We start from the raw sequence: 111854 nt of genomic DNA, 5'->3' as shown, positions 1-111854 counted from the left end.
TGCCGCCGCCAACCAGAAGACGGCGCGCGAGCCGGTGATGGCGCTGGAACAGACCGAGGTGCACCGGGCCCTGAAGCTGCTTGAGCAGAAGGGGCTGGTACGGCAGATGTTCGGTTCGCGCGTGGAGCGCTATGAGCATCAGATGGCGCAGCGATTCTCGCTGACCACGCCGCAGACCGCCTTGGTCGGGCTGCTCCTGTTGCGCGGGCCGCAGACTGCATATGAGCTGTTGGCGCGAAGCGAGCGCATGGCGCGGTTTTCGTCGATCGAGGATTTGCGCGGTGAACTCGACATGCTGATCGGCCGGCGGCCGCCGCTCGTTCAGGAGATACCGCGCGGGCCAGGCCAGCGCGAGGACCGCTATGTGCATCTGCTCGCAGGGCCGGTGGACGTGGCGGCGGTCGCGGCGGCGCCGTGGCAGCCGGCTGCGTCAGCGTCGGATGCCGATCTAGAGGCCAGGGTGCGGGCGCTAGAAGAAGAGGTCGCGGCTTTGCGGGCGAAGATCGAGGCGCTGGGCGGGTAGCCAATCAGATACCTTGTCGCGAGGCCCCCCTCTCTGTCCTGCCGGACATCTCCCCCTCAAGGGGGGAGATTGGCAGCTCCAGCGACGACACTCCCCTTACAACGTCGGCGATTGGCGAAACCCTGCGCGACATCTGATCTCCCCCCTTGAGGGGGGAGATGCCCGGCCGGGCAGAGAGGGGGGCGAAGGATCGCTGCCCCTCAAACGAAAACCCCAATCACCCCAGCTTCGCGTCGAGCGAAACCTTGATGGCGCCGAGCGCTTTCGAGACCGGGCATTCGGCCTTGGCCTTCTCGGCCAGCTCCTTGAACTTTGCCGCGTCGATGCCCGGCACCTTGCCGACGACGGTGAGAGCGCTGCCGGTGATGCCGGTGCCGGGCACCAGCGTCACCACCGCCTTGGCGTCGAGTTCGGTGGCGGGCGTGCCGTTCTCGGCGAGGAAGTGCGAGAACTGCATGGCGTAGCAGCCGGCATGCGCGGCGGCGATGAGCTCCTCCGGGTTGGTGCCGGATTTGCCGCTCTCGTCCTCGAAGCGCGCCTTGAACGAATAGGGCGTACCTTTAAGCGCCCCGCTCTGGCTGTCGAGCGTGCCCTTGCCTTCCTTCAGATTGCCTTTCCAGACGGCGTTCGCGGTGCGGTCCATGAAATCCTCCTTGATCGTCGGGGTTGCGCCGGCGGAGCGCCGGGGTTCTCCCGAACTATAGCGCGGGCACGCGCGAAGGCCACCGCGCTCTTGGAGCGCCGGCGTCCAAAAAATCCTCTTTTAAAAAAAGCGCGCGCAAAAATGTCGACTTCCATCGGGCTCGACCGTCCTGCGGGCGGCCACGGATTTCGCGGCCGGATGGAGGCTCACATGGACAATCTGTTTTTCGCGCTGTGGAAATGCCCTGGGCGCAAGGCCGGGCGACAGGAAGACTATTGGCTCGATCCGCCGCCCTCCGGCTTCGGCCGGCTGCTGGCGGCGGTCGCCATCATCGGCATCGCGGCATGCCTTCTCGATCATGCGGCGGCGTTCGGAGGCGCGGCTGACACCATCATCACCGCATCCTATGGTCCATCACAACACGGGAGATCGGAATGAGATATGTCTGCCTGGTCTATGGCGAGGAACAGAGCCTGTATGCGCTGACCCCAGAAGGATCGGCCAAGCTAGACGCCGATTCGCTGGCCTATGACAGATCGTTGGATCAACAAGGCAAGCTGATCATCGCGCAGGCGCTGCAATCGGTGAAGACGTCGAAGAGCGTGCGGCGGCGCCACGGGAAAAGACTGGTCACCGACGGCCCGTTCGCCGAGACCAAGGAGCAGTTGCTCGGCTTCGTCATGATCGAGGCCGAGACCCTCGACGAGGCGCTGGAGATCGCCGGCGACATTCCGCTGGCCGAACTCGGCACCATCGAGGTCAGGGCGATCTACGACATACCGGGCTCATAGCCGGTCGCCGCTGGTTCATGCAGGTCGGCGGATCATGTCCGCCGCCTTCTCGGCGATCATCACCACGGGCGAGGCGGTGTTGCCGGAGACGATGCGCGGCATGATCGAGGCGTCGATGACGCGCAGACCCTCGACACCGGTCACGCACAGGTCGGGACTGACGACGGCGCGGTCGTCGACGCCCATTCGGCAGGTGCCGACCGGATGAAAGATCGTCGTCGCGATCGAGCCGATCTCGTGCAGCAGGTCGTCGTCGGACTGGTGGGCGAGACCGGGCAGGATTTCCTCCGGATGGAAGTCGGCAAGCGCCTTTGCGGTCATGATCTTGCGCGCCTGGCGCACCGAGCGCAGCGCGATCTCGCGGTCGCGCACCGTGGAGAGGTAGTTCAGCCGGATTTCCGGCTGCACGGCCAATTCAGGTGTCGTGGCATGTACGGAGCCGATGCTGTCGGGCCGCAAATTGCAGACCGACATGGTGATCGCCGGGAACGGGTGCAGCGGGTCGCCCAGCCGGTCCGTCGACAAGGGCTGGACGTGGTATTCCAGGTCCGGCGTCGCCATCGACGGATCGGATTTGCTGAACATGCCGAACTGGCTTGGCGCCATCGACATCGGCCCCGACCGGGCAAAGGCATATTGCAGCGCGATCCGCGCCTTGCCGGTCAGGCTGTTGGCAAGGGTGTTGAGCGTCAGCGCCGACGACACTTTGTAGACGGTGCGGATCTGCAGGTGGTCCTGCAGGTTCTCACCGACATCGGGGCTGGCGTGAACCAGATCGATGTCGAGCGAGGCGAGGCGATCCGGCTGGCCGACACCGGAAAGCTCCAGCAGTTTCGGCGTGTTGATCGCGCCGGCCGTCAGCAACACCTCTCGTCCGGCGCTGGCCTGGCGTGCCTCGCCGCCTGCGAGGTAGCTGACCCCGGTAGCCCGCTTGCCCTCGAACAGCACCTTCTCGACATGCGCCTTGGCGACCAGCCGCAGGTTGGGCCGCCGCAGCGCCGGGCGCAGGAATGCCTTGGCGGTGTTCCAGCGCACGCCCCTGCTCTGGTTCACCTCGAAGAAGCCGGAACCCTCATTGTCGCCGTCGTTGAAATCCTCGCGCGGCATGATGCCGAATTCCTTCGCCGCTTCCTGCACCGTGTTCAGGATCGGCCAAGACAGGCGTTGCCGCGCCACTTTCCATTCGCCGCCGGAACCATGCAGCCTGGTCTTGCCGCCATGATGGTCTTCGGATTTGAGGAAATAGGGCAGTACGTCGTCCCAGCCCCAGCCGACATTGCCCATCTGCCGCCAGCCATCATAGTCCGCAGCCTGGCCACGCATGTAGATCATGCCATTGACCGATGTGCAGCCGCCCAGCACCTTGCCCCTGGGATAGACCAGCGAGCGGCCGTTCAGGCCTGCCTCCGGCGCCGTCTTCATCATCCAGTCGGTGCGCGGATTGCCGATGCAATAGAGATAACCGACAGGAATGTGCACCCAGTGGTAATTGTCGCTGCCGCCGGCCTCGAGCAGCAGCACGCGCGTCGCCGGATCTTCGCTCAGGCGGTTGGCCAGCACGCAGCCGGCGGTACCCGCGCCGACGATGATGTAGTCGTAGTCGCCGTCCAGCCTTGGGGTCATTCTGCTGCTCTGCCTGGTCCTGCGGCCTGTTCGGTCCAGAACGATCGCAGCGTATCGGCGAGGCCGCAATAGGCGCGATAACGCCTGGCATAGTGACGCTGCATGGCCGGATCCGGACGGTAGGCGGCGCGCGGACGGGTCATGGCGTCGACGCCGGACTCATAGTCGGCGAACAGTCCGATCGCCACGCCGGCGCCAATCGCCGCGCCAAGCGCGCCGGTCTCGCGGGCTTCAGGAACGGTGATCGGCACGCCGAGCCCGTCGGCGAAGATTTGCGGCCAGTGCTCGCTGCGTGAGCCGCCGCCGGACAGCACCGCCTTGTCGAAGCCGACGCCGGCGTCTTTCAACACATCGATGTGGCGCCGGTGCTCGAACATCACGCCTTCGAACAGCGCGCGCAGCAGATGGCCTTCGCTGTGCCAGCCGGCCAGCCCGTAGAAGCCGGCGCGGAACTCGGCGCTCTGGCCCGAGCCGTAGAGGAACGGGTGGAAAATCGGGTCGTCCCAGGCCGGCGTTACTTCGCCGACAGCCGCGTTGCAATGGCCGAACGGATCGCCGAGGTGGCTGCCGCGCTCGACGAATTCACGCACGTACCATTCAAGATTGGCGGCCGATGTCGCGCTGGATTCGATGTTGACGAAGCGTCCGGGGCCGAACCGCGCCACCATGAAAACATCGGGATCGACAACCGGCGCGGTGGAGAAAACCTGGTTGACCGACCAGGTGCCGGCGATGATCGAGGCTTCGCCGGGGCGCACGACGCCGGCCCCCATGGCGCTGGCGACGACATCGAAATAGCCGGCGATGACCGGCGTGCCTTCTGCCAGCCCGGTCTCTTCGGCCGCGCTGGCGGTGACCGTGCCGGCAATGTCGGCGCTGTCGAGCAGCCGCGGCAGTTTTGCCTGCGCGTCCTCGATGCCGTAGAGCGCCAGAAGCTCGGCATCATAGACGCCTTCGGGCATGCGGACGAGGCCGCAGCCGGACATGTCGGAGACATCGCTCACCTGCTCTCCGGTGAGGCAAAAGGCGATGAAATCCTTGCACAGCAGCGCCGTGCCGGTCGCGGCATAAAGGTCGGGCTCATGCTGCTTGACCCAGGCCAGCAAGGTTGGCGTCTGCGCCGGCCAGGGCTTTTGCAGGCAGATCGCGTGCAGGGCCCCGGCGTTGCGCGAAGCCAGCTCCGCCGCCATGCCGGCGGCGCGGGTGTCGAGCGACTGGATGCCGATCAGCGGGGCGCCGGCGCGGTCGATCAGATAGAGGCCGTTGCCATGGCCGGCGCAGCCGACAGCGGCGATCTGGCGCGCGTCGATACCAGCCTGCGCAATGCAGCGGCGGATGGCGTCGCGCGCAGCGGCCCACATATCGCCGAGGTCGCGTTCGACATAGCCGGGCTGCGGCGTGTGCGAGCGCCCGGCGACGGTGTGCATGGCGACCTGCCGCCCGGCGAGGTCGAACAGCACTGCCTTGATGATGGTGTTGCCGGCGTCGAGACCGAGCAGATATGCGGCCTGATCAGCCATTGTTGTAGATATCCCAGGCCTCTTCGCCGCCGGCGTCCGTGTGGATCATCGCCATCAGCGCGTTGACCACCGCCTTCGGGTTGGCATGCTGATAGATGTTGCGGCCATAGACCAGCCCCTTGGCGCCTTGTCTGAGCAGGGCCGACGATTTTGCCAGCACCGTCCTGAGGTCGTCCTTGCCGCCGCCGCGCACCAGCACCGGCACGCGCGCCGCCTCGACGACGCGGTGGAAATCCTCAGGCCGGTCGGTCGGATCGGCCTTGATGATGTCGGCGCCCATTTCGGCGGCGAGCCGCACCAGGGTGACGATCTTCTCGGCGTCGCCGTCGACCTGATAGCCGCCGCGCACATCGTTGGGCAGCATCACCAGCGGCTCGATCATCAAGGGCATGCCGTATCTGTGGCAGGCGGCGCGGACCTTGCTGATGTTTTCGACGCATTGGCGAAACAGCTCCGGCTCGTCAGGCAGCATGAACAGGTTGACGACGACGCAGGCCGCATCCATCTCCAGCGCGCCGATGATCGGCTCGTCATGGTTCTGCAGCATCGACCACATCACGCGGTGGCGCTGGACATTGTAGGGATTGCCCATGTCGATGCGCATGACCAGCGCCGGCTTGTTCTTATCCGGTCGCGATTGCAGCAAATCGGCCTGCCCGTAGGCGAGCTGCAGCGCGTCCGGTCCTGCCGCGACCAGCGTGTCGATGACGCGCGGCATGTCCTCCAGGCCGACGAGAAAACCCGGTTCATTGCAGACGCCGTGATCGAGCGCCACGTCGAGGCAATTGCCGTTGGTGAACATCCGGTTCATGCGGGCCTTGGCGCTGACCTTCATCTTCTGCTCCTGAAATCGTGCGTTGGTCGAGCATCTCCTGCGAGACGCCGTGATAGGTGTCGAGTTCGACAACCAGGCTTTGCACCTCGCCGACGCGCTGCCGATCGCTCCAGCCGCGTTCGGCGGCGAGTGCGTCGGCGATGCGTTCGATGGTCGCCATCGAGATGTCGCCGCAAATGGCAAGCGATGTGCGGCGCAGGACAAGGTCGGACAGGCAGGTCACGAACTCATGCCGGATCAGGTAGACGATTTCGGCTGCCGTCGTTTCGGTCCTGCCGTCCAGCCTGATATCGTCGGGACGCCCGACGCAAAACAGGGCGATGTCGCGCGCGCCGCTGCCGTAGCGGTCGACAAGATAGGCGGCGCGGTCGCCGCTGAGCGCGAACTCGCCAGCCAGATCGGCCGCCAGCGACGCCGGATCCCCGGGAAAGCCGAGGCCGCCGCCGATCGGCATGGTCAGCGTGCCGCAAAGGCGTTCGCGCCCAAGCTCGGCCAGCACTGCGTCGGCCGCCTGTTCGGCGAAGGCGCGGAAGGTCGTCCATTTGCCGCCGATCATGCAGAACTGCGGGATGTCGCCGGCAATGCGATGCACGGAATGGCCGCGCGAGATCCTGCCGGTGAAGGCATGGTCGCTCTTCGGCAGCGGCCGGATGCCGCTATAGGTGAACACGACGTCGGAGGCGTGAACCGGAATAGCCGGAAAGACCAGCCGCGCCGCCGCCAGAATGTAATCGGCTTCCGCCGGTTCGCAGCGCACGCGGCTGGCCTCGCTGACGCGAATATCGGTCGATCCGACCAGCACCTTGCCGAGATAGGGAAACATGATGCAGATTCGGCCGTCGGCGTTCTCGAAGAAAATCATGTGGCCGCCAAGGGCCTGGTAAAGCGGCTCGTTGTCGAGGATGAGGTGCGAGCCCTTGGTGCCCTCGACCAGCGGTGCCAAAGGCTTTTCGGATGCGTCGAGCCGGGCGATCGCCGAATCGATCCATGCGCCCGTCGCGTTGACGATTGCCTTGGCGCTGACAGGGAAGCGCTCGTCGGTCGTCATGTCGGTAAGTTCGAAGGCCGAACCGGCGCGCGTGATCTGGGCGCGGTTGAGCGCGAGGCTGTCGGGCGCCAGGCGTCCGGCATCGAGCAGCAGTTCGATGCCAAGCCGTTCCGGATAGCTGATCCAGGCGTCGTAATAGGTGGCGGAAAAGCGCAGTTTCGGGTCGAGCGCAGGCCATTGCGCGAATGTCGTCCTGGCGCCGCGGAACTTGTGGCGCGGCAGCACCCGGCGCTTGCGCGTCGTCCAGTCGTAGAGCGCGAGCCCCGCCTTGATCGCCAGCGCGCCGCGACTGGAAGGCGCCTCGGAAAGCCCGAGAAAACCGGCCGCGCCGTTCATCAGACCGGAGAAGACGGTGCGGATCGGAATCGTCGTCGGCAATGGCCGCACCATGTGCGGCGCGTTGGCCAGCAGCGCATCGCGCTCGCGCAACGATTCCTGCACCAGGCCGAACTCGCCATTCTCGAGATAGCGCAGACCGCCGTGGATCATGCGCGAAGGGGCCGCGCTGCAGCCCGAGCAGAAATCGCTGCGCTCGACCAGCAGCACCTTGAGGCCCTGCAGCGCCAGCTCGCGGAAAACGCCGATGCCGTTGATGCCGCCGCCCACGACGACGACATCGAACGCGCCATTGTGGCGGATCTTGTCGAGGATGAGGCTTCTCTGGTCAGGCATGGCTTCGCCGTTCGGCCGTCCGGCGGACGGCAGCTCGATTTGTTTCGGATTCACAGGTGGCGGTCAGGCGTCGAGACTTGTCAGATGGCGGCTGGCGGCCTCGCTGATCTGGCTGATCTCCTGTCCGGACAATCTGATGCGGCCGGCCTGCGCGTTCTCCCTGGCCTGCTGCGGGCTGCGGGCGCCGCAAAGCGAGAAGGTGATGCCCGGCTGCTGCAGCGTCCAGGCGATGACGATCTGCGCCTCGCTCGCGCCGTGTGCCTCGGCAATCGGCCGTATCTCTTCCATCAGCGTCGCGACCTTGCGGCGGTTGGCCTGCGAGAACCACGGATTGTCCTTGCGCTGGTCATCGCCGGTAAAGACGCGGTCCGGACCGATCCTGCCCGACAACAAGCCAAGCGCCAGCGAGGAGTAGCTGAGCACGGACACATTGTTGTCCGCGCAGAAAGGCAGCAGGTCGCGCTCCATGTCGCGCACCACCATGCTGTATTGCTGCTGGACCGCGTCGAGCTGGCCGGCGGCGAGATAGGCTTCGACATCCGCAACCCCGACATTGCTGGCGCCGATGGAGCGGATCTTGCCTTGGGTCTTGAGGCGATCGAGCGCTTCCATGGTCTCGGCGACCGGCGTCGTCGAATCCTGCCAGTGGGTAATATAGTGGTCGATGTGGTCGGTGCCGAGACGACGCAGGCTCTGCTCCACTTCGTAGACCACGGAGTCGGCGCCGAGATAGCGATGCACCGGCGCGCCGTCATAGTCGAAGAAGTGATTGCCCTTTTTTGCGTGCCAGATCAGTCCGAGCTTGGTGGCCAGCACGACCTCGCCGCGGCGTCCCTTGATCGCCTTGCCGACGATTTCCTCCGACAGGCCCTGGCCGTAGGCCGGCGCGGTGTCGATCAGCGAAACGCCTTCGTCGATCGAGGCGCGTATGGTATCGATGGACTGCGCCTCGTCGGTGCCGCCCCACATCCAGCCGCCGATGGCCCAGGTGCCGAGGCCGATCGCGGAGGCGGAGATTCCCGACGCGCCAATGGTGCGCGTCAACATTTCAGGCGACATTGCGTAGGCTCCCCGCATTGTTCAGGACTGCGTTGGCCGTTTCTTCGTCGACGACCAGAGACTTGAGATAATTGCCGCGTAGCGCGGCGCGGATCGGCCCGACCTTTTCGGCGCCGCTGGCGACGCCCATCACCGTCCGGCAGCGAGCGAGTTCCGAAGGCGCCAGCGCCACCAGGCGGTCGTTGGGCGGGTAATCCGCCAGCGTGCCGTCATCGCGGATCAGATGCGCAAGGAACTCGCCGACCGCGCCGCTGGCGGCCAGCTTTTCGCGGTCGGGGTCGAGGCCTGGGCGAAGGTCGTAGTAGCTCGACCCAGGCGTCTGGATCGAGCCGATGCCGACCAGCGCGATCGCCGCCTTGCGCGCCAGGTCGAAGATCTCGCGCACCGACGCCATCTCCAGAAGCAGGTCGCGCTGCTCCCGGCTCTCGGCGAACAACGGCGCATGCAGGAGCATGCTGGAACCGCCGAGCCGCTCGGCGAGGCGCGTCGCCAGATGGTTGACGTCGGTATAGTGCTTGCCCTGGACGCCGCCGGTCAGCGGCACGACGGTGACGTCGAAGGCGCGCTCCGGCTGCAGGTTCTCGGCGAGGGCGCTGATCGCCTTGCCGCCGGTAATGGCGATGACGTCGCCGTCGCGCAAGGTCTCGAGCAACTGGTTGGCCGCCGCGCGCCCCACCTGCTGCAGCGTGCTTTCGGGACTGCCGGCCACGGTCGGCGTCACGATCGCTCCTGCCAGGCGGGCAATTTCGATCAGCTGCTTTTCGATATCGACCAGGGCCTGGAACGGGCTCTCGACGGCGATCCTCAGCATGCCGAGCTTGCGCCCCTGGGCGATCAGCCGATTGACCTTGGACGCCGACAGGTTGAGCGCCGCGGCGATGTCGTTCTGCTTCATGCCGTCGACGAAATGCAGCACCAGCACAGTGTGGATCTGCCGGATCGTCTCGAAATCTTCCCTGCTGTCCGCCATCTCAGCCCCGCCGCTTGTTGAAGTAATAATCGGCGGTGACCGCCGTCAGCAGAATGGACCCGCGGATGATGTCCTGCCAATAGACGGACACGTCGAGCAGGGCGAGCGAGCTTGAAACGACGGACAAAAGGACGGTGCCGAGGATGGCGCCGAGAATGGTGCCGATGCCGCCGGTCAGGCTGGCGCCGCCGATCACCGCGGCGGCGATGACGTTCAGCTCCATGCCGGCGCCGAATGTCGGCTGGGCCGAGCCGAAGCGGGCCATGTAGATGACGCCGGCAAAGCCGCACAATGTCGAGCACAGCGTCGTGGTCAGGAACACGACTTTCCTGGTGCGGATGCCGGAGTAGGCCGCCGCCTTCTCGTTGCTGCCGGTGTAGAAGACTTTGCGGAACATCGTCGTGCGGCGCAGCATGAAGTCGGACAGGATGACAAAGACGATGAAGATGATGATGACGACCGGAATGCCGCCGACCGCGCCCTGGCCGATGAACTTGAACTCAGGCGGCAGAGTGTAGAGCCCCAGCGGGCGGCCGCCGGTGCCGAGCAGGCAGAGCCCGCGTGCAATCACCATCACCGCCAGCGAGACGATGAAATGGTGCAGCCCCACTCTGGTGACGAAGAATCCCATGAAGGCGCCGATGGCAGCGCACGCCGCTATCGCGACCAGCGACGCCAGCCAAGGGTCCATCCCGTTGAGGAAAAGCAGGCCGGCGACCACCATGGCGAGCGCGGTGACCGAACCGACCGACAGGTCGATGCCGCCGGAAATCAGCAGGATCGTCATGCCGACCACGACGATGCCTTCCACGGCGAAGGCCATCGCCATCGCCCGCATATTGTCCCAGGTCAGGAAATAGGGCGATGCGAACGACATGACGCCAAACAGCACGGCGATGATGAGGATCAGGCCGGTCTCACGCATCCTGATCAGGCCGCCGAACCTTGCGCCGAGCCCCATCCGGGCAGCTTGCGTCGTGCTATCCATACTGTCCCCCACGATGCTCATGCCGCGCTCCGTTGCCGGCCTTCATCGGCAAGCGATGCCAGGACCATGATGTTTTCTTCCGTCATCTCAGCCCCCGCGACTTCGCCGGTGATGCGTCCCTCGCGCACGATCAGCACCCGGTCGCAGATACCGATCAGTTCCGGCAGCTCGGAGGAGATGACCACGATGCCGACGCCATCGCGCGCCAGCCTGCGCAGGATGCGATGAATTTCGGCCTTGGCGCCGACGTCGACGCCGCGCGTCGGTTCGTCGAGGAAGATCACCTTCGGGTCGACCGACAGCATCTTGGCGATCGCCACCTTCTGCTGGTTGCCGCCCGACAGCGTCGAAACCGGCTGACCGACATGGCCGCATTTCAGCGACAGCTGCTTGCCGATCGCTTCCGCTCGCTGCTTCTCGCGCCGCTCGTTGATGAGGCCGGAGCGCGTGGCGATCCTGTCGACCGCGAGCGCGGAGATGTTGGCGGCGATCGACATGTCGAGGAACAGCCCGTCACCCTTGCGGTCCTCTGACAGGTAGACGATGCCCGCGGCGATGCTGTCGCCGTAATGGGTCAGCGACAGGCGCTTGCCGCGCAGGATGACATCGCCGGTCACCTCGCCTTCGAGCCGGCAGATGCCCTTGACGATCTCGCTGCGGCCGGCGCCGATCAGGCCGCCAATGCCCAGGATCTCGCCCTTGCGCAATTGAAAGCTGATATCGCGGAAGGCAGTCGCCTCGCAGAGACCGGCAATCTCGAGCAGTATGTCTTCGGACCTTTCGTCGTCGCGCAGCTTCTCGGGGTAGAGGCTGTCGATGACGCGGCCGACCATGGAGGCGACTACTTGTTCGGGAGTCGTCTCTGCAATCTCGAGCGTGGTGATGTAGCGGCCGTCGCGCAGCACCGTGACGCGGTCGCAATTGTCGAAGATCTCGGCCATGCGGTGCGAGATGTAGATGATGCCGATGCCTTCGCCGGCAAGCTGGTGAATGATCTCGAACAGCTTTTGCGCCTCGCGCTCGGTCAGCGCCGCCGTCGGTTCGTCGAAGATGAGGATGCGGCAATCGAGCGTCAGCGCCTTGGCGATCTCGACCAGTTGCTGCTGGGAAATGGACAGGTTGCGTACCGTCGCGGCCGGATCGATGTTGCCAAGCCGCGCCAGGATCGCCGTCGCGCGCTTCTCGAGGTCGCGGTAGTTCATCAGCAGCGCCTTGCTGGCGTTGGTGAGCGACATGAAGATGTTCTCGGCCACCGAGATATCGGGGCACAGCGCGATCTCCTGGTGCACAAAGCCGATGCCAAGCTTCTGCGCCGCCAGCGGCGAAGGGATGGAGACAGAGCGGCCATCGACCTGGATGTCGCCGCTGTCCGGCGCCAAGATGCCGTCGATCACCTTCATCAGCGTCGACTTGCCGGCGCCGTTCTCGCCGGCAATGGCGTGGATTTCACCGGCGCGCAGCTCGAATCCGACATCGCGCAAGGCACGGACAGGGCCGAACGATTTGCTGAGGCCGGATATTTTGAGGAGGACCGGGGTTTCCACTGAGATTCTCGCCTGCTCAGGAATGGTTGAGGCAACCGCGCCGGTCGGCGCGGCTGCCCGCGGGACGGATCAGCTTGGATCGCGGCCTTGCATGTATTTGTTCAGGTCGAACGAGTCGGCGTTCTCCTTGGTAATGACGGCGAAGCCGTTATCGGCGAAGGGGATGCTCATCGGGTTGTAGCCCGACGTCTTGTAGTCGTTGAACGGGTCGATCAGTTCCGGATGCGCCGCCATGAAGGTGGCGACGAAGCCGAGATAGCCCTGCATGCCCTGGTTGGGGCTCAGCGCCATGTGGATGTTGCCGGCCTTGATCTGCTCCAGCGTCGCCGGGGTGATGTCGGCATGCATGATCAGCACCTTGGCCTTGGCCTCGAGGACGGCGGCGACCGCGCCCTCGGCCGAGCCGGCTTCGGGAATCCACAGCGCCTTCAGGTTCGGATTGGCCTGCAGCATCGAGGCCACCGCCTTGTTGGCGACATTGGCGTCCTGGTTGGAGGCCTGGCGGCCGACCAGCTTCATCTTCGGATAGTTCTTAGCGAGATAGTCGATGAAGGCGGTGACGCGCAGGTCGTGGTTGCTCTGCCCCGGATTCTCCAGCACGCCATATTCGGCGTCGTCGCCGACCTGCTTGACGATCTCCTCGGCGGCGAATTTGGCTTCCGCCAGATTGTCCGAGGTGATGTAGGACACGCGCTTGGATTTCGGCGAGTCGGCGGCGAAGGTGACGACGGTGGTGCCGTTCTCGACGGCGCGGTTGATCGGCTCGATGAACGGATCGGCCTGCATCGGGTGCAGCAGCACGCCGGCCGGCTTCTTGATCAGATCCTGTTCGAATGAGGCGATCTGCTTGGCGATGTCGTAGTCAGGCGTGCCCGAAAACACGGTCTTGCAGCCCATCGCCTGGGCCGCCTGCTTGAAGCCCTGATAGACCGGCACCCAATAGGGATGCGCGGAGACCATGACGTTCATCACATAGGTCTCGTCCGGCTTGCACTGAAACTTGCTCTCTGCCGACGCGGCGCCTGGCATCGCCAAGGTCAGCGTCATCACGGCGGCGCTCAATGCGCCCGCCAGCCCAATCCTGTTCATTCTCTCCTCCGGGTTCCCCGACGATGAAAGCCTCGTCGTGTCAGCTCTGCAAGAAATTTCAGCACATGAAATCTCTGGCAACATTGAATATTGCGGGATTTGTTGCGTGTCAATGGCATTGCACGAAATATCATTATGTGAAATTTCTTGCAGCGCGCGTCAACCAAACTGCGGCGTCGTCCGCAAGAGGCTGCATCGTTTGCCTTGCGGGTGAGCGACCGAAAGCCAGGACATTCGATCGGTGTGCGGATGCTTGCAGGGAATACCTCTCCCTCTGCACCGGTCGCAATTCTAGCGTGTTGAAGCAACGGCGCAGTTCTCTTATTGTCGCCGGAGTTTTCCGGGGGGATTTCGACATGCCTTTCCTGCTTGCTATCCTTGGCGTGTTGGGAGCGGCCGCGTTCTGGTGGTACCGGATGAAGGCCATGAACGAGGCCGCGCGCGAGGTCGCCGACGTCGTCGGCCGCGTTCAGGGCAACATCCGCCGCAAGAAGCTGCGCAAGCAGGCTGCGCTGTCGCCGCTGACGGCGATCGACAATCCGGTGGTGGCGGCGGCGACGCTGATCACCGCCATCGTGTCGGAACAGGGCCCCATCCTGCCGCAGCGCGAAGCCGTCATCCGCGAAGTGATTTCGGGGATTTCGGATGGCCAGAAGAAGACCGACGAGGCCGTCGTCTACGCCAAGTGGGCAGCGGCGCAGATTGATGACACCACGATCGTCATCGACAAGCTGGCGCCGTTCCTGCGCGAGCGCCTCGACCCGCACGAGCGGGAAGATCTGCTGCAGATGCTCAATCGTGTCGCAAAGGGCGGCGAGCAGAGCCTGAAGATACCGGACCAGCGAATTTTGCGGCTGCGGCAGAAGCTCGGCTTCGAGGTCAATTGACGCCAGCTGGCCGGCCGTTCCTTGTCGTCACCGCGGCAAATGCTCCTCGAACCAGAACGATGAGTGGCGTCGCGAGATGGTTCCCACCGACGGCAAGGGAAAATGCGATGTCATGACGATGCGTCCGCTTTCCGAGCAAGCCTCCAGGAATGCCCAGCGCGTCCGGCGCGCCTGGTCGGGGTCTGCGTCGTACCGAAAGTTCCAGTCGGGGTATATGCACTGCATCGGCCAGTGCATGAGATCGCCGGAGAACACCGCCCCTATGCCGAGAGATCTCAGTCCGATGGCAACGTGTCCCAGGGTGTGGCCGGGCGTCGGCTCCAGCCGCACTTCCTTGTCGAGTTCATGGTCCATGTCGACAAACACCGCCCGACCAGCCTCGACGATTGGCAGCACATTGTCCTCATAGGTCCGTGTGGCATCGCCAGAGGCCGCCTGTGCGGCCTCGAACTCACGCCGCGCCATGATGTAGCGGGCGTTGGGGAATGTCGGTATCCAGCGACCGTCCACCAATCGAGTGTTCCAGCCGCAATGATCGACATGAAGATGGGTGCACAGCACAAAGTCGATCTGCTCGGGAGCGACACCTGCATTCGCCAACCGCTGCAAGAACGTGCCGTCATTGCGGCGGTGCCAATGCGGGAAATCCGCGATTGTCTTGTCGTTGCCAACGCAACCGTCGACCAGGATGGTGTGGCGCCCGGTACGAACCAGAAAACTCTGGATGGGAAGAATAATCCGCCCGGTTGCCGGCGATATCGATCGAGGCGTGAGCCAATGAAGATGCGGTTCGAGTGCTTCGTCGGTGCAGTCGGGGAACCATTCCGACGGCGTCCGCAGTGGGTCGCACATCTCCAGAATTCTGGTTACCCGGATATTTCCGATTCTCCAGTCGTCCAATGAAGCGCCCCTGCTTCGGTCGAGGATGGATCGACCAAGGATATCATATGTAGCCGGCCGGTGTCAGACGCGCGCTGGAAAGGAGCGCCGGCGATCGACGCCATTTGGCACCAGCAATGCATTCCGCCATGGTGTGCAGCCGCTTGGGCAAGGGCATGGGCCAAGACAAAGACACAGCGCGGTTCGCTTCAGATCGCCTCGCCCTTCAACAGCCTCGGCGTGTCGCCGGACAGGCCCGAGGCCTGGCGGATGAAGAAGTCCTTCAGCTTCGGCATGCGCTCGACGAGGCCGAGGCCGATGTCGCGTGCCGCACGCAGCGGGCCGACGTCGTTGGAGAACAGCCGGTTCAGCACGTCGGTGGTGACGCCCATCTGGACGGTGTCGAAGCGGCGCCATTGCTGGTAGCGCTCGAGCACGTCGAGCGCGCCGATATCCTGGCCGAGCCGGTCGGCCTCGACCACCACCTCGGCCAGTGCCGCCACATCCTTGAAGCCGAGGTTGAGGCCCTGGCCGGCAATCGGATGGATGCCGTGGGCGGCGTCGCCGGCAAGCGCGATGCGGGATGCGACGAAGGCGCGGGCAAGGGTCAGCCCGAGCGGCCAGGCGCGCGGCTTGTCGGCGACGTGGATCTCGCCGAGCTTGAGGCTGAAACGCAGCTCCAGCTCGTGCTCGAAAACGAGGTCGTCGCCCTCGACCAGCTTTTGCGCATCCTCCGAGCGTTCGACCCAGACGATCGAGGAGCGGTTGCGGCCGTCCTTGTCGGGCTTCAGCGGCAGCGTGGCGAAGGGGCCGGCGGGCAGGAAATGCTCTTCGGCGCGGCCATTGTGCGGCCGCTCATGCGCCACCGTGCAGACGATGCCGGATTGGCCATATTCCCACTTCACCGTCTTGATGCCGGCCATCTCGCGCAGCTTCGAGTTGACGCCGTCGGCGGCGATCAGCAGCCGCGCCTTCAGCGTCGCCCCGTCGGCCAGATGCACGGTGATGCCGGCGCCGTCGGTCTCGAAGGCGCTGACGGCGAGGCCCTCGATGATGTCGATGCCGAGTTTTTCGGCGCGCCGGCGCAACGCGCCGTTCAGGTCCCGGTTGGCGACCATATGGGCAAAGGGCTCGCCAGGCGCCACTTCGCCGTCGAAGGTCAGGAATACCGGCCGCACCGGATCGGCGGCGCGCGAATCGGTGATGATCATCTCGGTGATCGCCTGCGCCTGCGGCGCGATCTCGCTCCAGACGCCGAGCTGCTCCAGCATGCGGCAGGCAGCGGCGGCAATCGCCGAGGCGCGGCCATCCTTTTGCCAGACGCCGGCGGGCGCGGCATCGACGACGGCGACGGCGAGGCTTGGACGCGCCTGTTTCAGCGAAACCGCGCTGGCCAGGCCGACATAGCCGGCGCCGGCGACGAGCACGTCGAGCGAGGCCCTCGATCCCGCATCTGCCTTACGGTCAACCATTGGCAAGTTCCTTTCGCGGCTCTGGAGCGCCTGGCCTTGACTGCCCGCCCTTCCTGTCCGAAACCGCCATAACATCTTTTGCGGCTGGAGCGCGAAACATGACGGCGGCCATGGACGAGCTTCTCGACATTCTCGACCTCGAGCAGCTCGAACACAATCTGTACCGTGGTCGCAGCCCCAAGCTCGACTGGCAGCGCGTCTTCGGCGGCCAGACCATCGCGCAGGCGCTGGTCGCCGCCCAGCGCACGGTCGAGCCCGAGCGCCACGTGCACTCGCTGCATGGCTATTTCATGCGGCCGGGCGACACCAAGGTGCCGATCATCTACGAGGTCGACCGCATCCGCGACGGCGGCTCCTTCACCACCCGCCGCGTCGTGGCGATCCAGCACGGCCAGGCGATCTTCTCGCTGGAGGCCTCCTTCCAGCAGGACGAGATCGGCCTCGAGCACCAGGTGCCGATGCCGCAGGACGTGCCGGCGCCTGACAATCTGCTGAGCCAGCGCGAACTGCTCGGCAAGTTCGGCGAGGCGGTCCCCGACGGCATCAAGCGCTACTGGGAGCGCGACCGGCCGATCGAGATGAAGCCGGTGATGCTGAAGCACTATACCAGCCGGGAAAAGCTGGAGCCGAAGCAGAACATCTGGATCCGCACCACCGGCCCGGTGCCGGCCGATCGCGCAAGCCAGGCCGCGGTGCTCGCCTATCTTTCCGACATGACGCTGCTCGACACCTCGACTTTCGCGCATGGCCGCGCCATTTTCGACCGCGACATCCAGGCGGCGAGCCTCGACCACGCCATGTGGTTCCATCGCAGCCACGCGCTCGACGACTGGATCCTCTACACGCAGGACAGCCCCTCCACGCAAGGCTCGCGCGGCTTCACGCGCGGCTCGCTGTTTGCCCGCGACGGCACGCTGATCGCCTCGGTCGCCCAGGAAGGGCTGATCCGGCTGAAACGTTGAGCAATAGCCGGCTTCCGGTTCAAGCCTGCCGAATGGGCATTTTTGAAAATTTGCCTATTTTTTAATCATCTGTCTTGCCGCGCCGCTCGACAGCTGACGTCGCCGGCCTCTCCAATCTCTTTGTTTGCAACAGGTTAACGGGCTGCTTCGGCAATTGGCACGGAGCTTGAATCCTTGTGGGCACTTACCGGCTCTCATTGGGATCGGTGAAGGTGTGCAAACGCGGGGGACCGCAACAGCAAAGGGTGAAACCTTATGAAAATCGTGATGGCAATCATCAAGCCGTTCAAGCTCGATGAGGTGCGCGAAGCGCTCACCGCAGTCGGCATCCAGGGCCTGACCGTCACCGAAGTCAAAGGCTACGGGCGTCAGAAGGGACATACGGAAATCTATCGCGGCGCGGAATACGCGGTCAGCTTCCTGCCCAAGATCAAGATCGAGGTCGCGGTCGGTGCCGACACGGTCGACAAGGCCGTCGAAGCCATCACGTCGGCAGCCAAGACCGGTCAGATCGGCGATGGCAAGATCTTCGTCTTCGGCATCGACCAGGCGGTGCGCATCCGCACCGGCGAAACAGACACCGACGCGCTCTGAGCGGCGATCACCCATTCCAACGGAGAGTTCAATGAATATTCCTTCCACCTTGAAGACGACGGGGCGCGCGGCCGCGCTCGGCGCGCTCGCCCTGACAGCCCTGGGCACGGTTGCCGCCTTCGCGCAGGAAGCGGCTCCGGCAGCCGCCGCCGCAGCGCCGGCAGCTGCGCCGACGCCGGTGCTCGATACCGGCAACACCGCCTGGATGCTGACCTCGACGGCGCTGGTGCTGATGATGACCATTCCGGGCCTGGCGCTGTTCTACGGCGGCATGGTGCGCAAGAAGAACGTGCTCGCCACCATCATGCAGAGCTTCGCCATCACCTGCCTGGTGACGGTGCTGTGGTTCATGTTCGGCTACTCGCTGGCCTTCTCCGACGGCGGCAGCACGAACGCCTATGTCGGCGGCTTCTCCAAGTTCTTCCACCACGGCATCACCACCTCGACACTGTGGCTGCCCGGCGTGGCGAACATCCCTGAATTCGTCTTCTCGATGTTCCAGCTGACCTTCGCCATCATCACCCCGGCGCTGATCGCCGGCGCCTTCGCCGAACGCATGAAATTCTCGGCGCTGCTCATTTTCATGGGCCTGTGGCTGGTGTTCGTCTATGCGCCGATCGCGCACTGGGTGTGGGGCGGCGGCTTCCTTGGCACGGCAGGCGTTCTCGACTTCGCTGGCGGCACGGTCGTCCACATCAACGCCGGTGTCGCGGGTCTCGTCTGCGCGTTGGTGCTCGGCAAGCGCGAGGGCTACGGCACCGCCAACATGGCGCCGCACAACCTCGTCTACTCGGTCATCGGCGCTTCGCTGCTGTGGGTCGGCTGGTTCGGCTTCAACGCCGGTTCGGAACTGGCTGCCGACGGCCTCGCCGGCGCGGCGATGCTGAACACCCAGGTCGCCACCGCGGCTGCGGCGCTCGCCTGGATGTTCGCCGAATGGATCATCGCCAAGAAGCCCAGCGTGCTCGGCATCATCTCGGGCGCCGTCGCCGGCCTCGTCGCGGTGACGCCGGCTTCCGGTTTCGTCAATCCGACCGGCGCCTTCATCATCGGCATCGTCGCCGGCGTCGTCTGCTACATCTCGGCGGTCAAGGTGAAGCACATGCTCGGCTATGACGACTCGCTCGATGCCTTCGGCGTGCACGGCGTCGGCGGCATCGTCGGCGCGCTGCTCACCGGCGCGCTGGCCGATCCGGAGATCAACGCGCTCGGCAAGGGCGCCTCGGTCGGCACCCAGATCTACGGTATCGTCTTCACCATCCTGTGGACGGCGATCGCGACCTTCGTGATCCTCTACATCGTCAAGGCGCTGGTCGGCCTGCGTCCGAGCACCCAGGAAGAGATCGAAGGCCTCGACATCAGCCAGCACGGCGAAGTGGTGCCGTAAGGCTATCGACATCCGGCGCCGGCATCCTCCCGCCGGCGCTTCAGAAGAATCCCGTCGTGACGCTCCGAAAGGTGCTCACGCATTGAGGCCCGGAAACATCTTCCGGGCCTCCTTTTTTGGAGAATCGTGCGCCTCGGAGAGGCAAGAGAGGAATCGTTTTTGACGCGATCACGGTCGCGTGATGTGCCAGCGGGAAGAAACATAGGGCCTTCCGGCTCCGTACTGGGGGTAGCGACCGCCATTCTGGCGCTCGTTAAACATCAGGGAAGGAACCAACCGATGAACATCAAGACCATCTTCCTCGGGGCACTTGCTCTCTCCATGGTCAGCGGCGCCGCATTGGCCGGTGCTCTCGACGAACCGGACAACATGGCGCCGTTCTTCACCGATGCCGGCATGAAGACCATGAAGCCGGAGGCCGATTTCAAGGCGGCCTGGGCTGCGATGGCCAAGGACAAGCAGGACATGATGATGAAGGAGTGCCAGGACGCGGCGATGAGCAAGCCTCACGCCGAATTCTGCGCCAACCTGATGATGTATGCCGGTCACAAGTGATTGCGAAAGAGATAGGCCCGGACGGGCCCGTCGACTCGCCATCCCAATGAGCAATGGCGGGCCGAACGGCCCGCCATTGTCGCCCGACCGATAAAGCCGGCTTCAATCCCCGCGCGCTGCATCCATAGCGAACGACCCGTCGAGTCTTGCGGGAGCATCAAGCGAATGTGATTCAGAGTGATTGAGTTCGGCTCCGTTCATCGGCTAGTCTTTGCCCGATCCAAACCCCCGGGGATCATGGAAGGTGAAATCCCACTTTCGCTCTCCTCAACGAAAGGCCTCGCTGGCTCCGCTCGCGAGGCTTTTTTGAATCCGCGGGCCAGACTGCCGAAGGGCCGCGAGACCGGGAGTCGCAATTCAACCGCCGGTAAAGCGCCGGAGTCGTCTCAACTTCTTATAGTTAATGCGCCCTTAACCTTCCCACCGATAGTCTGTCATCCGAATCTGCCGGCCTGCGTCATGCGTCCGGCCAGGCACCTACAGACGGGGAAGAGGCATGCGTTCAGGGGCTTCAGCACCGCTCGCGCTGACCGATACGGGGCACGGCATCCAGGCATTCGCGCGGCGCCAGCTCGGCCGGCTGGTCGGCGCCGGCCTGTTCGTGCTCGTCGCCTTCGGCGTCGCCAGTCTCGCCACCTGGAACGTCGCCGATCCGAGCTTCTCGCATGCCACCGACAACATCGTCACCAACGCGATGGGCTATGCCGGTGCGGTGTTCTCAGACCTCGCCATGCAGTTCTTCGGGCTTGCCGCCGTCGCGGCCCTGGTGCCGGCAGTGATCTGGGGTTTCCTGCTGTTTTCGGCGCGCGGCGTCGACCGGCTGCCGAAACGCGGGCTCGCCTGGTTCGGCTTCGCGCTGCTGGCGGCCGCGATCGCCGGCTGCGTGACGCCGCCCAAGACCTGGCCACTGCCGACCGGCCTCGGTGGCATGTTCGGCGACATGGTGCTGAAGATTCCCGGGATCGCTGTCGGCGGATATCCCAAAGGTCTCTTTGCCAGCATTATCGCGGTTATCCTTGCTGCGCCGGCGCTCTGGCTGTTCGCCTATGGCTCGGCGCTGCTCGCCCGCAAGAACGGCTTTGCCGTCATGGAGCGCGCCGCCGAGCCCGACCCGCGCGAGCAGGACAACTTGCTCTTCGACGAGGATGAGGACGAGGGCGACGAAGGCATACTGGCGCTCGGCGCGATCACCCATTGGTGGTTGTCGTTCAGGGCCTGGATGCATCGCCGCGCCGCGCGCCGCCAGCAGGAGCGCGACGAGTACGAGCCGGAGATGGAGCCGCGCGCCAGCGCCTGGCGTCGTGCCGCCGAGCGTGTCGAATCGGCCGAATTCGCCGAGTCGCGGATGAGTCCGGGCGGCCGCGCCCGCGTCGAGCCTGAATTCTTCGCCGCCATGGTCAACGACCGCAGCGTCTCGGTCGATCCCGACGATGACGACGTCTTCGACAATGACGAGGACGAGGACATGGATTTCGCCGACGAGGCGCGGGCCCCGCGCCGCGCCGCGCCGAAGGTGCAGAATTTCCGCTCCGATGCCGCCACCCGCGTCGAGGCGCCGGCGGCGCGCCCGGTGCCGGGCGCGCGTGTCCAGCGCGAGGCGCAGACCTCGCTGATCGGCTCGGACATGTTCGAGATGCCGTCGCTGCATTTCCTGTCGGAGCCGAAGAACGTCGTGCGCGACGCCAGCCTCTCCAAGGACGCGCTGGAGCAGAATGCGCGGCTGCTCGAGGGCGTGCTCGAGGATTTCGGCGTCAAGGGCGAGATCATCCATGTGCGGCCGGGGCCGGTCGTCACGCTGTATGAACTCGAGCCGGCGCCCGGCATCAAGTCGTCGCGCGTCATAGGCCTGTCCGACGACATCGCGCGCTCGATGAGCGCGATCGCCTGCCGCGTCGCGGTGGTGCCCGGGCGCAACGCCATCGGCATCGAGCTGCCCAACGCCAAGCGCGAGACGGTCTATCTCAGGGAGATCATGGCGAGCCGCGATTTCGAGACCACCAAGGCGAAGCTGGCGCTGGCGCTTGGCAAGACCATCAATGGCGAGGCGGTCATCGTCGACATCGCCAAAATGCCGCACGTGCTGGTCGCCGGCACCACCGGCTCGGGCAAGTCGGTCGCCATCAACACCATGATCCTGTCGCTGCTCTACCGGCTGACGCCGCAGGAGTGCCGGCTGATCATGATCGACCCGAAGATGCTCGAACTCTCCGTCTATGACGGCATCCCGCACCTTCTGACGCCGGTCGTCACCGATCCGAAGAAGGCGGTGGTGGCGCTGAAATGGACCGTGCGCGAGATGGAGGACCGCTACCGCAAGATGTCGAAGGTCGGCGTGCGCAACATCGACGGCTTCAACGCGCGCGTCCAGCAAGCCGAGAAGAAGGGCGAGAAGATCTCGCGCACCGTGCAGACCGGCTTCGACCGCCAGACCGGCGAGGCGATCTACGAGACCGAGGATCTCGATCTCGAGCCGATGCCCTACATCGTCGTCATCATCGACGAGATGGCCGACCTGATGATGGTTGCTGGCAAGGACATCGAAGGCGCGGTGCAGCGCCTGGCGCAGATGGCGCGCGCCGCCGGCATCCACGTCATCATGGCCACGCAGCGCCCCTCGGTCGACGTCATCACCGGCACGATCAAGGCCAATTTCCCGACTCGCATCTCCTTCCAGGTGACGTCGAAGATCGACAGCCGCACCATCCTTGGCGAACAGGGCGCCGAACAGCTGCTCGGCATGGGCGACATGCTCTACATGGCCGGCGGCGGCCGCATCCAGCGCGTGCACGGACCGTTTGTCTCCGACGACGAGGTCGAGCGCGTCGTTGCGCATCTTAAGCTGCAGGGCGTGCCGGAATATCTCGACGCCATCACCGAGGATGACGACGAGGACGAGGAGGAGGCGTCCGGCAAGGGCGGTTCGGGCGGCGGTGGCGGCGGCAATTTCGACGATTCCGACGACCCCTACGACCAGGCGGTGGCAGTGGTGCTGCGCGACGGCAAGGCCTCGACCAGCTACATCCAGCGGCGGCTCGGCATCGGCTATAACCGCGCCGCCTCGATCATCGAGAAGATGGAGAAGGAAGGCATTGTCGGTCCGGCCAATCACGCGGGAAAACGCGAGATACTGGTGCCGACCGAGGACGACAAGTTCTAGGGTTCCGGCGCCCATCGACCCGGTACCGGCAACCTTGAACCTTTCGGCGCGTTGAAGCGACGGAGCGTCACTGGAAGCGCCAAACTTAAGCCTAACTGGGGGCCCAGAGACTGCGACACCATCGAATCAGAGAGTGACCGGCATGAAAAACGCACCTTTCGCCCCGAATCGCCGCCAAGTGCTTGGCCTCGGCCTCGTGCTCGCCGGCGCGGCAAGCGTCAATGTCATACCTGGGTTCCAGCTTCTGGCGTCGGCGCAGGCGGCGATTCCGCCGGCGGCGCAGAAGATCGCCGACCACTTCTCGTCGGTCAAATCGATGAGCGGCGAGTTTGTGCAGTTCGGGCCGAAGGGCGAACAGACCGGCGGCAAGTTCTTCCTCGAACGGCCGGGCAAGATCCGTTTCAACTATGACGGATCGTCGAATTTCCGGGTCATCTCCGACGGCAAGTCGGTGGTCATCCTCAACAAGAAGCTCAACACCTCCGACCTCTACCCGCTGTCGAAGACGCCGCTGAAGCTTCTGCTCGACGACCGGATCGATCTCTCGGGCGGACGGGTGAAAAGCGTCAAGGAAGAGGACGACCTGACCACGATCCAGCTCTCCGACAAATCGGTGTTCGGCAATGCCAGGATCACCATGATGTTCGATCCGAAATCCTATGAACTGCGCCAGTGGACCATCACCGACGCGCAGGGCAAGGACACGACGGTGATGATCTTCAACGTCAAGGAAGGCGTCAGCTTCGCGCCCGATACGTTCGCCATCGACTATACGGCGAACCGCGAGTTGAATACCAAGACAAGATAACTTCCTTCGTCTTAGTGCTCTTGCGAGCGGCGGCGCCAGCCTCGGTGGTTGTCGCCGGCTTGTTTTTATGGCTGGCGGCTGGCAGTAGTTCGGCGACCTCTTGCCGGACCCGCCGCATGCCCTTTTCCATCGCCACCTGGAACATCAACTCGGTACGCCTGCGCATGCCGATCGTCGAGCGCCTGCTCGTGGAGCATGCGCCGGACGTGCTCTGCCTGCAGGAGACGAAGGTCCCGGACGAGCTGTTTCCCGAAAAGGCCTTCCGCAAGCTCGGCTACGAGCACATCGCCTTCCACGGCCAGAAGGGCTATCACGGGGTGGCCACGGTGGCGCGGCGGCCGATCGAGCTGGTCGAGAAGCGCCGCTTCTGCGAGATCGACGACAGCCGGCACCTGTCGGTCAGGGTAAGCGCCGGCGGCAAGTCGATCCTGCTGCACAATTTCTATGTGCCGGCCGGCGGCGACGAGCCCGACCCGGAGATCAACCGCAAGTTCAGGCACAAGCTCGACTTCGTCGCCGAGATGAACGGCGTGCGGGCCGAGCATGACGCGCTGTCCGGCTCGGTCCTGGTCGGTGATCTCAACATCGCGCCGCTGGAGCACGATGTCTGGTCGCACAAGCAGCTGCTCAAGGTGGTCAGCCACACGCCGGTGGAGACCGAGAGCTTCGAAGCGATGCGGCGCGCCGGCGACTGGGTCGACCTGATGCGGCTCAACGTGCCTGCCGAGCAGAAACTTTACACCTGGTGGAGCTACCGCGCGCAGGACTGGGAAGCGTCGGACCGCGGCCGGCGGCTCGACCATGTGTGGTCGTCGCCGAACCTGGTGGACCACTTCACCGGTTATGAGATCCTGCGCCCGGCGCGCGGCTGGGAGCGGCCGTCGGACCATGTGCCGGTGATTGCCAGGTTCGACCTGGACTAAAGGCCGCCGGCGGACGGGTAAACGCGAGGCGCGTCGAGCCGTTGGGCGGACAGATATTCCGTCGTGTCGACATGAGCCAGCAGACTGGGATGATCGCGACGGCGCGTCGCCAACATCCGGCGGGCAGCCTCGATGATCTTCGGCGGCGGGACATTGGCGACCAGGCCGGTTGGACTTGCCTGGCGTGCCTCGACCATGTCCACACTGTTCGAAAGCGGCCTCCAGCGCGCCATGTTGGCACCGCTGTTGACCATGACCATCGGCGTCATCACCGTGGCCATCAGATGCGCAGTACCGCCCTCGGCGCCAATGTAAAGATCGGCAAGCTCCCCGAGCGCGAGCAGGATGTCGCTGACGGCGATATCCGGCGCGGTGCCGGAATCGACAAGCTGCAATTTCGGCACTCGTCGAACCAGTTCGGCACTATCGGGGCCGACACCTGGCGTTTTCACATAGATAAGGTTGGCGCCATCGCTGATCATGGCGTCGGATATCGCGACGACCTGATCCGCTGTCATTCGCTTGTTGCCATCGCCATGGGCCGCGACAATGATCAATGGCGCCTGGCTGCCGCCCGCCAGGCTCCTGGCCGCCGCACGCGCGGCCGGCGTCGGCTCCAGGCGATGATCGAAAGGCAGCCGCTTCCCGGCAAGACGTTCGACAAGGCGGTGGTAGCGCCATGCATTGTGCTCGGGTCGTGCCTCGGGTCTATGGCGGGGGGGCAAGGAAAGGGCGAAAGCCGGAAAGTTTGCTTCATAGACGATGCCGCGGCCGATCAGCGACGCCCAGGTTTGAACCAGCCAAGGCGCCACGATACGGAAATCGACAACGGCCACTCGCTGCTGGGCCTTGCGGTGGCCGGCGACCAGATGCGCCAGCGGCGTCTCTACACTAATCGCGTCGACCAGGTGGCGGACATGGCCGTTGAGAGCATCCGCGAGAGTGGATGTCTCGGTGCTTCCGTATACGAGCAAACTGTCGGGAAATGCCGTTCTCGCGGCCCGCAAGGCCGGGATTCTAAGCAAGCCGTCGCCGAACGCATCCTTGCGTGAATACAAGATAATCGTCTCGTACCGCGCTGGCAGCATGCCTCGCTCCCCCCAGGAGCTTGGTGGTGGCGGTGCCGACGCGGCCCGCCCTACAGGTCCTGTAGGATTTCGCCTTTTGCCTGTCAACGGAACCTCGCCTCTCGGGTCCAGGCGATCAACGCCGGCGCTGTTGGCTTACTCGGTGAACCGCGGGCCGAGCTTTTCGATGCGGCTGATCATCTGCTGGAATTCCTCGAGGATGCGCTCGTGCAACAGCACCGCAATCTCCGGATATTCTTCCAGGATGCGGCGGAACATCTTGCGACTGAGCCGGATCACCTCCGAATCGACCGCGGCCGATGCGCTGGTCAGCCGGTTGGTATCGGCAATCAGCGCCAGCTCGCTCAGCATGGTGCCCGGACCAGCCGTGCCGATCGGGATGCGCTCGCCGCTCTGCTCGCGATAGAGGACGATGCGGCCGCTGACCACGATATAGGCGGAGTCAGCCACGTCATCCTCGCGGTAGAGCTTGTGGTCCGCCTGCAGCAGGGTGGTTTCGGCGCCGAAGGCGAGCAGGCGCAACTGCTCCTGCGTGAAGCCCTCGAAGAGCGTCACGGCGGACAGGATGCGGATGTCGTCATCCAGCGCCATCTAGCTATGTCCCCGAGCGGTCAGTCCAGTCCCTCCCTTGGAGCGCCGCGTCCTCCAGAACGCGCAAGGACGCTCCAACATCCTTGAGTCTACGCATCGTGCTCGCCAAAAATCGATTCCGATTTTTGGCCGATGCGCTTCGGAGCCGATCCAACCACCCTCCAGCACCAGGATCGCTTCCGAAGCGGTCCCGCCCTGACCGCTCATCGGATCATGAAAAGTTTAAGGAACCAGCTTGTAGCCGCCGCTTTCTGTCACAAGAATTTCGGCATTGGAAGGATCGCGCTCGATCTTCTGGCGCAGCCGGTAGACATGGGTTTCCAGCGTGTGCGTGGTGACGCCTGAATTGTAGCCCCAGACTTCTTCCAGAAGCACGTCGCGCGTCACCACCTTCTGTTCGGCGCGATAGAGGTACTTGATGATCGAAGCCTCCTTTTCGGTCAGCCGCACCTTGGCGCCGCGCTGGTCGATCAGCAGCTTCTGGCTTGGCTTGAAGGTATAGGGGCCGACCGAGAAGGTGGCGTCCTCGCTCTGCTCATGCTGGCGCAGTTGCGCGCGGATGCGGGCAAGCAGCACGGCGAAGCGGAACGGCTTGGTCACATAGTCGTTGGCGCCGGCCTCGAGACCGAGAATGGTGTCGGAATCGGTGTCGTGTCCGGTCAGCATGATGATCGGCGCCTTGTAGCCGCCCTTGCGCAGGATCTTCACCGCCTCGCGCCCATCCATGTCGGGCAGGCCGACATCCATGATCAGGAGGTCGACGAGGCCGCCGCGCGCCGCGGCGACGCCTTTTGCCGCCGTCGCTTCCTGCTGGACGTCGAACTCTTCGTAGAGGGCCAGTTGCTCGACGAGCGTGCCGCGCAGGTCGTCATCGTCGTCGACGATCAGTATGGTGCGTGAGGTCATGGATCAATCCGTTGTTTTAAAAAGAATATTCAGTTGACCGTCCCCCATTTATGCTGAAGCTGACCGGCACAACAGCCGATCACAGTGATTTGTTCCGTGACACGATCATACAAGAAAAAACGCCCATGCAATGCAGACGGCGCAATTTTGCCAAAAGGCCTCACCGTGCTCAGCGTGCGCGCCAGACCCGGCCATCCCAGCCAGGGCCTGCTGCAGGCCGGCAGCCTGGTGTTTGCCTGCGCCCTGGGACGCGGCGGCATTTCGGCGAACAAGCGTGAAGGCGACGGCGCGACGCCGCTAGGCGCCATGCGCCTGTTGTCGGGCTATTTCCGCGACGATCATTTTTCCGGCGGCCGCCGGACGCGGCTGGCGATGGTCCCGATCGGACCCGACCTCGGCTGGTGCGAGGTGCCGGACGACCGCAACTACAATCGCCCGGTGAAGATCCCCTATGGCGCCAGCCATGAGCACATGCGGCGCGCCGACAGGCTCTACGATGCCTGCCTTGTGATGGACTGGAACATCGCGCCGCGCCGGCGCGGCCGCGGCAGCGCCATCTTCTTCCATCTGGCGCGGCCCGGCTTCACGCCGACCCAAGGCTGCGTGGCGGTGACGGCGCGCACCATGGCGCGGCTGCTGCCGCTGCTGTCGGATCGGACGGTGGTGAGGGTGGTGAGGTGAGGGAGTAGGCAGTAGGCAGTAGGCAGTAGGCAGTAGGCAGTAGGCAGTAGAAAGAAATGCTCTCTTCCCCTATCTGCCTAATCCCTACCGCCCACTGCCTCACTTCTGCCAGCCGGTGCCGAGCAGCCCGATTTCGCGGATCTGCCGGTCCACAGCCTTTGCCACGTCCCGGCGCTCGGCGCCGATGTCACGCAACAGCTCGTCGGAGAGATCCTCGATGGATTCGTGGGGAAGCTGGGCAGCGACCCGCGCCTGGCGCAGCCAATCGAGGGTGGCGCGCAGCCAGACTGCGATGCCGGAGCGGGAATTGAGGGCGGTGTGGGACTTCAGAACGATCTCGGTCATGGCTCTATCCGGTTTCTCCGGATGTCAAATCCGGTTTGATAGTGTTTCGATGCTGCAATCATGCCGGATTGAAAAATAAACAGGAAACGAGTAGTTCTTGTCTGATCATCAAGTTTTATTTGGAGATCGAATGGCCCGCCTGCTGCCCGGAACGCGTGCGCTGAGGACGTTCGAAGCGGCGGCCAGGCACCTCAATTTCACCCGCGCCGCCGACGAGCTCGGCCTGACGCCGGCGGCGGTCAGCCACCAGATCAAGGAGATCGAGGACCAGCTCGACCTTGCGCTGTTCACCCGCACCAGCCGCACCATCCGGCTGACGGAGGCCGGAAACGTCCTGTTCGAGGCGTCGATCGACGCGCTCGACCTGCTCAACCGGGCGGTGTCGCGGGCCCGCAAGATGACGCGCGGCACGGCGCTGCTGAAGGTGACGCTCGACGCCCAGTTCGCGACAAAGTGGCTGATGCGTCGCGTGGACGATTTCCGCCAGCAGAAGCCGGGCATCGAGCTGCGTTTCGACATCACCTACGATGTCAGGGACTTCGAGCGCGACGATGTCGATATCGGCATTCGCTTCGGCACCGGCAAGTATCCCGGGCTTGCCGCGCATCGCCTGTTCGACAACATCATCATCCCGGTGTGCAGCCCGGCGCTGCTGGCGTCCGGCCCGCCGCTCAACGAGCCGCGCGACCTCTTTCGCCACACGCTCGCGCATATCGACTGGTCGCGCCAGGGCGTGACGTGGCCGAACTGGAGCATGTGGATGCACGCGGCCGGCGTCGACGATTTCGACGATAGCCGCACGCTTGTCTTCGGATCCTCGACCGATGCCACGCAGGCGGCGCTCGACGGCAATGCGGTGGCGCTGGCCGACTTCGCCATGGTCGCCAACGACCTTTCGCAAGGGCGTCTGGTGCGACCCTTCGAGCTCGGCATCAGGGTGGCGCCGGAGTTCGCCTATTTCCTGGTTTATCCGGAAGCCGTGAAGGACGACGCGCGCGTCGCCGCCTTTCGCGAATGGCTTATCGAGGAAGCGGCGAAGACGCCGACATGATGGCGCCCTAGCCGGCCGGCGCGCCGAACCACCCGATCACCGCGCCGATGAGGAGCAGCACGCCCAGCCAGTGGCCGGCGTCGATCAGCGTCAGGTCCCAGCCGAAGCCTTCGTAGCGGTGGTTGACCGACAGCGTGGTGGCGACGAAGCCCAGCCAGAGCACGAAGGCGAAGATCAGCCCGGCGATGAGGCTCGGCTCGCCGCCGGTCATCGCGCCGACGACGAGGCTCAGCACTAATGCCATGACCAGCTCGGCGATGAAGGAGATGATGAAAGGCAGCGGCGATCGTTTCATCGTCGCCGGATCGAGCTTGGCCGCCTTGAGCCACGGCTTGCTGAGCGTCGTGTACCAGGCAGCGCCGAACAGCCACGCCACCACGGCGGCAACGACCACCGCCAGCCAGTTCACCGCTGAGAAATCCATGCGTCCCCCCTCCCGATGCATGTCGTTCCAAACATGCACCCTCTTTGAATCGCGGCGATGGAACGCCTGTTCGGCGCTGCCGTCAAGCAAGGCGCCAGACGGTCGTGCGCTTGACCTCGGCATCCTCCAGCACGCGCGTCACGGGCACCTGGTAGACGGCCAGTGACCACAGGCCGTCCTTGGGCAGATAGGCGCGGCCGGGATCGCCGACGAGGATGTCGGCGCCGCGCGCCGTCAGCGCCTGGAACCAGGGCAGCAGCCTGTCGGCGAAGGACCTGTCGTAGAAGACGTCGCCGGCCAGCACGACATCCCAGCCCATGTCGGCGCCGACGCAGTCCTGGCCGAGGAATTCCGCCTCGGCCAAGTTGGCCTCGAGGTTGAGGGCGATCGCCGTCTCGCAGAACGGATCGATGTCGGCGGCGGTCACCGCCGCGGCGCCCGCCTTCGCGGCAGCGATGGCGACCAGGCCTGAGCCGGAGGCGAAGTCGAGCACCCGCTTGCCGCGAACGGTTTCGGGATGGTCGAGCACGTAGCGGGCAAGGCCCTGGCCGCCAGCCCAGGCGAACGCCCAGAACGGTGGCGGCAGACCGATCGCCGCCAGTTCCTCTTCCGTGCGCAGCCAAAGGTCATGCGCCTCGTCGGCGAGATGCAGGAGCACTTCCGGCACATGCGGCGGCGCCATCAGCGCCGTGTTGTCGAGAATGAACTTCTTCGCGCTTTTCGGCGTCAGCCGGGTCACGGCGCCGGCGAGAGATCGGCCATGCGGCAGACCTCTTTCCATTCGGCCGGCGTCACCGGCTGCACGGAAAGCCGGCCGAGCCGCACCAGCGCCATCTCGGCGAGCTTGGGATTGGCCTTGACCTGCTCCAGCGTCACCGGGGTAGGCACCTCCTTGAAGGCGCGGATGTCGACGCATTCCCAGCGCGGATCGTCGCTCGTGGTGTCGGGATGGGCGAGCGCGCAGACCTCGGCGATGCCGACGATGTTGAGCCCTTCATTGGAATGGTAGAAGAAGCCGAGATCGCCGATCTGCATCGCCTTCATGTTGTTGCGCGCCGCATAGTTGCGCACGCCGTCCCATTGCGTGCCGGCCTTGCCCTTGGCCTTGAGCGCCTCGAAGGAGAAGACCGAGGGTTCGGACTTGAACAGCCAGTAGTTCATCTCAGTTGTCCCCTTGCCATTGTCGGTTGGCTACAATGAAGCGTTCGCGCTCCCACTACCCTTACCCTTTCCCCGTTCTCGCGAGGAGAGGGGCGCGCCAAGCGATCGATCAAGCGCCGGCGGGCTTCTGGAAGACCCAGTTCCACGGGCGGATTTCGACGCTTTCGAACAGGCCGGCCTTGGCATAGGGATCGCTGGCCGCCAGGACTTGCGCCGCCGTCATATCCACTGCCTCGATCATGACCAGACTGCCGTCGGGCTTGCCGTCAGCGTCGAGGAAGGGCCCGGCAAAGGCAAGTTTTCCTTCGCTGATCAGGCCTTGCAGGAACGCCGCATGCGCCGGCCGCGTGTCGACCCGTAACTGCAGCTTGCCGGGCTTGTCCTTGCAAATCAACGCAAACAGCATGGTCTAAAACTCCGATGGTTCAGATGTCGGTTTCGGTCTTGAGCGGCCGCGTCATCAGCGCCGTCACGGCCTGGCCGATGGTCACGGTGCCGTCGAGAATGGCGGCGACAGCGGTGATGATCGGCGCGTCGATGCCGCGCTCGGCGGCGAGGCGGGCGGCGATCGCTGCCGTCGGCACGCCCTCGGCGAGCGGCAGTCCGGCAAGCGGCTTGCCCTGGCCGAGCGCCAGCCCATAGGCGAAATTGCGCGACTGCGCCGAGGAGCAGGTGAGCAGGAGGTCGCCGAGCCCGGAAAGCCCCATCAGCGTCTCCGGCCTGGCGCCAAAGGCGGCGCCGATGCGGCGCAGTTCGACGAAGCCGCGCGTCACCATGGCGGCCTGGGCGCTGGCGCCGAGCCTCGCGCCGGTGACGGCGCCGGCGGCGATGGCGAAGACGTTCTTCAGCGCGCCGCCGATCTCGACGCCGACGAGGTCGTCGCTGGAATAGCAGCGCAGGTTTTCGGCCGAGAAGCGGGCGGCAAGGTCTGCGGCAAGGTCGGCGTCGCGGGCGGCCACCACCACCGCCGTCGGCAGGCCGCGGGCGACATCGGTGGCGAAGCTCGGGCCGGACAGGGCGGCAACCGGATTGTTCGGCAAGGCCTCCTCGACGATCGCCGACAGCAGCGCGCCGGTGTCGCGCTCGATGCCCTTGGCGCAAAGAACCAGCGGAACGCCCGACGGCACATGCTCCCTGGCGCCAGCCAGCATGGCGCGCAGCGCCTGCGCCGGCGCCACCGCGAGCACGCAGTCGGCGCCGTCGAGCGCGGCCGCGATGTCGGTTGTCGCGACGATGCCGGGCTGCAGCGCGATGCCCGGCAGGTAGCGCGGGTTCTCGCCGCGATCGATCGCGGCGACGGTTTCGGGGTCGCGCGCATAGAGGCGCACGAAATGGCCGGCGCGCAGCATGGCCAGCGCCAGCGCCGTGCCCCAGGCGCCGCCGCCAAGCACTGCGACGCGCCAGCCGCTCGGCGCCTCGTGCCCGCTGGTGACCAGCTCGGTCATGCCTTGGCACCGCGCCGGCCGGAGCCGACCATCGGGGCAGAGACGCTGTCCAGCGGCCAGCGCGAGCGCGGCACGAAATCGGCGTCGTTCGTGTGCGCCATCCCGGCGCGCAGGCGCTCGATGCCGGCCCAGGCGATCATCGCCGCATTGTCGGTGCAGAGCTTTTGCGGCGGCGCTATGAAGTCGAAGCCGGCCTCGGCGCAGAGCGCCTCCAGGGTCGCCTTGATTGTCCGGTTGGCGGCGACCCCGCCGGCGACGACGAGCGCCGGCTTGGCCCTGTCAGGGAATTCCTGGCGGAAACGGTTGAGCGCGCGCGAAACACGGTCGCCCAACGCATCCGCCACCGCCGCCTGGAACGAGGCGCAGATGTCGGCGACATCCCGGTCGCTCAAGGGCGCAATGGCGGTCGCGGCCTGGCGCACGGCCGTCTTCAGGCCGGAGAAGGAGAAATCCGGCTGCGCCGAGCCCTTCATCGGGCGCGGCAAGGCAAAGCGGCCCGGATCGCCCGTGGCTGCCGCCTTCTCGACATTCGGACCGCCGGGATAGGGCAGGCCGAGCATCTTGGCCGTCTTGTCGAAGGCTTCGCCGAGCGCGTCGTCGATGGTGGTCGCCCAGCGCTGATAGTCGCCGACGCCGCGCACGGCGACGATCTGGGTGTGGCCGCCGGACACCAGAAGCAGCAAATAGGGGAAGTCGAGCCCGTCGGTCAGCCTTGCGGTCAGCGCATGGCCTTCGAGATGGTTGATGGCGAGCAACGGCTTGTCGGCGGCCGCGGCAATCGCCTTCGCCGTCATCAGCCCGACGATCAGCCCGCCGACAAGGCCGGGACCGGCGGTCGCGGCGATCGCGTCGACCTCGTCCAGCGCAACGCCCGAATCGGCAAGGGCCGCCTCGACGATGCCGTCGAGCGCCTCGACATGCGCGCGCGCGGCGATCTCCGGCACGACGCCGCCGAACGCGGCATGCTCCTCGATCTGGCTGAGCACGATGTTGGAGAGGATTTTGGGCGCGGCGCGGCCATCCAGCGCCACCACGCTGGCCGCGGTCTCGTCGCAACTCGTCTCAATGCCCAGAACGCGGATCAATTGGTCGCTGTCCTCGAAGATTGTATCACCAGCCTTTCCTAGATAGGACATGTGCCGGCAAGACCTCGTGTGCCGGGGGTTATCACGGACAGCGCGCCATGCAAACAAGCTTGAAAATCGGAACACGCGGCAGCCCGCTGGCACTTGCCCAGGCGCATGAGACGCGGACGCGGCTGATGGCGGCGCACGGTCTGCCGGAACAAGCATTCGAGATCGTCGTCATCTCGACCAGCGGCGACCGCATCCAGGACCGGCCACTGTCGGAAGCCGGCGGCAAGGGCCTGTTCACCAAGGAGATCGAGGAAGCGATGCTGGCGGGCAGGATCGACATCGCCGTGCATTCCTCGAAGGACATGCCGACGCTGTTGCCGGAGGGGCTCGAACTCTCTGCTTTCCTGCCGCGCGAGGACGCGCGCGACGCCTTCATAGGCAAGGCGGCGAGGACGATCGCCGAATTGCCTCGGGGCGCCAGGGTCGGGTCGTCGTCGCTCAGGCGCCAGGCGCTGATCCGGCGGATGCGGCCGGATCTCGAGGTGGTGATGTTCCGCGGCAATGTGCAAACCAGGCTGCGCAAGCTGGATGAGGGTGTCGCCGACGGCACCATCCTCGCCTATGCCGGGCTGAAGCGGCTCGGGCTCGGCGATGTCGTCACCGACCTGATGACGCTGGAACAGTTTCCGCCAGCGCCGGGGCAAGGCGCGATCTGCATCGAAAGCCGCATCGGCGACGCCGATGTCGAGCGCATGCTGGCCGCGATCCACGACGCGCCGACCGGCCAGGCGCTGGCCTGCGAGCGAGCCTTCCTGGCGGCGCTCGACGGTTCCTGCCGCACGCCGATCGCCGGTCACGCGACGATAGCGGGCGACAAGCTCTCCTTTGCCGGGCTGATCATCTCGCCCGACGGCGGACAGTCGCATGAGGTCAGGCTGGACGGACCGGCGCCGGATGCCGCCCGGATCGGCGCGGAAGCCGCCAGGGCGGTGCGGGCCAAGGCCGGCGAATCCTTCTTCGACGGCTGGGCCTGACATGCTGCGCGTTCTGGTGACGCGGCCGGAACCGGGCGCCTCGCGAACCGCGCATCGGCTCGAGCAGATGGGCTTTCAGCCGATTCTGCTGCCGCTGACCGAAACGGTGGCGCTGCCGGCCAAGGCAAGCGAAGCGCCGAAGGATGCCATGGCGGTCGCGGTTACCAGCGCCAACGCGGTGCGCTACGCGTCGCGCGAGCTCATCGCCGCGCTTGCCGCTCTGCCCTGTCATGCCATTGGCAAAAGGACAGCGGAAGCGGCGCGCAAGGCAGGATTTACCACGGTCAACGAAGGCCCGGGCGATGCCCTGGCGCTGGCCGATGCCATCGCCGGCGGCTCTGCGGCAGGGACGATCGTCTATCTTTGCGGCCGCGTGCGCTTTCCTGCCTTCGAGCAGCGCCTCTCGGCGGCCGGCATTCCAGTCCGCGCCGTTGAAACCTACGACACGATCGCGCTCGACCATTCCGACGCGGACGTGGCTGCGACCCTGTCCGGCGGGCCAGTCGACGTGGTCCTGCTCTATTCGGCCAAGGCTGCCGTGGCGATGCAGGCCCTGATTCGGCGGCCGGCGCTCGGCGGTTATTTTGAAAAGACGGGATTTTTCGCGCTGTCGGGACGTATCGCCGCAGCGCTCGACGGCGTCGCTCCCGAACGGGTCCGCGTCGCCGCCGAACCGCAGGAAGACGCGCTGATCAGGCTAGTGCTGGCCGGGCGCTAGGCAGAATCTGCGACATGACAGGATGCCTGCTCAGGTCTGTGTCATCACGCCGCCCCTTTTCACCGCTTGGTGATGTGCTAGAGCATCCTTCAGCTCTAGACCCGTTGAACCATCCCAAGCCAATTTGCGGAGCCCAAGCATGGTCAAGACGCCGAAGATGCGACATTCGAAGAGCCGCCGCGAGCCGGTGACGATCGAACTCGAGCCCGGCGCCGTCTCGCGTATTGTCGAGGAGGATGGGGCGAAGACCGTGGAGGCCGAGGCGGAGGAAGCCGCGAGCGCTTCGCAACCCGAGGCTCCGGCGGAGCCGGTGCATGCCGACCAGGTCGATCATGAGCCCTGGGAGCACAGCGACGCTGCCGCGCAGGCCGGAACGGAAGACACCGCCAAGGGCTCGGATGAGGCGGAGCGCCCCTATCCGGCAGGTTCCGAGGCGTCGCCTGATCAGACGCATGGCTCCGACTACAATTTCGAGGATGCCTCGACCAAGGCGGCCGCCGCCGGAGACGCGCCGAAAACAAACCTCGGGAGGGAGGACTATATGGCACCGCAGCCGAAACGCGGCGGCCTCAATGGCATTGCCGCCGGCGTGATCGGCGGCGTCATTGCGCTGGCCGCAGCCGGCGGCCTGCAGTTCGCCGGCCTCATCGGCGCGCCGGGGTCGGGCGGCGCTTCCCTCGACGGCGTCAATGGCGAGATCGCCGCGCTGAAGAGTGAGGTCGCGGGCCTGAAGCAGGCCGGCGGCAATGGCGATGCCTCGGCCAAGGTCGATGGGCTGTCGTCGGCGCTGGACCAGGTCAAGTCGGACGTCGCGGCGCTGAAATCGGCGGTCGAGCAAGGCGGCGCCGGCGACGCCGCCGGTGTTGCCGCGCTTGGCGACAAGCTCAAGCAGGTCGAGACGGCGATCGCCGACCTGCAGAAGGCCGGAACTGCCGCGCCTGTCGATCTCGGGCCGCTCAATGAAAAGCTGGCCGGGCTCGACGCGCTGGTGAAATCCGCCGGCGAGGCGGCGAAGGCTGAGGACGGCCGGCTGGCGGCGCTGGAGCAGTCGGTGTCGCAGCTCTCCGGCAAGGTCGAGGCGCAGGCCTCGCAGCCGAAGATCGCGATGGCCATCGCGGCATCGGCGCTGAAGTCGGCGCTCGACCGAGGCGCGCCGTTCGCTGCCGAGCTCGAAACCTTCGCGGCGATTTCGCCTGACGCGCCGGAGATCGCGACGCTGCGCGCCTATGCCGAGAAGGGCGTTTCGACCCGGACGGACATCGCCGCCGAGGTCGATGCCGCCGCCAACGCGATGGTCGCGGCCGCCACGCCCGTCGATGAGAATGCAGGCTTCCTCCAGAACCTGATGTCGAGCGCCGAATCGCTGGTGAAGGTCCGGCCGATCGGCGCCGTCGAGGGCAAGGGCGCGCCGGAAACCGTGGCGCGCATGGAGGTGGCGGTCAACCAGGGCGACTACGCCAAGGCGCTCAGCGAGTACGACACGCTGCCGGAAGCGGTGAAGGCCGCCGGCGCGGATTTTGCCGGCAAGCTGAAGGCGCGACTGGAGGTCGAAAAGCTGATCGATTCGTTGATTGCCGGCGCGATGAAGGCGTGAGGGAGACCAGATGATCCGCATCCTCATCTTCCTCGCCGTCGTCTTCGCGCTCGGGCTCGGCTTCGCCTGGCTGGCCGATCGTCCCGGCGACATGGTCGTCACCTTCAACGGCTATCAGTATCAGGTCAGCCTGATGGTGGCGGCGGTGGCGGTGGTCGCGGTCGTCGCCGCGGTGATGATCCTGTGGTGGCTGGTGAAGTCGCTGTGGAACAGCCCCTATACCATCTCGCGCTATTTCCGGGTGCGCCGCCGCGACCGCGGCTACCAGGCGCTGTCGACCGGCATGATCGCGGCCGGCGCTGGCGACGGGGCGCTGGCGCGCAAGAAGACCAAGGAAGCGGCCAAGCTGATCCGCTCCGACCAGGAGCCACTGATCCATCTCCTGGAGGCGCAGGCCTCGCTGCTCGAAGGCGATCATGAAGGCGCACGCGAGAAGTTCGAGGCGATGCTCGACGATCCCGAGATGCGGCTGCTCGGCCTGCGCGGCCTCTATCTGGAGGCCGAGCGCCTCGGCGACCGCAACGCCGCCAGGCACTATGCCGGCCGCGCCGCGGCGGTGGCGCCGCAACTTGCCTGGGCCGCCGAATCGACGCTGGAGGAACTGACCGGACGCGGCGACTGGGACGGCGCGCTGAAGCTGGTCGAGGCGCAGAAGTCGACGCGGCAGATCGAGCGCGACGCCGCCAACCGCCGCCGCGCCGTGCTGCTCACCGCCAAGGCGCAGGCGCTGATCGACAGTGACGCCAACGCGGCAAGGGCCGCGGCGCTCGAAGCCAACAAGCTCGTGCCCGAATTCGCGCCGGCGGCGGTCGCCGCCGCCAGGCTGCTGTTTCGGCAAAACGATGTGCGCAAGGGCTCCAAGATCCTCGAAGCGGCGTGGCGGGCCGAGCCGCATCCGGAAATCGCCGAGCTCTATACCCATGCCCGCCCCGGCGATGCCGTCGGCGACCGGCTGAACCGGGCGAAGAAGCTGCAGGATCTGAAGAAGAACCATGCCGAGTCGTCGATGGCGGTTGCCCGCGCGGCGCTCGACGCGCAGGATTTCGCCACCGCCCGGCGCGAGGCGGACGCTGCGATCCGCATGGACCGGCGCGAAGGCGCCTATCTGCTCCTGGCCGACATCGAGGAGGCCGAGACAGGTGACCAGGGCAAGGTGAGGCAATTGCTGTCCAAGGCGGTCCGGGCGCCGCGCGATCCGGCCTGGGTCGCCGACGGCGTCGTCTCCGAGCATTGGGCGCCGGTGTCGCCAGTCACCGGCAAACTCGACGCCTTCGAATGGCGGGCGCCGATGGAGCGGCTCGGGCACCTGATCGACAGCCATGAGGACGGCCCGGAGACAGTCGTGCCGGCGATCACCGTGGCGCCGGCGGCGGAGAAGGAAAAGACGATAGAGGCCGTTGCGCCGGACGGCTCGGTCGCGACCCCGGCCTCAGACGAGGACCAGGTGAAGCCGGTCACCGCGGCCGCCTTTGCCGCCGTGCCCGACGATGCCGAAGGGGTGGAGCCGGCGGAGGAACTGGCGAGGCTGCCCGACGATCCCGGTGTCGATCCGGACGATGAGGCGGAAAAATCGCCGCGCCGGTTTCGTTTGTTTTGAGGCCGGGATCGATCCGGGCCGTATGGGAATGAAATGATGTTCGAACGTGTCCTGTCTTTCCTGAGGGATCTGCCGGCGGGTGCTGCCCGCGCCAACGCGGACGATCCGCGCGTCGCCGCGTCGGCGCTGCTCTACCACGTTATGAGCGCCGACGGCGTGCGCCAGGATGTCGAGTGGGAGCGGTTCAAGGCTGTGTTGGCGCAGACCTATTCGATCAGCGGCGAGGAGCTCGACGCGCTGGCCGCCGCCGGCGAGCGGGCCGACAATGAGGCGATCGACCTCTATGCCTTCACCAGCGTGCTGAAGCGCCATCTCGACGCCGAGGCGCGCAAGGCGTTCGTCGGCCTGATGTGGGAGATCGTCTATGCCGACGGCGAACTGCACGAGCTGGAGGACAACACGGTGTGGCGCGTCGCCGAGCTGATCGGGGTCGAACGGCGCGACCGCGTCGAGGCGCGCCAGAAGGCCGCCGCGCAGGCGCCCGGCGCTCGCGGAACCCCAAGTGACGAATAGACTGGGCGACGAATAGACAGGGGTTCCGCCTTCCGATGCCGCCGAGACCGCGTTCGAAACCAAAGATCCTGATCGTGCTGCATCAGGAGAGTTCGAGCCCCGGTCGCGTCGGCCACATGCTTCTGGAAGAAGGCTTCGATCTCGACATCCGCCGGCCGCCGCTCGGCGATGAATTGCCGGGCACGCTGGACGGCCATGCCGGCGCGGTGGTGTTCGGCGGGCCGATGAGCGCCAATGACGAGGACGATTTCGTCCGCCGCGAGACCAACTGGCTCAACATTCCGCTGAAGGAGAACCGGCCATTGCTCGGCATCTGCCTCGGCGCGCAGATGCTGGTCAACCATCTCGGCGGCAAGGTCGAGGGCCACGGCGAGGGGCTGGTCGAGATCGGCTGGTATCCGCTGAAGGCGACCGAGGCCGGCAAGAAGCTGATGCACTGGCCGGAGATGGTCTACCAGTTCCATCGCGAGGGTTTTTCGCTGCCGAAGGATGCGACGCTGCTGGCGACGGCCGAGACCTATCCCAACCAGGCCTTCCGCTATGGCGACAATGCCTGGGGCATCCAGTTCCATGGCGAACTGACCCGGGTGATGATGCAGCGCTGGGTGGTGCGCGGCGCGCACCGCTTCGAACTGCCCGGCGCGCAGCCCGGCCGCGACCATCTCGGCGGCCGGCTGATCTGGGACATGCACCTCAAGCGCTGGCTGGGCGAATTCCTGGGGCTGATCTTCGGCAAGCCGGCGGTGGGGTAAAGACCAATTGCTTTGAGCAGCGGAGCTTGACCTTAGCTTCCGATTTGTGACGCTGCCGACATCAGCTCCCGAGTGTTCGGGGCGCCGAACAGGCCGCCATCGAGGACCTCGTTGGAGGCCCAGCGAACGACGCCATCGCGGTCCAGCAGGAACTGGCCGACGAGCTGCCCTATGCCGGTTGCCATCATCTGGTGATCCGCTTCAGTGATGTCGTAGCCGTCTTTCTTGTTCAGATATTCGAGCGCCGCAAAAGGGTCCATCGGTTCCGGCATCTCGTCCGGCAATTCGACCCGTATCGACCTCACATCGCTCATCGAAACCTTTTGCGGCCATGCGCTCTCGTCTTCGGTGATCTGCATATTCGGCAACCCAAAGGCGCGGTGTGAAGTCCGCTCCGGATCGGATGCCGCGAGGCCTAGCATCGGATGGTAGCGGAGATAAAGGCGCGCCCGCTCGACAGGTGTGTTTACCACCGTCAGGCTTTCGATGCCCTTCGCCTTGAGGGCTGGGGTGAGTTGCGAAAGTATGGCGATATGGCGCCTGCAAAAGGGGCAATGCAAGCCTCTATACAGTCCGACCAGCACTGGTTTCTCGCCTCGGAAATCGTCGATGGCGATCTTGCCCTCGCGGGTAATCGCGTCGAGCACGAAATTGGGCGCCGTTTCGCCAAGTTGCAGCGGGCCTATGTTGAGACGTTCTGGCATGCTGATCCCTCCTCCCGGGTCAATTCACGACGGATGTGCGGGCGGGCGGCTTGAGCTCATGTGCGGCACATACGTCCTTGGGCATGCTGAAATCGCGGTCGGCCTTAGTCAGGTCGGCGTCGATAGTCCAATTATAGCACGGAGTGGGCGGACGCTAAGGCGTTCTTAAGGAGGGCCACGCTTACCAGATGGCGCTGGTGTCGCTCTCGGCGGCGCCGCGAATCTGTGCTAAGCGCCGCTCAAATCAATCAAAGGACGACAGCTTTGAACGAACTCACCGTGGCCGAGGCGACCGAGAACATCTACGCCTCACTCCGAGCGGACAATGCCGACATCGATGCACATATCGCGACACTCAAGGCGGCGCTGGCACGAGAGGGGAAAAAACAGGCGGTGTTCGATCCGGCCAAATTGGCGCAGAGCAACCGCTCCGGTCGCAAGTTGATGCAGGCCTATTTTCGGCAGCGCGGCGTGAGCGTGAGCTTTTCGGAGTAAGTCTGCCCGCGCCCTATCCCGTTCATCCACGGCGCAGCCTGATTGGCCGAAGTGAACGACAGTTCTGCACCTCATATCGTCATTCCGGAGGTGGGTCCGCTCTCTGACGCCGGACATTGGCGCGGTTGAGACCGGCACGCCTTTCGCGCAAGCAGGCACTGTTCCCCACCCGATCCACCGCGAACTGCTTGCCATGAAAAGAAATGGTTAAGTTCGGGCCCTGCTTGCTTCGCCCCTACATTGTTTTCAAATCAGTCCGTCTTTAGGTTTGCTGCTTAAGATGGCTGCGTTCACGGAAAGGGCGTCGAAGTGCGTTTCATCCTTCTGTTGTCGTTTCTCGCTTCTCTCGCGTCGTCGACCGTTTTGGCGAAGGAGGTCTATCACAACGTGGCCAGCCGAGATTCGTTGTATCGCGCCAACATACTCGGCCGCATGATGAACGCTCTGACGCTACACAAAGAATTTGACGATAAATGCGATTTGGTTCCACTGATAGATATTAAGGCATTGGAAAATTACTACAAAAAGCTGACTTGGAGTCTTAGCCCTTCAGATATCACACTGGTACAAAAAATCTACTTCGACGCCCAAAGCACTTGGAGTGGCAAAGACGGCGGGATACCCGGAGAAGAGTGTGATGACCTGGGCGCTGAAATTCTTGATTTCGATATTGGAACCTCGAACCCCCGCGAAGAGATGCTAAGTCTACTCGATGCGACGCCGCGTGGCAGTTCACAGTATAAAATCCACGCAGCAGCGGTGGCATGGGGTGGATATCTCGGGGCTTCCATTACCTGTCCAGACTACTCTGTCAGTTCGGTCGCCGTGAATAAGATCCAAGAAAGCAACAGGGACGAGTTCCGAATTCCGTACCTATTGGCACTGATGGCCGCCGTTAAAGCTCCTCCTGATTGTCGAGATGTAGAGCCTTTCGCACGTGATGGCGGTGTGTATCGCGCTAGAAAGAAGTGAGAAGACCTGAGCCTACGCGTTCGTCCCATGGCAGCCCGGCCGCAGTCTATGAGCTGTTGGAGCTGGCGAGAGGTGGAGTCAAGCTGGGTGCAGTGAGGCGCAGGCGCGGCCTTCAGGACCGCGCGGCTTCCTCCGAAACCCATTTGCGGAACGCAGCGATAGGAACAGTTCCCCGGTGGTGATCTCCTCGTGGAGCACGGCGAGGTCTCCGATCGCGACGCCCTGGCTCATGGCCGCGGCGCGATAGGCCATATCGGCGCTGGGAAAGGCCTCACCCGAGTTCAAATCGAGAAGATTAGGCGCGAATTGCCCAGCCCAAACATTCCAATCGTGCCGATCAGGCGTTTCATGCAGCAGGTTATGGTGAACCATGTCGGCAGGACAGGTTAGTGGCACGCGATGACCCACCTGGCCGGTCCGGCGGTTCGCCGTGCTGACGTCGCGTGCAGGCAATCTTAGGTACTATGTGGCAAGATTGGCTTCCCACTACCGGCAAGCCGATCCCGAGACCCAATGCACCCATCTGAACGGCTCAGATTCTGGAGCGAGCGACTTGCGGACGATGTTTCGCCTCGCGCCATGCTGGCCAGCATCTCCGACGATGCGAGCAAGCGCCTGGTCGCATTGCGAGCGGCCATGCGCGCCTTCCCTGGAATTGCACGCATTGGCGATGGGCCCTGGGGATTGGGGCGCGAAATAGAGCTTCCCATTCGCTTGCATTCAATCCGGGCAATCTTCGTCACCTGGAGCGAATTCGTATTCGATGGTGTTCGCAACGATGCGCGGCGTGAGGCCTTCGACGCCCTTGCGACGCCGCTGGCCAAACTCGACGAGGCGCTTCCCGACTTCTACCAGCGCAATATAATAAGCAGCGACTATGCCGTTGCTGCCTGGCAGGACGCGACCGAAGCTGCTCGAAGGGGAGTTTCGCTTGTCGAAGCGATTGCGGCGCTGGAATTTCGCGACCTCGCATTCGATCGGGACCGCTCCTATCGGGATTTGCTCGACACGCTCAGCATATACGGTCCGACCGGACGCGATGACATGGCCAGGTGGCGGGCGGCGCAACGCGTCGCCATAGCGGCGGATTGCGCTGTCCTGCGAGAAGGCGAGATGACAAGATCGGAACTTGCGCTTGCTCCGCTTTGGCCTGATGCGACCACAGCCGCCCTGGAAACCAATCTCACGATGAGCCTGAGTTTCAAAAACGCGCAAGATCTGGGACATGGCATTGAGAAGTGGCTACGCGAGCGCAAGGACGGTTCCCTGATCCTCGGCATCGGCGTTGAGCAAGCGCGAGAGCGCGTCGTGCGGACGGCGAATCTCGCCTGTTCATTCTGGGAAACCCGGCCCGCTACCGACGCGTGCCATGCTTTCGACTATTGCCTGCACGGAGATTTGCAGAACCCGACCTGGGGCAGCGAGACAAGCCGCCGACCCTGACTGCCGAAAGTTCGATGAGTGATAGAACAAGCGGACGGTGTCCGTGCGACCGCGACGCTTCTGCCGTGCGGTCCCACTGGCAAATCGACAACGCATTCCCGCACACGTCTCGCAGCAAATTTGCTATGCATATGCGAGGGAGAAGGGGGAAACAGATGAAACACGATTCTGGCTTGCCGTCAGACGCGACGCCCCTAACGCAAAAGCAAAGTAAGATCTCGTGTCGTCTTCAGATGTAACGGGTTCATCCAGCCACGCGGGCTGGGGATTGGCTGCAAAGCTGTTTACAACCCTCGTCCTTCTTGGCGCCATCGCGGTCATGGTCAGCGGGGCGCTCGGTTACTTCCGCGCCCGCGACGCTCTCGAAAAAGCAGTCTTTGACCAACTCACGGCCGCTCGCCAGACCAAGACGCGCCAGGTTGAAAACTACTTCCGCACGATCCAGGCGGAACTGCGACTGCTTGCGACTTCCAAGATGGTGGTCGATGCGACACGCGAGTTCCGGACCGCGGTCGAGCAACTCGACCGGGCAGGCGCGCCGCCTGAGTTGCGGCAGAGGGTCGGCGATTGGTACACTGAGAACTTCATCCCCGGAATGACGCGCACCCTGGGCAGGGAACCAGCCCTGTCGGACTACCTGCCGGTCGATGGTGCCCCCTACGATCTGCAGTATCACTACATTGTGGAAAATCCGAACCCCGCGGAGCGGCGCAAGCTTCTCGACGACGCCGGCGACGGAAGCGAATACTCCAGGCTGCATGCCATATATCATCCATTGATGCGCGCGGCGGCTACCACGGTGGGCTTTTTCGATCTCATGATTGCCGACCCCAAATCAGGTCGCCTGATCTATACGGTCGAGAAGGAGGTGGATTTCACCACGTCTCTTCAGTTGGGTCCGTATCGCAGCGCCAACGTCGCGGCTGCCGTCGCCCGCTGCTCGCAGATCGCAGACCCATCAGCCATCTGCCTCGTGGATTTCGCCTCTTATGCGCCGTCAGGCGGCGCGCCGATCGCCTTCATGGCAGCACCGGTGATTGCCCAGGGCGCCGTCATCGGCGTGCTGGTCGCGAAACTGTCGAATGATGAGATCGACAGTGTTGTCACCGGCAACCGCCGCTGGCGGCAGGAAGGGTTCGGCGGCACGGGTGGGGCCTATCTCGTCGGACCCGATTATCTGGCGCGCTCTGGCCCGCGGGCATTCTACGAGAACCGGGATAGCTTCTTCGCCGACCTCAAGTCCGTCGGCGCCTCGGAAGAGGAGATCGCCGCCATTCAGCGTTACGGGACACCAGTGCTGCATCAGCGCATTGACACCGAGGCCTCCCGTGCCGCGCTCGCCGGTGTCGAGGGCACGGGCGAGATCATCGGATACCGTGGCGTCCCAACGCTCGCTTCATGGGGACCGCTCGCGATTTCCGACCTCAAGTGGGCTCTCGTCGCCAAGGTCGACAGCGCCGAGGCCTTCGCACCGATCGCCGAACTCCGCCGGGATCTGTTGCTCGTCGGAGGACTGGCGATGCTTGTGGTCGCGGCCACCGCCGCCTGGCTTTCGCGCGCGCTGCTCGGACCGCTCCGCGATCTCACTGCCGGGGTGAAACGCTTCTCTGCCGGCGACTATGCGACCAGCGTGCCGGTCCGCACGCGCGACGAGATTGGCGAACTCTGCTCGGCCTTCAATGGCATGGTTGAGGATCTGCGCCAGAAGAATGTCGTGATCGAGAACAAGAACCGCGAGAATGAGCAGCTGCTGCTCAACGTCCTGCCGGCACCGATCGCCAATCGGCTGCGCGCTGGCGAGGAGAGGATCGCCGACGGCTTCGCCGAGGTCACGGTCGCCTTCGCAGACCTGGTCGGGTTCACGGCACTGACATCGGAAATGCCGCCGCACGATGTCGTGGTGTTTCTCAACGGACTCTTCACGCGCTTCGACGTTGCCGCCAACGATCTTGGCATCGAGAAGATCAAGACGGTGGGCGACTCCTATATGGCGGTGTGCGGCCTGCCCGTGCCGATGGCCAACCACGCCGAGCGCATGGTCCGCATGGCCATCCGCATGGTCCACATTACCCGTGAGCACGCGATGGAACACAACGTCTCGATGAAGCTCAGGGTTGGCGTCAACAGCGGGCCAGTGGTCGCCGGAGTCATTGGGAAGAGTAAGTACATCTATGATTTATGGGGTGACACGGTGAACCTGGCGAGCCGCATGGAGTCTGGCGGAGTTCCCGATTCTGTTCAGGTAACGCGCCCCGTCTACGAACAGCTCAAGCACCAATTCGTCTTCGAGCCGCGGGGCGCCATCGAAGTCAAAGGCAAGGGAAAAGTGGAAGCCTGGGTGTTGAGGTTCTAGTCGCGGGGGGCAGCTCCGATGGTGTCCATGCGTTCAATGAGCCGATCCAAGATCAAGGCCACAAATGGCAAAGTGGCTGCTTTGGGGACGCGACGAAAATGTTGCCGACGACCGGGATGAGGTCCGAAGTCGAAATGGCTTGTCGCGCTCACCCCCCAAAAGCGGATGGACGGCTTCCAGCTAACTGCGGCATTTTCCACTTTGAGGCGAAATAGTTCTCAACTATGGTTTGCCAGCCTAAAGGCATGGGGGATTGCCGATGGTTTTATCACGCAGGGGTGTCGTGACCGGCGGCCTGGCATTGGTCGCGGTCGGTGCAACCGGCAATACTGTTCGAGCCGCGGCGGCAAAATCCTATTTCGCCGGTACCGCCACCGACAACAATTTTGTCTATCGAAAGACCAACTTCGCCAAGATCGACAAGAGATGGCATCGCCAGATCGTCAAGTATTTCAGCAGCGAGTCGGTCGGCACCGTCGTGGTCGATACCCGCCACCACTTTCTCTACCTCATCATGGAAAACAAGACCGCCATCCGCTACGGCGTCGGCGTCGGCAAGGAGGGCTTCAAATGGTACGGCCGCGCGACGATCGACCGCCGCGCGCTGTGGCCGCAATGGGTCCCGCCCCCCGAAATGCTTAAGCGCAGACCGGAGCTACCGCCCATGATCGCAGGCGGCGCGCCCAACAATCCGCTCGGGCCGCGCGCGCTCTATCTGTATCGCGACGGCGCCGACATCGGCTACCGCCTGCATGGCACGCTGGAACCGTGGAGCATCGGCACCGACGCTTCCAGCGGCTGCATCCGCATGTTCCCGGAAGACATCATCGACCTCTACCAGCGGTGCCCGATCGGCACTGCGGTGGAGGTCCTGCCGCACATCGCCGACCAGGCGCCCGCCTCCACCACTGTCGAATGATGGCGCACCATGAACCGCATGATTGAAAACACGCGTCGGCTGCTCGCCGCCGGCCTGCTGGTGGTGGCCGCATCGTGCTCGACCAGCAACACGCTGGCCCCGCCCACGCCCGACGTCACCAACGCCGAGATTGCCGGCTTCCAAAACGTGCAGCCGGGTAGCGAGGAGGATTTTATCCTCAATGTCGGCCGCCGCACCTTTTTCACGAAAGGTTCGGCGGAGCTCGATTCTGTCGCCAAGACCACCCTCGACACCCAGATCGCCTGGTTGGCAAAGTATCCGCGCTGGCTGCTCAAGCTGCAGGGTTTCGCCGACGATCCCGGCGCAAGCGAAACGGCGCTGTCGCAGCAGCGCGCCGATGCCGTGATGAACTACCTCGCCGCCGGCGGTATAGACCGCAACCGCATGTGGGCGAAGGGCTACGGCAAGGACAGGCTGGTCCGCGACTGTCCCGACACCGCCTGCAGGTCGCAGAACCGCCGCGTTGTGTCCAATCTGCGCGACGAGAGGGACGACTCGTAGGGGGCAGTTTTGCCTGTCACCAAATCAGAGCCTCACAGCGCGACGGAATTTACCCGTCTTGGCACTCCGGCCTGTATCATCCGCCAGCGCCCGCATTGGCTTCGGGCATAACCTGCAGCAACGGTTGCGGTGATACTGCGATCTCTCCCGTGAAGGGCCGGTCGTGGGCGAGAATTAACAAAACGGATGCCGCCACGCCGGTCGCAAAACTTCCAAGAGCGATCGCCGATGCCATTCGGTTGTCACTATGGACGACCGCGATCGCGAGAAGAGCACAGAAGGCTTGCAGGATCAGGCAGGCCCACTTCGTGGGGTTGACTTGTGCCGAGCTGACGAGAACCCGTTGGCGACGCGCCTCGAAGGCATCTTCAAGCGCCCTCGTCATCTCGCGCTGCGCGATCTCCTGGCCGGGATTGGCTGGCGCCAAAGCCAGCGTCGTCCGCAGCGCCTCGTTAAGCGCCGGCGGGATTATGGTGAGGGTCGCCGCGCTCTCGGCCATCAGCGGCCACTCCCGGCTCGTCGTTTCCTCGATATAGCTGCGCACCAGCGCCAGTAGGCGCGCCTCGGGCTCCCCTGGAAAACTGCTCGCCAGAACCACGGCCGACCGCAACGCACTGGCCTCACGATTGACTGACGCATTGGCGCGATCGTTGTCGCTCCAGACCTGAGCCGCGGTGAACGCCACAAATAGGCCAAAGATGATCCCGAGCGGCGGCAACATGCCAGGCGAAAGCGCCTTGAACGACCGCGCCGCGGAGCCCGCAGACAGAGCGGCGATGACTTGGTGCAAGATCAAGGCGACGATATAGGTGGCCCCGAACACTACGACAGCCATCCAAGCGAGTGGAAGAGTATGCAACCAGCCACTCATAGTAGCCCCTGCCCTATCCTGAGAATTCGTCGTCAGGCGTTTGTAAGGCCGTCATTCCGCTCGTGGCAATGCCACTGTGTTCCTTCGTGTCGACAATCTCTACGCATGGCAGCGAGTGTCAGCTTTGCGCCTAATCTCGGTCGTCGCACGGATCCTGCCCGCACCCCAATAGCAGACATCTGAGTGAACAGGCGAAGGTGAGGGGCGTTTGCGCCCTCAACGGACATTGATCGATGAAACCCACGGGCATTGCCCTCATAGTCAAAAGACGAGCCTATATCTGACGAGAGCAAGCCGGCGATCCAAAGGATGCGCCCTTTAGTCGGGAAGGCCAGCCTTGCGGTAGCCTTCGACGAAGCGCTGGAGCACTTCCTCGTCGTCGAATGGCTGTGATGTTGCCCAGTGCCCGATGCTGAAATGGGGATCGCTCATCAGGAAGAATTCCGCCTCTTGACGAGCTTCATCAAGGCGCCCGAGCTGCGCAAGGGCTGCCGCTAAGATGCGCCGCGACGTGGTGCGGTAGGTTTCCGGCCTGCGTAAGGCCTCGACCGCAGATTGATAGTCGCCGAGCGCATAATAGGCTTGACCGGCCATCCAGTAGTACCATCCCGGAGGGTGCGGATTGAGCCGCAACGCCCGCTTCACAAATTCGACGCCCTTGACGGCGTCGCCCCTTAAGGTGATGAGATCCGAGCGCATCGCCCAGGCATCGGCATGATTGGGATCGAGCTTGAAGGTCGCTTCGAACTCAGCATCCGATTCCGGGAAGCGCCGTTCGTGACTAAGTATGATACCCAGCAACCAGCGGTTCCCGGCATCGTTAGGGTCGAGCGCCACTGCCCGCTGAGCTTCCGCGAGGGCGCGAGGCTGGTTGGTTTCCCTCGGCTCGTTCCAGAACAGCCAGCCGAGCCAAAGATTGAGGGCCAGCAAGCTATGTGCTTCGGCATAGTCGGGATCGAGTCCGATCGCCTTTTCCAGGAGGGTGCGCGCTTCCCGCGCGCCTAACCCGGTCTGAAAACTGACACCGCGGGCTCGCACACAGAGGTCATACGCTTCGAGACTCGTCGGCCGTTTGCGCGCCGGCTGTCCGGCCAATCGACCGACGAGGGCTTCGACGATCTTGGCCGTGACCTCATCCTGCACTGCAAAGATATCCTCGAGGCTGCTGTCGTAACGCTCGGCCCAGATATGATCGCCGCCGACCGCGTCGATCAGCTGCGCATTGATGCGCACGCGCCCCGCGGCGCGCCGGGCGCTGCCTTCAATCACATAGCGCACCCCAAGATCACGCGCGGCCAAACGCACATCGACCGACCGCCCCTTGTAAGCAAAGGTCGAGTTGCGCGCGATGACGAAGAGGCCGGCTGAGCGAGACAGGTCGGTGATCAAGTCTTCGGTCAAGCCGTCGACAAAGGTTTCCTGCTCCGGATCGTTGCTCATGTTGGTAAAAGGCAAGACCGCGATCGAGGGCCTGTCGGGCAGTTCCAGCGATGCCAGTCGCCCTACCGGAGCCGCTCTCGGAAGCTGCAGGTTCACGCGATAGCAGTATACCGGCTCGGCTATGTTCTTCACCCGCTGCTCGCCCATGGGCTCGAACGCAAACGCTAGCTTCTGCCTAACCTCCTTGGACACCTTCTCCGAAACGCAGATGCCACCGGGCTCGGCGAGTTGTTGGAGGCGCGACGCCACATTCACACCCTCGCCATAGCGATCGTCCCCTTCGACGATCACTTCCCCAAGGTTGATTCCGATCCGGACTTCGAAGCGCTGGTCTTCGGCGACGCTCGCGTTACGTTCCGCCATGCCGCGCTGAAGCGTGACCGCGCATTCGACTGCATCTACCACGCTGCCGAACTCCGCCAGCAGGCCGTCTCCCATCAGCTTGAAGATTCGCCCGTGTCGCGTCTCGATTTCCGGCTCGAACAGCTCTTTGCGGCCACGTTTCAGCCGATCGAAGGTGCCCGCTTCATCCGCCTCCATGAGCGCCGAGTACCCTACGACATCGATGGCAAGGATGGCAGCGAGCTTCCGCTCCATGTTGAGCCCCAGTCAAGATTCGCGACACGCAAGCCGCGGGCCCGAGGGACCGGCGCCTCCAGCGTGCCCTCACCGGTCTATCATACCACAGATCACGCTTCTTGAGGCTATGACTCGCGCGACGCCTTGGCGATCCCTGCCGCAGCGCCACTGACGAGCGGGTCCCACCTTACCTGCTGCTTGTTCGCGGCAGTTGCCCCGCAATCGGACAGTGACGGCTTCGGGTCCAATTCAGGACCTTAGCTCCATCGGTTAAAATGTCCGCTATTCGCTTCGCATACAAACGCCAGAACGGCCTTTCCGCGTCTCGATAATCGCACGTTTAGGGTCGCCTTTGACGCGGATCCGTTCAGTTTCGCATGCCGAAGGAACCGCGGCTTTGCGCTGCATGTCGGCCGTATAGTTCACCTTTGCATTTCCTGAAAGCTGACGTGCAGCGACTGCACTCGCGACCTGGTGATGCCAAGTGAAGGTCTAACCGACGAACGGAAATGCAGAGCCGTCTTACCCGATTGGATCCACCATCGCCTGTGACAGGCGGGTGAACCGGTGGAATGGCCACAGAAGAAAAGGGCAAATGAGGAGGGCGGCAGCGCCCAGGTCGAGCGCGGCCGTCGCGGTGCCAGCCCAAACGGCAAGCCTGCCGCCGATCGCTGGCGCGGCCAGCATGCCGGCATAGTAGACGGTGTAGAACACTCCCATCCCGATCGATCGCGTCCTTTGATCGAGCACGCGCGTGGGCAAGCTCATGATCGCGCCGGCCGGCAGGCCGCATACGATCCCCGTGGCGATGATGAGGGGCAGCAATGGTCCGTTCCGCGACAGAAGGAGCATCAGCATTGCGAAACCCGCACAGCCTAGAGTGAGAATCGCACCGCCCCGTCTGGTGCGATCGACCAGCAAGCCACCCAGCGGGACTGAAAGCATAGCCAGCCAAAGCACGACACTGATCGCCGAGCCTGCCGCCGCGTTGGACCATCCGCGATCGACAAGCATCTCGGGACCGAAGCTGAAGACCATTGCGAAGCCGACATTGTAGAGGCACCAGATCAGGCCGGCGGTGACCAGCGCATAGCTTGTACCGGCTGAAATGGCCAAGCGCGCTATTCTCCCGGCATGTGACGCCTCCGGGGCGCGATAGACGAAGGCCATGAGGCCGATGCCAACCATAATCAGAACCGAAACGGCAAGGCCGACTGCGGCCATCCCGAACGTCGTCCCGATTGCCGGCAGCAGCATGAGAGCGATGGCGATACCCGCTGGCCACGAGTTGATGTAGATAGCCATCGCGGTTGCGATCTCCCGGCCGGCAAACCAGTCGGCGACCATCTTGGTCATCAGGACATTCAGGAGGACACCGCCTGTGCCGCCGATCAGTCGGCCACCGATCTGCAGGCTCCAGGATGTCGAAGCCGTCGTCAGCATTTCACCCGCCAGCATCATCAGCAGGCCGGCGAGAACGGTCGACTTGTCGCCATGGCGCTGGCCGATCGTCGCGCCGGGCAGGGCCAGTGCGACCCCCGGCGCCAGATAAAGGCCGATCAGAATCCCGATGTCGGCCAGGCTCGCCCCGAGGCTGTCGCCGACAAGGGGCGCGACAGCGGCAATGCTCTGAAATTGAAAGGCCATTGCGGTGCGGGCGACGAACAGGACCGCAAGGATTGTCCAGCGACTGCGCACGGTTCCCCCCACGGAGCCCGAACTAGCCAGGCCGTATGTTTTGGTTCAACCGGAAGAAATTGGTCGGGTCGTATTGCTTCTTGATGGCGACGAGGCGCGCATAATTTCCGCCGTAAGCATCCCGCACGCGCTCGTCGCCCTCATCGCCGAGATTGTTGGCATAGACACCGCCGGTGGAGAATGGTCTGACCGCGTTCCACAACTCGCGCGCCCAGCGGATGTTCGCCTCGTCATCGGCCGGATTGTCCCAGATGGCGATCGGGAAGCAGTCAAGGGCCGCGTCGCGGTTGGCATAGGGCGAGTGTGACGCGGGCACGCGAGCGATCGCGCCGCCGACCTGCTGGAAAACCAGCAGGGACGAATGATTGGGAGCCCTCGCGTAACTGCCGAGCAGCGCCTCGATCGCACCATCGCTGATCTCGCGCAGGAACTGCGCCTTCCAGTAATAGCGCCGCCCGCGCGGAAAGAGGCTGTCGCCCGCCGATTGAATCTGGAGATAAGGAACGGCCTGAAGGCGGCTGTCGATGGGCGATCCGAATTGCATCAGCGGCGCGATGACGGATTCGCCCGCTTCGGGCGACCCGACATAGCAAGCCGAGATATTGAAGGCGCGGTCACCCGAGGGCAGCGTGACGAGCGCGGCGTCGACGCTCACCTCGTCCGGGGCGCCGCGGGAGAATCTGTCGTAGAACCGCATGGCCTCGCGCGCATGATCGTAAGCATGAAGCACCGAGCCCACGAGAAGCGACGGGCCGATCGGGTGCAGCCGGTATTCGAACCTCGTCACGATGCCGAAATTACCGCCGCCGCCGCGTAAGGCCCAGAACAGGTCGGGATGCTCAGTGGCGCTTGTTCGCAACAGCTGTCCATCGGCCGTGACAATTTCGGCCGCGATCAGATTATCGCAGCTCAGGCCGTGCTTTCGTCCGAGCTTGCCGAAGCCTCCACCGAGCGTGAGGCCGGCAATACCGGTGTCGCCATTGACGCCCATGGTCGTCGCAAGACCATACGCTTGTGTGGCAGCGTCGAGCTCGCCGAGGGTCAGACCAGCCTCGGCCCTGGCGATGCGACGCTCAGCATCGACCGCGATCGTCTTCATGCGGGACAGATCGATCACCATCCCATCGTCGCAGACGGACAGACCGGCGACGTTGTGGCCGCCGCTGCGAACCGCCACGAGGCAGCCTTGCGACCTGGCATAGGTCACGGCATGGACGACGTCATCGGGATCGGCGCAAAAGACGATTGCGGCGGGACGTTTGTCGATCGCCCCGTTCCAGACCCTGCGCGCTTTGTCGTAGGCAGCGTCCTTCGGCAATACCAGTTCGCCCCGTAAGCCTTGGCGGAACTGTTCGATCGCCGTGATCGAGGAATCGGATCGGCCCGATGGCACGTCGGTCTGTCGCGGAAGCTCCATCCTTGCTGTCCTCGGTTCCAACAGGACCACGGTCTCATAGCGTCCGGCCTTCTGCAAAAGCGAAATTCTTAGCTACTAGGTGAGAGGAATTCATCTACACTGGCAGCATGAGGAACACTCCGCCGCTCCGCGCCTTGCATGCCTTTGAGGCCGCTGCCCGGCACGGCAGCTTCAAGGCCGCGGCGGTGGAGCTCGGCGTGACCCCGACGGCGATCAGTCACCAGGTCCGCCTGCTGGAAGAGATATGCGGCCTGAAGCTGTTCCAGCGCCGACCGCGCCCGCTCGCGCTGACGAGCGCGGGAGCGCGCCTGTTCCCGATCCTGCGCAACGGCTTTGATATTCTCGCTGGTTCCCTTGCCGCGGTCGCCGACTCGGATGTTCAAACGCCGTTGCGGGTGACAAGCCCGAACGCTTTCGCGAGCCGCTGGCTCGTGCCCCGGTTGCCGAAATGGCGAGAGGTCAACCCGGCCGTGCCCCTGGAGATCATCGGCACGGACGCGCTGCTCGATCTGCGCGCCGGCGCCGCCGATGTGGCGGTCCGCTACACACGGCGCCCGCCTTTGGGATTTGCCGCGCAAGAGCTGTGCCGCGATTCCTTCTTTCCGATTTGCAGTCCGCGATTGCTGGCAGGCGATGGGCGGCCGGTCGAGCGTGCCGCCGACCTACTGCGCTATCCGTTGATCCATTTTGACTGGATGAACCGGGATCCGGACGCTCCCACCTGGCGCCGATGGCTGGCAACGGCGCGTTCAATCGATCCGGACCTGATCCCGGACAAAGCCTGGGATTTGAGCTTTCGCGAAGAGCTGCATGCGATCGATGCAGTTGTCGCCGGGCAAGGCATTGCAATCTTAAGTGACGTCGTGGTTGGCCGTGAACTGGAAACTGGCACGCTCGTCAAAGCCCATCCATTGTCCTTGCCGGGCTACAGCTTCTATGTCGTATGGATAAACCACAGTCAGCGATCCGCGGTGATGGAGTCTTTCCTGGCGTGGATGAGAACCGTGATCTAACGGCTGGCGCATGCGGTTGCATGGATGGGTGAGCTTCAGATCTACTTAGGCGATCCGCAAGCGGCACTGATAGCTTGTGGCGCGGCCCTCCGTATAAATCCTCGTCCACCCGGTTGGTATTTCTGGATCATGGGAATAGCGCAGATTTCCTCCGGTCACTATGAAGAAGCTGTTGCTTCGTTGAGCCGGGAAGAAACGTACGGGACGGGTTCGAGGGAGCACTTGGTTCCCGCGCTTGCCCTTGCCGGTCGCGTTCCTGAGGCAGAGGAGGAAGCCCGCCTATTTCTTGCGGGCAATCCAAATTGGAGGGTCGGTGATTTGGTGGCGAACTCACCTTTTAAGAGGCCGAGTGATGCGCAGCCGTTCGTTGATGGCTGGCGTCTGGCGGGCTTGCGGGACTAGATGGCGCTTGAAGCGGATTGAAATCGGTAAGAAGTTTTCCGTCTGGACAATTCGAAGGTTTTTGAGGAGATCGCCACCATCATGAGCGCTCAAGGCTTGCCCAGCGTTCTCGCATTTGAACGCTACGACCCGACTGACGCCTCGCTGGACTGGCTGCGCGAGCGTGGAGTCAACGTCATTTTCGGAAATGGGCTCTGGGAAATGCCGTTCGAGCGCTTCACCGAGGATGAGCTGATTGCCAAGGCACACGGCTGTGTCGCCTTGATGGGGGCAGGCGGCACCCGCATCACCCGGCGTGTCATGCAGGCGCTTCCGGATCTGCGCTACATCTCCAAATATGGCATTGGTGTCGACAGCATCGACATCGACGCCGCCACCGAGCACGGCATTCTGGTTTCCAGCACGCCGAACGATTTTCAGATCTTCACGGTCAGCGAGCACGCGGTCGCTCTGATGCTGGCAGTCCGCTGGTGCGGCGCTCGACGTGTTCGACCAGGAGCCGCCGAAGACCGACGATCCGCTGTTTTCGCCACCCAACGTCTTGTGCACGCCGCATGTCGCGGCCTGGACGACTGAAGGAACTCAGGCCATCGGCTGGCATGCGGCCAAGAACCTCTGGGCGATGATGAGCGGCGAAGGACATGCCGATATCGTCAACCCGCAAGCCAAGCAGCGCAGGAGTGCGCCCTTGCTCAGCGACGTGTGATTCCAGGAGGCTGCGTGAATGCCCAACCCCCCTCCTCTCTCGATTGTGGCCACCTGCTTCCATGTTTCGGCATCGGGTCATGTCTCGACGATACCCACCTAACCTGAATGTCAGCTCTCGAGGATTCGCAGTCCGAACCCGCCGGTCTTCTCTCGGCTCCATCTCAGCATTATCGGCGCAAGCTTGATTGGCCCGAGCGTCGGATCCAGCGGCTTAGATACGGCGCTAATCAATTCCGGCCGTTGAGGTGCCGTACCCGCCGCAGTGCCGGGAACAGCCAGGCCCACAGGCCTGCGACCGCGACGGCGCCAATGCCGCCGATCACCACCGCCGGCACGGTGCCGATCAGCGCCGCCATAGTGCCGGCGCGGAATTCGCCGACCTCGTTGGAGGCGCCGACGAAGACCTGGTTCACCGCATTGACGCGGCCGCGCACCTCGTCAGGCGTCCACAGCTGGATCAGCGTCTCGCGGATATAGACGCTGAACATGTCGGTGGCGCCGAGCAGGGCAAGGGCCAGGATTGACAGCCAGGTGATGGTTGAAACGCCGAACAGAACCGTGACAGCGCCGAACAGACCGACGAAGCCCAGCATGATCTTGCCGGCATGGTCGCGGATCGGGTGGCCGGCCAGCCAGACTGCGACGCAGATGGCGCCGATGCCCGGTGCCGAGCGCAGCAGGCCGAGGCCCCAGGGTCCAAGCTCGAGGATGTCGCGCGCATAGACCGGCAGCAGCGCCGAGGCGCCCGACAGGAGCACGGCAAACAGATCGAGCGAGATGGCGCCGAGCACGATCTTCTCGCTCCAGATGTAGCGGAAGCCGGCAAACAGCGTTTCCATCGTCGGCTTGTCGGTGGCGGTCTGCTGGGCGGGCTTCGGAATGGTGAAAACGAGCAGCGCCGCAACCAGCATCAGGACGGCGGCGGTGATGTAGGCCGTCTCCGCCGAAAGCCCGTAGAGCAGGCCGCCGGCGACGGGCCCGACAATGGTTGCCGTCTGCCAGGCCGACGAATTCCAGGCGATCGCATTGGCGAAGTCCTCCGGCGGCACCAGATTGGCGAACAGCGAGGATGAGGCCGGTCCATAGAAGGCGCGCGCTATGCCGAACATCGCAAGCACCACAAAGATCGGCAGCGGGCCGGCGAGGCCGCGCAACGTAAGCAGCAAGAGCGCAACCGCACAGCCCGCTTCGATCAGCGACGACAAGGTCATGATCAGGCGGCGGCCGAAGCGGTCGGCGACGACGCCGGTGACCAACACCAGGAGCAGCGACGGCAGGAACTGGACGATGCCGACGATGCCGAGGTCGAAGGGATCGCGGGTCAGATCGTAGACCTGCCAGCCGACGGCGACGGAGACGATCATGGTGGCGAAGGTGGTGAGGAAGCGCGCCGCCCAGTAGCTGAGGAAGGGCCTGTGCCGGAAGGCGGCATAGCGCTGGTCCGGCGATGTCTGTTCGGCAGTCATGGAAAGAAAGGCCCCATTGCGAAAAAAGGCCGGCGGGGCAACTTCCACGATGGGCGCTGGTCCGGCCAGATGACCTTCTAGCAAAGATCGCGGCGGGATGTGTGGCAGAATCGGCGCTGGATCAAGAAAATTCCGGCTGGCGGCAACGCGGGACGGAAAGTCAGTCCCTTAGCGCGGCGGAGATGGCCTCCAGCCCGCCGCGCAATTCGGCCTCCTTCGGCCAGCCGAAGCCGATACGGAAGAAGCGCTTAGGCATCTCGAACCAATGGCCGGGGCCAACATAGGTGCCATGGTCTTCCAGCAGCCTTGCGTAGAAGCGGTCGAGGTCGAAATCGGCGCCGACATTCAGGCGAGGGAAGCCGACGACGCCGCCTTCCGGCCGCACCCAGCCGACCAGCGGCTCGCGGTCTATCCAGGCCTGGACGATGTCGCGGCGCTTGGCCATGTCGGGCAGCAGTGTCGCCAAAAAGGCGTCGCGCCGCTGGAGCATGCCGCGCGCGATGGCTTCGTCGATGACGCTGCCGCAGATGCCGATCTGCTCCTTGGCGGCGAGGAACCTTTCCTGGAGCGCGGTGTCGCGCGTGACCAGCCAGCCGATGCGGACGCCGGGAATGCCGAAAGCCTTTGACAGCGACGAGACGCTGATCGCCGAGCGGCTCAGCGATGCCGCCGCCGGCAGGCGCCGCCCGTAGGAAAGGTCGCGATAGGTCTCGTCGACCAGCAAATGGCATTGCCGGCTTTCGGCCAGCGCCACCAGCGCGTCGAGATCGGCCCGGCCCATCGTCGTGCCTGTCGGATTGTGCGGGCAGGTGACGCTGATCAGGCGGGTGTTAGGCCGCATCGCCGCGGCGAGACGATCGACATCGACGGCGAAGTCGTCGTCGAAGTCGAGGTCGACATAGGAGATGGCGCAGCCGATCGCCCGGGGCGTCTCGATGTTGGTGGCGTAGTTGGGCCTGACGACGACGAGGTGGTCGCGCTCGGACAGCAGCGCGGTCGAGATGATGAACAGCGCGCCGGCGGCACCCGCGGTGACCAGCACGTCATCCGGCGAAAGCCCGTCGTCCTGTGCCGCGACCAGGGCGCGCAATTCCCGGTCGCCGCGATGTTCGCCGTAGAACAGCGTCAGATCTGGCAGCGACAGACCAATGTCGGAGAGCTTCTGGTCGGCGATCGAGCTTTCGGAGAGATTGAAGCGGATGCGGTCGTAGCCGTATTCCTCCGGCGCCTCCTTCTCGATCACCATCCGTGCGTAGTTCATGGCTGCCCCCGACACTGTCGGGGTTATCCAAGCCCAAAAGCATGAAGCCTGCCAAGGCGGATTCGCCGGCAGGCTTCTGTTCCAGTCGTTGAAACTATTGGCTCAGCGCCGTGGGTAGCTCAGGCCGAAACCTTTTTCCTGCCCCTGGTCTTGACCGGCTCGGCGGCCTTGCGGCCAAGGCCGATCGACTTCGCCAGCTCGGAACGCGAGGCGGCATAGTTGGGGGCGACCATCGGGTAGTCGGCCGGCAGGCCCCACTTGGTGCGGTAGGCTTCCGGCGTCAGCCCGAAATGGACGCCAAGATGGCGCTTCAGCGATTTGAACTTCTTGCCGTCCTCGAGGCAGATGATGTAGTCCGGCGTCACCGAACGCCTGGGATTGACCGCGGGGACGAGCGGCGCGGCGACCGGTTCGGGCGGCTGGCCGAGGCTGCTGATCGAGGCGCTGACGCTGGCGATGAGCTCGCTGAGGCCGGAGGCAGGCAGACGGTTCTTCTCGACGTAGGCGGAAACGATGTGGGCGGTAAGCTCGAGCAGGTCGATTTCCTTGCGAGCGTCATTGCTGTCGTCGGCCAATTTATTTCTCCGTCGGTAGGGGGTGGCGCGACTCCTAGTCGGCAAATCTGCTCAACGCAATGAGTTCGCGCCGCGAAACACGTTATTTTGAATAACTATACTGAGATGTAATACTATCAGACGATCAGCGCCTTGTCGCGCCACAGTCGAAAACCGCCTTCGAAAGCACGCGTATTGTCGCCGCGCCTGGAATCGGCGGGCATTTGATCAAGCTTGTCGACGTTGCCGCCGCCGATGACGACGTAGTCGGGCTGCAGGGCGGCGCGAAGCCTGTCGACGACGTCGAACACGGATTTGCGCCATTTCCTCTTGCCGCGCTTCTCCAGCCCGCGCTCGCCGACATAGTCCTCGAAGCTGCCGCCCTTCTTGTAGGGAAGGTGGGCGAGTTCCATCGGCTGGGCGACATTGTCGACGATCATAGCGGCGCCGAGGCCGGTGCCGAGGCCGAGAAACAGCATGCGCCCGCCCTCATAGCTGCCGATGGCCTGCATCAGCGCGTCGTTGATCACCTTCACCGGCTTGCCGAAGGCGGCGGCGAAGTCGTGGCCCGCCCAACCCTTGCCGAGATTGGCGGGGTCGGCGAAAGGCCGGTTGTGGGCGACCGGGCCGGGGTAGCCCATCGAGATCACGTCATAGGAGAGGCCCTCGGCCAGCGTCTTCACCGAGGCGATCATCTGCTGCGGCGTCAGGCCCGGGCCGGACTCGGCGCGGCGCATCTCGCCGCCGGCGCTGGTCAGGATCTTGACGTGCGAGCCGCCGATGTCGATCGTCAGCACGATCGGTTCCGCGTCCGCCGCCGCCGGCTTTGCCGCCTTGGCCATGTCGTTGCCCCCTATTTCGATGGGTTGATCCAGCCGTTCGGCGGGCCGAAGCCGTTCATGGCATCGGCCGGTCCCCAGCTCTTCGGCGCGTAGACGTGCGGCGCCGTCGTGTCGCCAAGCACCGGGCCGACAATGCGCCAGGCAAGCTCGGCCGCATCCTGGCGGGTGAACAGCTGGCCGTTGCCGTTCATGGCGTCGCCGATCAGCCGCTCATAGGGCGGCATGTCACCCTTCGAGTCGTCGAGCGCCGTCAGTTCCACCTGCTCGCCGACCATGTCGTCGCCGGCCACCTTGCGCTGGGCGCCGATCGAGATCGCCACCTGCGGGTCGATGCGGAAGCGGACATAGTTGGCGTCGTCCGGTTTGATCGGGTCGAAGACATCGAGCGGCGGCCGCTTCAGCCGCACGATCACCTCGGTGGCATGCACCGGCATGTTCTTGCCGGCGCGGATGAAGAAGGGCACGTCCTGCCAGCGCCAGGTGTCGACGAAGAAGCGGACCGCGGCGAAGGTCTCGACCGGGGAGTTGGGCTTGACACCCGGCTCCGCCAGATAGCCGTCGAACTGACCGCGCACGACATCTTCCTTGGTCAGCGTGCGGATGGCACGGAGCACCTGCACCTTCTCGTCGATCAGGTCGTCGGCCGAGCGGCCGACCGGCGGCTCCATGGCGAGCAGCAACAATATGTTGAGCAGGTGGTTCTCGATGACGTCGCGGATGCAGCCGACATCGTCATAGAATTTGCCGCGGCCGTCGATGCCGAAATCCTCGGCCATGGTAATCTGCACGCTCTCGACGAAATTGCGGTTCCAGATCGGCTCGAGGAAGGCATTGGCGAAGCGGAAATAGAGCAGGTTCTGGATCGCTTCCTTGCCGAGATAGTGGTCGATGCGGAAGATCGACTGCTCGTCGAACACCAGGTGCAGCACCCGGTTGAGCCAGCGCGCCGACTGCAAATCGTGACCGAAGGGCTTTTCCACCATCAGCCGCGCGCCGCGCGCGGTGCCGGACTGCTCCAGCCCCTGGACTACGGTCTCGAACATGGTCGGCGGCACCGCCATGTAGTGCAGCGGGTGCTGGGCGGAGCCGAGCGCTGTCTTCAGTTTCTCGAAGGTCGCGCCGTCGCGGTAGTCGCCGCTGACATAGCGCAGTTGCGAGGCCAGCTTGGCGAACACCGTCTCGTCGACGCTACCCAGCGCGGTGGCGATGCCGTCGTGGGCGCGCGCCTGCAATTTGCCGATGTCCCAGGGGTCGAAGGCGACGCCGATCACCGGCTCGGTCAGCGTCGCCTTGGCGACCATCTGGTAAAGTGCTGGGAATATCTTCTTGTGGGCGAGGTCGCCGGTCGCTCCGAAGAGCACCAGCGTGTCGGACCGTTCCTGGCTCATCAATGTCTTCCCCGCTCTCAGGCGCCGGTCTTCGGCTTCTCGACATGGCCGCCGAAGGCGTAGCGCATGGCGGAGAGCAGCTTGTCGGCGAATTCGGATTCGCCTTGCGAGGAGAAGCGGTCGAACAGCGCCGAGGACAGCACCGGCGCCGGCACGCCGGTGTCGATCGCCGCCTTCAGCGTCCAGCGGCCTTCGCCGGAATCCGAAACGCGACCGCCGAACTGCGTCAGCGCCGGGTCGTTCTTCAGCGCGCCGGCGGTGAGATCGAGCAGCCAGGAGCCGATGACGCTGCCGTGACGCCAGACCTCGGCGACCTGCGGCAGGTCGATGTCGAACTGGTAGTATTGCGGGTTTTCCAGCGGGCTGGTCTCGGCGTCGGCGGTGCGCGCGCGCTTGCCGGCATTCGCCGACTTCAGGATGTTGATGCCTTCCGCGTAGGCGGCCATGACGCCGTATTCGATGCCGTTGTGGACCATCTTGACGAAATGGCCGGCGCCGCTCGGCCCGCAATGCAGATAGCCGTAGGGCGCGGTGCCGGCGTCCTTGGCAGGCGTGCTGTCGGCGTCGGCGCCGGGTGCCAGCGTGGCGAAGATCGGATCGAGATGGCGAACCGCCTCGTCCGGGCCGCCGATCATCAGGCAGTAGCCGCGATCCAGGCCCCAGACGCCGCCGCTGGTGCCGACATCGACATAGTTGATGCCCTTGGCTGCAAGCTCGGCGGCCTGGTCGACGGCGTCGTGATAGTAGGAATTGCCGCCGTCGATGATGATGTCGCCGGGCTCCATCAGCGCCGCCACCTGGTCGGCGATCTTGCCGGTGATCGCCGCCGGCAGCATCAGCCAGGCGCTGCGCGGCTTGGAAAGCTTGCCGACGAACTCCTCCATCGAGGCCGCGCCGATGGCGCCGTCTTTGACCAAAGCGGCGACGCTTGCCGGGTTGATGTCGTAGACGACGCATTCATGGCCGTCGCGCATGAGGCGGCGCACCATGTTGGCGCCCATCCTGCCCAGTCCCATCATTCCGATCTGCATGGTCTTATCCCAGTCGCTCGAGGAAAATAGAATCTACTGGCCGTGCTGTCTTGATCGATCATGATCTTTTCCGAAAACCGGTATCCACTTTTCGGGATCATGACCGGGCATCGACGCCGACGGTGAAGTCAACATTCTCCCAACGGCCGGTGTCGGGCCAGAAAAAAGTGAAGACGATCGTGCTTCCCGGCGGCAGGCGGTCAACGGGCAGATCCACCAGATGGACGCCGAAGGCGTTCTCGGCGGTCCTGTCGTCGCGCACCGTCAGCCACTTGTCGCTGCTCCAGTGCACCACGCCTTTGGCCGCAAGCTCGACGCGCAGATTCTTGCCGGCGGGGATGGCGCGGATCTTGTTGTTGAAGCGCCATATCCTCGTGGGCGAGGTGGTCCTTGCCTTGATGTAGCGCTCGACGCCTTGCGGCGGCAGGTCGAACACGGCGCCGTCACGGAGCGAACGCAACAGCTTGATATGCTCGGCATGCGCCCAGACCAGCGGCATGGCGCTGCCCGAGGGTGCGCCGAGGCGCAACTCGCGCTGCGGCAGGTCAGGGCCGTCCCAGACCTGCTCCGGCAGCAGGCCGCCGACCCCGGCGGACGCCTCGAGCGTCGCAAGCAGGCTTTCCGCTCTGTCCCTGTGGCCCGCCGCGAGCTCGTAGTGGGCGCGCTCGCCCGCCAGCAAGGGCCACGCACGGCCCAGGCCGGTGCCGTCGAAGGGTGAGCCGTCCTCGTGCTCGCCATAGCCGTCGCCGGAGTAGCGGTACCAGAGCGGTCCCTGCGGCAGGTCGCGGCGCAGCCTGGCGTCTATGACCTTCAAAGTGTCGAGGATGCGAGGATCATCCGCGGCCCTGAGCCCAAAGCGCACCAGCGCCAGCGCATCCGGGCTGATGATGGCCTCGGCCGGCCTGTCGGTGTCGGTCGGCGGCCGGTTCTTGATCGGCACATAGCCGTCCTTCGGCGATGCGGCATCCGACGCATCCGGCGGGGCGATGCGGACATAGTAGCCGTTGACGCCCACTTCGGCGCATAGCGGCGTACCAGCGACATAGGTCCAGCGCTCGATCTGGTCGTTCCAGCAATCGGCGGTCTCGCGCAGATAGTTTGCCGGCTCTGTTTTTCCCATGATGTCGAGCATGTCGGCGGCCGCCAGCAGGGCGGCGATCTCGACGGCCAGCGTGAACGGGCTGTAGCCGGCATCCTCTTCCCAGCGGTCCTCGCCGGTGACCGGCCCGTTGCGGACCACGTAGGACGCGGCACTTTCGATCATCGGCAGGAAGTCGGCGAGCTTGGCGCGCGGCAGATGGCCGGCACGGCGCAGGGCGTCGGCGAGCAGAAGCGGAAAGGCGCATTCGTCCATCTGGATGCCCGGCCAATAGGCGGTACCGTCGGACCAGGCATTTTGCGGCCAATGGCCGTCCGGCTGCTGGATCGAGCGCAGATAGGCCAGGATCTGCAGCGCCTGGCTGCCGTCGCCGGCGGCGAGGAAGCCGCCGGCCGTCTCGACCAGGTCGCGCGGCCAGATTAGGTGATAGCCGCCGAGGTCGTCGTCGCCCTTGTTGAAGCCCCAGGGGATCGACAGGCTGGCGACGGCGGCTCCCGGCCTGGCGACCGACAGATGCGAGGCCAGCACCGCCGTGCTGGCGCGGTAGGTATTCAATCCCGACACTGCCTGCCGGTCGAGCTTAAGCAGCCCGGCCTGCCATTCGCGCCAGTTCCCGACATAGGTCGTGGCGGCCGCATCGAAGCCCTGCTCCAGGCTGGCCGAAGCCATTTCGGCAGCCTCTTCCGGCGAGCTGCCGAAACCGAGCGCCAGCAGCGCCGTGCCGTTGCCGGCGGAAAAGCCGATCTCGCCGGTCAGCGCGACATTGCCGTCCTCGGCCCGCTGGCAGGCCGGATCGAGCGCGCCGCCATGCTGGAGCTGCTGCCAGCCGTCGGAGAAGCCGACATAGCCGGCCGAGCAGGCGCCCCAGGGCAGCGACGAGGCAAGCGCCAGGCAGGTGCCGCGTCCCGAGGCGAACAGCACAGGCCTGCCGTGGTGCTCGCCAACCCAGGCGGTGTTGCCCATGCCGGCATTCACGAGATGCGGCGCCAGAAGCGCGTAGACACGGTAATCGGAAGGCCGGCCCTTGAGCGGCGTGAAGGTGATCTCCTGCAGCAGGACCGGGCGTTTCGGGTCCGTAATGATCCTTTTTTCGATCCTGTATGACCCGTCCCTCGCGGTGTTGGTCAGCCTGTAGCCCGGCACGCCGTCCTCGAAAGGCGCGACAGCATGCACGGCATCGCGCTTCTCTTCCGAAAAAGCGCCGGCGGGGCCGGTGACGATCAGCCCCATGTCGCGCGTGCAGGCCTTGTCGAGGCGCGGATAGTAGATTTCGTTGACGATGCCGTGGCTGATCGTGAACCAGATCCGACTGGCCTCAGAAAGCGCCGTGCCGACGCCGCTCTTGGCGCTTGACGTCCAGCGCGCCGGTATTCCCGGGGCGCCCTGAGCAACGGTCGCTGCCATGCATCATCTCTCCTGCCGTCGTTCCTAAACCAGGAGCAGAAGGCTTTTCAATCGTCGCACCTGAAGTTGATCGCCGGTCGCAAGAGAGGCGTCGTTGACAGCGGCATCGGCAAGCGTTCACTATTTCAGCGCAGGGAGGACTGCAGGCAAACCCGGTATCGGCCGCGCTGGCGAACGAGGCGTCGTGGCGTGTCGCTTGGTTAGCCGGATTGCAAGGGAGGAGACATGTCGGACGTATCTCCCCAGCTGATCGACAGGCTGCTCGCCATTTCGCGAGCGCTGGCAGGCCATATCGATCCGGGCTCGGCATTTCGGGCAACGGCGATCGAAATCGGCACGCTCATCCCGCACGATCATATCGACCTGGCGGTGCTGTCGCAGGACGGACGCATGCATGCCTGCTACGAGGCCGGCTTCCACACCAGCTGGAGCGAGTTGGCGCAGCATCCGGTAGAAGGCAGCCCGATCCGCTACGTGCTGTGGGGCAAGACGCCCTACCTGTTGTCGGACAACGCGCTTGTCGACGACCGCTTCCACTTTGCCGGCGCCTTCGATGGGCCGATTTTCGCGGCCAAGCTGCGCAGCCGCATCATCGTACCGCTGAGGGCGCGGGGCAGCGTCATCGGCGCGCTCAACATCAGCCGCCACGAGATCGGCTGCTACACGCTGGCGGATGTCGCGGTCGCCCAGCAATGCGCCGATCTGATCGCGCCCTATATTTTCGCGCTGATCCAGACCGAGGAGGCGCGGCGCGCCATGCTTGCCGAAAGCGAGACGCGCAACCGGGCGGAGCTGCTCAGGGTCGGCGCCTCGCAACTGACCGAGGGCATGGAGCGCGAGCGCCGCCGCATGGCGATGGACCTGCACGACCAGACGCTTGGCGACCTTGCCCGCATCGCGCGCCAGGTCTCGGCCTTCCGCAGCCGGGGCATGGCGCGAACGGCGCAGCTCGCCGACCTCGAGCAGGAGATCGCCGGCTGCCTGGCGGAGCTGCGCCACATCGTCGACGACATGCGGCCGAGCGTGCTCGAGCTGTTCGGCCTGCGCGACGCCGTCGAAGCGCATCTGAACCGCAGCGTCGCGCGGGCGAAACCGCCGATCGCGGTGCGCATCGCCGACACCAGCGACGGCAGCGCCGACAGCCTGTCGGAGACGATGCGCACGGCGCTCTACCGGATCGTCCAGGAAGCGATCAACAATGCCGTGCGGCACGCAGCGCCCGGCCGCATCGAGGTGCTGCTGACGTCGACCGACAGCGTGTTCAGTGTCGTCGTCACCGATGACGGCCATGGCTGCGGCACGATCGACCCGGCGGCGCAGGGCGGCATCGGCCACATGCACACGCGGGCAGCGCTGGTCGGCGCGCGGCTGCGCTTCGAGCCGGCCGGTCGCAAGGGCGGCACCAGGGTTCTGATCGAGATCGATCGCGCGCCGGCGGACGGCAAGCCGGCCACGGCTGGCGAGCAGCAGGCGGTATCGGAGGTGGCGTCGTGCTGATCATGATTGCCGAGAATGACGGGCTGCATCGCACCTTCGCGCGCCGGACGGTGGAACAGCTGTGGCCGGGCGATGTCGAGGTGATCGAGGCCGGCGACGGCGAGGATGCCATCAACCTGGCGGCCGAGCGCGAGCCGCCGCATGTCGTGCTCGACCTGCAACTGCCCAAGGCGACGGGCATCGAGGTGGCGCGCGCGATCTGGAGCCGACGCGCCGGCACGCACATCCTGTTCTGGTCGAACTTCGCCGACGAGGCCTATGTGCGGGGCGTGGCGCGCATCGTGCCGCCCGGCTCGGTCTATGGCTATGTGCTGAAATCGGCGACCGAAGAAGGCATGCGCTCGGCGCTGCGCGGCGTCTTCCGCGAAGGTCACTGCATCATCGACCGCGAGATCCGTGGTATCCAGCACCGCGTCCAGGACCGCTTCGAGGGCATCACCGACGGCGAATATGAGAGCCTGATCGACATCGCCTTGGGCCTGACCGACAGGGCGATCGCGGCGCGCCGCGGCCTGTCGATCCGCGGCGCCCAAAGCCGCATCAAGCATGTCTACGACAAGCTGGGCATCGTGCCGCCGGAGGAGGGCGCCGGAGAGGCTTCGGTCTTCAACTCGCGCACGCGAGCGATCTACCTCGCCCTGGCGCGGGGCCTGGTCAACATCGATGCGCTGCGCCGCGAGCAGGACAGGCTCGACGCCTGGCTGGCACAGGCGGCGCCGCTGCAGGATCAATGATCCTTGTCACCGGCTTGCAACCGACTGTGCAAAACCACAGTCGGCGCTGCGCGTTGACCCGTATCGCCCGGCCCGGGGCCTGACTAGGCTCGCTCCCCACAACAAGAAAATGCCCGGGAGGCGCCGATGCCGTTCGTCAACATACGGATACTCGAGGGCCATTCGCAAAAGCGCAAGGACGAGATCTCGCGCCGCGTCACCGAAGCCATCAGCGAGGTCGCCGAACTGCCCAAGGAGGCGATCTGGGTGGTGTTCGAGGACGTGGCCGGCAGCGACTGGTTCGTCGGCGGCGCGGCTGTCCGCAAGCCGAAGGACCAGTGATGTCGATTTCGGCGCGGGCCCGCCATTCCGGCTTCGACGACGTTGTCGGCAACGCGTCGATCGAACGGCTGGCCACGGGCTACTCCTTCATCGAAGGGCCGGTGTGGCATCCTTACGAGAAATGGCTGGTGTTTTCCGACATTCCCGAAAGCCGCATGTACAGGCGCAGCCCATCGGGCGAGATCGAGCTGTTCCGGGAGCCCAGCCATAAAGCCAATGGCAACACGCTCGACCGCCGCGGGCGGCTGGTCACTTGCGAGCACGCGACGAGCCGCGTCACCCGCGCCGAGCCGGACGGAACCGTGACCGTGCTCGCCACCCATTACGGCGACAAGGAGCTGAACAGCCCGAACGACGTCGTCGTCGCTACCGGCGGCTCCATCTACTTCACCGACCCCGGCTTTGGCCGGGTGGAATTCTACGGCGTGCCGCGACAGCAGGAGCTTTCGTTCCAGGGTGTCTACCGGATCGACGGCGACGGCGCCCTGACCTTGCTTGCCGACGATTTCGCGCAGCCCAACGGGCTCTGCTTCTCGCTCGACGAATCGCGCCTGTTCATCAACGACACCGAGCGCGGGCATATCAGGGTGTTCCGCGTCGAGACCAATGGCGACCTCAATGGCGGCGCGGTCTGGGCGGTGATCGAAGGCACGGAGCCGGGATCGACCGACGGCATGAAGATCGACAGCCGCGGCAATCTCTATTGCACCGGCCCGGGCGGCATCCACGTCTTCGATGCCTCCGGCGAGCTTCTCGGCGTCATCGCGACGCCGGAAGACTGTGCCAATTTCACCTTCGGCGACGAGGATCTGAGGAGCCTCTACATCGCCGCGTCGACGTCGCTCTACCGGCTCAGAGTCCGCGTGCCGGGGCTGAGGCTGTTTTGAGCGCGGGATCGTCCGGGCTCAAATCGGATTGGAAGTGAGGCCGGCCTTAAAAGCCGGCTGGAGTGCAGCAGTCAACACATCTGGGAGGATACGACATGAAGAAACTACTCGTCCTGAGCGCTCTGGCGGCGATGCTCGCCTCGGGCACCGCGCTTGCCGATACCAGCGGCAAGAAGATCGCCTTCTCCAACAACTACGCAGGCAATTCGTGGCGCCAGGCGATGCTGGACAGCTACGGCATCGTCACCAAGAAGGCGGTCGAGGACAAGGTGGTCGCGGCCGCCGACGTCTTCACCACCGCCGACAAGGAAGTGCCGACCCAGGCCGCCCAGGTGCAGAACCTGATCCTGCAGGGCTACGACGCCATCGTCATCAACGCCGCCTCGCCGGATGCGCTCAACGGCGCCATCAAGCAGGCCTGCGATGCCGGCATCGTCGTCGTCTCCTTCGACGGCACCGTCACCGAGCCCTGCGCCTACCGGGTCGTCGTCGACTTCAAGGACATGGGCAAGCAGGAAGTCGAGCAGATGGCCAAGTTCCAGCCCAAGGGCGGCAATCTGCTGGAAATCCGCGGCCTGGCCGGAACCTCGATCGACGACGCCATCCATGCCGGCATCCTCGAAGGCGTCGCCGCCCATCCCGAGTTCAAGATCGTCGGCTCGGTGACCGGCGACTGGGACCAGACCACGGCGCAGAAGGCGGTGGCGACCATCCTGCCGTCGCTGCCGGATGTCGTCGGCATCGTCGACCAGGGCGGTGACGGCTACGGCGCCGCGCAGGCCTTCGCCGCCGCCGGCAAGCCGCGCCCGACCATCATCATGGGCAACCGCCAGGACGAGCTGAAGTGGTGGAAAGAGCAGAAGGAGAAGGACGGCTACAAGACATGGTCGGCGTCGATCGCGCCGGGCGTCTCGACGCTGGCCTTCTGGGTGGCGCAGCAGGTGCTCGACGGCCGCACCGACATTCCGCACGACCTTCTGGTGCCGTACCTCGCCTTCACCCAGGACGATTTCGAAGCCGCCCTGCCGAAGATCAAGGAAGGCGGCGTCGCCACGCACGAATATACGCAGGAAGACGCCATCGGGGCCATCAAAGCCAACATCAAGTGATGGCTACTGTTGCCGCCGGCATCGCCAACCGGATATCGTTGAGCATGCCCAAGGCAAACACCGACACCAGGCTGGACGGCGCCGCGAAGCATTTCGGCGCCGCCAATATCGACATCATCAGGCTGGACGGTGCCGAAAAGCATTTCGGCGCCGTCCGGGCGCTTGGCGGCGTCGACTTCCATGTCGGCGCCGGCGAATGCGTCGGCCTCGTCGGCCATAACGGCGCCGGCAAGTCGACGCTGATGCATATGGTGGCAGGCACGCTTGTCCCCGACAGCGGCGCGATCACGGTGCGGGGCAGCGCCGAGCGGGACTATTCGGTGCCGCGGGCGCTTGAGCTCGGCATACGCTGCGTGTTCCAGGAGCTGTCGCTCTGCCCGAACCTCAGCGTCGCCGAGAACACGCGCATCAACCATCCTTCGCTCATCGGTTTCGGCTGGCGCCGCAAGGCCGCCGAGCTGATCGCCGCCAAGCTGGACGAAATCTTCCCCGACCATGGCATCTCCGCTTCCGACATCGCCGGCGACCTGTCGATCGGCCGGCGGCAGATGGTGGAAGTGGCGCGCGCCTTCACGCTGACCGAGGATCCGCTGGCGCTGGTCATCCTCGACGAGCCGACCTCGTCGCTCGACGCGCACACGGCCGGCCAGCTGCTAGCCTTCGTGCGCCGCTTCGTCGCTTCCGGCGGCAGCTGCATCCTGATCTCGCATGTGCTGGGCGAAGTGCTGCAGAACGCCGACCGCATCGTGGTGATGCGCGACGGCAAGGTCGTCGCCGCCGACGCTGCAAGCGCCTTCGACCGCGACCGGCTGGTCGCCACCATGGGCGGCGCCGAGGGGCATCAGAGAACGGCCGCGGAGACAAGGAAGGCCGAAGCCGGGCCGCTGCGGGTCAAGGCGCGTCCGGCGCGGCAGCAGGACGGCAAGGAGCTCGTCGCCCGCGCGGGCGAGATCATCGGGCTCGCCGGGCTCGCCGGCCACGGGCAGACCGATCTGTTGCTGGCGATCTTTGCCGCTGCCCAGCGCGCCAGGACCGGCATCGAGGTGACCGCGCCGGTGGCGCTGGTGGCCGGCGACCGCCAGTCTGACGGTATCTTCCCGCAGTGGTCGATCGCTGAGAATATCGGCATCCGCTCGCTGGCGCTGCTGCGCAGCGGGTTGCTGATCTCGCCGCAGCGCGAGGCCGAGCTTGCCGACTTCTGGAAGAACAAGATCGGCATCCGCACGCCGGACATGAACAACAACATCTACTCGCTGTCCGGGGGCAACCAGCAGAAGGCGCTGTTTGCGCGTGCGCTGGGCTCGGATGCCGGGATCGTGCTGATGGACGATCCGATGCGCGGCGTCGACATCGGCACCAAGCTCGAAGTCTACGACCTGGTGCGCGAGGAGGCTGGCCGCGGCCGCACCTTCCTCTGGTACACAACCGAAACCGAAGAGCTCGACAATTGCGACCACGTCTATGTCTTCAAGAACGGCCGCATCGTCGCCAATCTCGGACGCGACGAGCTGACCGAGGAAAAGATCATCCAGTCCTCGTTCGGCGACGCGGCCTGAGATGACGGCGGCCTCGCTCGAAACCAGATTGAAGGCGTCGCCGGCTGGCGGCGGCGCGGCGGCGCGGGCGCGCATGCTGCGCAGCCTGCTGCCGGCGCTGTCGCTGGCGCTGGTGCTTTTGGCGATCGCCTGGCTCAACCCGCGCGCCATCTCCTATTTCGGCTTCACCCTGATGCTCAACCTGGCGATCCCGATCGCGCTGGCGACGATCGCGCAGATGTTCGTCATCGCCGGCAACGAGCTCGACCTCTCGATCGGCACCTTCGTCGGCTTCGTCGGCTGCGTCACCGCGACCTGGCTGAAGGATGCGCCGCTCGTCGGCATCGCGGTGCTGCTCGGCTCAATCGGCGTCTACGCGCTGCTTGGCGCGCTGATCCACCTGCGCAACTTGCCGTCGATCGTGGTGACGCTCGGCATGAGCTTCGTCTGGCAGGGCCTTGCCATCCTCATCCTGCCGAAGCCAGGCGGCAAGGCGCCCGACTGGCTGCTGTCGCTGATGGCCTTCAAACCGCCGCTCATTCCGTTCCCGATCATCGCCGCGCTGGTGATCGCGACGGTGGTGCATATCGGGCTGATGCGCACCTCCTACGGCGTCATCCTGCGCGGCTCCGGCGGCAATGCGGCGGCGCTTAGGCGCGCCGGCTGGTCGCTGCTTCGGACGAAGATCGTGCTGTTCGCGCTGACCGGCCTGTTCGGCGTGCTCTCCGGCATGGCGCTGATCGGCATCACCACCTCGGCCGACGCCAATATCGGCAATGGCTACACGCTGCTGTCGATCGCGGGCGTCATCCTCGGCGGCGGCGAGTTCGTCGGCGGCCGGGTGTCGCCGATCGGCGCCGTCATCGGCGCGCTGACGCTGGCGCTCGCCGCCTCGCCGCTCTTGACCTTCATGCACATCCCGCCCGACTGGCAGGTGGCTGCCAATGGCGCCATCCTGATCATCGTGCTGGCGGCGCGGGTGCTGATCAGCCGCAAGGAGAGGTGAGGATGGCCTCGCTGCGGACGATGCTCGCCAAACCCTGGATCTGGTCCTTCATCGGCGCTTTCGTCGTGTGGCTGGCGACCATCGCCTTCACTGGCGGCTACGGCGCCGGCGGCATGATCACGGCGGCACTGTCGCTGGCCGTCTTCACCGTCATCGTCGGCGTCGGTCAGATGTTCGTCATCACGCTCGGCCCCGGCAATGTCGATTTGTCGCTGCCGGCCAATATCGGGCTGGCCAGCGCCGTGGCGATGAAGGTGATGGACGGCAATGATGCGATGATCGCCGTCGGGCTGATTGCCGCTCTTGGCTGCGGCGCGGCGATCGGCGCGGCCAACTATCTGCTGATCTGGGCGCTGAGGATCCCGCCGATCATCGCGACGCTGTCGGCGAGCTTCATCATCCAGTCGATCGATATCAGCTACGGGCGCGGCCTCCAGATCAAGCCGCCGCCGGGCTTCGCCGACTTCACCAACTGGCAAATCCTCGGCATACCGGTGCTGGCGCTGCTGACGGTGGTCTTCACCGTCGGCGCGGCAACGGCGCTGCAGCGCATGATCTACGGCCGCTCTGTGCTGGCGATCGGCCAGAACATCCGCGCCGCCTGGCTCGCGGGCGTCAATGTCGGCCGCGTCCGTTTCCTCACCTATACGCTCTGCGGCGCACTGGGCGGCATCGACGGGGCACTGCTCGCCGGCTATTTCCGCGGCGCCAATGTCGATATCGGCAACGAATACCTGCTCGCCTCGATCGCGGTCGTGGTCATCGGCGGCACGTCGGTGGCAGGCGGCAAGGCCAATGTGCCGGGCGTCTGGGGCGCCGGCCTGTTCCTGGTGCTGCTGCTCACCATGCTCAACACCTTCGGCGTCAGCGCCGGCGTGCGGCTGGTGCTGACCGGACTGATCATCGTCGGGGTGATCACGGCGGCGGGCGGCGAGAAGGCGGTTCGCTGAGCGCACCTCGTCGCGCTAGCCCTCACCTGCCTCCAGATGCCTGTTCAGCATCAGTCGCAATTCGTCCAGCACGTCGTCGCGCAGGCGCGTCTCGCCGGCCAGGCTCAGCGGGATGCGCATCAACTGCGGCACGATCACCGCCAGCCGCTCCGCCTGCTCCGCCGGCAAGGGCGGATAGGCCTGAGCAAACAGGGCGGCGATCTGCTCGCGGCGGTGGGCGCGCAACGTGCGCCGCCATTGATCGTCACCCGGCAGGTCGAGCAGCGCCGAATAGGCGGGGTGCGTGGCCATGAACGTACCAAGCAATGCGAACAGCTGGTCGGCGATCGTCGCCGCATGCATCGCCTCGGTCTGCTCGCGCAAGGCGTCGAGCTCGGCCGACAGCTCTTCCGCATGCGCCTCCAGGATGGCCTGCGCCATCGCCTGCTTGGTCGGGAAAAACAAATAGAGCGTGCCGATGGCCGCGCCCGCACTGGCGGCAATCTCGGTCATCGTGGCGGCGTCAAAACCCCTTTCGACGAACAGTTCCGCCGCCGCCGTCATCAGCGCCGCGACGCGGTCGTGCCCTCTTTTCTGTTGCGGCGCGCGCGGTTGCGGCGCCTTTTCCGAGGCCATCGTCATATTTCCAGCTGAGACTATCCTCATATATAACCGAGGCTGCCCTCATGTAACAGCGCTGGCGGCGGTCATGCCAGCGTTGCCTGGCGGTATCGGGCCTGCCAATCTGGCGGGCGGGGCCGGGGCTTGCGAGGCAACGATTGGGCCAGGGGCCGGATCGGGTTCTCATCGGCTGGCTGGCCCTGTAAACCGCAACCCGCGGTGAATAGCGATCTTCGGGAGGGTCCAGCTTTGTCCAGTTTCGTCAGCGTCACCAGGGACAACAGCGTCGCGGTGGTCGCGATCGACAACCCGCCAGTCAACGCGCTGAGCTTCCATGTCCGCCAGCCGCTGTTCGAGGCGCTGACCGCCCTGCGCGACGATGCCTCCGTCACGGCCATCGTCCTCGCCTGCGCCGGGCGGACCTTCGTCGCCGGCGCGGACATCACCGAATTCGGCAAGCCGGTGCAGCAGCCGGAGCTGCGCGCCATCGTGGCGCTGCTCGAGACCATCGCCAAGCCGACGGTCGCCGCCATCCATGGCACGGCGCTGGGCGGCGGGTTGGAACTGGCGCTCGGCTGCCATTTCCGCGTCGCCGACCAAGCCGCCAGGCTCGGCCTGCCCGAGGTAAAGCTCGGCCTGCTGCCGGGCGGCGGCGGCACGGTGCGCCTGCCACGCCTGGTCGGCGCGGCGAAGGCGCTCGGCATGATCGTTTCGGGAACGCCGATTTCGGCCGGCGAGGCCAAAGCGGCGGGTCTCGTCGACGCGGTCTTCGAGGAAGAACTCCTGGCGGCGAGCATTCGTTTCGCCAACGAAATGGTTGCGGACGGCGGGCCATTCCCACCAGTTCGCGACCGCAATGAGCGCCTTGCCGAAACCGATCTTTCGGCTTTCGACGCCAAGGCGGCCGAGCTGGCCAGGAAGGCGCGCGGCCTGGAGGCTCCGCTTGCCTGCGCGCAGGCAGTGCGCAACGCGATCACGCTGCCCTTCGACGAAGCGCTGGCCGCCGAGCGCCAGCTGTTCCTGAAGCTCGTTGCCGGCGACCAGTCGCGCGCGCAGCGGCATCTGTTTTTCGCCGAACGCGAAGCGGCAAAGATACAAGGCAAGGACGGCACGCGGCGCAAGATCGCCCGCGTCGGCATCATCGGCGCCGGCACGATGGGGGGCGGCATCGCGATGGCCTTTGCCAATGGCGGCTTTCCGGTGACCTTGCTCGAAACCGGCGAGGAGGCGCTGGAGCGCGGGATGGCGATGATCGAGAAGAACTACGCCGTCTCGGTCGGGCGTGGCTCGCTGACGGAAGAGGCCAGGCAACAACGGCTTGGCCTGTTCAAGGGCAGCACCGACTATGCCGACCTTGCCGATTGCGACCTGGTCATAGAGGCCGTGTTCGAGGACATGGCGGTCAAGAAGGTGGTGTTCGGCAAACTCGACGCGGTGGCCAGGCCGGGCGCGATCCTTGCTACCAACACCTCCTATCTCGATGTCGACGAGATCGCCGCCTCGACGTCGCGGCCGCAAGATGTGCTCGGCATGCATTTCTTCTCGCCGGCCAATGTCATGAAGCTCCTGGAAATCGTGCGCGCCGATAGGACCGCGCCCGACGCGCTGGCGACGGTTGCGGAGCTGGCGCGGCGCATCGGCAAGGTGCCGGTCGTCGTCGGCGTCTGCCACGGCTTCGTCGGCAATCGCATGCTGTCCGCGCGCGGCACGGAGAACGAAGCGCTGTTGCTGGAAGGGGCGACGCCCGGCCAGGTCGACAAGGCGTTCACCGATTTCGGTTGGCCGATGGGGCCGTTCCAGATGGGCGACCTCGCCGGCCTCGACATCGGCTGGCGCAATCGCAAGGCGCGCGGCCAGATAGCTGTCATCGCCGACACGCTCTGCGAGCAGGGCCGTTTCGGCCAGAAGACCGGCAGGGGCTGGTATCGCTATGAAAGCGGCTCGCGCGAGCAGCTTGCCGATCCGGAGGTCGAGGCGCTGGTTCGGGCCAAGGCGGCCGCGCTTGGCATCGAGCCCCGCGCGATCGGCCCGGAAGAAATCCTCGAGCGCACGCTTTATCCCCTCGTCAACGAGGGCGCGAAGATCCTGGAGGAAGGCATTGCCGCCCGCGCGTCGGACATCGATGTCGTCTGGGTCAACGGCTACGGCTTTCCCATCGGCAAGGGTGGGCCGATGTTCTGGGCCGGCCTCGAAGGGGCTGCGAAGATCGTCGAGCGGCTGGAGCATTGGCACCGGCTAACCGGTCGGGTGATCTTCGAGCCGGCGCCGATGCTGAGAAGGTTCGCGGAGACGGGGGCTTGGGAGGGTGCTGGAGGATAGTAGCCGTCTAGAACGAACGCCGCGTTCCTTCGCGCCCCCCTCTGTCCTGCCGGACATCTCCCCCACAAGGGGGGAGATTAGTGGTTTTGGCGCCTCCCTCTTCTAGCCACGCTGGTAATTGGCGAAAGCCGGCGTGACATCCGATCTCCCCCCAAGTGGGGAAGATGGCCGGCAGGCCAGAGGGGGGCGCTGTCCCGTCGACGTTTCCCGGTCGCAACAGCGACCCTTCGTTGCCAAATTTGACCATGTGGACAAAACTCAGGCGTCGTTCCATAGTCCAGCGTCTGACATTCCTGAGAACGGCCGGCTCGACACGGCTGTCAAGCAGAGGGGCACTTCCATGAAAGACGATCATAGCAAGACGCAACGCGCCGGCCTGTCGCGGCGCACCGTGCTGGAATTCGGCGCGCTTGGGCTGGCAGCGGCGGTGCTGCCGAATGCCGCCTTCGCCAAGGACAAGAAGCTGAAGGTGGCGGCGATCTTCGCCACGCCGATCGAGGAGCCGTGGGACAACCAGATCCACGTCGCCCTGCAGAAGGCCGAGAAGGAGCTCGGCATCGAATACAAATGGTCGGAGAAGGTGCAGACCGCCGACTTCAGCCGCGTCATGCGCGAATATGCGCAGGGCGGCTACCAGCTGGTGCTGGGCGATGCCTTCGCCGCCGAGCGCGAGTCGCGCCGCACGGCAAAACAGTTCCCGAAGACGGCATGGCTGTTCGGCTCCGGCGCCGGGCCGGCCGAGCCCAATTTCGGCGTCTTCGACAACTGGATCCATGAGCCGGCCTATCTGTCCGGCCTGATCGCCGGCAAGATGTCGAAGTCGGGCACGGTCGGCGCGGTCGCGGCGATGGGCATTCCGGAAGTGAACCGGCTGGTCAACGCCTTCTTCGCCGGCGCCAAGGAGGTCAACCCGAACGTCAAGAAGAAGGTCGCCTTCATCGGCTCCTTCTTCGATCCGCCGAAGGCCAAGGAAGCCGCCGTGGCGCAGATCGACGCCGGCGTCGACGTCATCTATGCCGAGCGCTTCGGCGTCATCGAGGCGGCGGTGGAGAAGAAGATCCTCGCCATCTCCAACATGTCCGACCAGTCGAGCCTCGGCCCGGATACGGTCATCACCGGCCCGGTGTGGGACATGTATCCGACGGTCGAGCAGGCGATCAAGCTGGTCAAGGCGGGTGTGTTCACCGCGCAGGACTATGGCGACTTCTCGCGCATGGCCAAGGGCGGCTCGTTCCTGGCGCCGTATCACAAGTTCGACAAGACGCTGCCGGCCGAGGTCAAGGAACTGGTCGAGAAGAAGAAGGCGGAGATCCTCGAAGGCAATTTCCGCGTCGACGTCGACGAGAACACGCCGGTTTCGGATTGAGCGCTTCGGCTTGAGGTTGGCGCCAAGCCCCCCTCTCTGCCCTGCCGGGCATCTCCCCCTCAAGGGGGGAGATTGGCGGTTTCGGTCTTACCGCTTTACCTGCGACGTAGAAGATTGGCGAAAGCTGGCGTGACATCTGATCTCCCCCCTTGAGGGGGAGATGGCCGGCAGGCCAGAGAGGGGGGCCTCGCGTTGCCCTTCGCGGTTAGCCGGATCTTCAGTCAGGAGCACCCTTGTCCGCCTCACTCATCGAAATGCGCGGCATCACCAAGAGCTTCGGCGCCGTCAAGGCGAACGAGGCCGTGGATCTCAGCGTCGCACCGGGCGAGATCCTTGGGCTGCTCGGCGAGAACGGCGCCGGCAAGACGACGCTGATGAACGTGCTGTTCGGCGCCTATGCGCCGGACGCCGGTCAGATACTGGTCGAGGGCCGGCCGGTCGGCATCCACAGTTCGGCCGACGCGCTCGCCGCCGGCATCGGCATGGTGCACCAGCATTTTCATCTGGCGCCGCGGCTGACGGTGCTGGAGAACCTCCTGATCGGCATTCCGGGCAAGTCAGGCCGCATCGACCGCGCCGGCGGGCTGGCGCGGCTGAAGGAGATCGGCCGCCAGCACGGCTTGAGCCTCGATCCCGCCCTGCCGGTCTCGGCGCTGTCGGTCGGCGAGCAGCAGCGGCTGGAGATCATAAAGGCGCTGTTTCGCGGCGCCAAGCTTTTGATCCTCGACGAACCAACAGCGGTGCTGGCGCCAAGCGAGGTCGACGGCCTGTTCGCCGCCCTGCGCTCGATGGCGGGCCAGGGACTGGGCATCATCTTCATCTCGCACAAGCTCAACGAGGTGAGGGCGCTGACCCACCGTTGCGTGGTGCTGCGGCACGGCAAGGTCGCCGGCCGCGTCGACGACCCCGCCAACACGACGTCGTCCGAGATGGCGCGATTGATGTGCGGTCATGAGATCGTGCCGCCGACCAAAGTGGCTTCGACACCGGGCGGCTCCGTGCTGCTGCTCGATCGCATCTCGACCTCGGGCCATGCCGGCACGCCGCTGCGCGAGGTGTCGCTCTTCGTCCGCTCCGGCGAGATCCTCGGCATCGCCGGCGTCTCCGGCAATGGCCAGCGGGCGCTGGCCGATGTCATCTCCGGCATGCTGCCACCGAAAACCGGCACGATGACGATAGCCGGCAAAGCAGTTGCGCAATTCTCGCCGCGCTCGGTGCAGGCACTCGGCCTTGGCCGCATCCCCGAGGACCGGATGACGACCGGCCTGGTCACCAACCTGCCGCTTGCCGATTCCATGGTGCTGCCGCGCATCGGCACCGAGGCGTTCAGCCGCAAGGGTCTGCTCAATCCGTCCGCCATCCGTGCTTTCGCCGAAACCCAGATCAAGGCCTATGACATACGCTGTCCCGGACCGATGGTGCGCGCTGGCGCGCTCTCCGGCGGCAATCTGCAGAAGGCACTGCTGGCGCGCGAGCTCGCCTTCGATCCGAAGGTGCTGATCGTCTCGCAGCCGACGCGCGGCCTCGATATCGGCGCCGCCCGCTTCATCCATGAAAAGTTCCTCGCCATGCGCGCCAAAGGCTGCGGCATCGTCGTCATCGGCGAGGATCTGGAAGAGCTGCTGATGCTCTCGGACCGCATCGCGGTCATGTATGAGGGCCGCATCGCCGGCACGCTGGCCGGCGCGGAAGCCACCGTCGCAAGGCTTGGCCTGATGATGACCGGCGCGGAGGGGAGGGCGTAGAGCGTGGGTTTGCCTCTGATTTCGAACGTCGGCGCCGCCCCTCACCTGCCTGCCGGCATCCTCTCCCCGTATAGTGACGGGGAGAGGGGCGCTTTCATCGATGATTTCGCCAATCGCGAGCGTTGCAAGAAGGGTGTGACGGCTGCGGCCAGCCCCCTTCTCCCCGTCACTATACGGGGAGAAGGTGCCGGCAGGCGGATGAGGGGCGGCGCCGACATCTGGCGAGCGGAGGGCCACGCCTGATGTTTCGCCTGGAAGCCCGCACCAGCACTCCGGCCTGGTTCAATCTGGCGCTGCCGCTGCTTGCGATCGGCGCCGCGCTCGTCCTTTGCAGCGGGCTGATAGCGGTGGCCGGCGCCGGCGTGATCGAGGCTTATGGCGTGATGCTGTCGGCCTCGCTCGGCGACAGCTACGCCATCACCGAGACGCTGGTGCGCGCCGCGCCGATGATCTTAACCGGCCTGGCGGTGGCGGTCGCCTTCCGGGCAAAATTCTGGAACATCGGTGCCGAGGGCCAGTTGCTGGCGGGCGCCGTGGCGAGTTGCTTCGTCGGCGCCATCCCGATGCCGGGCACTCTCGCCATGCTCCTGATGGCGCTGGCGGGTGCCGCGGCCGGCGCCGCCGTGGCGCTGGTGCCGGCGACGCTGCGCGTCAAATTCAAGGTCGACGACGTGGTCAGTTCGCTGCTGCTCAACTCGGTCATCTATTACGCGCTGATGGCGCTGATCGAGGGGCCGTGGAAGGATAGCTTCAGCGGCTATCCGATCTCGCCGCCTATCGAGGATTCGGCCAATTTCCCGGTGCTGGTCGAGGGTACGCGCCTGCATCTCGGCGTCGTGGCGGCGCTGATCGCGGCGCCCCTGGTCTGGTTCCTGATCGCGCGCACGACGCTCGGCTTCCGCATCCGTGTCACCGGCGAGAATCCGGAAGCCGCCCGCTACGGCGGCATCAACGTGCAGCGCGTGCTCATCTCGACCGCGCTGCTCTCCGGCGCGCTGGCGGGCCTGGCCGGCGTCGGCGAGGTCGGCGGCGTGCATTTCCAGGTGATGAGCGACATTTCGCCCGGCTACGGCTATTCCGGCATTGTCGTTGCCATGCTGGCCAGGCTTAATCCGCTCGGCGTGGTGCCGGCGGCGCTCTTCCTTGCCGCGGTGATGACCGGGGCCGAGGCGATGTCGCGGGCGACCGGCGTGCCGGCTTTCCTGAGCGACGTCATCCAGGGCACGGCGCTGCTTGCCATGCTGGTGGCGCTGCTGTTCACCGCCTATCGAATTCGGCGGGTAGCGACATGAGCGCGGTGTTCGAGCAGATTTTCCAGGTCGGCTTCCTCGCCGCCATCATCCGCATCGCCACGCCGCTCGCCTTCGCCACGCTCGGCGAAATGTTTTCCGAGCGTGCCGGCGTGCTCAATCTCGGCATCGAAGGCATCATTCTGTTGTCGGCAATGGCCGGCTTCACCGCCACCAGCCTCAGCGGCAGCCTGTGGCTCGGCGTGCTGGTGGCCGTGGCGACCGGCGCGCTGATGGGCGCGGTGCATGCGCTGTTCACGGTGGCGCTGGGCCTCAGCCAGCATGTCTGCGGCATCGGCGTGACGCTGTTCTGCTCAGGGCTCGCGTATTTCCTCTACCGGCTGATCTTCGGCCAGCAGTCGGTGCCACCGAGCATCAAGGGTTTCCAGCCCGAGCCGATCCCGCTGCTTTCGGACATTCCGATCCTCGGCCCGGCGGTGTTCAACCAGTTCACGCTTGTCTATCTGGCGATCATCGCCGTTCCGCTCGCCGCCTTTGTGCTCTACCGCACGCCATGGGGGCTCTCCGTGCGCATGGTCGGCGAGAACCCGCGCGCCGCTGACTCGGCCGGCGTCAGCGTGATTGGCACGCGCTTCCAGGCGGTGATCCTTGGCGGCGCGCTGATGGGCCTTGCCGGCGCATTCCTCACTATGGCGCAGTTCAACGCCTTCACCTTCGGCGTGGTGTCCGGGCGCGGCTGGGTGGCGATCGCGCTGGTCGTGTTCGGCCGCTGGGACCCGTGGCGCTCGGCGGGGGCGGCGCTGCTGTTCGCCTTCGTCGACGCGCTGCAGCTCAGGATGCAGGCGAGCGGGCTCGGCCACATCCCCTACGAAGCCTTCCTGATGCTGCCCTTCATCTTCACCATCGTCGCTATGGCCTTCATGTCGCGCAACGCGGTCGCGCCCTCGGCGCTGCTCAAGCCGTTCCGCAAGGAGGAGCGTTAGAGGACTTGGCGCCCTTTCCTCTCCCTCCGGAGCGGGGGAACCACCTCGCACCCGTCGCCAACCGATGCGCAGGAAACTCCCTGCACCGCGTCGAGGGTCGACCCCCACTCCGTCGAGCTGCGCTCGACACCTCTCCCCCGATCGACGGGGGAGAGGAAGGGCGCCAAGCTTGGGACGCTTCACATCGCCGTAAAGGCGTTGTCGACGAAGAGATGCGCGCCGTTGACGAAGCTGGATTCGTCGCTGGCCAGAAACAGCGCGGCCTTCGCCACTTCTTCCGGCTCGCCGATGCGGCCCTGCTGGGCGGCGAGTGCCGCGTCGGAGACGTCGACGCCAAGTTTCCCTAGGTCGGCCACCTCGCGCAGCCCGTGCGGGGTGCGGATGAAGCCGGGGCAGACGGCGTTGCAGCGAATGTTGCGGTCGCGGAACTCGACCGCGATGGCGCGGGCGAACATGTGGCAGGCGCCCTTGGTGGTGTCGTAGAGCACCTCGTTCGGCGTCGCCGCCACCGCCGAGATCGACGAGGTGCAGACGATCGAACCGCCGCCGGCCGCGATCATGCCGGGCAGCACCGCGCGCGTCATCAGGAACATCGAGCGGACGTTGACGGCATGCAGCCAGTCCCATTCCGTGAGCGTCGTCTCCAGGAACGGCTTTATGACGATGGTGCCGGCGTGATTGAACAGCACGGTGACCGGACCAAGCTTTGCCGCCGCCGCCATCGCCGCCGCTTCGACCTGCGCCTCGTCGGAAACATCGGCAACGAAATGCTCGGCGACATGGCCGCGGGCGCGGATCGCAGCCGCGGTCGCCGCCGCCGCTTCGCCGTTGCGATCGACGATCGCCACCTTTGCGCCTTCCGCCGCGAACAGCTCGGAAGCCGCCCCGCCCATGCCCGTCGCGCCGCCCGAGATGATGGCAACCTTGCCCGCCAGCCTTCCGCCCATTGTTTTCTCCTGTTGATGCTTCACGCGTGAACCGGCAGCGATGCTAACCCGCGCGTGTCGGATGGCCAAGCTCGCTGGCCGCATCCCCGCCACACCGGCTCCAGCACGACCACGGAAACCCCAGGCGTGATCGTCTCCGCAGCCGTTTCCCCTGGATAGGGCAGACGCAGCAAGCCAAACCAATGTCCAGCGCGATATGAGAAATTCGTTCTGCGGATCGCGGGAAAATAGCAATCGACAAAGTCTACTAACTTTATAGATTAAGGGTGAGACGGAGGCCGATATGTCCTATTACCAAAACACCCAGACAGACCGCAGAGGCCAAACCATCGGCCAGAGCTGGCGGCCGGCCTATGGCGGGGCCTTCGCCTATCTCGTTTTCACGCTTGCGTTCGCGTTCACCGGGGCAGTCGTTCTGGGGCTCATTCCCTGAGGCGCGGGAACCACGGGGTGGCGGCCTAACGCTTTCAGGCAACCGGAGTTTAGTGAGCCGCGTCAGCGGCGCGTTTTCCCGCGCCCTGTGGTTTCGATATGCGATTCCAAACGTGATGGAGGAGATGGCAATGCCGATCGAGTTCACGCATGTTCCGGGCAAGTCTGCCAATGGCAGCTTCTTCTATGATTTCGCCGAGACCGCGACGAAACTGTCGCTGATCGAGGATGTCGGCTTCCAGAAGATCGTCGTCGACGATCCGGCCGGCCTGCTCACCAATATGGACATAGCCGCGCAGGCGCTGAAGCGCACCGCGTCGCTGGAGGTGGTGCTGACCCACTGGGCCGGCGTCGTCGAGCCGACGGTGGCGGCCAGGCAGCTTGCGGCGCTCGCTGCCAGGAGCGGTGGCCGCCTGTCGCTGAGGATGCTCAGCGAGCCGCTCAGCGACGAGGATGCCGAGGCGCGGCCGGTCGGGCACACCGTGGTGTGGCAGCGCATCGATGAATATCTGGTGCTTCTGAAGCGCCTGTGGTCGAACGACAGGCCGTTCGACCATGAAGGCGCCTTCTACAGCGTCAAAGGCGGTTATGTGCCGCGCAAGGGCCCGCACGGCGCCGACGTGACGATCCGGCTTGGCGGCCAGTCGGGAACGGCGCTCAGGGTCGCCGGCCGGCACGCGGATGTGTTCGAATTGTCGGCCGGTTCGCCGGACGAGGTCGGCCAGTTGATCGAGCGCGTGCGCGCCGCCGCCGCCGAGCATGGAAGGGTCGGCAAACTGCGCTTCGCGCTGCCCGTGCGCATCCGTTCGCAAAAGGATGAAGGTATCGCCGAGCACAAGGCGGTCGCGGTTTCCGGGTCGCCGGCCGAGATCGCGCTGTCGCTGCTGCCCTATGCGGCGCTCGGCATCCATGAATTCATGGTCGGCGGGATCGACCGTCCGCGCGAGATCGCGACGACGGGCCGCGAAATGGTCACGCTCGTCGCCAATTCACTGGCGCGTCTCGAGAACAGCGTGACGCAGCCCGGCGCATTCGTGCCGCGCCTGCCATCGCAATCCCGCGCCCCGGCCTGACCGGGTCGTCAGCGCGGCCCGCCGGCAAGCCGGGCCAGCGCTTCGATAACGGCGTCCGAATCCGCCAGCGCGCCGAAGACGCCGTCCTCGACCGTCACCATGTGAAGCGCGGCTTCATGCGCCTGCCAGTCGCCGCTGGCGCAGGCGTCCGAGATCGTCAGGCACTGGAAGTTGCGGTCGCACGCCTCACGCAGCGTGGTGTGGACGCATACGTCGGTCGTGCATCCCGTGAACAGGAGATGCGTGATGCCGCGTGCGCGCAGGACCAGCTCCAGGTCGGTGTAGGTGAAGGCGCCGTTGCAGGTCTTGTCGACGACGATGTCCTGCGGCGCGACCTCGATATCGGCGACGATCTGGAAACCGGGGCTGGAGCGTAGCAGGATGTCGGTGCCGTCGAGCCCTGCCCGCTGGCGGCGCCATTTCTCGTAAGGCGTCATGTCGGCCATGTCGGCGCGGTAGCCTTGCCTGGTGTGCACGATGGTCAGGCCGGCGGCGCGCGCAGCCGCGATCAGCCGGTTGACCGCCGGCAGGATCGCCCTGAGCGGCGAAGGGTCATAGCCCTTTCTGGCGAAGTAGCCTGTCGGCGACAGGAAATCCTCCTGCAGGTCGATGACCAGCAGCGCGGTGTGTCCCGGCACCAGCCGGCCGTCATAGGGGAAATCGAACGGGATCGCCTTGATCATCGGCTTGCCTCGCGCTTGCCGCCGCTATCGTGGCCGGAGATGGCACCGCAGTCCATAGGCAGGATCATTGCCCTCCGCAGAGGCGCACGTTGGGCAGCAAGGCGCAATTCGGCCTTGCGTTGGAACGCCATGACATTTTTTGTTGATCCAAAAAGTCATCTTCATAGTTGACTAGTAAACTCATGTTTTATAGTCAACCGTTGATGGCAGCCGGAAACCGGTTGTCGACGATCGCGCAAGCCCGAGTTGCAGGAAGGCCAGAGCGTGGCTGGACATGGTCTTTTCGCGGCGCTGGCCGCAGCGTTCATCCTGTCGGCAGGCGCGGTCGTCGCGCAGGAGCAATCGTCGACGCCAGCTCCGGCCGTGCAGGCGCCGGCGGCGACCCCTGCCACGCAGCAACCGGCTGCGGCGGCGCCCGCGACAACCGCTCCCGCCATGGCTGCTCCCGTTGCACCGCAGCCGGGCGTTCAGCCGGCTCCGACCGCCGCCGGCGGTGAGCCGTCGACGGCGATCGCGCTGACACTGCCGCACGATCTGTCACCCTGGGGCATGTTCGTGGCCGCCGACATCATCGTCAAGGCGGTGATGGTCGGCCTCGCCTTCGCCTCGCTGGTCACCTGGACGATCTGGCTGGCCAAGTCGCTGGAGATCCTCGGCGGCAAGCTGAGGGCGCGCCGCGCCGCGCAGGCGATCGGCAATGCCGCGACGCTAATGCAAGCGGGCCGCGCGCTCGGCCACAACAATGGCCCTGGCGCGCTGCTGGTGCGCGCGGCCGAGGAGGAGGCCGCGCTTTCGGCCGGCGCGCTCGGCCATGTCTCCGGCGACGGCCTGAAGGAGCGCGTCACTTCCAGGCTGTCGCGCATCGAGGCGGCGGCGGCGCGGCGCATGTCGCGCGGCACCGGCTTGCTCGCGACGATCGGCTCGACGGCGCCCTTCGTCGGCCTGTTCGGTACGGTGTGGGGCATCATGAACGCGTTTATCGGCATCTCGCAGGCGCAGACCACCAATCTGGCGGTCGTTGCGCCCGGCATCGCCGAAGCCCTGCTTGCCACCGCTATGGGTTTGGTGGCGGCTATCCCGGCGGTGGTCATCTACAACGTCTTTGCCCGCTCCATAGCCGGCTACCGGCAGATCCTTGCCGATGCCGCCGCCGGCGTCGAGCGGCTGGTCAGCCGCGACCTCGATTTCCGCACCGTGCCGCCGGCAGGCACGATCGCGGCGGGGTGAGCGGACATGGCGGCGCGGATTCGCGAAACGGTGGGCGAGGATCTCGAGGAAAGCCACGAGATCAACGTCACCCCGTTCATCGACGTCATCCTGGTGCTGTTGATCATCTTCATGGTCGCCGCACCGCTGGCGACGGTCGATGTCAATGTCGATCTGCCGGGCTCGACGGCGACGCCGGCGCCGCGGCCCGAGACGCCGCTGTTCCTGACGCTGAAGAGCGATCTTACGCTCGCCATCGGCAATGACAGCGTGCCGCGCGCCATGTTCGCCACCTCGCTCGACGGCCGCACCAAGGGCGACAAGCAGACGCGCATCTTCCTGCGCGCTGACAAGACGGTCGGCTATGGCGAGCTGATGGAAGTGATGAACCTGCTGCGCGCCGCCGGCTATCTCAAGATCGCGCTAGTCGGCCTGGAGACGCTGCCTTCGGCCGATGCGCCGGCGAGCGGAGGCGCAGTCCCATGACTGGCGCAGCGGCTGCTCTGTCCGGCATCGGTCAGCCGCGTTTCGGCGTGCGCGAGACCGGCCTGTGGGCCGCTGCCGCCGCCCTGATCCTGATCGCGCATGTGGCTGTCGCCTATGCGGTGCAGAGTTTCAATCTTGCCGATTCCGCCGATGGCGGGCCGCCGCCGGCGCTGGCGATCGAGATGTCGCCGCTGGCGGTCGCGCCCGCGGTGCAGGAAGAGGCGCTGGTGCCGGATACGGTGATGCCTGACCAGGCCGAGCCGGTCGAGGAAACGGAGACGGTGACGGCGGTGAAACCGGTGACCGAGCCGGCGCCTAAGCCGGTTACCGAAGAGGCGGAACCGACCGCCGAACAGCCGGTCGAGGCCGCGGCGACCGCGCCGGCGGCGCCGACGGTCGCCGCGCTGAGCGAGCAGCAGCCGCTGGACGAAGTGGTCCCGGACGTCGTCGAGACGGTGGCGCCCGAAGTCGTCATCCCGTTGCCGCAGCCGAAGCCGGTGGATGCGCCGGCGGAACCCAAGAAGCCGGTCGAGGCCAAGGCGAAGAAGCCCGTCGACAAGCAGCAACCGAAGAAGGAGAAGCCGGCGCCGGCTAAGACGGCGATGGCGGCAAGCGTCGACGCCAGGCGGGCCGCGCGCACGGCGGCGCCGAAGGCAACGGAGGGAGCGCAACGGTTCGGCGCCGGCCCGGCGCGGTGGAATTCCAGCCTGGCGGCGTGGATCAGGCGGCACACGCGCTATCCGAGCGCGGCCCGGTCGAGGCGGGCAGAAGGCAACCCGAACGTGACTTTCACGGTCGATTCCTCCGGCCGGGTGGTCTCCGCCCGGCTGGCGCGGTCTTCCGGCGACGCCGACCTCGACCGCGCGGCGCTCGGCGCGCTGCAAGGCGCCTCGGTGCCGGCCCCGCCCCCCGAACTCGGCGCCCGCGTCACCCGCACCGCGCCGTTTGTTTTCAGTCTGCGGAACTAAAGCGTGGAGACTTGTCCCCGCGGCGCAGCCCTAAAGGTGCACGATCGCCGGAAGCTTGAGGCGCATCCGCTGGCTTTCGGCGAAGGCCAGGGCAAAGGATCCCGGCTCGAACGAGTAGGTGCGTTCCTCCTCGTCCTCGAGGACCCGGACAAAACATTGCCTGTCCGTCTCGACCAGTTCAATCCGTGTGCCCGAAGGGCCGCCATAGCGGTCCAGATAGGCACGCGCTTCGCGTTGTGAATAAGGCACGGCTTCCTCCCATCCGACGAAAACATGCACTGACGCTAATGAACCTTTGGGCCGCGAGAGACTATGACGTAGCTCACATGGGCTCGGCGTTTCGGGCAGCGATCGGCGCGGCCTGACCGGCCGGCCTCAGCGCCTGCCCGAAAAAATCATCTGCGCGAGCTTCTTCTTTTCATGCATGGCGGGGCCGGCCTGCCAGCCGACGTCCTGCTGCAGGTTCGGCGGCAGGGCGTCCATCATGTACCTGGTCTTGGCGCTGTTGTGCGCACGCATGATCAGGCGGCTGTAGTCGGCCAGGCTTCCGAGCATCGACATCGGCATTGTCCTTCGCGTCGTTGCGACGGCGAAGTGATCGCCGTCGCATGATGCAGGAAGGATGTGCCGGGTCCGTTTCGGGGGGATGGCACGAAAAGGCACGGGCTGTTTCCGGAATCATCGGTTTGGAAACATTGGCATGCAAATGACTTCGATCGCCTTGCTGTCAGGACAATCCCGGCGAAGCGGCAAGAACGGCTCCGGAATCCTTTGTCACATGTCGGCTGCCGGCGGGGCCGACAGGACATCCCGCGTCTGCTGCAGATAGGCGTAGCCGTAGCGGGCATCGGGCTCCAGATAGGCCCCCTCGGCCCATTCGTTCCAGGCGTTGACGAATATCAGGCGGCTGTCGAAATCGGCAAAACGATCGGATGTGTCGACGACCGCGTTGCTCAGCCATACGCGAGAACTTCTATCACTCTGCGCGCCTTCGGATGGTCGACTGTCCGGGCGTCTAGGTCTTTTCCCAAAACCTCGTAAACGTGAAGTCAGATGACTTTTGCGACGAAGGCAAAGGGACAGTGGCCTGATTGTCAGTGCCGAAATCGTAGCTGCCAAACGCGCTATCGAAATCGAGTACGGCTTGGCAGTACGCACCGTTCGCGCGCCGGTACTCGTTGAGGAGCATTCGCCGCGACTTATCCGGCATATCCGTGGACCGACCAAACTCCTCAAGAATCCGATCCATCATGAAGTTGTCGAGAGAATTCACATCCGCTGCTTCTTTGAAAGTCTCGGCGTTCGGAACGCGTGCGCCTGCAATAGCGTGCTGGAAACTCGATATCACAAGCGGGGATAGGTGCCCGTTCTCTCTGATGGATCCGTTGCGCCCCACCAGAGGGGCTACGCAGCTGAGGCTGTGCGCTGCTAGCAATGCTTCGCAACGATCCCTGGTAACCAGAGATAGTCGAATAGCTGTCGCAGCTCCCTTGGGGTGCAACGGTCTAGGTATGGGGTATCGATAGTAGAAGATTCCGTGTCGGGAGCGTGACAGGTAGGCGGGCATGCGCATAGCAATGGCTCACTTGGTTGTCCCACCAGCGAAAACCCATTGCTAAGGCTTTGATTTTAGATCCGCTGGTGGAGCTGAGGGGGATCGAACCCCTGACCTCATCATTGCGAACGATGCGCTCTCCCAGCTGAGCTACAGCCCCGTCCAGCGGATGGCGCATTTATCGGGCGCGACCGTTTCGTGTCAAGGCGAAACGACCCGACATTTGCCGTCCGCTCCGGCATGCGCGCAAGGCGGCTCTTGCCGCTTTGGCCGGCAATGGCTACATGTCGGCAACAATTGGAGACCGGCATGATCGCCCTTATTCAGACCATCGTCATGGCGCTTGACCTCTACTGGTGGATCATCATCGCCTCGGCGATCTTTTCCTGGCTCTATGCCTTCAACGTCGTCAACTCGCGCAACCAGTTCGTCGGCACCATCGGCAACGTGCTCTACAGGCTGACCGAACCGGCGCTCAGGCCGATCCGCCGTTTCATGCCCGATCTCGGCGGCGTCGACATCTCGCCGATCATCCTCTTGCTGATCATTTTCTTCATCCGCCAGTTCCTGCTGACCACGGTGCTGTCGCTGGTCGTCTGAGGCATGAGCATGCCGCCGTTCCGCTCGCGCGACGACGGCATCGACCTGTGCGTCCGGCTGACGCCGAAGGCGGCGCTCGATCGGATCGAGGGCGTCGAGACGACAGCCGACGGCAGAAGCCACCTCAAGGCCCGCGTGCGCGCCCTGCCGGAAAACGGCGCCGCGAATGCCGCGCTGGTAAAACTGGTTGCCAAGGCGCTGGGCGTTCCGGCGTCGGCCGTCGCGGTCGTCGCCGGCGGCACGGCGCGGCTGAAGACGCTGCGGATAGTGGGAGATGCGGCTGAGCTGGCGAAGCGCATCGAGGCATTGAGCGGCGGCCAAGGCAAACCGCATTGATGGCTGCTAATCATATCGTCGGTCGGCGCTGCCCCTCATTGCCCTGCCGGGCATTTCTCCCCGTATAGTGACGGGGAGAAAGATGCCGTCGCCGGCGTTTTCGCCAACCATAAACGTTGCAGAAAATTGCGCTGCGGGCGCGGCCAGCCCTCTTCTCCCCGTTTACGGGGAGAAGGTGCCGGCAGGCGGATGAGGGCGGCGCGACGATTCCAGGATTGGCTCGGTTCTCACCGAATGTCCCCATTCGGCATCCCGTGACCATGGAAAGATGACCCCTCAATCCCCCAGCGGCAGGCGCGGGTCGTCGACCTTCAGCGTGTTCACGCTCTGCTTGATGCGGCGCAGGTTCTCCAGCACCTTCGGGCCGCGTGTCTCGGCGACCGAGGTCACGATCATGTCGATGATGGCGAGCAGCGCATAGCGCGACGAGGTCGGCTTGTAGATGTTGCCGTCCTCGAACGACTGCAGATGGATGACCGTGTCGGCGGCCTTGGCGAGCGCGGAGTCCGGGGCGGTGACGGCGACCGTTGTGGCGCCATATTGCTGGGCGACCTGCACCGCCTCGATGACCGATCGCGCATAGCCCGACACCGAAAAGGCGACAAGCGTGGTCTCGGGCGTGGCGACGGCGGCATACATGCGCTGCAACTGTCCGTCGATCTGCGCCAGCACCGGCAGGCCTAGCCGGAACAGCCGGTTCTGCATTTCGGTCGCCATCATCGAGGAGATGCCGCCGGAGCCGATGCACAAGACGTTGCCCGAGGTTGCAATGCGCGCGGCGACGCCGACCAGCGTCGTCATGTCGAGACTCTCGCTGGCGCGCTGGATGGCCGATATCGCCGCCTCGGTGATGGCGGATGCGATGCGCTGCTCGCGGGCGTCGCGGCTCAGCGGCTCCGGCGACAGGTACTGGCCGCCGATGGCGATCGCCTGCGCCAGGTAGAACTTGAAATCACGCAGGCCTTCGCAGCCGAGGTTGCGGCAGAAGCGGGTGACAGTCGGCTCGCTGACGCCGACACGCGCCGCGATCTCCGAGATCGCCGCCTTGGAGGCGAAGTCGAGGTCGGACAGAACGAGGCCGGCCAGCCGACGGTCCGACTTGGTGCCGTCCTGCGACATCAGTTGCAGCCGCGTGATGATGTCGGCAGGCGTCTTCATGTGCGTGGCTTCGTCTTCATCGGGGTGACTTCATAGCGGCAGGCCCGTCGCCTTGTCGAACAGATGGATGTTGCGCGGCTCGACCGTGACCGGCAGGCGGTCGCCCGGCCGCACCTGCACCCGGTCGCGGAACACCGCGCGCACCGTGTCGCCGCCGACCGAGCCGTAGACATGGGTTTCCGAACCGGTCGGCTCGACGACGTCGACATCGATGGCGATCGCTTCGCCGGCGCCGCCGATGACGAAATGCTCGGGGCGGATGCCAGCCTCCACCGCATCGCCGGCGGGCGCCGCCTTGCCGGCAAGCGCCAGGCGGCCGCCGCCGCTGGTCTCGAACCAGGCATCGGTTGCGGTCGATTTCAATGCTCCGGACACGAAGCTCATCGACGGCGAGCCGATGAAGCCGGCGACGAATTTGTTGGCCGGCCTGTCATAGAGTTCCAGCGGCGGCCCGACCTGCTGGATGCGGCCGTGATCCATCACCACGATGCGGTCGGCCATGGTCATGGCCTCGATCTGGTCGTGGGTGACATAGACGATGGTCGATTTCAGCCGCTGGTGCAGCGCCTTGATCTCGGTGCGCATCTGCACGCGCAATTGCGCGTCGAGGTTGGACAAAGGCTCGTCGAACAGGAACACCGAAGGTTCGCGCACGATGGCGCGGCCCATGGCGACGCGCTGGCGCTGGCCGCCCGACAGTTGCCTCGGATAGCGGTCGAGATAGGAGAAGAGGTTAAGAACGCCGGAGGCCTTCTTCACCTTATCGTCGACTGCAGCGCGCGTCTCGCCACGGATCTTCGGGCCGAAGCCGATATTGTCGGCGGCCTTCAGGTGCGGAAACAGCGCGTAGGATTGGAACACCATGGCGATGTTGCGCTTCTGCGGCGGCAGGTCGTTGGCTCTTAGTCCGCCGATCATGAGATCGCCCGAGCTGATCGTCTCCAGCCCGGCCAGCATGCGCAGCAAGGTCGACTTGCCGCAGCCGGAAGGCCCGACCAGCACGACGAACTCGCCGCTTTCGATCTCGAGGTCGATGTTCTCGAGGATCTGGTGGTGGCCGAACGATTTCGACAGGTTGCGGAACTGGACGTCGGTCATGGTCACGCTCCCAAAATGCCGTCAATGAAAGGCAGGCAGCCGGCGGTCAGCCCTGCATCCACCGGCATCACCACGCCTGTTACGCCCGATGCGCGATCGGAGGCAAGGAAGGCCACCGCCTCCGCCACTTCCAATGCGTTGACGATGCGGCCGAGCGGGTAGAGCCGCTTCAGCTTGGCGAGGATTTCGGGGTCTTTGGCCAGGCGATGATCCCAGGCGGCGGTGCGGATCGATCCCGGGCAGACGACATTGGCGCGCACGCCGCTGCGGCCGAGTTCGACGGCGACCGCCTTGGCGTAGGCGTTGATGCCTGCCTTGGCGGCGGCATAGGCGGGATTGCCGAAATGTGAAATCGCGTTGACGGAGGAGATGAAGACGACGCTGCCCGCGCCGCGCTTGGCCATAGCCTTGATGAGCGGGTCGGCGAAAGTCATCACGCCGGTCAGGTTGAGGTCGAGCTCACGCTCGATCCTGTCCGCCGTCAGCGCGCCAAGCGTTTCGGCGCGCGTCCAGCCGGCATTGTTGATGAGGATGTCGGGAACGCCGTCGCGATCGAGGATTTCGGCGATGGCTGTTTCGACCGACGCGCGGTCGAGCAGGTCGAAGACGTGGCGCGAGGCAAGATGCGGGCTGGCCAGCGCCTCGTTCGACTGGTCGCAGCCGACGACGCGGGCGCCGCGTTCGGCAAGCAGCGCCACGATCGCCGACCCAAGGCCGCCGCCAGCCCCTGTACCACGGCCGTCCTGCCCTCGAATTCGGCCTTTGAAACCACCGCGCTCGCTCCTCCGCCCACGTCAGACATACGGCAGAAGGCTACTGAACGATATGTAATTAAGCAACATGAAAAATTGCTTGCAGAAGGCAAAATGATGGATAATGTAGGAAAGTGACATAAATCCTGTGCCCCTTGGAGCGCAGGCGCAGATGCGCATCAAATGGGAGAGAGATCAGATGAGCCTTGCGAAATGGACTGTCGGCCTGATGGCCGGAATGAGCATGCTGGCCTTCGCGGCGCCGGCCGACGCTGGCGAGGTGCGCGTCACCGTTGCCGAATACAGCGCCAAGACCGGCCCCTATTTCCAGGACGTCAAGAAGGAATTCGAAGCGGCCAACCCGGGCATCACCGTCAAGTTCGAAGTGGTGCCGTGGGAGGTGCTCTTGCAGAAGCTGACCACCGACATCACCGCCGGCACCAATGCCGACCTGTCGATCATCGGCACGCGCTGGCTGATCGACTTCGTGCAGCAGGATGTCGCCGAGCCGCTCGACGGCTACATCACGCCCGACTTCAAGGACCGCTTCATCGACACGTTCCTGTCGCCGTCGATCATGGAGGGCAAGACCTACGGCCTGCCGATCGCCGCCTCGGCGCGCGCCATGTACTACAACAAGGAACTGTTCGAGAAGGCCGGCATCGCCAAGCCGCCGGCCACCTGGACCGAGCTGCAGGAAGATGCCCGCAAGATCAAGGCGCTGGGCTCCGGCACTTTCGGCTTCGGCCTGCAGGGCAAGGAGATCGAGACCGACGTCTACTATTATTACGCGATGTGGTCGCAGGGCACCGAGATCCTCAACAAGGACGGCACGTCGGGCCTCGGCACGCAGGGCGCGCTCGATGCCGCCAAGCTCTACAAGTCGATCATCGACGAGGGCCTGACCGAGCCCGGCGTCACCTCCAACAACCGCGAGGACGTGCAGAATCTGTTCAAGCAGGGCAAGGTCGGCATGATGATCACCGCGCCCTTCCTGTCCAACCAGATCAAGGAAGAAGCGCCGAACCTGAAATACGGCGTCGCCGCCATCCCGGCCGGGCCGACCGGCGCGCGCGGCACCTATGGCGTCACCGACTCCATCATCATGTTCAAGAACTCCAAGAACAAGGACGAGGCCTGGAAGCTGCTCGACTTCCTGTTCACCAAGGAGCAGCGCGCCAAGTTCACGCAAGGCGAAGGCTTCCTGCCGGTGAACAAGGAGGAGGCGAAGATGGACTATTACGTCAACAATGCCGACCTCGCCGCCTTCACCGCGCTGCTGCCCGACGCCCGCTTCGCGCCGGTCATCCCGGGCTGGGAGGAGATCGCCCAGATCACCTCCGACGCGATGCAGAAGATCTATCTCGGCAGCGCCGAGCCGGAGGCTGCCTTGAAGGAGGCGGCGGAGAAGGCCAATGGCGTGCTGAAGAAATAGGGCGTTCACTCCCGACGCCCGTGGCGCGCCCCACCCCCGTCGGAGCGCGCCACACCTTCCTCTCCCCCGATCGAAGGGCGATCTACCGCAGCCGCTGCGGAGGACCGGCAGGTGGGTGAGAGCAGCGTCGACGCTTGCAAGGAATCCTTGAAACGGCGCCCCGAGAAGAGCGAGGCGGGATTATGTCGATCTGTTAAGCCAGAAATCCAATCTCCACCGGCAAAGCGGTACAAACCAGCCGATGCAAAATCGTTTCCTGCCCTATCTGCTGACCTTGCCCAGCCTGTTTCTGGCGGCCGTCGTCATCTTCTGGCCGGTCTGGGACCTGATCCAGATCTCGACGCATGACGTCAGCCGCTTCGGCCAGTTGCGCGACTTCAGCGGCCTGACCAATTTCTCGGCGCTGTTTGCCGATCCCGATTTCATGGCCGCGCTCTGGCGCACCGGGCTGTGGACGGTGCTGGTGGTCGGCGGCGCGCTGTTGTTGTCGATCCCGGTGGCGATGATCCTCAACACCGATTTCTACGGCCGCGGCCTCGCCCGGGTCATCATCATGCTGCCCTGGGCGGTGTCGCTGACGATGACGGCGGTGGTCTGGCGCTGGGCGCTCAACGGCGAAAGCGGCATGCTGAATTCGGCGCTGATGGGGCTCGGCCTGATCAGCCAGAACATCCAGTGGCTGGCAAGCGCCGAGACCGCTTTCCCGATGCAGGTGCTGATCGGCATATTGGTGACGGTGCCGTTCACCACGACCATCTTCCTCGGCGGCCTGTCGTCGATCCCGGACGACCTCTACGAGGCGGCGGCGCTCGAGGGCGCCACGCCGCTGCAGCTGTTCCGCGAGATCACCTTTCCGCTCTTAAAACCGTTCATCAACATCGCCATCGTGCTCAACACCATCTACGTCTTCAACTCCTTCCCGATCATCTGGGTGATGACGCAGGGCGGGCCGGCGAACTCCACCGACATCCTGGTCACACACCTCTACAAGCTCGCTTTCCGCATCGGCAAACTGGGCGAGGCTTCCGCGGTGTCGCTGGTGATGTTCGCCATCCTGCTCGTCTTCACCATGATTTATGTGCGGCTCGCGATGCGGGAGCAGCGCACATGAGCAACGGCAAGCTGAAGCGCACGATCATCGCCTGGCTGCTGTTGTCGCCGCTGATCGTGGTGACGATCTTCCCGTTCGCGGTGATGCTGCTTACCGCGGTCAAGCCGCGGGCCGAAGTGCTGTCGCCGACCTGGTGGCCGAGCGAATTCCGCTGGTCGAATTTTGCCGACATGTGGGTGGCGACCGGCTTCGGCCAGGCGCTCGTCAACTCGCTCTATGTGTCGGTGATCGCCACCGTCGGCGCCATCCTAATCTCGGTGCCCGCGGCCTACGCCATGTCGCGCTTCCGCTTTGCCGGCTACGGCGCCTTCCGCCAGTTCCTTTTGATCTCGCAGATGATCTCGCCGATCGTGCTGGTGCTCGGGCTGTTCAGGCTAATGGCGGCCTGGGGGCTGGTCGAATCGACGACGGCGCTGGGCTTCATCTACATGGCCTTCAACGTCGCCTTCACCGTGTGGATGCTGCAGAGCTATTTCGACACCATCCCGCGCGACCTCGAGGAGGCCGCCTGGATGGAAAGCGCCGGCCGCTGGCTGACCTTGCGAAAAGTGTTCCTGCCGCTTTGCCTGCCGGCGATCGCGGTGACGGCGATCTTCACCTTCATCAACGCCTGGAACGAATTCGTCGTCGCGCTCACCATGCTGCGCAGCCAGGAAAGCTACACGCTGCCGATCCAGGTCTTTTCGCTGGTCGCCGGCCGCTACACGATCGAATGGCACCATGTCATGGCCGCCACGCTACTCGCCACCTTGCCGGTGGCGATCCTGTTCATCTGGCTGCAGCGCTACCTGGTCCGCGGCCTGGCGCTCGGGGCTGTCAAATAGCAATCCAGCAATTCCAGGAAAAGTGTGCAGTGGTTTTCCGTCCGGAATTGCGAAAAACAAAAGTTCATCACGGAGCTTTCATGCGTATCTTCACCGCTTCGCTGGCGACGGAAACCAACACCTTCTCGCCGGTGCCGACCGACCGGGCTTCGTTCGAGATGGCCTTCTATGCCGGACCGGGCAAGCATCCGGAAACGCCGACGCTGTGCTCCTCGCCGATCGTGGCGCTGCGCCGGCGCGCCGCTGAGGAAGGGCTGACCGTCATCGAAGGCACCGCCACCTGGGCCGAGCCCGGCGGTCTGGTCCAGCGGCAGACTTTTGAGGCGCTGCGTGACGAGATCCTCGACCAGCTCAAGGCGGCGCTGCCGGTCGATGCCGTCATCCTCGGGCTGCATGGCGCGATGGTGGCGCAGGGCTATGACGATTGCGAGGGCGATCTGCTCGAACGCGTGCGCGCCATCGTCGGGCCGAAGGGGGTGATCGCCTGCGAATTCGACCCGCACAGCCATCTGACGCCGAAGCGCGTGGCGGCGTCCGACATCATAGCCTATTTCCTCGAATTCCCGCACACCGACTTCTACGAGCGCGGCGAGCATGTCGTCGAGCTCGGTCTTGCCGCGGCGCGCGGCGAGATCAAGCCGGTCATCTCGACCTTCGACTGCCGCATGATCCAGGTGCTGCCGACCAGCCGCGAGCCGATGCGCTCCTTCGTCGACCGCATCAAGGCGCTGCACGGCAAGGACGGCGTGCTGTCGGTCTCGGTTATCCATGGCTTCATGGCCGCCGACGTGCCCGAGATGGGCACGCGCATCCTGGTCGTCACCGACAACGACAAGGAAAAGGGCGATGCGCTGGCGGAAAGCTTGGGGCGCGAGCTTTACGCCATGCGCGAAAAGACGGCGATGACGATGCTGAACACGGCCGACGGCATCGAGCGCGCGCTTGCCGTGCGCAAGGAGAATCCGGACAGGCCGGTGGTCATCGCCGACATCTGGGACAATCCCGGCGGCGGCGTTGCCGGCGACGGCACCGTCGTGCTGCGCGAGCTGCTCGTGCGCGGCATCAGCAATGTCGGCATGGCGACCATCTGGGATCCAATCGCGGTGACGTTCTGTCATGCGGCAGGCGAGGGCGCCGTCATCGATCTGCGCTTCGGCGGCAAGGCCGGGCCACTGGCAGGCGAGCCGATCGATGCGCGCGTCAAGGTGCTCAGGGCGGTCGGCGAAGGCTGGCAGAGTTTCGGGCCAAGCCGGGTGACGCTTGGGTCGGCCGCGGTGGTTCGCATCGAAGGCACCGAAGTCGATGTCATCCTCAACACCAACCGCACGCAGACCTTCGAACCGGACATTTTCTCCAACATCGGCATCGATCCGCTGTCGAAGGACATCCTGCTGATCAAATCGACCAACCATTTCTATGCCGGCTTCGCGCCGATCGCCGCCGAGATCATCTATGTCTCGGCGCCGAGTTCCTATCCGAGCAATCCGGCGGTGACGGATTACAGGAAGCTGACGCGGCCGGTTTGGCCGAGGGTGAAGGACCCGTGGCTCTAATCTCCCCCCTTGAGGGGGAGATGTCGCCAAAGGCGACAGAGGGGGTCCTCGCGCGTGAAGCGCTAGCCTCCATCTGCCGCAGGAGGTCGCGTCCAGTCGAACCGACCCCCTCTGGCCGCTTTGCGGCCATCTCCCACTCGAGGGGGGAGATTATCTGCGCTACACCAACCCGCGCTTCACCATCATCGCCTCCGGCGACGGCATTTTCCCGCGAAACGCGGTGTAGAGCTCTTCCGGATCCTTGGAGCCGCCGGCGGCGTAGATGTTTTGCTTGAGCCGCTCGGCCAGCGCCGGGTTGAAGGGATCGCCTGTCTCCTCGAAGGCGGCGAAGGCGTCGGCGTCGAGCACTTCCGACCACATGTAAGAGTAGTAGCCGGCCGAATAGCCGTCGCCGGCGAAGACATGGCCGAAATGCGGGGTGCGGTGGCGCATCGCGATGGTGTCGGGCATGTCCAGTCTGTCGAGCGTTTCGGTCTCGAAACGAAGCGGCTCGGATGGCGCGTCCGGGCGTGCGTGATAGGCCATGTCGATCAGCGCCGAGGCCGTGAACTCGACCGTGGCAAAGCCGGCGCCGAACGTGCGGGCGGCCAGCATCTTGTCGAGCAGGTCCTGCGGCATCGGCTTGCCGGTCTTCACATGCAGCGCGTGCTTTTCCAGCACCGCCGGCACCGTCAGCCAGTGCTCGTAGAGCTGCGAGGGCAGTTCGACGAAATCGCGGCTCACCGACGTGCCGGAAACCGAGGGCCAGGTGACCCCGGTCAGCATGCCGTGCAGCGCATGGCCGAATTCGTGGAACAGGGTCTTCGCCTCATCGACCGACAGCAGGGCGGCCTCGCCGGCCGGCGGCTTGGCGAAGTTCATGATGTTGTAGATGACAGGCTGCGAGCCGTGGCCGAGCGTGTAGCCGGATTTCAGCGCGCTCATCCAGGCGCCGGATCGTTTTGACGGCCGGGCGAAATAGTCAGCGAGGAACAGGCCGCGCTCGCTGCCGTCGGCATTCTTCACCACGAAAACACGCGCATCCGGATGCCAGGCGGCGATGCCCTTTCTCTCCTCGAAGCTGATGCCGAACAGCCGCGTCGCGACATCGAAACAGGCCTCGATGATGTGGTCGAGCTGCAGATAAGGCTTCAGCTCCGCCTCGTCGAAGGCGAATTTTTCGGCGCGCAGCTTCTCCTGGTAGAAGCGCCAGTCCCAGGCGGCGAATTTTTCGTTGCTGCCGGCCTCTGCCGCCAGCCGCTCCAATTCCTTCTGGTCGCTCGCCGCCTTCTCCAGCGCCTTCTCCCAGACCGGGTCGAGCAGCGCGTGCACCGCCTTCGGCGTCTTGGCCATCGTGTCGTCGAGCTTCAGCGCCGCGAAGGAGCCGTAGCCGAGCAATTTTGCCTTCTCGGCGCGCAGCTTCAGCATGTCGCGAACAACCGACGTGTTGTCGGAGGCGCCGCCGTTCTGGCCGCGCATGGTGAAGGCGCGGAAGGCTATCTCGCGCAGGTCGCGGCGCTCCGAGAAGGTCGAGAACGGCTCGTAGATCGAGCGCGACAGCGTCACGGCATAGCGACCCTTCTGGCCGCGCATCTCGGCGGCTTGCGCCATGGCGCTTTTCAGGAAATCCGGCAGGCCGGCAAGATCGGCTTCGTCGAGAAACAGGGCCCAGTCGCGTTCGTCGGCCAGCACGTTCTGGCCGAAGCTGGTGCCGAGCGAGGACAGCTCCTCGTTGATCCTGGCCAGTCGTTTCTTGCCGTCGGCGTCGAGCCTGGCGCCCGAGCGGACAAAACCCTTCCAGGTCTTTTCCAGCACGCGCAGCGTCTCGGCGTCCAGCTTCAGGCTTTCGCGGCGTTGGTAGAGATCGTCGATGCGCGCGAACAGCTTTTCGTTCATCGAGATCGCCGAGAAATGCCGCGACATTTTCGGCGAGATATCGCGCTCCAGCGCCTGGATGTCCTCATTGGTGTGGGCGCCGGCCCGGCACCAGAAGATCGATGAGACATGGTCGAGCGGCTCGCCGGCGAGTTCCAGTGCGGCCAGCGTGTTTTCGATGGTGGGCGTCTCGCTGTTGCCCGCGATCGCATCGATCTCGGCCTCATGCGCCTTCAGCGCCGCGTCGAAGACCGGGCCGAAATCGCCGTCGCCGATGCGCGCAAAATCCGGCAGGTCGAGCGGCCCTTGCCATTTGGTCAGCGGATGGGCGACGAGATCGACGGCTGATGACATGGAAGAACTTTCGATTGGTGGCAATGGGAGGCGAGACCGATGTAGGGTGCGGGCCTGTCGCGCGCAACCTTGCAACCGGATCGGGATTGGTCAGTAGGTTTCGCAGCTCTCGGCGATCGCAGCCTGCGAGCTGGCGGTGATGCGATTGCCGGCGACGGAGAAGGTCTCGCGCATCAGCATGTCATTGCTGGGGAAGTCGTAGCAGGCGATCACCGTGGTGACACCGGCTTCCGACTTCTCGATGCGATGACGGATCGTGGCGCCGGCGACAGCGCCCTGCCAATCGTCGATCGAGGCGATGAACTCCTGCTTGGTCTGCACGACGCCGAGGTCGTCGAGCTTGATCCGCACGTCGTCGGCGAGCAAATCCGACAGCTCCGTTCGATCGGCGACGAGCAGCGCCGAATACCAGCGATCGATCAGCGCGCCGTCATCGGCGCGGGCGGCGAGCGCCGAAAAGAGCAGCGCGGCGGCTATCGCGGGTCCCCGGAAAACGATCCGCATCGCCGGCCTCACCCCAGATCCGGCCGCTCGAAATCGCCGGTCTCCTTGTTCATCACCCAAAGCTCGCCGGTCGAGATGTCGAACCAGGCGCCATGCAGCGACAATCTGCCCTTGCCTTCGAGGATGGAAACGCAGGGGAAGGTCCGGAGGTTGGCGATCGAATAGCGGATCGAGATGCGCTCCAGGGCGGTCTGGCGCTCGGTCGCCGTCATGAAGGTGCTGGACGAGACGGTCTCGGCGGCTGGGGCGATCAGGCTCATCCACTTGCCGATGAAGTCGCCGGGCGAGAGCGGCGCCGAGTTGGGGTCGAGGGCGGCACGGATGCCGCCGCAGCGGCCATGGCCCATCACCACGATGTTCTTGACCTTAAGGCTTTGCACGGCGAATTCGAGCGCGGCCGAGGTCGAATGGAACTCGCCGTCCGGCGCATAGGGGGGCACCAGATTGCCGACATTGCGCAGCACGAACAGCTCGCCCGGTCCGGCGTCGAAGATCGCCTCCGGGGCGGAGCGGGAGTCGCAGCAGGCGACGATCATCGTCTCGGGCGCCTGGCCTTCGCGCGCCAGCGAGCGGTAGCGCCCACTTTCGGCGAGGTAGCGGCCGTTCATGAAATTGCGATAGCCGTTGAGGAGATGCTCAGGAAGATGGGGCATGGGCGGCTAAAGCCTTTCCGGGGGGCTGGAGGCAGCTGCACAGTTCAATCCGGAAGCCCTCTAACGGCAAAAGCCCGTCGCGAGCAATGCCGAATTGCGGATGGCTCCGTCGCAATCGCGATGCGGCGCGCATGGCCGGGTCATGCCCAGATGGCTACGGGAATGCCGAAACGGTCGGTCAGCGGCGGGTCCGGATGCGGTCTTGCCTCGCCGCTGGCGATGCGGCCAGCGATCAGCATCATCGCTGCCGCGTCGAGGAAATCGTCGGCGGCGGCACCTTTGGGCGCCGACTGGTCGAGGAAGCTCTTTTCATAGCCATGCCGGCATAGCAGCGCCTTGCGCTCCTCCATGCCGGCGGGGTTGATCGCGCCCTTGACCTTTTTCGGCAGCGCCATGGCTTTGCCGCCGTTCAGCCGGCAGAAGGCGACCTCGGGATGCGATTCGAAGACGCGGTCGCGCAGGTCCGGCCGCGCGATCAGCAGGGAATCGATCTCACGGATCTTGGAGAATATGCCGAAGGCCTGGATCGACACGCCACGCGGCGGATCCGAACGCACCTTGGCGACTTCGCTGGCGCGTCGATGCGCTTCATACCAGGCCTCGACCGTGGTGAAGTCATCGATCTCGGCATAGAGCGCTGCGCGCGAGGGGATCGAGAACACGCTGGATTGCCGACCGCCGAGAAGTGGCCGCACCAGCGCTTCCGGCCCGCGCCCGCCTTTTTGCGAAGAATCCGGCAGGCCGATCGGCATGTCGACGGCGATCGTGGCGCTGGCGGGCAATGCGGCAAGCAAAGCGGCAAAGCCTGGAAAGACGGAGACCGAAGGGGCGGCATCCGGATGACGATGGACGGCGATCCAGCCGGCCTTGCAGCCGTCGACGCCGACCAGCATGCGGCCGTCGGTGGTCACGCCCGCTTGTCCCGCCCCGGATGCAGGAGGTGGCGCAGCTGCACCATCGCCATCGGGTGCGACAGGCTCTGCGCATCGGTCTCGAGCTGCAGCTCGTCGCCACCGCGCTTGGCAGTGCGCGCCAGGATCTCGTAGACGGCGGCCGTGGTCGACTGCAGCGCCTTGATCGGCAACTGGCCGGAGAGGACGCGTGCCAGATAGACGGCCGCCGTCAGGTCGCCCAGCCCGTTCGGCGGCTTATCGATGATGCGATGCTCGGCAAGCAGCGCCTGCCTGGAATCGAGCAGCAGGTTGCCGGTGCCGCCGGCCATCATCGACGGCGCCGAGGTCACCAGCATGGTGGAGGGGCCGGCGTGAAGGGCGGCCGCCACCACCGATTTCAGGTCTGGGAGCGGCGCGCCGGCCATCCATTCCAGCTCGTAGCGGTTGGGCGTGGCGATGTCGGCGATCGGCATCAGCCGGTCGCGCAAGGCGATGGCCGTGGGTTCCGGCACGTAGAGCCCGCCGGAATCGCCCATCACCGGATCGCAGATATAGACGGCGTTGGGCGTCCTTTCCTTGACGGCGGCGACCAGCGAGGCGACAGCTTCGGCCTGGCCAGCCTCGCCGAGATAGCCGGACAGCACCGCGCCGACCTCGCCCAGCCAGGGCGCGCGCTCGAGATCGGCCATCAGCGCCTTGAACTGGTCGAGCGGCGGCACGATGCGGGTCGCCCGGCCGTGGCCCGGATGCCAGGGCAGGACGACGGTCGGCACCGCCCAGACCGGGAAGCCGAGCGTCTCCAGCGCGAAGACGGCGGCGCGGTTGCCGACCGAGCCGCGGGCGACATGGCTCGAGATGACGATGACCGCGCGCGGCGCGCCGGCTTTTTCAGCGTTCATGGATTTTCAGTCCTAACCGCCACGCGTGGCGAAATACACCAGCCAGGCGAGCAGGCCGATGGCGATGAGAAGCCCCAGCACCCGGCCGATGCGGGTGCCCCAATAGTCGATCGGATCCGAACGGTCGGCGTCCGCGGCGCTGACATGGTCGCGCGCGCCCTTGGCGGTCCGGGTGATGAACGAGGTGCCGCCCGGGCTGGTCTCCCGTTCCACGCGCTCGAGAATGCGGCGCGATTCGGTGTCGCTGTCCTGGCGCTTGGCCATGGCAATGTCCTGTTTTGCCGGGACCTTAGCCTGTTCGCCCGGCCATTCACAGGGCCTGGCTGCATGGCAGCGGGATGGCAGCGGAAGCTTTGCGGCCGAGGTCATTTTCTTGCGGGCGGATTGTGGTAATGCTTCGGGTGCAACTTCCGACGAGGGACCCAGATCATGTTTGCCCAGCGCCTCTCCTCCCCCTTCCGTCATCTGCCGGCCCTGCTGGTGATGGCCGTCGTGCTGCCGCTGCTCGCCGGCTGCGGCTACAACACCATCCCGACGGCGGAGGAGAACGCCAAGGCGGCCTGGAGCGAGGTGCTGAACCAGTACCAGCGTCGCGCCGACCTGATCCCCAACCTGGTGGAGACGGTGAAGGGTTACGCCGCGCATGAGAAGGATACGCTCGACGCGGTGGTCGAGGCGCGCGCCAAGGCGACGCAAATCACGGTGACGCCGGAAACGCTGAAGGATCCCGAAGCCCTCAAGAAGTTCCAGGATGCCCAGGCCGGGCTGACCAGCGCGCTGTCGCGGCTGATAGCGGTGTCGGAAGCCTATCCCGATCTCAAGGCCAACCAGAATTTCCTCGCCCTGCAGGCGCAGCTCGAAGGCACCGAGAACCGCATCGCGGTGGCGCGACGCGACTACATCCAGGCGGTCAAGGACTACAATCTGACGCTCAGGACCTTCCCGTCGGTGCTGTGGGCGACCTTCTGGTTCCGCAGCAACGAGCCCTTCGCCAACTTCACCGTCGACGAAGACAAGATGCAGCCGCCGAAGGTCGATTTCGGCACCAAGCAGGGCGGTTAAGTTTCGGCTGTCGTCGCAAGACAATTCCGCGAAAAGACGGACCGCAGGCGTGCAAACACCCCTCTCTGTCCTGCCGGACATCTCCCCCTCAAGGGGGGAGATCAGATGTCGTCTTAGCCTTCGCCAATCTCCAACACTGCAAGGGGAGAGCCGGCGTCAAAACTGCCAATCTCCCCCCTTGAGGGGGAGATGTCCGGTAGGACAGAGAGGGGGGCCTCGCGCCTACCTCACTCTTCTTGGCCTTCTTGCCAGCCTCCTCCTCCTCCCGCTCACCGCCTTCGCCGCCGATCTCATCGCTCTCACCGGCCGCGTCGTCGACAATGCCGGCATCATCGACGCCGCGACCAAGGCCGCGCTGACGCAAAAACTGGCCGATTTCGAGCAGAAGGGCTCCGACCAGATCGTCGTCGCGACCATTCCCAGCCTCGACGGCGAGGAGATCGAGCCTTACGCCAACCGGCTGTTCCGCTTCTGGAAGCTCGGCCAGGCGAAGGAGAACAATGGCGTGCTTCTGCTGGTGGCGCCGAACGACCGCAGGATGCGCATCGAGGTCGGCTATGGGCTGGAAGGCACGCTGACCGACCTGCACACCAAGCTGATCATCGAGAACGACATGGTGCCTGCCTTCCGCGCCGGCGATTTCTCGGGCGGCATCAGCAAGGCCGTCGACGACATGATCATGGTGCTGGAGGGCAATCCGGAAGAGCTGGAGGCGCGCGGCAAGCGCAACGAGCAGGCGCCGTTCAATCCCGACGATCTGTTCTTCTCGATCTTCATCGCCGTCTGGATCACCATCCTCGTTTTAAGCCTTGCCAGCTCCATCCTGCCGCCGATCTTCGGCCAGAGGATCGGCCCCGGCCGCTATCGCTGGCTCGGCATGACCTTCGAGCCCGGCAAGCGCTCGTCCGGCGGCGGCGGCTGGTCCTCGGGAAGTTCCAGCGGGTCCTCGAGCGGCGGCGGCTTTTCCGGCGGCGGCGGTTCGTCCGGCGGCGGCGGCTCCTCGGGAAGCTGGTGAGGCGATGAGCGGCCGCGCCCTGCCAGGATTCCCATGCCGCACCGCGGGCGCCTTGCTGGTCGCCGTGGCGTTTCTTTTCTCTCCTCTAGCTGCCCATGCCGCCGAACTGCCGGCGCTCACCGGCCGTGTCGTCGACAATGCCGGCCTGATCGATGCCGCGACCAAGGCCGCGCTGACGCAGAAGCTGGCCGATTTCGAGACAAAAGGCTCCGACCAGATCGTCGTCGCGACCATCCCCAGCCTCGGTGGCGAGGAGATCGAGCCCTACGCCAACCGGCTGTTCCGCTTCTGGAAGCTCGGTCAGGCCAAGGAAAACAACGGCGTGCTTCTCTTGGTGGCGAAGAACGACCGCAAGATGCGCATCGAGGTCGGCTACGGGCTCGAAGGCACGCTGACGGACCTGCACACCAAGCTGATCATCGAGAACGACATGGTGCCGGCCTTCCGCGCCGGCGATTTCTCCGGCGGCATCAGCAAAGCCGTCGACGACATGATCATGGTGCTGGCGGGCAATCCGGAGGAGCTCGAGGCGCGCGGCAAGCGCAATCCGGCCAATGACAGCCCGGCAGATCCCATCCTCATGCTGTTCATCATCCTGTGGGCGACGATATTTCTCGGTGGCCTGGCGATGGCGTTCCTGCCGCCGATCTTCGGCACGCAACTGTCGCCGGGCGTGTATCGATGGCTGGGCATGACCTTTCGCTATGGTCGCGGCGCGCGGACTTCAAGCCGTGGCTGGACGACCAGCGGCGGCAGCGGCTGGTCGACGGGCAGTTCCGACAGCGGCTGGTCGTCCGGGAGTTCAGGCGGGAGCTGGTCGTCCGGTTCGAGCGGCGGATTCTCGGGCGGCGGCGGCTCGTCCGGCGGCGGCGGGTCTTCAGGGAGCTGGTGAGAAAGATGGCAACACGACCGATCAGCCCGCAGGATCATGAGCGCATCGCCGGGGCGATCCGCGCCGCCGAGACGAGGACCGACGGCGAGATCTACTGCGTGGTGGCGCATGCCAGCGACGGCTATTTCTTTCCCGCCGCCTTCATGGTGACGCTCGGCACGCTCATCGTCAGCCTTGCCGTCGCCTATGGGCTGGAGGCCTGGTGGCTGTCGATCCGCCTGCCGCATTTCGTTTTCGCCGAGCTGCTGGCGCTGGCCTCGGCGCTGCTGCTTTTGTGGGCGCTGCCGGGATTGCGCATCCATTTCGTGCCGCACCACCTGCGCTACCAGGCGGCGCACCTCAACGCGGTCAAGCAGTTCCTTGCCCGCAACGTCCATCGCACCGCGGCGCGTACCGGCGTGCTGATCTTCGTCTCGATCGCCGAGCGTTACGCCGAGGTGGTTGCCGATGCCGGCATCAACAGCAAGGTCGGCCAGAATGTCTGGGACGGCGTGGTCCGCGACCTTACCGCGCACGCCGGCGACGACCGGCTCGCCGACGGCTTCATCAAGGCCGTCGAATCGGTGGGCGCGGTACTGGCCGAACATTTCCCTGTCACGGCGGGCGATGCCAACGAGCTCGACGATCATCTCGTCGAGATCTGAGAGCCTGCCTGTAAACGCTACTCTGCCGGACGCCTGAAGCGGTTTTCTGCGCTTCCGATGCTCACGGACCAGAAAGTCCGCTTCGCTTCGGTTCTCGAAAACCACGCCATCCGCCTCGGCAGAGCGCGTTTCCAGCCAGGCTCTGCCCTCCTCGTCGGCGTATCATCCGCCTGTGCGAAAGGATGGGAGTGGCTGGCCGGACTCTTTGCAATCGGGCGATGCGGGTTTATGGTTAAGCAATCATGAACACGCTGATCATCGATATCAGGAAAGCCGAGCCGCGCGATGCCGGCGCGATCGCCGACGTGCACCAGGAGGCCTGGCGCGGCGCCTATTCAGGCATTATCCCGCATCGCACGCTGACCTCGATGATCAACCGCCGCGGCCCCGACTGGTGGGCGAATGCGATTCGCCGTGCCGCCACCGTGCTGGTGGTCGAGATCGGCGGCACGATCGCCGGCTACGCCACGATCGGCAAGAACCGCGCCCGCGAGCTCAGGCAGCAGGGCGAAATCTATGAGCTTTACCTGCGCCCGGAATACCAGGGGATCGGGCTCGGCAGCCGGCTGTTCAGGGCGGCGCGCGCGCGGCTCGCCGATCACGGGCTGAAAGGTATGGTCGTGTGGGCGCTCGAGGACAACCAGAACGCGCTTGCCTTCTATGCCGGCGCCGGCGGCCGCGACATCGCTGAAGGCGTCGAGATCTTCGAGCAAAAGGCGCTGAAGAAGGTCGCCTTCGTCTGGGAATGAATGCCGCGTTCCGGCGTCGTTATTGTCCCCGCACGATTCGCCGCATTGCACCATGACGCTTCCGCCGCTATCGGTCTGACAAATCGAGAGAGGGATTTGAGCCATGCGCATCGAAGCGATTGCCACCGGGAAGAACCCGCCGGAAGACGTCAACGTCATCATCGAGGTGCCGATCGGCGGCGAGCCGATCAAATACGAGATGGACAAGGAGGCCGGCACGCTGTTCGTCGACCGCTTCCTGCACACCTCCATGCGCTATCCCGGCAATTACGGCTTCGTGCCGCACACGCTGTCGGGCGACGGCGATCCGATCGACGTGCTGGTCTGCAACACGCGCGCTCTGGTGCCGGGCTGCGTCATCAACGTGCGGCCGATCGGCGTGCTGATCATGGAAGACAATGCCGGCCAGGACGAGAAGGTGATCGCGGTGCCGTCGCCCAAGCTGACGCTGCGCTACGAGAACGTCACCGAATACACGCACCTGCCCGAGATCACGCGTGATCAGGTGCAGCACTTCTTCGAGCACTACAAGGATCTCGAGCCCGGCAAGTGGGTCAAGATCGAGGGCTGGCACGATTCCAAATACGCCAAGAAGATGATCGTCGACGCGATCGAACGGGCGAAGGCGGCGAAGTAGGATATGCTGGGGATGTGCGCAAACCGCTAAGCGTCGGCGCCGCCCCTCATCCGCCTGCCGGCACCTTCTCCCCGTATAGTGACGGGGAGAAGGGAGATTGCCGCAGCCTCGACGTTCGTTTGGCGGCGTTGTCGATTGGCGAAATCATCGATCAGAGCACCTTTCTCCCGGTCACTATACGGGGAGAAATGCCCGGCAGGGCAATGGGCGGCAGCGCCTATCTGCGATGGAACGGCCCTCCTCATGCGGTCGTCCCCGAGACGTAATAAGTCAGTTATCCACGCGGCCAAAGTCAGGCGGGTTGCCGATCAGCACGCGCTTGTCCTTGCCGCAGGCGAAGCCTTTCGCCTTCTCGTCGGCGAGCTTGCGCGCCTGGTCGTTGGCCTGCGGATTGCCGGTGGCCAGCACCAGGCCGATCGTGCAGCCCTGCTGGGTGTCCGGCTGGGCGACCTTGGCGACGACCAGGACCTGGATCGGCTTGTCCTCGCCGTCGGGCTTGCTGACCTCGCGGCGGTGGATGACGGCGAATGGAATGGCGACGTCGCCATTGGTCTCGATGCGCCATTCGACCTTGAGCCCGGCCGTGTTGAGACCGGAGAAGCTTTCCCAGACCGAGGTCATGTCGCTCGACGGGAACCCATAGAACAGCGATTCGCGGGCGTCGTCGTAGCCGATCAGCACCGGATAGCCGCGATAGCCTGAGCAGGCGAGGCTCGCCCAATCGCCCTCGCCCTCGGCAGCCTGCGCATAGGTCACGCAGTCCTTCTCCCAGTCGAGATCGGTGTAGGCGCTGGATATGTCGCCGGCATGGGCCCCCTGGCAGAGACCGGCAAGGACAAGCGGGATCAGAACAGCGCGCATGGCGGACAACTCCGGTGAGGTGCCGCAGCGTACCGCCAATCGCTATTTCTTCAAGCTCGCCTCGATCAGCAAGTCGGCGTTGCGGGCGACCGACGCCGCCGGTCCGCCGCGGCCGAACAGCTGGCCGCTGATATAGGCGCCCTCGATCAGCAGCAGCAGGCCGTCGCCCAGCGTGTCGGCATCGGCGGCGCCCATCGCGCTCGCCATGGCGCGCAGGCGGCGGCGCAGTTCCTGCTTGTTGGCCTCGCTGACCACGCGTGCCGGATGGCTATGGTCGGGATATTCCACCGCCGCATTGGTCATGCCGCAGCCGCGATAGTCGGGCTTTTGCGTGCGTTTGCCGACGCGGGTCAGGAAAGCCACGATCTGCGCGCGCGGGTCGCCCGGATGCGCAGCCACCGCCTCGTCGAAGCGTTCCCAGAATTCGAGGTCGTATTTGCGCAGATAGGAGGCGGCGAGCTCGTCCTTCGAGGGAAAGCTGCGGTAGAGGCTGGGCTTGGTGACGCCGGCGCGCTTGACGATCTCGTCGACGCCGATCGCGCGGATGCCCTCGCGATAGAACAGGTCGCGCGCCACGTCGAGGATCTTGTCGGCCGCCTTCGGGGCGTGAGCCGTGCTGATGGACGCTTCAATTTTTTTGTCCGGTGGCATGCAACGACTCGCTTGACAATGTTACTGACCGGTACGTATTCATAGCGCCATCCAATTGCAACGTACCGGTCAGTAACATGATAGCTCAGTCTCGTCCGTTTGGCCAGCGCTACGCTTTCGTCGTGGTCGGCGTCATCTTTCTCTGCCTGCTGATCGCGGCCGGGCTTCGCTCGGCGCCGTCGGTCATGATGCTGCCGCTGGAGGAGAGCTTCGGCTGGCGGCGCGACGTCGTCTCGCTGGCGGCCGCGATCGGCATCTTCCTCTATGGCCTGACCGGGCCGTTCGCCGCCGCGCTGATGGAGCGGATCGGGCTGCGCCGCACGGTGCTTATCTCACTGCTGGTGATGTCGGGCTCGACGGCGCTCAGCCTGCTGATGACCAAGCCGTGGCATCTGCTGATCACCTGGGGCGTGTTCTCCGGCATCGGCTCGGGCGCGGTCGCCACCGTGCTCGGCGCCACCATCGTCAATCGCTGGTTCAAGACCAATCGCGGCCTGGTGATGGGCCTGATGTCGGCTTCGAGCGCCACCGGCCTGCTTGTCTTCCTGCCGTTGCTCGCCTCGCTGGCGCAGGCGGGTGGCTGGAAGCCGGTCGCCATCGCCATCGCGATCGCCACCGCGGCGCTGGTGCCGGTGGTGTGGCTGCTGGTGCCGGAGCGTCCAGCCTCGATCGGCCAGGTGCGCTATGGCGCCGAGCCGAACGACGTGCCGCCGGTGTCGCCGGCCTCGCAGGGCAATTTCCTGGCGCATACGCTCGGCACGTTGCGCCGCGCCGCCGGCACGCGGGTGTTCTGGTACCTGTTCGCCACCTTCTTCGTCTGCGGCTTCACCACCAACGGGCTGGTCGGCACGCATCTCATCGCCTTCTGCGGCGACATGGGCATCGGCGAGGTGCAGGCGGCCGGCCTGTTGTCGATGATGGGCATCTTCGACCTGATCGGCACGACGCTGTCCGGCTGGCTCACCGACCGTTTCGACCCGCGCAAGCTGCTCGGCGTCTACTATGCCGTCCGCGGCCTGTCGCTGATCTACTTGCCCTATTCCGGCTTCTCGGCGGTCAGCCTGATCATCTTTGCCGTGCTCTACGGGCTCGACTGGATCGCCACCGTGCCGCCGACCCTGAGGCTCGCCAACGAGGCCTTCGGCGACCGCAGCGGCCCGATCGTCTTCGGCTGGATCGTCGCCGGCCACCAGGTGGGTGCTGCGGCCGCCGCCGCCTTCGGCGGTACGATGCGCGAGCTGCAGGGCAATTACGAGCTGGCCTTCATGATCGCCGGCATGACAGCAATCGCGGCGGCCTGTATCTCGCTCTTGATCAACACGAGCAGGCCGGCGTTCGAGCCGGAGCCGCAGGCGGCGTAGGGCGCGACTTTTCCTTCTCCCTTGTGGGAGAAGGTGTCGGCGAAGGCGACGGATGAGGGGTGCTCCAGGGAACGCCACCGTCTCACTCAGTCGCGCACCCCTCATCCGTTTCGGCGCTGCGCGCCGATCCACCTTCTCCCACAAGGGAAGAAGGGAAGGCCTGTTCATTGTTATCAAAACTTCATGGTTCCGAGATGCGCCTGAAACATTGAGGCGGGAGCTTGGGGGCGACGTTAAACGCCATCCAGGAGACAGCCATGAACAAGATCTCGATGACCCGCCGCGCCTTCGTCACCTCGGCGAGCGCATTCGGCCTGGTCGGCGCCTCGGGCCTCGCGCTGCCCTATTATTCGCGCGCCAGCCAGCGGCCTGCCTTCACCCATGGCGTCCAGTCCGGCGACGTCGACGCCTCAAGCGGCATGGTGTGGACGCGCACGGACCGTCCGGCGCGCGTGATGTTCGAAGTGTCGTCGACGGAGAGCTTCGCCAACGCCACCAGGCTCGCGCCGCTCGATACGTCGCCGGCCAGCGACTACACGGTGAAGCGGCTGCTCACCGATCTCGCCGCCGACCAGGACATCTTCTATCGCATGACCGCGGCCGACCTCGCCGACATCAACGCCGTTTCCGAGCCGATCGTCGGCCGCTTCCGCACCGCGCCGGCCTCCAAGCGCGACATCCGCTTCGCCTGGTCGGGCGATACCGCCGGCCAGGGCTGGGGCATCGACGAGACCGGCATGAAGACCTACGCCACCATCGGCAAGCACACGCCGGATTTCTTCCTGCATTCCGGCGACACGATCTATGCCGATGGCGTGATGAAGGACGAGGTCGACCTGCCCGGCGGCGGCAAGTGGAAGAACGCCGTGCTGATCGACGAGAAGCGCAAGGTGGCGCAGACGCTCGACGAATATCGGGCGCAGTGGAAATACAACATGATGGACAGGAATGTGCTCGCCCTCTCCGCCATCTGCCCGACCTTCTACCAGTGGGACGACCACGAGGTGGTCAACAACTGGTCGGATTCCAAGGATCTCGGCAGCGACGACCGCTACTCGGAGAAATCCATCCATGTGCTGGCGGCACGCGCGGCGCGCGCCTTCCACGAGATGACGACGATCCGCTACGAGCCGGCCGAGCCCGGCCGCGTCTATCGCAAAATAGCCTATGGGCCGCTGCTCGACGTGTTCTTCCTCGACATGCGCTCCTATCGCGGCCCGAACGGCCCGGACATGCAGGACACGATGACGCCGGAATCGCGCATGCTGGGCGAGCAGCAGACCAAATGGCTGAAGCGGGAACTCGCGAATTCCAGGGCGACCTGGAAGATCATTGCCGCCGACATGCCGCTTGGGCTGGTGGTGTGGAACGACGGCACCAAGAAGGTGGGCGGCGAGGCCGTCAGCAATGGCGACAACGGCCTGCCCAGGGGACGCGAGCTCGAGATCGCCGACCTGCTGCGCTACATCAAGAACGCCGGCATCAGCAACACGGTGTGGCTGACCGCCGACGTCCACTACACGGCCGCGCATTACTACAATCCCGAAAAGGCGCAGTTCCAGGATTTCAATCCGTTCTGGGAATTCGTCTCCGGCCCGATCCATGCCGGCACGTTCGGTCCCAACGATTTCGACATGACCTTCGGCCCGGAGCTGAAGTTCATCAAGGCGCCGACCGCCGAGCAGGGCCAGAACCTGCCGCCGTCGGCCGGCCTGCAGTTCTTCGGCCTGGTCGACATTTCAGGCGCAACCGAACAGCTGACGGTGCGGCTGATGGATCGCGACGACAACGAGCTCTACAAGGTGACGCTCGACCCGGTG

General features: G+C 65.0%; 112 protein-coding genes and 1 tRNA gene (2 of these 113 only partly in view). 60 read left to right on the top strand and 53 right to left on the bottom strand.

The window, feature by feature from the left end:
- A protein-coding gene (locus EN857_RS17855) for a DUF480 domain-containing protein (RefSeq protein ID WP_127393053.1) crosses the window boundary here: on the top strand, window positions 1–523 show its 3' portion. Its footprint begins 113 nt before the window's first position; 523 of the gene's 636 nt are visible here — the last part of the coding sequence; its start codon lies off the left edge, out of view; the stop codon is at window positions 521–523.
- Window positions 524–740: 217 nt separating this feature from the next.
- Here EN857_RS17855 and EN857_RS17845 read toward each other — a convergent pair whose 3' ends face one another.
- Window positions 741–1166: an OsmC family protein gene (locus EN857_RS17845; RefSeq protein WP_127393051.1), complete on the bottom strand. Its 426-nt coding sequence runs from the start codon at window positions 1164–1166 to the stop codon at window positions 741–743.
- Window positions 1167–1256: 90 nt separating this feature from the next.
- Between EN857_RS17845 and EN857_RS17840 the strand changes: the two genes are divergently transcribed.
- Window positions 1257–1604: a hypothetical protein gene (locus tag EN857_RS17840; protein WP_245493224.1), complete on the top strand. Its 348-nt coding sequence runs from the start codon at window positions 1257–1259 to the stop codon at window positions 1602–1604.
- Window positions 1601–1957 carry a YciI family protein gene (locus EN857_RS17835; RefSeq protein WP_127393050.1) on the top strand — a complete coding sequence of 119 codons (357 nt, stop codon included), beginning with the start codon at window positions 1601–1603 and terminating at the stop codon, window positions 1955–1957. The genes EN857_RS17840 and EN857_RS17835 overlap by 4 nt, the downstream gene beginning before the upstream one ends.
- Before the next feature lie 15 nt (window positions 1958–1972).
- Here EN857_RS17835 and EN857_RS17830 read toward each other — a convergent pair whose 3' ends face one another.
- The 9 genes from EN857_RS17830 to EN857_RS17790 all read right to left on the bottom strand — a co-directional run bounded on the left by EN857_RS17830 (window position 1973) and on the right by EN857_RS17790 (window position 13305).
- Entirely contained in the window at window positions 1973–3580 is a 1608-nt protein-coding gene (locus EN857_RS17830) for a GMC family oxidoreductase N-terminal domain-containing protein (protein WP_127393049.1), read from the bottom strand.
- Window positions 3577–5100: an FGGY-family carbohydrate kinase gene (locus EN857_RS17825; protein ID WP_127393048.1), complete on the bottom strand. Its 1524-nt coding sequence runs from the start codon at window positions 5098–5100 to the stop codon at window positions 3577–3579. The genes EN857_RS17830 and EN857_RS17825 overlap by 4 nt, the downstream gene beginning before the upstream one ends.
- Window positions 5093–5935, bottom strand: a complete 843-nt coding sequence (locus EN857_RS17820) for a class I fructose-bisphosphate aldolase (protein ID WP_127393047.1) — start codon at window positions 5933–5935, stop codon at window positions 5093–5095. Before EN857_RS17820 ends, EN857_RS17825 begins: the two co-directional genes overlap by 8 nt.
- On the bottom strand, window positions 5847–7655 hold the full coding sequence (locus tag EN857_RS17815) for a glycerol-3-phosphate dehydrogenase/oxidase (protein WP_128345963.1): 1809 nt from the start codon (window positions 7653–7655) through the stop codon (window positions 5847–5849). The genes EN857_RS17820 and EN857_RS17815 overlap by 89 nt, the downstream gene beginning before the upstream one ends.
- A 63-nt stretch (window positions 7656–7718) precedes the next feature.
- Window positions 7719–8714, bottom strand: coding sequence for an aldo/keto reductase (locus EN857_RS17810; protein WP_127392938.1), 996 nt, complete (start codon window positions 8712–8714; stop codon window positions 7719–7721).
- Entirely contained in the window at window positions 8704–9684 is a 981-nt protein-coding gene (locus tag EN857_RS17805) for a sugar-binding transcriptional regulator (protein ID WP_127392937.1), read from the bottom strand. The genes EN857_RS17810 and EN857_RS17805 overlap by 11 nt, the downstream gene beginning before the upstream one ends.
- A 1-nt stretch (window position 9685) precedes the next feature.
- Complete coding sequence (locus EN857_RS17800; RefSeq protein ID WP_245509051.1) at window positions 9686–10645, bottom strand: ABC transporter permease; 960 nt, start codon at window positions 10643–10645, stop codon at window positions 9686–9688.
- A 44-nt stretch (window positions 10646–10689) separates the two neighbouring features.
- Window positions 10690–12216 carry a sugar ABC transporter ATP-binding protein gene (locus EN857_RS17795; protein ID WP_127392936.1) on the bottom strand — a complete coding sequence of 509 codons (1527 nt, stop codon included), beginning with the start codon at window positions 12214–12216 and terminating at the stop codon, window positions 10690–10692.
- Between the two features lie 69 nt (window positions 12217–12285).
- Complete coding sequence (locus tag EN857_RS17790) at window positions 12286–13305, bottom strand: substrate-binding domain-containing protein (RefSeq protein ID WP_135858947.1); 1020 nt, start codon at window positions 13303–13305, stop codon at window positions 12286–12288.
- 65 nt (window positions 13306–13370) lie between these two features.
- Between EN857_RS17790 and EN857_RS35790 the strand changes: the two genes are divergently transcribed.
- Entirely contained in the window at window positions 13371–14192 is an 822-nt protein-coding gene (locus EN857_RS35790) for a hypothetical protein (protein WP_245511336.1), read from the top strand.
- A 27-nt stretch (window positions 14193–14219) separates the two neighbouring features.
- Here the strand turns inward: EN857_RS35790 and EN857_RS17780 are convergent, their stop codons facing one another.
- Window positions 14220–15092 (bottom strand): MBL fold metallo-hydrolase, encoded by an 873-nt coding sequence (locus EN857_RS17780; protein WP_127392934.1) that lies wholly within the window; start codon window positions 15090–15092, stop codon window positions 14220–14222.
- Between the two features lie 188 nt (window positions 15093–15280).
- Complete coding sequence (locus tag EN857_RS17775; RefSeq protein WP_128345964.1) at window positions 15281–16543, bottom strand: ubiquinone biosynthesis hydroxylase; 1263 nt, start codon at window positions 16541–16543, stop codon at window positions 15281–15283.
- Window positions 16544–16641: 98 nt separating this feature from the next.
- Here EN857_RS17775 and tesB point away from each other — a divergent pair, with 98 nt between their 5' ends.
- From tesB to EN857_RS17740, 7 genes are all read left to right on the top strand, one after another.
- Window positions 16642–17505 (top strand): acyl-CoA thioesterase II, encoded by an 864-nt coding sequence (gene tesB, locus EN857_RS17770; RefSeq protein WP_127309649.1) that lies wholly within the window; start codon window positions 16642–16644, stop codon window positions 17503–17505.
- A gap of 255 nt (window positions 17506–17760) precedes the next feature.
- A complete protein-coding gene (locus EN857_RS17765; RefSeq protein WP_127283490.1) occupies window positions 17761–18099 on the top strand; it encodes a P-II family nitrogen regulator in 339 nt (112 codons plus the stop codon).
- A 31-nt stretch (window positions 18100–18130) separates the two neighbouring features.
- Window positions 18131–19486: an ammonium transporter gene (locus EN857_RS17760; protein ID WP_127283491.1), complete on the top strand. Its 1356-nt coding sequence runs from the start codon at window positions 18131–18133 to the stop codon at window positions 19484–19486.
- A gap of 279 nt (window positions 19487–19765) precedes the next feature.
- Entirely contained in the window at window positions 19766–20041 is a 276-nt protein-coding gene (locus EN857_RS17755; protein ID WP_127283492.1) for a hypothetical protein, read from the top strand.
- A gap of 496 nt (window positions 20042–20537) precedes the next feature.
- Window positions 20538–23198: a DNA translocase FtsK gene (locus tag EN857_RS17750; protein WP_135858944.1), complete on the top strand. Its 2661-nt coding sequence runs from the start codon at window positions 20538–20540 to the stop codon at window positions 23196–23198.
- Between the two features lie 142 nt (window positions 23199–23340).
- Window positions 23341–24006, top strand: coding sequence for an outer membrane lipoprotein carrier protein LolA (locus EN857_RS17745; protein ID WP_127283494.1), 666 nt, complete (start codon window positions 23341–23343; stop codon window positions 24004–24006).
- A 116-nt stretch (window positions 24007–24122) separates the two neighbouring features.
- On the top strand, window positions 24123–24929 hold the full coding sequence (locus tag EN857_RS17740; protein ID WP_127309645.1) for an exodeoxyribonuclease III: 807 nt from the start codon (window positions 24123–24125) through the stop codon (window positions 24927–24929).
- On the opposite strand, the gene EN857_RS17735 is transcribed toward EN857_RS17740, so the two are convergent.
- From EN857_RS17735 to EN857_RS17725, 3 genes are all read right to left on the bottom strand, one after another.
- Entirely contained in the window at window positions 24926–26017 is a 1092-nt protein-coding gene (locus tag EN857_RS17735) for a glycosyltransferase family 9 protein (RefSeq protein ID WP_127391877.1), read from the bottom strand. The two genes, EN857_RS17740 and EN857_RS17735, sit on opposite strands and share 4 nt — an antisense overlap.
- A 135-nt stretch (window positions 26018–26152) precedes the next feature.
- The gene (locus EN857_RS17730; RefSeq protein WP_127283497.1) at window positions 26153–26608 is read right to left on the bottom strand and encodes a Crp/Fnr family transcriptional regulator; all 456 of its coding nucleotides are present in this window, start codon (window positions 26606–26608) and stop codon (window positions 26153–26155) included.
- A gap of 222 nt (window positions 26609–26830) precedes the next feature.
- Window positions 26831–27514 (bottom strand): response regulator transcription factor, encoded by a 684-nt coding sequence (locus tag EN857_RS17725; RefSeq protein WP_126057506.1) that lies wholly within the window; start codon window positions 27512–27514, stop codon window positions 26831–26833.
- 144 nt (window positions 27515–27658) lie between these two features.
- On the opposite strand from EN857_RS17725, the gene EN857_RS17720 reads away from it, so the two are divergent.
- Window positions 27659–28195: a L,D-transpeptidase gene (locus EN857_RS17720; protein WP_187331387.1), complete on the top strand. Its 537-nt coding sequence runs from the start codon at window positions 27659–27661 to the stop codon at window positions 28193–28195.
- A gap of 99 nt (window positions 28196–28294) precedes the next feature.
- Here the strand turns inward: EN857_RS17720 and EN857_RS17710 are convergent, their stop codons facing one another.
- Window positions 28295–28540, bottom strand: a complete 246-nt coding sequence (locus EN857_RS17710; protein WP_127283499.1) for a hypothetical protein — start codon at window positions 28538–28540, stop codon at window positions 28295–28297.
- A gap of 130 nt (window positions 28541–28670) precedes the next feature.
- On the opposite strand from EN857_RS17710, the gene gcvA reads away from it, so the two are divergent.
- Window positions 28671–29591 (top strand): transcriptional regulator GcvA, encoded by a 921-nt coding sequence (gene gcvA, locus EN857_RS17705; protein ID WP_127391879.1) that lies wholly within the window; start codon window positions 28671–28673, stop codon window positions 29589–29591.
- Between the two features lie 7 nt (window positions 29592–29598).
- Here the strand turns inward: gcvA and EN857_RS17700 are convergent, their stop codons facing one another.
- The 6 genes from EN857_RS17700 to tsaD all read right to left on the bottom strand — a co-directional run bounded on the left by EN857_RS17700 (window position 29599) and on the right by tsaD (window position 33703).
- On the bottom strand, window positions 29599–30015 hold the full coding sequence (locus tag EN857_RS17700; RefSeq protein ID WP_127391880.1) for a DUF1761 domain-containing protein: 417 nt from the start codon (window positions 30013–30015) through the stop codon (window positions 29599–29601).
- 82 nt (window positions 30016–30097) lie between these two features.
- Entirely contained in the window at window positions 30098–30754 is a 657-nt protein-coding gene (locus EN857_RS17695; RefSeq protein ID WP_127391881.1) for a methyltransferase, read from the bottom strand.
- Entirely contained in the window at window positions 30751–31176 is a 426-nt protein-coding gene (locus EN857_RS17690; RefSeq protein WP_127283503.1) for an EVE domain-containing protein, read from the bottom strand. Before EN857_RS17690 ends, EN857_RS17695 begins: the two co-directional genes overlap by 4 nt.
- A 109-nt stretch (window positions 31177–31285) precedes the next feature.
- Complete coding sequence (locus tag EN857_RS17685; protein WP_127283504.1) at window positions 31286–31582, bottom strand: YciI-like protein; 297 nt, start codon at window positions 31580–31582, stop codon at window positions 31286–31288.
- 19 nt (window positions 31583–31601) lie between these two features.
- Complete coding sequence (locus EN857_RS17680; RefSeq protein WP_128345966.1) at window positions 31602–32621, bottom strand: NAD(P)H-dependent glycerol-3-phosphate dehydrogenase; 1020 nt, start codon at window positions 32619–32621, stop codon at window positions 31602–31604.
- Window positions 32618–33703 carry a tRNA (adenosine(37)-N6)-threonylcarbamoyltransferase complex transferase subunit TsaD gene (tsaD, locus tag EN857_RS17675; RefSeq protein WP_187331386.1) on the bottom strand — a complete coding sequence of 362 codons (1086 nt, stop codon included), beginning with the start codon at window positions 33701–33703 and terminating at the stop codon, window positions 32618–32620. The genes EN857_RS17680 and tsaD overlap by 4 nt, the downstream gene beginning before the upstream one ends.
- Before the next feature lie 101 nt (window positions 33704–33804).
- Here tsaD and hemC point away from each other — a divergent pair, with 101 nt between their 5' ends.
- The 6 genes from hemC (at window position 33805) to EN857_RS17645 (ending at window position 39905) form a co-directional block, all read left to right on the top strand.
- Window positions 33805–34731, top strand: coding sequence for a hydroxymethylbilane synthase (gene hemC, locus EN857_RS17670; protein WP_127391792.1), 927 nt, complete (start codon window positions 33805–33807; stop codon window positions 34729–34731).
- Window position 34732: 1 nt separating this feature from the next.
- The gene (locus EN857_RS17665) at window positions 34733–35449 is read left to right on the top strand and encodes a uroporphyrinogen-III synthase (RefSeq protein ID WP_127391791.1); all 717 of its coding nucleotides are present in this window, start codon (window positions 34733–34735) and stop codon (window positions 35447–35449) included.
- Between the two features lie 139 nt (window positions 35450–35588).
- Entirely contained in the window at window positions 35589–37043 is a 1455-nt protein-coding gene (locus EN857_RS17660; RefSeq protein WP_127391790.1) for a COG4223 family protein, read from the top strand.
- 10 nt (window positions 37044–37053) lie between these two features.
- Window positions 37054–38640, top strand: coding sequence for a heme biosynthesis protein HemY (locus tag EN857_RS17655; RefSeq protein ID WP_127391789.1), 1587 nt, complete (start codon window positions 37054–37056; stop codon window positions 38638–38640).
- 36 nt (window positions 38641–38676) lie between these two features.
- On the top strand, window positions 38677–39153 hold the full coding sequence (locus EN857_RS17650) for a TerB family tellurite resistance protein (protein ID WP_127311882.1): 477 nt from the start codon (window positions 38677–38679) through the stop codon (window positions 39151–39153).
- A 35-nt stretch (window positions 39154–39188) separates the two neighbouring features.
- On the top strand, window positions 39189–39905 hold the full coding sequence (locus EN857_RS17645) for a glutamine amidotransferase (RefSeq protein ID WP_127287384.1): 717 nt from the start codon (window positions 39189–39191) through the stop codon (window positions 39903–39905).
- A gap of 32 nt (window positions 39906–39937) precedes the next feature.
- On the opposite strand, the gene EN857_RS17640 is transcribed toward EN857_RS17645, so the two are convergent.
- Window positions 39938–40609 (bottom strand): peroxiredoxin-like family protein, encoded by a 672-nt coding sequence (locus EN857_RS17640; protein ID WP_127391788.1) that lies wholly within the window; start codon window positions 40607–40609, stop codon window positions 39938–39940.
- A gap of 264 nt (window positions 40610–40873) precedes the next feature.
- On the opposite strand from EN857_RS17640, the gene EN857_RS17635 reads away from it, so the two are divergent.
- Both EN857_RS17635 and EN857_RS17630 read left to right on the top strand, forming a co-directional pair.
- Window positions 40874–41104, top strand: a complete 231-nt coding sequence (locus tag EN857_RS17635) for a hypothetical protein (RefSeq protein WP_127283060.1) — start codon at window positions 40874–40876, stop codon at window positions 41102–41104.
- A 309-nt stretch (window positions 41105–41413) separates the two neighbouring features.
- Window positions 41414–42076, top strand: a complete 663-nt coding sequence (locus tag EN857_RS17630; RefSeq protein WP_127391787.1) for a hypothetical protein — start codon at window positions 41414–41416, stop codon at window positions 42074–42076.
- 78 nt (window positions 42077–42154) lie between these two features.
- On the opposite strand, the gene EN857_RS35255 is transcribed toward EN857_RS17630, so the two are convergent.
- A complete protein-coding gene (locus EN857_RS35255; protein ID WP_135858943.1) occupies window positions 42155–42484 on the bottom strand; it encodes a hypothetical protein in 330 nt (109 codons plus the stop codon).
- A 171-nt stretch (window positions 42485–42655) separates the two neighbouring features.
- Between EN857_RS35255 and EN857_RS17625 the strand changes: the two genes are divergently transcribed.
- The 4 genes from EN857_RS17625 (at window position 42656) to EN857_RS17610 (ending at window position 47313) form a co-directional block, all read left to right on the top strand.
- Entirely contained in the window at window positions 42656–43519 is an 864-nt protein-coding gene (locus EN857_RS17625) for a hypothetical protein (protein ID WP_127391785.1), read from the top strand.
- A gap of 268 nt (window positions 43520–43787) precedes the next feature.
- Window positions 43788–45872, top strand: coding sequence for an adenylate/guanylate cyclase domain-containing protein (locus EN857_RS17620; RefSeq protein WP_127391784.1), 2085 nt, complete (start codon window positions 43788–43790; stop codon window positions 45870–45872).
- A gap of 259 nt (window positions 45873–46131) precedes the next feature.
- Window positions 46132–46791, top strand: coding sequence for a L,D-transpeptidase (locus EN857_RS17615; RefSeq protein WP_128345968.1), 660 nt, complete (start codon window positions 46132–46134; stop codon window positions 46789–46791).
- Between the two features lie 9 nt (window positions 46792–46800).
- A complete protein-coding gene (locus EN857_RS17610; protein ID WP_135858941.1) occupies window positions 46801–47313 on the top strand; it encodes an OmpA family protein in 513 nt (170 codons plus the stop codon).
- 76 nt (window positions 47314–47389) lie between these two features.
- Here the strand turns inward: EN857_RS17610 and EN857_RS17605 are convergent, their stop codons facing one another.
- The 4 genes from EN857_RS17605 to EN857_RS17590 all read right to left on the bottom strand — a co-directional run bounded on the left by EN857_RS17605 (window position 47390) and on the right by EN857_RS17590 (window position 53318).
- Window positions 47390–48136: a DUF4239 domain-containing protein gene (locus EN857_RS17605; protein WP_245493227.1), complete on the bottom strand. Its 747-nt coding sequence runs from the start codon at window positions 48134–48136 to the stop codon at window positions 47390–47392.
- Between the two features lie 366 nt (window positions 48137–48502).
- A complete protein-coding gene (locus tag EN857_RS17600; protein WP_127309192.1) occupies window positions 48503–50221 on the bottom strand; it encodes an adenylate/guanylate cyclase domain-containing protein in 1719 nt (572 codons plus the stop codon).
- Window positions 50222–50725: 504 nt separating this feature from the next.
- Window positions 50726–51901, bottom strand: coding sequence for an MFS transporter (locus EN857_RS17595; RefSeq protein WP_127283068.1), 1176 nt, complete (start codon window positions 51899–51901; stop codon window positions 50726–50728).
- A 22-nt stretch (window positions 51902–51923) separates the two neighbouring features.
- Window positions 51924–53318, bottom strand: a complete 1395-nt coding sequence (locus tag EN857_RS17590) for an FAD-binding oxidoreductase (RefSeq protein ID WP_127283083.1) — start codon at window positions 53316–53318, stop codon at window positions 51924–51926.
- 134 nt (window positions 53319–53452) lie between these two features.
- Here EN857_RS17590 and EN857_RS17585 point away from each other — a divergent pair, with 134 nt between their 5' ends.
- The 3 genes from EN857_RS17585 (at window position 53453) to EN857_RS35785 (ending at window position 55439) form a co-directional block, all read left to right on the top strand.
- Window positions 53453–54331, top strand: coding sequence for a LysR substrate-binding domain-containing protein (locus EN857_RS17585; protein WP_245478145.1), 879 nt, complete (start codon window positions 53453–53455; stop codon window positions 54329–54331).
- 483 nt (window positions 54332–54814) lie between these two features.
- On the top strand, window positions 54815–55309 hold the full coding sequence (locus EN857_RS17580) for a hypothetical protein (protein ID WP_245494397.1): 495 nt from the start codon (window positions 54815–54817) through the stop codon (window positions 55307–55309).
- Window positions 55218–55439 (top strand): hypothetical protein, encoded by a 222-nt coding sequence (locus EN857_RS35785; RefSeq protein ID WP_245494399.1) that lies wholly within the window; start codon window positions 55218–55220, stop codon window positions 55437–55439. Before EN857_RS17580 ends, EN857_RS35785 begins: the two co-directional genes overlap by 92 nt.
- A 229-nt stretch (window positions 55440–55668) precedes the next feature.
- On the opposite strand, the gene EN857_RS17575 is transcribed toward EN857_RS35785, so the two are convergent.
- The 7 genes from EN857_RS17575 to EN857_RS17545 form a co-directional block, all read right to left on the bottom strand.
- Window positions 55669–56907 carry an MFS transporter gene (locus EN857_RS17575; protein ID WP_127283070.1) on the bottom strand — a complete coding sequence of 413 codons (1239 nt, stop codon included), beginning with the start codon at window positions 56905–56907 and terminating at the stop codon, window positions 55669–55671.
- A 160-nt stretch (window positions 56908–57067) separates the two neighbouring features.
- The gene (locus EN857_RS17570) at window positions 57068–58168 is read right to left on the bottom strand and encodes an aminotransferase class I/II-fold pyridoxal phosphate-dependent enzyme (RefSeq protein WP_127392818.1); all 1101 of its coding nucleotides are present in this window, start codon (window positions 58166–58168) and stop codon (window positions 57068–57070) included.
- 119 nt (window positions 58169–58287) lie between these two features.
- The gene (locus EN857_RS17565; RefSeq protein WP_127283072.1) at window positions 58288–58743 is read right to left on the bottom strand and encodes a MucR family transcriptional regulator; all 456 of its coding nucleotides are present in this window, start codon (window positions 58741–58743) and stop codon (window positions 58288–58290) included.
- A 116-nt stretch (window positions 58744–58859) separates the two neighbouring features.
- Entirely contained in the window at window positions 58860–59564 is a 705-nt protein-coding gene (locus EN857_RS17560; protein WP_127283073.1) for an ROK family protein, read from the bottom strand.
- Between the two features lie 11 nt (window positions 59565–59575).
- Window positions 59576–60952, bottom strand: coding sequence for a glucose-6-phosphate dehydrogenase (gene zwf, locus EN857_RS17555; RefSeq protein WP_127392817.1), 1377 nt, complete (start codon window positions 60950–60952; stop codon window positions 59576–59578).
- A gap of 17 nt (window positions 60953–60969) precedes the next feature.
- Complete coding sequence (gene gnd / locus EN857_RS17550) at window positions 60970–61983, bottom strand: phosphogluconate dehydrogenase (NAD(+)-dependent, decarboxylating) (protein ID WP_127392816.1); 1014 nt, start codon at window positions 61981–61983, stop codon at window positions 60970–60972.
- A gap of 97 nt (window positions 61984–62080) precedes the next feature.
- Window positions 62081–64486, bottom strand: a complete 2406-nt coding sequence (locus EN857_RS17545) for a glucan 1,4-alpha-glucosidase (protein ID WP_135858939.1) — start codon at window positions 64484–64486, stop codon at window positions 62081–62083.
- Between the two features lie 225 nt (window positions 64487–64711).
- On the opposite strand from EN857_RS17545, the gene EN857_RS17540 reads away from it, so the two are divergent.
- The 8 genes from EN857_RS17540 (at window position 64712) to EN857_RS17505 (ending at window position 72525) form a co-directional block, all read left to right on the top strand.
- The gene (locus EN857_RS17540) at window positions 64712–65983 is read left to right on the top strand and encodes a histidine kinase (protein WP_127393216.1); all 1272 of its coding nucleotides are present in this window, start codon (window positions 64712–64714) and stop codon (window positions 65981–65983) included.
- Entirely contained in the window at window positions 65977–66717 is a 741-nt protein-coding gene (locus tag EN857_RS17535; protein ID WP_127283078.1) for a response regulator transcription factor, read from the top strand. The genes EN857_RS17540 and EN857_RS17535 overlap by 7 nt, the downstream gene beginning before the upstream one ends.
- A gap of 126 nt (window positions 66718–66843) precedes the next feature.
- Complete coding sequence (locus EN857_RS17530; protein ID WP_127283079.1) at window positions 66844–67038, top strand: 4-oxalocrotonate tautomerase family protein; 195 nt, start codon at window positions 66844–66846, stop codon at window positions 67036–67038.
- Window positions 67038–67925: an SMP-30/gluconolactonase/LRE family protein gene (locus tag EN857_RS17525; protein ID WP_127393215.1), complete on the top strand. Its 888-nt coding sequence runs from the start codon at window positions 67038–67040 to the stop codon at window positions 67923–67925. The genes EN857_RS17530 and EN857_RS17525 overlap by 1 nt, the downstream gene beginning before the upstream one ends.
- 95 nt (window positions 67926–68020) lie before the next feature.
- Window positions 68021–69034 carry an ABC transporter substrate-binding protein gene (locus EN857_RS17520; RefSeq protein WP_127393214.1) on the top strand — a complete coding sequence of 338 codons (1014 nt, stop codon included), beginning with the start codon at window positions 68021–68023 and terminating at the stop codon, window positions 69032–69034.
- Between the two features lie 44 nt (window positions 69035–69078).
- The gene (locus tag EN857_RS17515; protein WP_127393213.1) at window positions 69079–70590 is read left to right on the top strand and encodes a sugar ABC transporter ATP-binding protein; all 1512 of its coding nucleotides are present in this window, start codon (window positions 69079–69081) and stop codon (window positions 70588–70590) included.
- Between the two features lies 1 nt (window position 70591).
- Window positions 70592–71575 carry an ABC transporter permease gene (locus EN857_RS17510; protein ID WP_135858937.1) on the top strand — a complete coding sequence of 328 codons (984 nt, stop codon included), beginning with the start codon at window positions 70592–70594 and terminating at the stop codon, window positions 71573–71575.
- 2 nt (window positions 71576–71577) lie between these two features.
- Window positions 71578–72525: an ABC transporter permease gene (locus EN857_RS17505; RefSeq protein WP_127309180.1), complete on the top strand. Its 948-nt coding sequence runs from the start codon at window positions 71578–71580 to the stop codon at window positions 72523–72525.
- 15 nt (window positions 72526–72540) lie between these two features.
- Here the strand turns inward: EN857_RS17505 and EN857_RS17500 are convergent, their stop codons facing one another.
- On the bottom strand, window positions 72541–73140 hold the full coding sequence (locus EN857_RS17500) for a TetR/AcrR family transcriptional regulator (RefSeq protein WP_187331383.1): 600 nt from the start codon (window positions 73138–73140) through the stop codon (window positions 72541–72543).
- 234 nt (window positions 73141–73374) lie between these two features.
- Between EN857_RS17500 and EN857_RS17495 the strand changes: the two genes are divergently transcribed.
- From EN857_RS17495 to EN857_RS17460, 5 genes are all read left to right on the top strand, one after another.
- Window positions 73375–75444, top strand: a complete 2070-nt coding sequence (locus tag EN857_RS17495; RefSeq protein ID WP_135858935.1) for a 3-hydroxyacyl-CoA dehydrogenase NAD-binding domain-containing protein — start codon at window positions 73375–73377, stop codon at window positions 75442–75444.
- Window positions 75445–75784: 340 nt separating this feature from the next.
- The gene (locus tag EN857_RS17485) at window positions 75785–76810 is read left to right on the top strand and encodes a BMP family protein (protein ID WP_127392433.1); all 1026 of its coding nucleotides are present in this window, start codon (window positions 75785–75787) and stop codon (window positions 76808–76810) included.
- 233 nt (window positions 76811–77043) lie between these two features.
- On the top strand, window positions 77044–78555 hold the full coding sequence (locus EN857_RS17475; protein WP_127392434.1) for an ABC transporter ATP-binding protein: 1512 nt from the start codon (window positions 77044–77046) through the stop codon (window positions 78553–78555).
- Window positions 78556–78797: 242 nt separating this feature from the next.
- Entirely contained in the window at window positions 78798–79847 is a 1050-nt protein-coding gene (locus EN857_RS17465) for an ABC transporter permease (RefSeq protein ID WP_127392435.1), read from the top strand.
- Window positions 79844–80788, top strand: coding sequence for an ABC transporter permease (locus tag EN857_RS17460; protein ID WP_127392436.1), 945 nt, complete (start codon window positions 79844–79846; stop codon window positions 80786–80788). Before EN857_RS17465 ends, EN857_RS17460 begins: the two co-directional genes overlap by 4 nt.
- 179 nt (window positions 80789–80967) lie before the next feature.
- Here EN857_RS17460 and EN857_RS17455 read toward each other — a convergent pair whose 3' ends face one another.
- A complete protein-coding gene (locus EN857_RS17455; RefSeq protein WP_127392437.1) occupies window positions 80968–81735 on the bottom strand; it encodes an SDR family oxidoreductase in 768 nt (255 codons plus the stop codon).
- A gap of 283 nt (window positions 81736–82018) precedes the next feature.
- On the opposite strand from EN857_RS17455, the gene EN857_RS17450 reads away from it, so the two are divergent.
- Complete coding sequence (locus EN857_RS17450) at window positions 82019–82168, top strand: hypothetical protein (protein WP_127392438.1); 150 nt, start codon at window positions 82019–82021, stop codon at window positions 82166–82168.
- Between the two features lie 130 nt (window positions 82169–82298).
- The gene (locus EN857_RS17445; protein ID WP_135858931.1) at window positions 82299–83240 is read left to right on the top strand and encodes an LLM class flavin-dependent oxidoreductase; all 942 of its coding nucleotides are present in this window, start codon (window positions 82299–82301) and stop codon (window positions 83238–83240) included.
- A gap of 8 nt (window positions 83241–83248) precedes the next feature.
- Here EN857_RS17445 and EN857_RS17440 read toward each other — a convergent pair whose 3' ends face one another.
- Window positions 83249–83923: an isochorismatase family cysteine hydrolase gene (locus EN857_RS17440; protein WP_127391695.1), complete on the bottom strand. Its 675-nt coding sequence runs from the start codon at window positions 83921–83923 to the stop codon at window positions 83249–83251.
- 264 nt (window positions 83924–84187) lie between these two features.
- Here EN857_RS17440 and exbB point away from each other — a divergent pair, with 264 nt between their 5' ends.
- Genes exbB through EN857_RS17425 form a run of 3 tightly spaced genes read left to right on the top strand, consistent with a single transcriptional unit; the run spans window position 84188 to window position 86583 of the window.
- Window positions 84188–85150, top strand: a complete 963-nt coding sequence (gene exbB / locus EN857_RS17435) for a tonB-system energizer ExbB (RefSeq protein WP_127391696.1) — start codon at window positions 84188–84190, stop codon at window positions 85148–85150.
- 6 nt (window positions 85151–85156) lie between these two features.
- A complete protein-coding gene (exbD, locus tag EN857_RS17430) occupies window positions 85157–85615 on the top strand; it encodes a TonB system transport protein ExbD (protein WP_127391697.1) in 459 nt (152 codons plus the stop codon).
- Window positions 85612–86583 carry an energy transducer TonB gene (locus tag EN857_RS17425; protein WP_135858929.1) on the top strand — a complete coding sequence of 324 codons (972 nt, stop codon included), beginning with the start codon at window positions 85612–85614 and terminating at the stop codon, window positions 86581–86583. The genes exbD and EN857_RS17425 overlap by 4 nt, the downstream gene beginning before the upstream one ends.
- A 30-nt stretch (window positions 86584–86613) precedes the next feature.
- Here the strand turns inward: EN857_RS17425 and EN857_RS17420 are convergent, their stop codons facing one another.
- From EN857_RS17420 to EN857_RS17405, 4 genes are all read right to left on the bottom strand, one after another.
- Window positions 86614–86832, bottom strand: coding sequence for a hypothetical protein (locus EN857_RS17420; RefSeq protein ID WP_127286976.1), 219 nt, complete (start codon window positions 86830–86832; stop codon window positions 86614–86616).
- A gap of 126 nt (window positions 86833–86958) precedes the next feature.
- Entirely contained in the window at window positions 86959–87150 is a 192-nt protein-coding gene (locus EN857_RS17415; protein ID WP_127391699.1) for a hypothetical protein, read from the bottom strand.
- 207 nt (window positions 87151–87357) lie between these two features.
- A complete protein-coding gene (locus tag EN857_RS17410) occupies window positions 87358–87741 on the bottom strand; it encodes a glycoside hydrolase family 99-like domain-containing protein (protein ID WP_245478259.1) in 384 nt (127 codons plus the stop codon).
- Window positions 87742–88222: 481 nt separating this feature from the next.
- Window positions 88223–88298: transfer RNA gene (locus EN857_RS17405), tRNA-Ala, on the bottom strand.
- A gap of 149 nt (window positions 88299–88447) precedes the next feature.
- Here EN857_RS17405 and EN857_RS17400 point away from each other — a divergent pair.
- On the top strand, window positions 88448–88738 hold the full coding sequence (locus EN857_RS17400; protein ID WP_127286979.1) for a YggT family protein: 291 nt from the start codon (window positions 88448–88450) through the stop codon (window positions 88736–88738).
- A 9-nt stretch (window positions 88739–88747) separates the two neighbouring features.
- Window positions 88748–89074, top strand: coding sequence for a DUF167 family protein (locus tag EN857_RS17395; protein WP_127392382.1), 327 nt, complete (start codon window positions 88748–88750; stop codon window positions 89072–89074).
- Window positions 89075–89350: 276 nt separating this feature from the next.
- On the opposite strand, the gene EN857_RS17390 is transcribed toward EN857_RS17395, so the two are convergent.
- From EN857_RS17390 to EN857_RS17380, 3 genes are read right to left on the bottom strand one after another with little or no spacing between them, the layout of a single operon-like run.
- Window positions 89351–90232, bottom strand: coding sequence for a MurR/RpiR family transcriptional regulator (locus EN857_RS17390; protein ID WP_127392380.1), 882 nt, complete (start codon window positions 90230–90232; stop codon window positions 89351–89353).
- Between the two features lie 30 nt (window positions 90233–90262).
- A complete protein-coding gene (gene ugpC / locus EN857_RS17385) occupies window positions 90263–91330 on the bottom strand; it encodes a sn-glycerol-3-phosphate ABC transporter ATP-binding protein UgpC (protein ID WP_127310238.1) in 1068 nt (355 codons plus the stop codon).
- Between the two features lie 2 nt (window positions 91331–91332).
- Window positions 91333–92085, bottom strand: a complete 753-nt coding sequence (locus EN857_RS17380; protein WP_189521658.1) for an SDR family oxidoreductase — start codon at window positions 92083–92085, stop codon at window positions 91333–91335.
- A gap of 196 nt (window positions 92086–92281) precedes the next feature.
- Here EN857_RS17380 and EN857_RS17375 point away from each other — a divergent pair, with 196 nt between their 5' ends.
- From EN857_RS17375 to EN857_RS17360, 4 genes are all read left to right on the top strand, one after another.
- Window positions 92282–93517, top strand: coding sequence for a sugar ABC transporter substrate-binding protein (locus EN857_RS17375; protein WP_135858927.1), 1236 nt, complete (start codon window positions 92282–92284; stop codon window positions 93515–93517).
- A 241-nt stretch (window positions 93518–93758) separates the two neighbouring features.
- Window positions 93759–94628, top strand: coding sequence for a sugar ABC transporter permease (locus tag EN857_RS17370; RefSeq protein ID WP_128346042.1), 870 nt, complete (start codon window positions 93759–93761; stop codon window positions 94626–94628).
- Window positions 94625–95452, top strand: coding sequence for a carbohydrate ABC transporter permease (locus EN857_RS17365; protein ID WP_127392376.1), 828 nt, complete (start codon window positions 94625–94627; stop codon window positions 95450–95452). Before EN857_RS17370 ends, EN857_RS17365 begins: the two co-directional genes overlap by 4 nt.
- 80 nt (window positions 95453–95532) lie before the next feature.
- Window positions 95533–97005: a M81 family metallopeptidase gene (locus EN857_RS17360; protein WP_127392375.1), complete on the top strand. Its 1473-nt coding sequence runs from the start codon at window positions 95533–95535 to the stop codon at window positions 97003–97005.
- A gap of 159 nt (window positions 97006–97164) precedes the next feature.
- On the opposite strand, the gene EN857_RS17355 is transcribed toward EN857_RS17360, so the two are convergent.
- From EN857_RS17355 to EN857_RS17330, 6 genes are all read right to left on the bottom strand, one after another.
- Window positions 97165–99213, bottom strand: coding sequence for a M3 family metallopeptidase (locus EN857_RS17355; protein ID WP_127392374.1), 2049 nt, complete (start codon window positions 99211–99213; stop codon window positions 97165–97167).
- A 90-nt stretch (window positions 99214–99303) separates the two neighbouring features.
- Complete coding sequence (locus EN857_RS17350) at window positions 99304–99717, bottom strand: nuclear transport factor 2 family protein (protein ID WP_128346043.1); 414 nt, start codon at window positions 99715–99717, stop codon at window positions 99304–99306.
- Window positions 99718–99725: 8 nt separating this feature from the next.
- Window positions 99726–100370, bottom strand: coding sequence for a carbonic anhydrase (locus EN857_RS17345; protein WP_127394002.1), 645 nt, complete (start codon window positions 100368–100370; stop codon window positions 99726–99728).
- A gap of 140 nt (window positions 100371–100510) precedes the next feature.
- Window positions 100511–101281 carry a DUF429 domain-containing protein gene (locus EN857_RS17340; RefSeq protein WP_127394003.1) on the bottom strand — a complete coding sequence of 257 codons (771 nt, stop codon included), beginning with the start codon at window positions 101279–101281 and terminating at the stop codon, window positions 100511–100513.
- The gene (gene pdxY / locus EN857_RS17335) at window positions 101278–102162 is read right to left on the bottom strand and encodes a pyridoxal kinase PdxY (protein ID WP_127394004.1); all 885 of its coding nucleotides are present in this window, start codon (window positions 102160–102162) and stop codon (window positions 101278–101280) included. The genes EN857_RS17340 and pdxY overlap by 4 nt, the downstream gene beginning before the upstream one ends.
- 12 nt (window positions 102163–102174) lie before the next feature.
- Entirely contained in the window at window positions 102175–102426 is a 252-nt protein-coding gene (locus EN857_RS17330) for a hypothetical protein (RefSeq protein WP_127394005.1), read from the bottom strand.
- 165 nt (window positions 102427–102591) lie between these two features.
- Between EN857_RS17330 and EN857_RS17325 the strand changes: the two genes are divergently transcribed.
- From EN857_RS17325 to ppa, 6 genes are all read left to right on the top strand, one after another.
- A complete protein-coding gene (locus tag EN857_RS17325) occupies window positions 102592–103224 on the top strand; it encodes a LemA family protein (RefSeq protein ID WP_127286603.1) in 633 nt (210 codons plus the stop codon).
- A gap of 178 nt (window positions 103225–103402) precedes the next feature.
- Entirely contained in the window at window positions 103403–104239 is an 837-nt protein-coding gene (locus EN857_RS17320; RefSeq protein ID WP_127392092.1) for a YgcG family protein, read from the top strand.
- Between the two features lie 4 nt (window positions 104240–104243).
- Window positions 104244–105131 (top strand): YgcG family protein, encoded by an 888-nt coding sequence (locus EN857_RS17315; RefSeq protein WP_127392093.1) that lies wholly within the window; start codon window positions 104244–104246, stop codon window positions 105129–105131.
- 5 nt (window positions 105132–105136) lie between these two features.
- A complete protein-coding gene (locus EN857_RS17310) occupies window positions 105137–105775 on the top strand; it encodes a TPM domain-containing protein (RefSeq protein ID WP_127286600.1) in 639 nt (212 codons plus the stop codon).
- Window positions 105776–106017: 242 nt separating this feature from the next.
- On the top strand, window positions 106018–106524 hold the full coding sequence (locus tag EN857_RS17300) for a GNAT family N-acetyltransferase (RefSeq protein ID WP_127286598.1): 507 nt from the start codon (window positions 106018–106020) through the stop codon (window positions 106522–106524).
- Between the two features lie 103 nt (window positions 106525–106627).
- Entirely contained in the window at window positions 106628–107161 is a 534-nt protein-coding gene (ppa, locus tag EN857_RS17295) for an inorganic diphosphatase (protein ID WP_127286597.1), read from the top strand.
- A gap of 270 nt (window positions 107162–107431) precedes the next feature.
- Here the strand turns inward: ppa and EN857_RS17285 are convergent, their stop codons facing one another.
- Window positions 107432–108022: a hypothetical protein gene (locus tag EN857_RS17285; RefSeq protein WP_127309619.1), complete on the bottom strand. Its 591-nt coding sequence runs from the start codon at window positions 108020–108022 to the stop codon at window positions 107432–107434.
- A 42-nt stretch (window positions 108023–108064) separates the two neighbouring features.
- Window positions 108065–108673: a TetR/AcrR family transcriptional regulator gene (locus EN857_RS17280; RefSeq protein ID WP_127309618.1), complete on the bottom strand. Its 609-nt coding sequence runs from the start codon at window positions 108671–108673 to the stop codon at window positions 108065–108067.
- A gap of 77 nt (window positions 108674–108750) precedes the next feature.
- Between EN857_RS17280 and EN857_RS17275 the strand changes: the two genes are divergently transcribed.
- Together EN857_RS17275 and EN857_RS17270 are read left to right on the top strand one after the other, a co-directional pair.
- On the top strand, window positions 108751–110034 hold the full coding sequence (locus EN857_RS17275; RefSeq protein ID WP_127309617.1) for an MFS transporter: 1284 nt from the start codon (window positions 108751–108753) through the stop codon (window positions 110032–110034).
- Window positions 110035–110291: 257 nt separating this feature from the next.
- Window positions 110292–111854: the 5' portion of an alkaline phosphatase gene (locus EN857_RS17270; RefSeq protein WP_127309616.1), read on the top strand. The gene runs 12 nt beyond the window's last position; the window shows 1563 of its 1575 coding nt (coding positions 1–1563); the start codon lies at window positions 110292–110294; its stop codon lies off the right edge, out of view.

It is taken from the genome of Mesorhizobium sp. M4B.F.Ca.ET.214.01.1.1 (genome assembly GCF_004791545.1).
Taxonomy (GTDB): Bacteria; Pseudomonadota; Alphaproteobacteria; order Rhizobiales; family Rhizobiaceae; genus Mesorhizobium; species Mesorhizobium abyssinicae.
Note: the sequence above shows the minus strand (reverse complement) of the source record. Positions and strands in the feature narration are given on the sequence as shown.

What these genes read in the sequence shown, in the direction of transcription:
- EN857_RS17790 (WP_135858947.1), bottom strand. Translation starts at nt 13,305, where the DNA reads ATGAACAGGATTGGGCTGGCGGGCGCATTGAGCGCCGCCGTGATGACG.
- EN857_RS17810 (WP_127392938.1), bottom strand. Translation starts at nt 8,714, where the DNA reads ATGTCGCCTGAAATGTTGACGCGCACCATTGGCGCGTCGGGAATCTCC.
- EN857_RS17625 (WP_127391785.1), top strand. Translation starts at nt 42,656, where the DNA reads ATGCTGGCCAGCATCTCCGACGATGCGAGCAAGCGCCTGGTCGCATTG.
- EN857_RS17285 (WP_127309619.1), bottom strand. Translation starts at nt 108,022, where the DNA reads ATGCGCGCTGTTCTGATCCCGCTTGTCCTTGCCGGTCTCTGCCAGGGG.
- EN857_RS17765 (WP_127283490.1), top strand. Translation starts at nt 17,761, where the DNA reads ATGAAAATCGTGATGGCAATCATCAAGCCGTTCAAGCTCGATGAGGTG.
- EN857_RS17570 (WP_127392818.1), bottom strand. Translation starts at nt 58,168, where the DNA reads ATGAACTACGCACGGATGGTGATCGAGAAGGAGGCGCCGGAGGAATAC.
- EN857_RS17735 (WP_127391877.1), bottom strand. Translation starts at nt 26,017, where the DNA reads ATGCTGCCAGCGCGGTACGAGACGATTATCTTGTATTCACGCAAGGAT.
- EN857_RS17370 (WP_128346042.1), top strand. Translation starts at nt 93,759, where the DNA reads ATGCAAAATCGTTTCCTGCCCTATCTGCTGACCTTGCCCAGCCTGTTT.
- EN857_RS17450 (WP_127392438.1), top strand. Translation starts at nt 82,019, where the DNA reads ATGTCCTATTACCAAAACACCCAGACAGACCGCAGAGGCCAAACCATC.
- EN857_RS17500 (WP_187331383.1), bottom strand. Translation starts at nt 73,140, where the DNA reads ATGGCCTCGGAAAAGGCGCCGCAACCGCGCGCGCCGCAACAGAAAAGA.
- gnd (WP_127392816.1), bottom strand. Translation starts at nt 61,983, where the DNA reads ATGCAGATCGGAATGATGGGACTGGGCAGGATGGGCGCCAACATGGTG.
- EN857_RS17310 (WP_127286600.1), top strand. Translation starts at nt 105,137, where the DNA reads ATGGCAACACGACCGATCAGCCCGCAGGATCATGAGCGCATCGCCGGG.
- EN857_RS17830 (WP_127393049.1), bottom strand. Translation starts at nt 3,580, where the DNA reads ATGACCCCAAGGCTGGACGGCGACTACGACTACATCATCGTCGGCGCG.
- pdxY (WP_127394004.1), bottom strand. Translation starts at nt 102,162, where the DNA reads ATGAACGCTGAAAAAGCCGGCGCGCCGCGCGCGGTCATCGTCATCTCG.
- EN857_RS17485 (WP_127392433.1), top strand. Translation starts at nt 75,785, where the DNA reads ATGAAAGACGATCATAGCAAGACGCAACGCGCCGGCCTGTCGCGGCGC.
- EN857_RS17665 (WP_127391791.1), top strand. Translation starts at nt 34,733, where the DNA reads ATGCTGCGCGTTCTGGTGACGCGGCCGGAACCGGGCGCCTCGCGAACC.
- EN857_RS17345 (WP_127394002.1), bottom strand. Translation starts at nt 100,370, where the DNA reads ATGCCCCATCTTCCTGAGCATCTCCTCAACGGCTATCGCAATTTCATG.
- EN857_RS17815 (WP_128345963.1), bottom strand. Translation starts at nt 7,655, where the DNA reads ATGCCTGACCAGAGAAGCCTCATCCTCGACAAGATCCGCCACAATGGC.
- EN857_RS17560 (WP_127283073.1), bottom strand. Translation starts at nt 59,564, where the DNA reads ATGGCCAAGGCGGCAAAGCCGGCGGCGGCGGACGCGGAACCGATCGTG.
- EN857_RS17465 (WP_127392435.1), top strand. Translation starts at nt 78,798, where the DNA reads ATGTTTCGCCTGGAAGCCCGCACCAGCACTCCGGCCTGGTTCAATCTG.
- EN857_RS17680 (WP_128345966.1), bottom strand. Translation starts at nt 32,621, where the DNA reads ATGACCGAGCTGGTCACCAGCGGGCACGAGGCGCCGAGCGGCTGGCGC.
- EN857_RS17360 (WP_127392375.1), top strand. Translation starts at nt 95,533, where the DNA reads ATGCGTATCTTCACCGCTTCGCTGGCGACGGAAACCAACACCTTCTCG.
- EN857_RS17330 (WP_127394005.1), bottom strand. Translation starts at nt 102,426, where the DNA reads ATGGCCAAGCGCCAGGACAGCGACACCGAATCGCGCCGCATTCTCGAG.
- EN857_RS17530 (WP_127283079.1), top strand. Translation starts at nt 66,844, where the DNA reads ATGCCGTTCGTCAACATACGGATACTCGAGGGCCATTCGCAAAAGCGC.
- EN857_RS17395 (WP_127392382.1), top strand. Translation starts at nt 88,748, where the DNA reads ATGCCGCCGTTCCGCTCGCGCGACGACGGCATCGACCTGTGCGTCCGG.
- EN857_RS17655 (WP_127391789.1), top strand. Translation starts at nt 37,054, where the DNA reads ATGATCCGCATCCTCATCTTCCTCGCCGTCGTCTTCGCGCTCGGGCTC.
- EN857_RS17835 (WP_127393050.1), top strand. Translation starts at nt 1,601, where the DNA reads ATGAGATATGTCTGCCTGGTCTATGGCGAGGAACAGAGCCTGTATGCG.
- EN857_RS17745 (WP_127283494.1), top strand. Translation starts at nt 23,341, where the DNA reads ATGAAAAACGCACCTTTCGCCCCGAATCGCCGCCAAGTGCTTGGCCTC.
- EN857_RS17315 (WP_127392093.1), top strand. Translation starts at nt 104,244, where the DNA reads ATGAGCGGCCGCGCCCTGCCAGGATTCCCATGCCGCACCGCGGGCGCC.
- EN857_RS17580 (WP_245494397.1), top strand. Translation starts at nt 54,815, where the DNA reads ATGAGCGCTCAAGGCTTGCCCAGCGTTCTCGCATTTGAACGCTACGAC.
- EN857_RS17660 (WP_127391790.1), top strand. Translation starts at nt 35,589, where the DNA reads ATGGTCAAGACGCCGAAGATGCGACATTCGAAGAGCCGCCGCGAGCCG.
- EN857_RS17415 (WP_127391699.1), bottom strand. Translation starts at nt 87,150, where the DNA reads ATGCCGATGTCGATGCTCGGAAGCCTGGCCGACTACAGCCGCCTGATC.
- EN857_RS17350 (WP_128346043.1), bottom strand. Translation starts at nt 99,717, where the DNA reads ATGCGGATCGTTTTCCGGGGACCCGCGATAGCCGCCGCGCTGCTCTTT.
- EN857_RS17845 (WP_127393051.1), bottom strand. Translation starts at nt 1,166, where the DNA reads ATGGACCGCACCGCGAACGCCGTCTGGAAAGGCAATCTGAAGGAAGGC.
- EN857_RS17425 (WP_135858929.1), top strand. Translation starts at nt 85,612, where the DNA reads ATGACTGGCGCAGCGGCTGCTCTGTCCGGCATCGGTCAGCCGCGTTTC.
- EN857_RS35790 (WP_245511336.1), top strand. Translation starts at nt 13,371, where the DNA reads ATGAAATCTCTGGCAACATTGAATATTGCGGGATTTGTTGCGTGTCAA.
- EN857_RS17755 (WP_127283492.1), top strand. Translation starts at nt 19,766, where the DNA reads ATGAACATCAAGACCATCTTCCTCGGGGCACTTGCTCTCTCCATGGTC.
- EN857_RS17740 (WP_127309645.1), top strand. Translation starts at nt 24,123, where the DNA reads ATGCCCTTTTCCATCGCCACCTGGAACATCAACTCGGTACGCCTGCGC.
- EN857_RS17805 (WP_127392937.1), bottom strand. Translation starts at nt 9,684, where the DNA reads ATGGCGGACAGCAGGGAAGATTTCGAGACGATCCGGCAGATCCACACT.
- EN857_RS17710 (WP_127283499.1), bottom strand. Translation starts at nt 28,540, where the DNA reads ATGACCGAGATCGTTCTGAAGTCCCACACCGCCCTCAATTCCCGCTCC.
- EN857_RS17590 (WP_127283083.1), bottom strand. Translation starts at nt 53,318, where the DNA reads ATGGAGCTTCCGCGACAGACCGACGTGCCATCGGGCCGATCCGATTCC.
- EN857_RS17540 (WP_127393216.1), top strand. Translation starts at nt 64,712, where the DNA reads ATGTCGGACGTATCTCCCCAGCTGATCGACAGGCTGCTCGCCATTTCG.
- EN857_RS17690 (WP_127283503.1), bottom strand. Translation starts at nt 31,176, where the DNA reads ATGAACTACTGGCTGTTCAAGTCCGAACCCTCGGTCTTCTCCTTCGAG.
- EN857_RS17325 (WP_127286603.1), top strand. Translation starts at nt 102,592, where the DNA reads ATGTTTGCCCAGCGCCTCTCCTCCCCCTTCCGTCATCTGCCGGCCCTG.
- EN857_RS17600 (WP_127309192.1), bottom strand. Translation starts at nt 50,221, where the DNA reads ATGGAGCGGAAGCTCGCTGCCATCCTTGCCATCGATGTCGTAGGGTAC.
- EN857_RS17505 (WP_127309180.1), top strand. Translation starts at nt 71,578, where the DNA reads ATGGCCTCGCTGCGGACGATGCTCGCCAAACCCTGGATCTGGTCCTTC.
- ugpC (WP_127310238.1), bottom strand. Translation starts at nt 91,330, where the DNA reads ATGACCGACGTCCAGTTCCGCAACCTGTCGAAATCGTTCGGCCACCAC.
- hemC (WP_127391792.1), top strand. Translation starts at nt 33,805, where the DNA reads ATGCAAACAAGCTTGAAAATCGGAACACGCGGCAGCCCGCTGGCACTT.
- EN857_RS17545 (WP_135858939.1), bottom strand. Translation starts at nt 64,486, where the DNA reads ATGGCAGCGACCGTTGCTCAGGGCGCCCCGGGAATACCGGCGCGCTGG.
- EN857_RS17280 (WP_127309618.1), bottom strand. Translation starts at nt 108,673, where the DNA reads ATGCCACCGGACAAAAAAATTGAAGCGTCCATCAGCACGGCTCACGCC.
- EN857_RS17640 (WP_127391788.1), bottom strand. Translation starts at nt 40,609, where the DNA reads ATGCCAGAACGTCTCAACATAGGCCCGCTGCAACTTGGCGAAACGGCG.
- EN857_RS17390 (WP_127392380.1), bottom strand. Translation starts at nt 90,232, where the DNA reads ATGAAGACGCCTGCCGACATCATCACGCGGCTGCAACTGATGTCGCAG.
- EN857_RS17365 (WP_127392376.1), top strand. Translation starts at nt 94,625, where the DNA reads ATGAGCAACGGCAAGCTGAAGCGCACGATCATCGCCTGGCTGCTGTTG.
- EN857_RS17455 (WP_127392437.1), bottom strand. Translation starts at nt 81,735, where the DNA reads ATGGGCGGAAGGCTGGCGGGCAAGGTTGCCATCATCTCGGGCGGCGCG.
- ppa (WP_127286597.1), top strand. Translation starts at nt 106,628, where the DNA reads ATGCGCATCGAAGCGATTGCCACCGGGAAGAACCCGCCGGAAGACGTC.
- gcvA (WP_127391879.1), top strand. Translation starts at nt 28,671, where the DNA reads ATGGCCCGCCTGCTGCCCGGAACGCGTGCGCTGAGGACGTTCGAAGCG.
- EN857_RS17440 (WP_127391695.1), bottom strand. Translation starts at nt 83,923, where the DNA reads ATGATCAAGGCGATCCCGTTCGATTTCCCCTATGACGGCCGGCTGGTG.
- EN857_RS17650 (WP_127311882.1), top strand. Translation starts at nt 38,677, where the DNA reads ATGTTCGAACGTGTCCTGTCTTTCCTGAGGGATCTGCCGGCGGGTGCT.
- EN857_RS17820 (WP_127393047.1), bottom strand. Translation starts at nt 5,935, where the DNA reads ATGAAGGTCAGCGCCAAGGCCCGCATGAACCGGATGTTCACCAACGGC.
- EN857_RS17275 (WP_127309617.1), top strand. Translation starts at nt 108,751, where the DNA reads ATGATAGCTCAGTCTCGTCCGTTTGGCCAGCGCTACGCTTTCGTCGTG.
- EN857_RS17355 (WP_127392374.1), bottom strand. Translation starts at nt 99,213, where the DNA reads ATGTCATCAGCCGTCGATCTCGTCGCCCATCCGCTGACCAAATGGCAA.
- EN857_RS17445 (WP_135858931.1), top strand. Translation starts at nt 82,299, where the DNA reads ATGCCGATCGAGTTCACGCATGTTCCGGGCAAGTCTGCCAATGGCAGC.
- EN857_RS17525 (WP_127393215.1), top strand. Translation starts at nt 67,038, where the DNA reads ATGTCGATTTCGGCGCGGGCCCGCCATTCCGGCTTCGACGACGTTGTC.
- EN857_RS17375 (WP_135858927.1), top strand. Translation starts at nt 92,282, where the DNA reads ATGAGCCTTGCGAAATGGACTGTCGGCCTGATGGCCGGAATGAGCATG.
- EN857_RS17610 (WP_135858941.1), top strand. Translation starts at nt 46,801, where the DNA reads ATGAACCGCATGATTGAAAACACGCGTCGGCTGCTCGCCGCCGGCCTG.
- tesB (WP_127309649.1), top strand. Translation starts at nt 16,642, where the DNA reads ATGACGGCGGCCATGGACGAGCTTCTCGACATTCTCGACCTCGAGCAG.
- EN857_RS17645 (WP_127287384.1), top strand. Translation starts at nt 39,189, where the DNA reads ATGCCGCCGAGACCGCGTTCGAAACCAAAGATCCTGATCGTGCTGCAT.
- EN857_RS17520 (WP_127393214.1), top strand. Translation starts at nt 68,021, where the DNA reads ATGAAGAAACTACTCGTCCTGAGCGCTCTGGCGGCGATGCTCGCCTCG.
- EN857_RS17515 (WP_127393213.1), top strand. Translation starts at nt 69,079, where the DNA reads ATGCCCAAGGCAAACACCGACACCAGGCTGGACGGCGCCGCGAAGCAT.
- EN857_RS17700 (WP_127391880.1), bottom strand. Translation starts at nt 30,015, where the DNA reads ATGGATTTCTCAGCGGTGAACTGGCTGGCGGTGGTCGTTGCCGCCGTG.
- EN857_RS17575 (WP_127283070.1), bottom strand. Translation starts at nt 56,907, where the DNA reads ATGACTGCCGAACAGACATCGCCGGACCAGCGCTATGCCGCCTTCCGG.
- EN857_RS17730 (WP_127283497.1), bottom strand. Translation starts at nt 26,608, where the DNA reads ATGGCGCTGGATGACGACATCCGCATCCTGTCCGCCGTGACGCTCTTC.
- exbD (WP_127391697.1), top strand. Translation starts at nt 85,157, where the DNA reads ATGGCGGCGCGGATTCGCGAAACGGTGGGCGAGGATCTCGAGGAAAGC.
- EN857_RS17400 (WP_127286979.1), top strand. Translation starts at nt 88,448, where the DNA reads ATGATCGCCCTTATTCAGACCATCGTCATGGCGCTTGACCTCTACTGG.
- zwf (WP_127392817.1), bottom strand. Translation starts at nt 60,952, where the DNA reads ATGAGCCAGGAACGGTCCGACACGCTGGTGCTCTTCGGAGCGACCGGC.
- EN857_RS17685 (WP_127283504.1), bottom strand. Translation starts at nt 31,582, where the DNA reads ATGCTGTTTGCGTTGATTTGCAAGGACAAGCCCGGCAAGCTGCAGTTA.
- EN857_RS17775 (WP_128345964.1), bottom strand. Translation starts at nt 16,543, where the DNA reads ATGGTTGACCGTAAGGCAGATGCGGGATCGAGGGCCTCGCTCGACGTG.
- EN857_RS17825 (WP_127393048.1), bottom strand. Translation starts at nt 5,100, where the DNA reads ATGGCTGATCAGGCCGCATATCTGCTCGGTCTCGACGCCGGCAACACC.
- EN857_RS17800 (WP_245509051.1), bottom strand. Translation starts at nt 10,645, where the DNA reads ATGGGGCTCGGCGCAAGGTTCGGCGGCCTGATCAGGATGCGTGAGACC.
- EN857_RS17725 (WP_126057506.1), bottom strand. Translation starts at nt 27,514, where the DNA reads ATGACCTCACGCACCATACTGATCGTCGACGACGATGACGACCTGCGC.
- EN857_RS17615 (WP_128345968.1), top strand. Translation starts at nt 46,132, where the DNA reads ATGGTTTTATCACGCAGGGGTGTCGTGACCGGCGGCCTGGCATTGGTC.
- EN857_RS17460 (WP_127392436.1), top strand. Translation starts at nt 79,844, where the DNA reads ATGAGCGCGGTGTTCGAGCAGATTTTCCAGGTCGGCTTCCTCGCCGCC.
- EN857_RS17510 (WP_135858937.1), top strand. Translation starts at nt 70,592, where the DNA reads ATGACGGCGGCCTCGCTCGAAACCAGATTGAAGGCGTCGCCGGCTGGC.
- EN857_RS17750 (WP_135858944.1), top strand. Translation starts at nt 20,538, where the DNA reads ATGCGTTCAGGGGCTTCAGCACCGCTCGCGCTGACCGATACGGGGCAC.
- EN857_RS17300 (WP_127286598.1), top strand. Translation starts at nt 106,018, where the DNA reads ATGAACACGCTGATCATCGATATCAGGAAAGCCGAGCCGCGCGATGCC.
- EN857_RS17760 (WP_127283491.1), top strand. Translation starts at nt 18,131, where the DNA reads ATGAATATTCCTTCCACCTTGAAGACGACGGGGCGCGCGGCCGCGCTC.